Raw genomic sequence first — 115,343 nt, forward strand, 5'->3', positions numbered from 1 at the left:
AACTTTCACCAACTGATCTTTTAAATAGTGCAGTCTCTTCTAAAATAGGAGTTTCTATATATGAAAAACCATATTTTTTTGCAATCGCACAAGCATTATCTACAAAATATGTAAAAAGTTTGCTCTCATCATTTACGATATCTTTCATTCCTCTAAGACTTTGAATAGTTTTATTATTTTGCTTATTTGCCATTTAAAAAATCCTCTATTTGTTTTTCTATTTCTTCTATACTTAAACTTGCATCAATAAACTTGTGATTGATACCTAGTTTTTTTATTGTTTCTTTCATTCTATTTTGAATGTTTAATAAATAGTTTATTCCTCTAAGCTCAATGGCATCATTTTGCTTCTGAGATAATCTATGTTTTAATTCATGGGGCGTTAACTCAAGTAAAATTGCATGAGTTGGTAAAGTATTATTAGTCGCTAATAAATTCAATTCAATCATTTTATCAAGTTCAAAAATAGAAGCATAAGCAATTCCTGAAATCATAGATCTATCAGAAATCACTATGTTGTCTTTATTTTTTACAACAACTTCTTCAATATGTTCAGCTCTATCTGCCAAAAATAAAAACATTTCAGCAATATTTGATTTTGCTTCACCATTTAGTGCCATAGTTCTAAGTTTTTGGCCAATTTGTGTTCCACCTGGCTCTTTTGTAAAAATTGCCTCTTTATATTTTTGTTCTAATAATGCAAGTTGTGTTGATTTACCTGCTGTATCTATTCCTTCTATTACTACATACATTCTAATACTTCTTTTGGTACAAGATGTTGAAACTTACCATTAAACCTAATGATTTCTCTTACAATTGTTGATGAAACAAAAGCATTTTCTAAAGTAGGCATTAGATATAAAGTTTCAATTTTATTGTTAATTGATGAGTTTGCATATCCCATTTGAAGTTCATATTCAAAATCAGATACTGCTCTTAAACCTCTAATAATTGTATTAACTTTTAGTTGTGTTGCAAACTCTACAAGCAAGGTATCAAAACCTTCAACTCTAACATTTTTCAAATGTGCTGTTGCAGCATGAGTAAATTTAACTCTATCTTCATGGGAGAACATAGGACCTTTTCTTTCACTTTTAGCAACTGCAATAATTACTTCATCAAAAATATATGAAGCTCTTCTTATGATATCTAAATGACCATTTGTAATAGGATCAAAAGTTCCACTATAAATAGCCTTTTTATATGTTGTATTATCTTGTGTTTCAGACATTTTTATTCCCATCTTTTAAATAAATTATGTTCTATTTTTAATAAATCAAACCATTTTCCAATTAGAAAATTTTCCATATCACTTAAGCTTTTTTGTTCTGAATAGTAGCCTAAAACAGGAGGTGCAATAGTTACACCAATTTTTGAAAGTTTTAACATGTTTTCTAAAGCTATTGGATTAAAAGGCATTTCTCTTGGACATAAAATAATTTCTCTTTTTTCTTTTAGCATAACTGTAAAGGCTCGTGTAATCAAAGAATCAGAAATTCCAACAGAGCATTTTGCTAAAGTATTCATAGAACAAGGCAGTATAATCATCTTATCAACTTGAAAAGAACCAGATGCAATTGGTGCTGCTATATTTGAATCTTCAAAAATAGTTATGTTATCTCTTTGTTCAAGCTCTTTTTTTAAAGATTGTCCTGTTTCTAGTTTTAGTGCAGTTTTTGCACTCTTTGAAACTACTAAAAAAACTTCAATATTTTCTGGGATTTTTTTAATAAAGTTTAACCCAAGATTAGACCCACTAGCCCCAGATATAGCAACTGTAATTTTCAAATGAAACCTTTCTGTTGTTTATAAAGTAAAAAAATAATATCAAAAAAAAGCTTTGAATTCAAACAAAGAAATTAAATAACAAAAAGCACTTGTTTATAATAATCTTTTAAGTAAAAATTAAGAATTTATATAATAACATTTTGTATAAATTTTAAATATCTATATATAAACATAGTGTTTTTATATTAATTTAAATAATATACTTATTGTAAAGGTTTAAATATGTCTAAGAATTTCACATACATAAGAATTAATAAAAATAATGAAAAATATACAGAGGCTCAAAAAGATAGTTTAGATGCATACATCAAAAAGAATAAAATTGATGTTTATAAATGTATTGAAATAGAGATAAATAGTTCTGCTGATGAAAAAAATATTCTTGATCTTTTGAAAAATTGTGAGAGAAACTCTACAATCATAGTTGCTGATTTAAATGTTTTTGGACGTACTGTTGAAAATATTTTAGAGATTGTGAAATTCTTACTTTCTAATAAAATAAGAATACTTGTATCAAATCAAAATTTAGATTTAGTAGATGATAAAGATATGCTAACTCAAATGATTTTAGGTGTTATTTCGATGACAGTTAATTTAGAAAAAGAACTTATGAGCCTTAGAACAAAAGAAGCTTTAAGTGCAAAAAAATTAAGTGGAGTTAGCCTAGGGAAACCAAAAGGGACTATTCAAAAATCTAAATTTGATAAACAAAGAGATAAAATAGAAGAACTTTTAGCTGTAGGTTTATCAGTTCGAAAAATAGCAAAACTACTAGGATACAATAATCATATTGGCTTAAATAATTATGTTAAAAAAAGAAAGATAAGAGAAAATTTGCCAAACACCCTTGATATTGCTAGTTAAAAACAAATATCAAGGGTTTAAAAGATTTACTTTAAAGTAAATCTTTTCTCTCAATAAAGATAAATAAACAACTCCATAAATCATAATAAATCCCTAAATTAAGCACTTCTATGATAAATAAAGATAATAAAAATAGTATAATAAGAGTTATACAATTGAAAATAATATGTATCTTCTGTATGGCAAAAAATAAAGTAATGTAAAGTTTTAAAGATATTAAAAGTTTATATTTTGGAAAAATTGTATAAGTTTTATTTATAAAAAATCAATGTTTACTTTCATTTACTTTCTATTAAATCTTTATTTAATGAACTTAGTTAAGATTTAGTTATAATAAATAAAAGGATTAAAAAATGATTGATTCATTATCTGCTTTAGGTTCATATAGTTATACTTCACAATCAACTAATAAGAATACTTCTGAGTCTTTGTCTTTAGAACAACAAGAAACTATTCAAAATATTTTATCAAATTATGATTCTTCTAATCTTACAAATGCTGATGCTTCTGATATTGTAAATGCATTTAAAGAAGCAAATATACAACCTTCAAAAAGTTTTGAAAATACTTTAGATAGTTTAGGATTTGATGCAAAACAAATAGGTGACTTAGCTGGTGTTGCTCCACATGGACAAGGTGGAATGCCACCTCCACCACCACCTCCAAAAGAAAGCGAAGATGAAATAAGTGATATTTTATCTGAACTTTTATATGGTGATGACGATGATGACTCTTCTAATACAAATAGCTTAAATGCTTATAATAGTAACAATAGTACAACATTTGATAGCCTTTTAGATTATACAAGTAGAATTTTAAACTTAAATGATGAAGCAAAGGACCAAGTAATGGATTTATTTGAAAACTATAAACCTGATAATACAAATTTATCATCAAATGATGTTAGTAATATCGTAAAAAATTCTTTACAAAATATTTTAAGTAATGAAGACAACTACAATAAAACTTCATTTTATGCCTAAATTAAATAAGAAAGATTAATTTGATGATTAAAATTCTTATGATTGAAGATGATCCTGAATTTTCAATATTTTTAGGAGAATATTTGTCAAAATATAATATGGATATTACAAATTTTGAAGATTCATATTTAGGCTTGTCTTCTAATATAAATTCTTACGATATATTGATATTAGATTTAACTCTTCCTGGTATGGATGGACTAGATGTCTGTAAAAAAATATCAGAAAACTTTGATATTCCTATTATAATATCAAGTGCAAGATCAGATATCACAGATAAGGTGTTAGGTCTTCAAATAGGGGCAGATTATTATTTGTCTAAACCTTATGATCCTAAAGAAATGTATGCGGTAATACAAAGTTTATTAAGACGAAAAAAGAAAAATACAAATAAATCAAACTTTGACGAATGTACTACTTTTAATTGGGATAAAAGTAAACAAAAAATAGTTTTCAAAAAAGAAGAGTTGTTAACTCAAGCTGAATATGAGGTTTTAATAATACTTTTAGAAAATAAGAACTCTATAGTTTCACGAGAACAAATAGTAAATGCAACGGTTAGTTTAAGTGACAGATTTTTACTTGTTTTTTTCTTATTAGTATTTATTTATATTTGGATTTTAAAAGCTTTAAAACCTTTATCAACTTTAAAAAAACACATTAGTGAATTTTCTAATAATCAAATAGAAGTTTCTTGTAAAATTAATGGGAAAGATGAAATAGCACAAGTAGCAAACGAGTTTGATAAAACTGCTAAAAATGTTTCATTACTTTTAAATTCAAGACAACTTTTTCTAAGAACAATAATGCATGAATTGAAAACTCCCATTGCTAAAGGAAGAATTGTTAGTGAATTAATTGATGATGAAAAACAAAAAAATAGAATGGTTATTATTTTTGAAAATTTGGATTCTTTAATAAATGATTTCTCAAGAATAGAAAAGATTATTTCAAAAAGTTATAAAATAAATACTAAAGAATATACTTTACTTGAAGTTTTTGATAAGTCTTTTAAGTTTTTAATGCTTGATAAAAATGACAACAAAGTATTATTAGACATAAACGACAAGCATAAAGTTAAAGTTGATATAGATTTAATGGCAATGGTTTTTAAAAACTTAATTGATAATGCTTTGAAATATTCAAGTGATAGAAAAATAAAAATTCAATTAGATAGAAGTTCAATTTTATTTATTTCTAATGGGAATAAATTAGAAAAAGATCTTGATGAATATTTTAAACCTTTTCATAATAGTATAGAGAATAAAAATCATGGAATGGGTTTAGGTTTATATATAGTTAAATCTATTTTAGATTTACACAAAATGAAATTTTCTTATAACTTTTCAAATGATAAAAATATTTTTGAAATAACTTTCAATTAAATTTAAACTATCTTTCATAGTTACTTCATGGAATTTATAGTAAAATAATTGCTATTTATTTATATGGAGATAATATGAAAGTTTTATTAATTAAAGATGTAAAAGGTTTAGGAAAAACTGGAGAAGTAAAAGAAGTAAAAGATGGTTACGGTAAAAACTTTCTAGTTGGAAAAGGTTTAGCAAAACATGCAACTCCTGAGGTACTAAACAGATATAAAGCAGAACAAAGAAAAAAAGCTGAAATAGAAGCACAAGAGATTAAAACAGCAAATGAATTAGCTGAGAAATTAAATTCTACAAAATTAACAATTAAACATAAAATAGGTGCAAATGGACATTTAATTGGTTCAGTAACAAATAAAGAAGTTGCAGAAGCTTTAAAATCAGAGTTTGATATTGAAATTGATAAGAAAAACATCTCATTAAAAACTAAAATTAAAGCTGCTGGAATTTTTGAGGCAGATTGTAAGTTAGGTCATGGGATTCATGCAACATTAAAAGTAGATGTTATTGGAGTTGAATAGATGTTTGACGCTACTACGATACTAGCATATAAAGGTAAAAATAAAGCAGTAATTGGAGGTGACGGACAAGTTACTTTCGGAAATGCTGTTTTAAAAGGTAATGCTACTAAAATTAGAAAACTATATGATGGTAAAATTCTTTCTGGTTTTGCTGGAAGTACTGCAGATGCTTTTAATCTTTATGATATGTTTGAAACTCACTTAGAAAATACAAAAGGTGATTTACTAAAAGCTGTTATTGGTTTTTCTAAAGAGTGGAGAAAAGATAAAGTTCTAAGAAGATTAGAGGCTATGATGATTGTATTAAATAAAGAACATATTTTTATACTTTCAGGAAATGGTGATGTTGTTGAACCAGAAGATGGAGCAATTGCTTCTATTGGTTCAGGTGGAAACTTCGCAATTTCTGCTGCACGTGCACTTGCTAAACATGCTGATATGGATGAAGAAGATTTAGTTAGAGAGTCTTTAATGATAGCAGGTGAATTATGTATTTATACAAATCAGAATATTAAATTATTAAAAATAGAGGACTAATAAAATATGGATTTAACACCAAAGCAGATTGTTGCATATTTAGATGATTATGTAATTGGTCAAAAAGATGCTAAAAAAACTATTGCCTTAGCTTTAAGAAACAGATATAGAAGAATGAGAGTAGAACCAACTCTTCAAGAAGAAATTATGCCTAAGAATATTCTTATGATAGGAAGTACAGGTGTAGGTAAAACAGAAATTGCTAGAAGACTTGCTAAAATGATGGGATTACCATTTGTAAAAGTGGAAGCTTCAAAATATACAGAAGTAGGTTTTGTAGGAAGAGATGTTGAATCTATGGTTAGAGATTTAGTTTATGAGTCAATAAATATCGTAACTAAAGAGTTTGAAGATAAAATTAAAGATAAAATTGAAGATGAAGTAAACAAAAAGATTATTGAGAAGCTTGTTCCTCCTCTTCCTGAAAGTGCTACAGAGAGTGCAAAAGAGTCATTTATCAAAACATATAATTTAATGGAATCAAAGCTTTTAAAAGGTGATCTTGATGAAAAGAAAATTGAAATAGAAGTTCCTAAAAAAAGCCATGTAGAAATTATTGATTCTGGTATGCCAATGGATATGAGTTCTATGCAAGAAAGCCTTAATAAAATGCTAGGTGGACTTAATAAAGAAAAAATCAAAAAAGAAGTTACTATAAAAGATGCAAAAATTCTTTTAAAAGGTGAAGCAAGTGAGTCACTACTTGATCAAGAAGCTATTAAAATTGAAGCTATAAAGAGAGCTGAATCAGGTGGTATTATTTTCTTAGATGAAATTGATAAAATCGCTTCTGGTAAATCAAATCAAAACCAAGATCCTTCAAAAGAGGGTGTGCAAAGAGATTTATTACCAATTGTTGAAGGAAGTAGTGTTCAAACTAAATTTGGTCAAATTAAAACTGATCATATCCTATTTATAGCTGCTGGAGCATTCCATGTATCAAAACCAAGTGATTTATTACCAGAGTTACAAGGAAGATTCCCTTTAAGAGTTGAATTAGAATCATTAGATGAAGAAGCACTTTATAAGATTCTTACAAATACTAAGAACTCATTACTTAGACAATATAAAGCATTATTAGAAGTTGAAGGTGTTGAGTTAGAGTTTGATGATGAATCAATTAGAGCCTTTGCTAAATATTCTGAAACTGCAAATGAAAAAACAGAAGATATTGGTGCAAGAAGACTTCATACAGTTATTGAGAAAGTAATTGAAGATATCTCTTTTAATGCAGATGAAAAACAAGGTGAAAAAGTAACTGTAACAAAAGAGTTAGTAGAAGAAAAACTTGATAAGATTGTTGATGATGAGGATATTGCGAGATATATTCTTTAATATTTAAAAAATTAATAATTTTTTAGTTAGAATAAAGAATAATTGATTTTTTTGGGAGAAATAATATGAAAATAGTTACATTTTGTGAAGTAGAAGAGTCTTTATTTGGTGATAATCATGAAGTTGAGCACTTTCATAGTGGTTCATCAGGTGAAGCCCAAATTGTTGTGTTAGATATTAATTCTATTTTTGAGTTTGAAGAAAATAAGTCTAAAGTTTGTGCTGATAAATTTGTATCAATAGCTGTTGTTGAAGATGATGGAGATTATGATGCTTTTAAAAATTTTGGTATTGACGCATGGATAAAAGTAGAAGATATTTCTCAAATTAAAAATCTTATAAATTTAGTAGAAAAAAGATTTTTATCATAAAAAGGATTTAATATTATACTTGACACACACTGTCATTTAGACAATGAAAAATTTTATGAAGATGTTCATGAAGTAATACAAAATGCACTATCTCATGGAGTTAAAGGTTTTTTAATTCCAGGTGCAGATTTTAAAGATTTACCGCAGGCAGTAAAATTAGCAGAGCAATATGATGAAGTATATTTTTCTGTGGGTATTCATCCTTATGATGTAGAACAGTATGATGAAGAAGTATTAGAACAATATATAAAACATCCAAAATGTATTGCTGTTGGTGAGTGTGGATTGGATTATTTTAGACTCCCTGAAAATGAAGAAGAAAAAATAGCATATAAAAAAAAGCAAAAAGAGGTTTTTATTTCGCAAATACAATTTGCTAAAAAAGTAAATAAACCTCTTATTGTTCATATAAGAGATGCTTCAAATGATTCAAGACAAATTTTAGAAGAGTATCAAGCTAAAGAAGTTGGAGGTGTTCTTCATTGTTATAATGCAAGTGAACATCTTCTTCCTTTAGCTAATCATGGTTTTTATTTTGGAATAGGTGGGGTTTTAACTTTTAAAAATGCTAAAAAATTAGTTGAAGTACTTCCTAAAATTCCTAAAAATAAATTAATTATTGAAACAGATGCTCCATACTTAACACCACATCCTCATAGAGGAAAAAGAAATGAACCTTACTATACGGTTTTTGTTGCAGATAAAATGGCAGAACTTTTAGATATGTCAAGAGTACAAATAGAAGAACTTACTACAACTAATGCAATAAGATTATTTAAAGAGTTTTCTAGTATATCTTAGATATAATGTTTACTATTTAAACAATAGTAAACTCTTTAAGTAAGATAAATATTCATCTTATGCATAAACTTTAATAAAATTTTATAAAGAGTCTTAATAAAACATAGGAGAAGACTTGAGTTTTCTTAATAAAACAATAAAGTATAGTATAAACACTAGTTTAGTTATAAGTGCAGTGATATTTACTGGATGTTCTTCAAAACAAAGCTCTTATTCTGGTGGTGGATATAGCAGCCAAGCAGATATTAGTACAGTATATAAGCCAACTACAAATACAAAAATTAGAAATTCTAAAGCAATGCATAGGGCAACTCTTAGACCATACAGTGTATTTGGTGTAAGATATTATCCAAAAGTAGAAAAAGTAGGACAACAGTTAAGAGGTATTGCTTCTTGGTATGGACCTAAATTTCATGCTAAAAAAACTTCAAATGGTGAAATTTACAATATGTATGCAATGACAGCAGCACATAAAACATTACCAATGAATACCATGGTTAGAGTTGATAACTTAGAAAATGGGAAAAGTGCAATTGTAAGAGTTAATGACAGAGGTCCTTTTGTCTCAGGAAGAATTATTGATTTATCAAATAAAGCAGCTCATGCAATTGGAATGGTAAGAAAAGGTACAGCACAAGTAAAAGTAACAGTATTGGGTTATAATGGAGAACTTCAAAATCACAATGCACCAATAAAAGAGTCTGTATTTACAAATGTAGCAAAAAAACAAGAAGAAAAAATAGGTACACCCATCGTAAAAAATCAACCAGTTATAGAAAAAATAGAACCTATGCAAATTGAAGAGAAAACTATTGCAAATGTAGGAAAGTATAATATTCAAGTGGGAGCTTTTGGTAGATTAGAAGGTGCTATGCAGACTAAAGCAAAATACGAAGCATTAACTAATGGAAACTATAATGTAAAAGTAAAAAAAATTCTTTCAGGTAGTAAATATTTACACAAAGTTTTTATTACTGGATTTGATTCATATAATCATGCACAACTATTTAAAGATTCAAATAGTTTAAACGGTTTGATATTAGAAAATTAAGGTTAAGATAATGGTAGAAATTGATAGAAAAACAAGAGAAACAGATATAAAGTGTAAATTAGAAGTTAATGGTGAGGGAAAATCTAATATAAAAACTGATGTAGGTTTTTTTGATCACATGTTAGAAGCTTTTTCAAAACATAGTGGGATAGATTTAGAACTTTCATGTGATGGAGATTTACATGTTGATGCACACCATACAGTTGAAGACTGTGGAATTGTAATAGGACAAGCTTTAAAAAAAGAGATTTTTCCTATTCAAGCTGTTGAGAGATATGGAAATGCAACAGTTGTAATGGATGAAGCGGCTGTTTCTTGTGCTTTAGACTTATCAAATAGACCTTATTTAGTATATGAAGTAAATGTCGATGGAAAAGTAGGAGAGTTTGATGTTGAGCTTGCAGAAGAGTTTTTTCATGCAGTTTCAAAAAATGCAGGTTTAACAGTACATATTATAGAAGATAGAGGAAGAAATAAACACCATATTTTAGAAGCTGCTTTTAAGGCTTTTGCAGTTGCACTAAGAAGAGCACTTGTAAAAAATGAAAGACTTGGCATTCCAAGTACAAAAGGTGTTTTATGATTGAACTTATAGTATTAGATGTTGATGGTACTTTAACAGATGGAAAAATTACTTATACAAATAATGGTGATGAATTAAAATCTTTTGATGTTGCTGATGGTTTAGCAATTGCTACTTGGACAAAAAAGCTTGGGAAAAAAGCAGCTATTATTACAGGTAGAACATCTCTTCTTGTAGAAAGAAGAGCAAAAGATTTACAAATTACACATTTATATCAAAAAGTTCATAATAAAGATGAAATATTAGAAAATATTTTAAAAGAAGAGAATTTAAATTGGGATCAAGTTGCAGCTATAGGTGATGATTTGAATGATTATAAAATGCTTAAGAAAGTAGGTTTCTCAGCAACTCCTGCAAATGGAACTCATTATTTAAAGGGTTTTGTTGATTTTGTTTGTGAAAATAAAGGTGGTGAGGGTGCTGTAAGAGAAATGATTGAATATATAATTAAGCATGATGGATTAGAAGAGGAATACCTTGCAGCATGGGTGTAAATATATTTGTAAATGCTTTATTGGTTTTAGCTGTAGGTATATATTTTATTCCAGTTGAGAATAAGAAGACAAAAGAAAATATAAAAGATATTCCTTTAGTAGTGTTTGAAAAACCAAAAATGTTTACTCTTTCACAAGAAACTTTAACTAGAGTTGTAATTGCTAATAAAGCTATAAAATATAAAAATAGAGATGAAATGTTTAATGCAAATATTGTAATCAAAAATGAAAAACCTCAAAGAGGTTTTTTTGTTGAAAAAGTTAAAGCTGATTTAATAATAAGTCATGGAGATATTTTAACATTTAAGGATAATGTTAATTATCAAAAAGACTCTTTTATAAATCTTAACACAAGTAAATTATACTATAACACGAAAGAAAAAATTGCTTATAATGATGTATTATATGATGGAAATTATTATAAAAATATAGTTAAAGGAACTGATTTATATTTAAATTTAATGAATAATTCATTAAAGTCAAAAAATGTACATTTTGAAATAGATATGAAAAATTAAAGAAAAGGTTTATGATGAAATATTTAGCTGGTTTACTAGTTTGTTCAACGCTTCTTTTTGCGCAAACACAAAAACTTGTTATAGATGCTCAAAAATTTGAAGCTAGTGATTCTAAAGGAATTTCTACATTTACAGGAAATGTTAAAATTCAAATGGGAAAAGATAGGTTAGAAGCAAATAAGGTAGATATATATTTTGTTTCAAAGAAAGGAAGTTCTGTAAGAACTCCTTCAAAATATATTGCCACAGGAAATGTAAAGTTTCAGTTAATAACAGCTCAAAAACATTATGTTGGAAAAGGTAATAAGATTATATATTCTCCTTCAAAGCAAGAATATACAGTACTTGGAAATGGATTTTTACAAGAAAAAAATGATAATAGAAAAATATATGGCGATAAAATTTATGTAAATCAATTATCAGGTGAGGCAAAAGTTAGTGGTAGTGAAGATAAGCCAGTTAGATTTATCATAAATATTGAACAAGGTAAGGAAATTAAATAATGAAAATAGTTGAAGCTTCATTTATGAAGTCAGCACAAAGTATAGGAGATTCTCCAAGTCCTGATATGGCAGAAGTAGCCTTTTTAGGAAGAAGTAATGTTGGAAAGTCATCTTTATTAAATACTTTAACAAATAGAAAAGGTTTAGCAAAATCTTCATCAACACCAGGTAAAACACAGTTAATTAATTACTTTGCTATTAAGTTTAAAACAGAAAATGAAGAGATTCCATATCTTTATGCAAGGTTTGTGGATTTACCTGGTTTTGGATATGCTAGAGTATCAAAAAGTTTAAAAGCTGCATGGAATAAAAACTTAACAGGGTATTTAGAAGAGAGACCAAATTTACAAGTATTTGTTCATTTAATTGATTCAAGGCATCCAAACTTAGAAATTGATAAGAACGTGGATGAGTTTTTAAAAACTCATAAAAGAGGCGATCAAATTATTATCAATGCTTTTACAAAAACTGATAAATTAAAACAAAATGATTTACAAAAATTAAAAAGAGCATATCCTGATGGAATATTTGTATCAAACTTAAAAAAAAGAGGGATGTTAGACCTTCAAAAAGCAATAACGGATCATTTATTTGGAAATCAAATTTTTTAAACCTGATGTAACTCATATAGCTTTAATGCAAGAGTTAGTAAAAGAAGAGGTTGATAATGGAAATATTCTTTTACGTACAGAAGATGAAATGGCTAATACTATTAGATCATATACTGTAGTCGAAGTAGATGGTGTAATGGCTGGATTTACAGCTTTACATATACATTCAGCAAGACTTGCTGAAGTTAGAAGTTTAGTTGTTTCAAAAAATTTTAGAGGCCTTAAGCTGGGACAAAAACTAGTTAGTGCCTGTATCGAAGAGGGTAAGAAATATAAATTAGAGCAAATTTTATCACTTACTTATGAACAAGGCTTCTTTGAAAGTGTAGGTTTTAGGAAAATAGAAAAAGAAGATATTCCAGAACATAAAATATGGGCAGATTGTATAAGATGTAAACATTTTCCTATTTGTGATGAAATAGCGATGGTTTATGATTTATAAGAGATTAATTTAAGTATTTAGTTAAAAATTTATTAGTATGTTGATACATATCAATGATACTAATTCTCAATTATTATAATATTCCTAAAAAAAGGATTATTATGAAGTTTTCACAAAATAAAAATGCTTTCATACCTAAACAATCTTGGTGGGAAAGATATACTTCTCAATCCCATCAGCTTTTCTTTTCAAGTGCCATAGTATTTTCAATATTTATCATGCTTTTAACTTTTTTGAGTTTAAAGGGTATTATAAGTATTGATTTTTCTCTTATTCATAGCTTTGGTTTAAACTATGCAGTTTTTACAAATGCTTTCTTAGGATTTTTAGTTACAGTTATTCCAAAATATAATGCTCATCCTGAAATAAAAAAAGATGAATATCTTATACCTTGGGCTTTATTTCAAATCTTTGTTTTTATTACAATTTTTGTTAGTGCTATGTTAGGAAAAATTTTAATAGCTTTTATTATGATGTATTTTTCATATATTTTTTATAAGATAATTAAAAATTCAAAAGCAACAGATAGAAAAGATTCTATTTTAATAAATAGCATTTTCATAATTGGAGCTTTAATTTTACTAATAGAGGCTTTTACTTCTATCTCTTTATCATATTTATCTTTTTATGCTTATTTGTTTGCGATGGTAATAATTGTAGCTTTAAGAATGGTTCCTATGTTTTATTTTAATGTAACAGGAATAAGACCTTGGGTGAAGCCTAAGTATACAAGAGAAGCTATAGTAGTATTACTTTTTCTTTTAGGAGTTAGTGTTCAATTTAATTTAATTCTATTTTCAATAATTGTAAGTTTTTTTTGTTTAGTTCTTTTTACTTATATAGTATTAAAGTTAAATGTATATAAAAAAACACCGGCAATTATGAGTGTACTTTCTTTTGCTTTTTTATATTTACCAATAGGATTTTTAGTTTTATTCTTTGAGAGTTTATTTGAACTTTCAACTTTAAAACTTTCATTTCATATATTTGCTATAGGTTTTATAACTACACTACTTATAGGATTTGGAAGTAGAGTTACTTTAGGTCATGCTGTACCTGCTCAAACTATATATGCTGATAGATTAACAACAGCACTTTTTGTATTTACTCAAATTGTCTTACTTCTTAGAGTTGTTGCTTCTTTAAGTTTTATGATGGATTATACTATTTTTGTGAATTTACTATATGTAAGCTCTTTTGCTTGGATAGTACTTTTTGTAGTGTGGACTTTTAGATATGGTAAGATTCTTTTAAGATTTTAGAAATAGAAATAAGGATAAGTTTTATACTTATTCCTATATTTCTAACTTTTTATTTTTAGTCTTAAATATACTTTATACTTTAACTTATCAAGCTTGATTGATAACTCTTCAATATCTTTTGCTTCAAGTTTTACTAACATTTTCTTAAAGTCTCTGATTTTTTCATCAGTAATATCAACTATTAATAAATCTTTACTTGAAAAAGAGTTGCTGTTAACAACATCAATCATCTCTTGAATACTCTCTTTAGTAACCTTTTTATAAAGCCTTCCATTTCTATGGTAAACCTTATCAAAATAACCTTGTTCTTCAAAACTCATGGTTTTACCTTTATACTTTTGATTTTCTTTAATTTGTATATAAATTATAGTAAAAACTATATAATGGTTTTATTATTTAGAAGATTACTTTAAATTATAAATTCTACCAAGCTTCTGACATGAAGTAATAAATGCAATAAAAGAGCATAATTCTGATATTTCTTTATCTGTAAAGTATTGTTTTAATATTTTAAAATGTTCATCACTTATACTTTTATGGTCAATCGCAAAATATTGTGCAAAAGCAATAGTTATATTAGTTTTCTCATCTAAATTTTTATCTATATTTCCAGCTTTTACTTTACAATATTCACACTCATTTTCAAAAGCTAAAGCTCTTCTAATTTGTTCTAACATATTTTTATCAATAGAAGATGAATTAAAAAGTGCATTTTCTAAATTATTCCAATTTTCTAATATATCTTTATTATGACCTATTAACTTTTCAAAGGGTGTACTTCCATTCTTTGATAATTCAATTCTCATTTTAAACCTTTAGATAAAATAATGTATTTTATCATAAAAATCATGTTGACAAGATTTAATCAACCCACCACATTCTTGCATAAAGTCCAAGTGTTGATGTATACCCAACTTCGCTAAATTTTAGTGTTCTATTTTCATCATAGATTAGTGTTGTAGGAAAGCCTTTGATATTGAAAGTTCTTGAGTAGAAACCATCTTCATCATTTACTACTTTGAAACTTAGATTATGTTTTTTTAGATAGTTTTGTATCTCTTGTGTTGAGCCTGATTGAGTTGCTATTGTGATTACTTCATAATCTTTTGAAATTTTTTCTATATTACTTGCTTCTATTTCACAAATAGGACACCATGTAGCCCAAAAGTGAACTAATACAGGTTTATCTTTTGGTATATCATATTCGCTATTATCTAGTAGTTTGTAACTTGTGTAGATTAAGTCATCTTTGTTTAAATCTTGTGATTTGTAGTAACTTAGTACATTTAAAGCTATAGCTAGAATGATTATAAATTTTATTGATTCTTTTAAATATTTTTTTAGTTTAGGATTCATTTATTACCTTGTTTATTTGCTTTCATATCAAAGTTTGAAACTTTGATATGATTTTAGCTTTTCTTTGTAAAAAGATTGTTTATTAGATGATTTTATGTAAGTGGTTTTTGATAATAACAGGTACAAAAAACATAGATACAACATAAGATATAAGTGTCCCACCAATAAGTGCAACCCCAAGTCCACCAAATACAGCATCAGTTGCTAAAAGTGAAGAAGCAAATACCATTGTTAAAACTGTAAGGATGATAGGTTTTGACCTAGTTGCAGTTGCTTTTGCTATTGCTTTGTTTATTTCCATCTTTTCTTCTATAACTAATTGTTTTGAAAAGTCTATGATAAGAGTAGAGTTTCTTGAGTTAATACCAATAAGCCCAATAAATCCTATCAAAGATGTAGCAGTTAAATAGAAGGTATCAGTAGTGAAAGCATCCATTATTATATGTGCAAAAATAACTCCTATGATTGATATAAAACTAGCTAAAACTATTCCTCCTGATAAGGCAAAACTTTTATAATACATAACCATTAAAAAGAAGATTAAAACAATAGCTATTATAAATGCTCCTCCTAAATCTCTGAAAGTATCAAGTGTTACTTTAAGCTCTCCATCAAATACTAAATCAAATCTTTCATTTGTTTTTTTATCTATGAAAGCCAGGTTTAGCATATTTGTTTTGATTACTTCATAGTCACTACTTAAATCTTCAAGCATTTGTGTTCTAGCATCTAAAAGAGGATAGATTTGGCTATCTTTATTTGTTTCTGCTATTACATTTATCATTTGATTTAGATTTTTAGATGTAAGTTCTGGTTCTTTTATCACTTCTTTTATTGTCACGAACTCAGATATACTTATCATAAATCCATTTTGATTCATAACTTTTAAGTTTTGAAGTTTACTATTTAAAGACTCTTTATTTTTAGTATTAAGTAGCCTTGAATTATCAAGTCTTAAAAATATTGGTATTTGATTTTCAGCTTTGTTTTCATTTACAACTGAAATAGGTATACCCTCATAAGCTATATAAAGTATATTTTTTATTTGCTCTAAGCTTACGCCACTTTTTATGATTTTGTTGTTATCAAGTTTTAGTTCATACTTTATAAAATCACTACTAGCCATAATATCAATATCAACTAAAGTTGCTTGTTCTTTTAAGATTTTTGCTATTTTTATAGAAAAATCTCTTCTATTTTCAAAGCTATCTCCCCCATAAATCTCAGCAACAATAGAAGCCAATACAGGAGGGCCAGCTGGTAGTTCTATAAACTTGATATTTGCTTCATATAGTGAACATTTTGCTTTAACTTCTTCTCTTAGATTTGATACAAGATTATAGCTTGTGATATCTCTATTATCAGCTTTTTTGATGTTTACCATCATTTCTGCTTGCCATTGTTTATTTTTTAAAGCACTTTGTTTTACAAGTGCTGCAAAGTCTAAAGGTTGTCCTTCACTTAAAAATACAGAAATATTAGTAATATTTTCATTTTTTTGAAGTTCTTGAGAAATACATCTAGTCACTTCTTTTGTATGATTTACGCTATATCCATCTTTTAGGTTTACATATACAGAAAAAGTATCTGAATCTTTACTTGGAAGCATTTTAGCTTTTGTAATTTCAATAGGAAATGTAGCTACACTTAAAATAAAAAGTATAAGTGTAATAAGATAAACTAAGTTTGATTTACTTTTTGATTCAAGTATTTTATTTATAAAGTTTTCTAATTTTATCATTTAAATTCCTATAAAAATTTTTTAATTAAATATGGAGTAAAAGCATAAGCAATCACTAAAGAAAATATTAAGGCAATAGGCACGAATACAGGAAGAGGGTGCATAAATTGTCCCATCATTCCTCCAACAAAGAACATAGGTAAAAATGTAAGAACAATAGCTATTGTAGCTATGTTTGTTGCATTTCCAATCTCATTTGTTGCATTGATTGAAACTATAGTTATATCGCTATTTGGTTTTTCTTTTCTATGTCTATGTATATTTTCTATTACAATAATAGCTGCATCGACTAGCATACCAAGGCTTACTATTAATGCAAAAAGTGTAATTCTATTGATTGTTTCATCAAGTAAAAAACCTGTAAAAAGTGTAAGTGATAAAATCATAGGAACAGTAAGTGATACAATCATAGCTTCTTTAAAACCAAGTGTAAAAATAAGAAGAATTGCTATGATTACTATAGAAATAAGTAAATTTTGCACTAAAGAATTTACAGCATTATTTGCAGTATAACCATCATCTCTTGTGATTGTATAAGCTATGTTTTTTTTAGCTAAATTTTCTTTGATACTATCCATATATTCAAATATTTTTTTATTAATTATAACTGAGTTAGTACCTTTTAGTTTTGAAATCATCATAGTTACTTGTTGTAGCTCTTCAAACTCTCCATCTTTATTTTTTTGATAAAGTAGGGCTTCTTTTTTATTTTGAATATCAAAAGTTCTTTCAACTTTTGCTACATCTTTTAGGTAAATAGCTACACCATTAACATAAGATACTATAATATTCTCAATATCTTTTTTTGATTCAATTGCTTGTTTTATAGAGAAAAGCACTAAATTTCCAGTTGTAGTATTTCCTTGGATATTTGGTGTTTTATAAGATAAACCCTGAACTTGTTGCATGATTTGTCCAAGAGATAGATTATAAGAGCCAAGTTTTTTTGAATCTACCAAGATATTATATTGCTCTTTTTTCTCACCTTTTAAATCAATCAATGCAACATTTTCTATTTTGTTTATCTCTTTTGTGATTTTATTTACTTCTTTAAAAAGTTGTGTTTGGGATATGGCGTCTTTTCCATTTGTTTTTTTTGCATAAAAAGCAATAGTTGCTATTGGAATATCTGTATCAATATCCATAGTTTTGATAATAGGTTGCATAGCACCTTTTGGCATTAAGTCCATATTTCTCATAACTTGGTCGTATAGTTTTAGGTTTGATTCTTCCTTATCTTCCCCAATATAGTATTGAACTTGTACGATTCCAACTGAATCTTTTGCAAAAGAGTAAATATGCTCAACTCCTTTTATTTCTCGTATTTTTTTCTCTAAAGGCTCAATGATTACTTTTTGAATTTCACTAGGTTTTGCTCCTGGCATTGCAACTATCACAGCACCTCCACTTACTTTAATTTGTGGATTTTCTTCCCTTGGCATAATAATCAAAGAGATATAACCTAAAGCCAAAATAAAAAATATAGCAACAGCAGTTAAAGGGTGGTTTATAAAACCTAAAGATAATCTTCCTGCTATATTTAGATTGCTATTTATATGTTTTGAAAAATTTTCTTCATTCATATTTTTTCCTGATTTAAAGGCTTAATTAAAAGTTTTGTATACATACCAGGATAAATAGTGTAATCTTTTTTATCAAAAGCAATTTTTAAAGTAAAAGAGTGGGTCATAGCATTTACACTTGGGATAATTGCAGATATTTTTCCAAGACTTTTAAAGTTTATAGAAGGAATTGAGATATTTACATCTTGTCCAAGTTTTATACTATTTAGATTACTTTCACTAACTTCTGTTTTGATTTTTAAACTACTTAAATCAGATAAAATAAGTGCAGGAATACTAGGTGTTGCCATTTCTCCTGTTTTTATTGATTTTTTTATAATAAGCCCATCATTTGGAGCTTTGATTTTTAAATAGTCATATTGTGCATTTACTTCTTTTAGTTTTGATTTTGCTATTGAAATCATATTTTTTACATTTAGTAATTCTAACTCTAATTTTTCTACATCGTATTTAGCAACTAAATCTTTTATATATAATCTTTTATATCTTTCATAATTTGTTTTAACATTGTTATATATATTTTGCTGTATCTCTAAGCTTAACTGAGCTTCTTGTTTTTTAGAATCTAAGCTTGAAGAATCAATCTCATAAAGTAAATCACCTTTTTTCACTGATGAACCCTCTGATACATAAACTTTTTTTATAAAGCCCATGCTTCTACTAGTTATCACTTTTTCATTGTCAGATATAACAGTTCCAGTTAGTTCTATTTCATTTGCTTGTGTATATAAGAATATTGAAATTATTAGTAAGATTTTTTTTATCATTTTTAGTTTCCTTTATTATAGTTAGTATCTGAAAAGTCAATACCTAAAACAGTAGCGATTTTAGCTAGAGCTAAACTTTTTTGATATTTAGCTACTATAAGTTCAGCTTCATTTTTTCGTAGGTTTGCTTCTTGTTCCAATAGGTTTGTCATAGCAATCAATTGGTTTTTGTACATAAGGTTTGATTGATCAAAAACTTCTTGTGCTAACTTTTTTGCTTCATATTTTTCTTTTAATATTTTTTCTTTAGATTTTAAATCAAGTAAAGCTTTTTCAAGTTGTAGCTTTACAGCGTCCTTTAGTTTTTCATAATTAAGAACAGATTTTTGATAGGCTATCTTGCTTTTTTGTTTCTCAATACTTCTTGTGTTATCAAATAAATCATAGTTTAGACCTATCATTGCTGTATAGTAGTCTTTATTTTCATCAAGTGTAAATTTATCATCATTAAAACCATACTCTAAGTGAGAGTAGACAGTTGGGTAGTATGAACTTTTTGCAATATCAATATTTTTTTTCATGGCTTGTTTTTGGATATTTTGCATTTTTAGTTCATCTCTATTTTCTAAAGCTTTTTTATAAAGTCTTTTCTTATTTGAAATATTATAAGAGATGTATTTAAGGTTTTTTACATTTGAAATAGAATCATTTGAAGTTAGAAATCTAAGATATGCTAAGGCTAAAGCAAAATTGCTTTTTGCTTCTATTAGTTTACTGTTTGTATTTAGTTTATAGACTTTTGCTTGTTTAACATCTATTTTTGTAACAAGTCCTTCATCATGAAAAGCACTTGCTGATTTTACTACATAAGAAATAGCTTCTTTTGCTTTTTGGGCTGCTTGTATAAATTCTTTTGCTACTACTGCATTATTATAAGCTTTTAGAACTTCAAAAGCTAACTCTTTTTTATTAAGATTATATTTTACTTCATTTGCTTTTTGTTGTAGTTTTAAAATCTCTTTTTGCTTTTGCAGTTTAAACCCTGTAAATAAAGGTAAATCGTAAGTAATTTTATTTGTGATATTTGTTCTAGCTTTGGGGTAGTTTAAATTTGTAGGTTCTATATTTACTTTTGATGGGTTATTATATTGTAATGCCCCAAAGTCATTAAAACTAGCTTCCCTTGAAGATAGTTTTGAATTAAAAACATATCCTGCATGATTTGTTCTACTTGTTTCATTTATAAAAGAAAGTTTTCCAAAGTTTACTGCATCTATTTTTTGACTATTTAATTTTGATAGTTCTATATCAAGTTTTGTATTTTGTAAATCTTTATTATTATTTAATGTTAAATCTAACACTTCTTGAAAATCTACACTTTTTGAAAAGCTTAAAGATCCAATTAATAAACATAAATAAAGTTTATTCATATAGTTCTCCATATATTGTTTTAAAGTAGATTGTACTTAATTTATTTAAAATATTTTGTTAAAATTTAAAAGAAATATTATAAATAAAAGTTATATATATGAAGCTTATATTATAAATAAAAAAATATTATAAATCATGAAAAAATATTTGTTGTACTTATACTTTTAATATAAATTTAATATAAGTAAAGTTAATATTAAATTCAAAAAAATTATAAGGAAAAATTATGAAAATTAAATTATTGATTGTTTTATCTATTTTACTATCATCATTAAGTTTAAGTGCAATGGATATACAAAAAGCACAAACTCCAAAAAAGAAAAAAGCACAAACAACTTTAGGTTTATATGTTACTGCTAAAAATGCAGGTGAGTATCTAGCTAAAAATAAAAATGCTACTTTAATTGATGTAAGAAGTCCTTCTGAGATTATGTTTATAGGAAGTGCTTCAAGAACTGATATTTATGTTCCTTTTATGACTTTAGATACTACAGCTTATGGTAAAAAGCATAATAATTATGCTATGAAGAAAAATAAATATGCTTTAAAAGAGATTATTTATGAACTTGATAAAAAAGATGTAAAAAAAGATGAACCTATTTTTATTACATGTAGATCGGGGTCTTCAAGAGCTGCACCTGTTGTAAATCAGTTAGCTTCAAAAGGTTATACTAATGTGTGGACTATTATTGATGGTTTTGAAGGTGGAAAAGTAAAACAAGGTAAATACAAAGGTGAAAGAGTTAAAGATGGTTGGTTACATAGTGGATTAGCTTGGACTTGGAAAGTGCCAGTTGAAAAATTATGGTTTGAATGTAAGTATAAAGATTTATTCTCAAAAGAAGATGCTTTAAACTGTAAGTAAAAGCAGGGAAACCTGCTTTTATTTTTATAGTAGTGAGTCTATTTTTACACTATATTCCATATCTTTACCTGCAAGAGGGTGGTTATAATCTATAGTAACTTCTGTATCTGTAATTTTTTCTATTAAAACTTGAATAGGCTGTCCTTCTTCATCTTCCCCTTGTAGCTGCATTCCTACTTTTAAATCAGGAATTCCAGCCACTTCCTCTATTGGTAAAGTTTGTTTTGCATCAGGGTTATACTCTCCATAAGCTTCTGCTGCTGGAACTACAAAACTAGCACTCTCACCAGCTTGCATATCTTTTATTCTAGCTTCTAATCCTGGTATTACTTGTCCTACTCCAAAAGTAAATTCAAAAGCTTTATTTGAAGTTGTACCATCTACAACTTTCCCATCAATCTTTACTTCAAAAAATATTTTAACATTTTGATTAACTTCAATTGCCATTTATAAAAATCCTTATAATAATTATCAATTTTTTGAATTATACTGCATTTGAACTAAATACATAGAGCTTGTATAGTTTTTTTAATAAATAAAATATGATATACTACTTAAACATAAATTAATAATTTAGTTTATGCTTACAGGAGTTCCAAATGACTAATGAACCCAGCTATAGCTTTCAAAAACGAACTAAAAAATACAATAATTTTCTTTATATAATTTTTATAATTATAATATCATTGATTCTTATATCTACATATATAGATTTGAAATCAAAAAAAGATAATATGGATAAATATCTTCAAGCGATGAAAAGTAATATTATTTTTGAATATAAACAAAAACTCAAAGAATCTATTCATACTACTATGTTTTTTATAGATAATTTATATAGTTTTTATTTAAATAAAGAAAAAAATAAAACTAAATCAAATACTTTAAGTAAATTGAATTATACTCAATTTGAAAATGCAGTAAGATTCTACCTTTATAATACCATTTTTGATGAACAAAGATACACTTGGGTAAATGAAATAAAAAATAAAAAAGGTGGAAAAGATTATGCAATAAGACTTATTCATCCAAATCTAAAAGATTCAGAAGGTATTTTTTTATCTACAGAGTTTAAAGATATAAAAGGTAATAGCCCTTATCTTGAAGAACTTAAAGGTGTATTGAAAAACAATGAAATCTTTTATAGTTATTTTTTTAAAGAGTATAAGTCAAATAAAACTACTCAAAAATTATCTTATGCAAGATACTATAAAAAACTAAATTGGATTATTGCTACAGGGATACCTTTAAATATACTAGAAGATAAAATTGATTCTTTGCGAAAAGAGTTAGTAAAAGATTATGATAGATATTTAATATTAACAGTTTTTATTAAGGTTTTGTTATTAATCATAGTAATTTTTATATTCTATTTTTTAAAGAATAATACAAAGAGGTATCTATCAGATAGTTTATTAAAATCTTATAATAAGTTAAAAGAAACAAGTACTAAATTAACAGAAGCAACAAAATTAGCTAATATTGGAGTTTGGAAATGGGATTTAAAAACTAATATTTATGACTGGAATGATGAAATGTATAAAATCTATGAAATAAATACTAAGAATAAAAGTAGTAATTTTAAGGTATGGGAAAAAACTTTACATAAAGATGATATAGAAAAAGTGAAAGATAAACTTAATCATTGTATTGCTTTTGGAAATAAGTTTCAAAGTACATTTCGTATTAGAACAAAAAAGGGTCTAAAATATATAAAAGCATCGGGAATGACTGTTTACAATAAGTATAATGAACCTTTATATATGATAGGTGTAAATTATGATATTACAAATATCAAAGAGTATGAATTACAGCAAGTTAAGCTATTAGAACAATCTAAAATGGCATCTTTAGGTGAAATGATAGGAAATATTGCCCATCAATGGAGACAACCTTTAAGTGTTATTAGTACAGCTTCTACAGGATTAAAACTTCAAAAACAAATGAATATTTTAACAGACAAGTTATTGTATGAAGAGTTAGAATCAATAAACAAAAGTGTAAAATATTTAAACGATACAATAGAAATATTTAGAAATTTTATAAAAGAAGAAAAAGAGTATAAAAAAGTAATTATACAAGATAAAATAAATGAAACCTTTGAACTTTCAAAAGCTACACTTTTAAATAATCATATAAAATTAATTAGTAATATAAATGATATAGAAGATATTGAAATTAAAATGGTATCAGGTGAATTATCACAAGTGTTAATAAATATTATAAATAATGCAAAAGATGTTTTTAAAGAAAGAAAAATAAAAGAACCAGTAATTGAAATACTTTTAAAAAAAATAAAAAATGATAAAATCTTGATTACAATTCAAGATAATGCAGGAGGAATATCAGATGATATAATTGAACATATCTTTGAACCTTACTATACTACAAAACATCAATCTCAGGGTACAGGACTTGGTTTATATATGAGTTATAAAATAATTACTGAAAGTTTAAAGGGCAAACTATATGTCGAAAATAGCAAAGAAGGTGCTAGATTTTGTATTGAGTTGCCCTTACTTATTTAAAGGACTGGGCGAGGTTTCCAATAATCAATTGCCAACCATCAATTACAATAAAAAAGATAATCTTAATAGGCAAGGAGATCATAACAGGTGGTAACATCATCATACCAAGACTCATTAAAATAGAAGCAACAATAATATCAATTACCAAAAATGGTAAGAAAATTAAAAAGCCTATTTCAAAAGCAGTTCTTAACTCACTTACAATAAATGCAGGCATTAAAAGAGTTAAAGGTACATCATCAATATTTTTAGGATTTGGTTCTTTTTTGATTCTATAAAAAAGTGCAAGATCAGATTCTCTTGTATTTTTTATCATAAATTCTTTAAAAGGTTGAACCCCTTTTTCAAAGGCTTCTTCATATCCTATAGTTTCTTCCATATATGGCTTAACACCATCTTCCCAAGATTTTTTTGCATAAGGTTCCATAATAAAAATTGTCATTATTAAACCTAAAGAAATTACGATTTGAGTAGGTGGAGTTTGTTGTAAACCCATAGCTTGTCTAAGAAGTGAAAATACTATAATAATCCTAGTAAATGAAGTAACCATCAATAAAAGTGATGGTGCTAAAACAAGTAAAGCTAGAATTAGTGCAATATTTATTGTTTTTACAAATTGTGCTGGTTCTTCAAGTGCTGCTACAGATAAATTTACAATTGGTAAATCATCTGCTCCTAAAAGTGTAATGCTTAAAATTAATAAACTTAAGAGTATCTTCAAGTATTTAGTCCTATGGAAAATTAGAAATTATAATAGCTAAAGAATCATTAAAAACTTAATAAAATAAAAATAGCATTTAAGTTATGCTAATTTGTCTTTAAAATTATAAGTTAGTTATAAATAATTTTATGATATTTTGTTTTAATTTAAGGATATAAACTTGAATTATAAACAAACTTTATTATCAGCACTAAAGAGTGCATGGATAATTATTAAATTAATTATTCCTATTTATATACTTGCAGAAGTTTTATATTATTATAATATTTTATCTTATATCTCTTTTTTAGTAGAACCTTTAACTTCTTTATTAGATTTACCAAAAGAGGCTGCTTTAAGTATTATAAGTGGTATGTTTCTAAATTTATATGCAGCAATTGCTTTTGCAGCTCCTTTAGATTTAACAGCTAGAGAGTGGACTATTTTAGCAGTCTTTTTAGGAATATGTCATGCTTTAATAGTCGAAACGGCAGTAATGAAGAAATTAGGTATTTCTAATATTTATTCTATTTCTTTAAGAGTAATAAGTGGATTTATAGTAGCTTATTTAGTAACTCTTTTACCTAAAGACACTTTTTCAAATATTGTTTCAAATGCTAGTGTAGATGCAAGAGTCTATGATAGTTTATGGGATGTTTTATCCACATCTTTTATAAATTCTATTGATTTAACAGTTAAGATAATAATACTTATTTCTATAATAATATTTATAATGGATTTTATTAAAACAAGAAAATTTATTGTTGAGTCTCAAAAAAATGTTTCTAAAGGATTCTCTTTACTGGTTGGTGTTTTTTTAGGTATTACTTATGGAGCAGGGCTTCTAATAAAAGAAGCTCAAAACTCTTCTTTAAGTAAAAGAGATATTTTTTATGTTGGTACTTTTTTGATGATATGTCATGCAATTATTGAAGATACTTTACTTTTTGTGATTTTTAATGCGAACTTAACAGTTATTGTAATAGCAAGAGTAGTTTTTGCTATAATTTTTGCGTATGTTTTATTAAAATTATACGATTTAAAAGTAGAAAAGAGTTCTTAAAATTCTTTCTTACTTTTCTTTGATATATCCTAATTCAACTAGTTTATCAAAGATTTTACTTACCATTTTCCCTGCTACAGTACCACCATGTCCACCATGTTCTACAAGTACAGTTACAACATATTTGGGATTTTTATAAGGCCCATAAGTTGTAAGCCAAGCATGAGATCTTTGGTAATATTTTAAATCACTCTCTTTCATTCTTACTTTTTCTGATTGAGGAATAGAAACCACTTGTGCTGTTCCTGTTTTTCCTGCTATTTTAACTTTAGAGTTAATATGTCTTGAAGCTGTACCTTTTTTATGATACATAACTTCATACATTCCTTTTCTCATAAGATTCAAATGCTTTTCAGGGAAATTTAAACTAATAGGTTCTTTATAATTTTTTTTATAAAAATGAGGAGTTGGAAGCTTGCCATTTGCAATATATGCTGTGTATCTTGCCATTTGCATTGGTGTTACTAGCATATTTCCTTGTCCTATTGATGTAATAACAGTCTCACCTACATACCAAGGTTTATTATATTTTTTTTGTTTCCAGTCTTTATTTGGATTTATTCCATAAAACTCATTTACTTGATCTACTCCTGTTTGTTGACCAAACCCAAACTTATCAAGAGTTTTTGAGATTTTGTTTATTCCTACTCTTAAACTTCCTTTATAAAAAAAATCATCACAACTTTCTCTAATTGCTTTATTAAAACCAACCTTACCATGTCCATGCCTTTTCCAACATCTAAAGTTTCTATTTCCTATTTTTATAAAACCAGAATCATTTACTGTATAACTCTCCTTTATTCCATTTTCTAAAAAAGATAGGGCAACTCCCATTTTTATGATAGAACCAGGAGGATAAAGTCCATTTATAAGTTTATTTGTAAAAGGATGATTAAAATCATTTCTCATTTCATTCCATTCTTTTACTGAAATACCTCTTGCGAAAATATTATTGTCAAATTCAGGGAAAGAAGCTGCTGCTAATAGTTCTCCATTTGTGGAGTCCATTACTATTACAGCACCACCTTTGTAATTAAATATTTCTTGAATATATTTTTGAAGTTCAATATCTAGTGAGATTTTAATATTATTATTTGATGAAGGCTCTTTTTGTTCAAGTACTTCAATCTCTTCATTTAAGGCATTTACTTTTATATCTTTATATCCCATTTTACCTTGTAGTATATCGTTATAGTATTTTTCTAAACCATTTTTTCCAATAATCCCACTAAATGCAGATAAGTCATTTTTTACTATATCAAGTCTTGAAGCTTTTCCAACATATCCTATTATATGAGAAGCTACATTTTTATAAGGATAATACCTTTTTACAGCAGATTCAACTTTGATATTTTCTTTTGAGGCAAAAAGTGTATATTTAGGAAAAAAATCTTCATAAGCGATATAATCAACTACTTTTACATAATCATGATTATATGCAGAATCTTTTCTTTTATAGTTTTTTAGTAGTTTCTCTTTTTTGTATTTTGGGAAATGTTTTTCAATAAATTCAATAGTACTATTTAATTCTTCTTTATTTTTATAAGATCTTAAATGTGGTTTTATTAAGATAGAAAATCCCATCTGATTTATTGCTAGTTTTTTACCATTTCTATCTTCAATAACACCTCTTACAGGTACTTTATTTATTCTATTAATATAATTTCTTTTTGATAATTCTTCATAGTAAGTGTTTGATTTAATACTTAGAAAATAAACTCTTACAAGTAAAGTAGTCATAATAGCAAAGATAATTATAAATATGATATTTAATCGTATATTCATATAAAAGCTCCAATAAATAGTAAATCAATAAATATATTAGCAATTATCGCTTTTATGATAGTTTCATTTATATTTGTAGATAAAGACCAAATCAAAAGAACACCTAAATAAAATAAAATTACGTAAATATAGGTATTTATAGAACTAAAGGATAAGTTTCTTCTGATATGTGGTGTTACAAAAATATATAAAAAAAGTGATAGTAATGTAAGAGATAGAGGTTTAAGTCCTGAATTTATTTCGATAAATAAAAATGCAATAATTATAAAAAATAAAGAGTACATTCGTCTATTTTTTAAACTAACAAAAAAAGCTGTAAATAAAACACCACTAAGCATAATAATCAAAAAATAAATAGAAGAAATTAGGTTTAAAATAACAGCAATAACTATTAATGTAAATAAAAAAATAGGACTATCTAAGTTATTATATTTCATGGGATTTATATTACTTTATATTTAATTTTGGCGATTATAGTATAAACTCTCTTATATATTTATCAATCTCTTTTTTCTATTTTTTCTTCAAGTTTCTCATCAATTTTTTTACCTTGATTGGTCATATCATAAATAAAAGAGAATATTTCAGCCACAGCTTTATACATACTTCCAGGAATCTCTTTATCTAAATCAAGTTGAGATAAAAGTTCTACTAAATCTTCATCTTTTTTAATTGGTATATTATTTTCTCTTGCGATTTTGATGATATTATTAGCTGTTTCTCCTTTTCCTTTTGCAGTTACTTTTGGAGCACTATCATTATTGATATCATATTTTAAAGCAGCAGCTTTAGTAGTATAGTTTTCTTGTTTTATTTCTTTTTGCATTTTAAACTCTTATATCAATGCCAGAGTTAAAACTAGAATTATCATAGGCATTTTTGTTATATGTTTGTGTTTGTTTATCTTCTTGGTTATTCTCTTCTTTTAAATCAAGAAGTTTTATATTTACAGGAATTAAATCTACATTGTTTAAAGACTTTTTTAATTCTTGTAAATTATCTCTTACTTTTTCTTTAAAATGTTCTCTTTGTGCATAGATAGTTATATCAATCTTATTTTTATCATAAAGTCCCATCATTAAGTCAACTTTACCAAAATCTTTTAATGTTAGATGAATTTGACAATAAAACTTTTCTTCATCTTTTGATTTTTTTATTCCAATACTTCCTTCTTCTAACATATCCCATAAAAAAGGTACATAAACATAGTTTGACTGTGAACTTAGTGATAATAGTTGATGATAATCAATTTGCATTAGCATTTTATCAACTTGTTTAAATAACTCTTGAGATTTCTGATCTGTTTTGGAAACTAACTCATCTTGCATTTGAAGAAGTATGGATTTCATATCATTTGAAAGGGCAGAAGTATTTTCTTTACTTTGGTTTGGATTTATAGCTTGGTTTAGATTTGAATTTTGAATACTTTCTTTTATTGTTGCTTCAATTTTTTCAACCACTTCTAAAATCTGATTTTGAATAGCTGGTGCATTTGGATTTACTTGATTAGCTGATAAGTTTGTAATACTCTCTTTTAAAAGTAAAATTAGACTATTTAAATTGTTTGAAAAATTATTAGGAAAACTAGTTGCTATATTACTTTGATTATTATTTAGATTAAGGTTTGATAAAGGGTTTGTTTTAGTATTTTCTGTATTAATATTTGGATTTTGTATTTTAGCAAATAGATTTTCTAGATTTTCTAGTTTTGAAACTATTTTATTTGATACACTTAAATCAATATTTTTAATATTAGATAATTCTGTTTTCAATGAAACAATATTTTCTTTTAAATTTGTAAGAACAGAGCTTTTTTCATTGCTAATATTAATAAAATTTTGAACTTTTGTTTCTAGGTTTGAAATATTTTCAGATATATTTTTTAAGTTTAATATCAAGTTTGAAATATTTTGATTTTGATTTGATGCTTGTCTTATTTCATTTGAATTAAGTAGATTATTTAATAAAGCTTTTGGTTCTATAAGTTTATCATTTTTTGTAAATAAGTCATTTGACTTTAATAGATTATCAATTTGCTCATTAATAACTTTACTAGCATTTGGGTTATTTGTATTTGACAAATTAAATTGTGTTTTAATCTCACTTAATAGTTGTTTTGTTTCGATATTTACTTGCTCTTTTGTATTAAGAAGGGCATTTGTTTGATTTGTAGAAGCTTGTGGGGCTTGTATGTTATTTGAACTAATTGTTTTTAAATTATCAAGTTTCGATTCAAGAAGTGCTCCTTGTGAAACAATAGCTTTTAATTGATTAGTCAACTTTGATAAGTCTTTTGTAGTGCTATTTTCAAGAGTACTTACTAAATTTTGTAGCAAAGGTATAAGTGTTTTTAGATTTTCTGTGCTTTTATTTGTTGTAGAAGTAGGGACTTGCTGTAATGTTTTGGTAATAATTTCATTTACTTGCTTAGCTATTGGCGTATTTATATCTTTTATTAAGTTTTGTATTTGATTTAAAAGTTTTTCTATATTTGGAGAAAGCAAGGTTTTTGATTGAGTATTTTGAGCTATTTTAGCTTCTAAAAAAACCCCTGATTTATTTATTTGTTCCTTTAGACTATTTTCATCAATATTTACAATGTTTTTTAAAAAAGATTCAAGACTTGGTTTAAATTTATTTAGGTTTGAATTAGAATCAATTTGAGATAAAACTGATGTTAATGATTTTGAAAAAGAGCCTAAGTCTTTAAAAGCATTTGTATTTTTTAAAATATTTTCTATGTTTGTATTTGTTTTAGTACCATTTTTTATATCATCAAAAAGGTTTTTTAAAACATCATTTACAGATACTGATTTATTTTTTATCATATCTTGTAAAGTTTTTGAGTCAGCCTCTTTTAAAACCTCTTTTAAGGCTTTATTATCATTTGGTAATAGTACATTTAAAAGTGAATTATTTGATACTAACATCTTAAAAGTATATCATAATTTAAAATATTTTTACTTTTACTACTATTTGGATAAAGTATGTTTATGAAAAGAAGAGAATTTATCAAATTTAGCACATTTACTTTTATTGCATTTAAAAGTACAGAAGTTTTTGCAAAGGTTTTTACAAAAGAAGATTTACTAATACTTGAAAATCTTTTTGAAATTTTATTTCCAAAAACAAAAAAGATGCCAAGTTCAAAACAGTTTGGGGCTTTGAGTTTTTTAGTAAAGACTATTAATCATTCAAGTTTCAATAATAGTGATAAGTCATTTGTATTACAAGGTTTAAAAGATTTTAATTCAAGTTTTCCAAATTTTATTAACTTAGAAAAACAAAAAAAAGAAAAGTTAATCTATGAAATAGTAAATTCTAATGATTATGCTCAATCATGGCTATCTAAACTTGTATATTATGGAATAGAAGCATTATTGGGTGATCCAATTTATGGTGGGAATAAAAATCAAATAGGCTGGCAAAGTCTAAGACATAGTGTAGGTTACCCAAGACCAAAATTGAAATATGGACAAAAGTTATGATGTATGATATTTGTGTAATAGGAAGTGGAGCAGGTGCTGGACCTATAATCTATGAATTAAGTAAAGCAGGGTTTAAAGTATGTGTTTTAGAAAAAGGTGAAGTCTATAAAAGAAAAGATTTTTCAAAGGATGAAATAGCAACAGTAAGAAGGGATATTTATACACCTAAATTAGATGAAGAGTATCATACAATTGAAGAAAATATTGATGGAAAATGGATAAAGTTTCCTACTTATGAAACAGGCTGGAGCTTTTGGAATGGAAATATTCTTGGCGGCTCTTCAAATTTTATGAGTGGTTTTTTTTATAGACTTAAGCCTAATGATTTTAAATTAAAAACTATTTATGGAAAAGCAAAAGGCTCAAATATAGAAGATTGGCCTATTTCTTATGAAGAACTTGAACCTTTTTATGATAAAGTTGAAAAAATTGTAGGTGTTTCAGGAGAACCTAGTTTTTATAAACATCAAGAACCAAGAAGTTCAAAAAATTTTCCTTTTAAACCTTTAGATGAACACCCAATTGTAAAACTTATAGATAAAGCCTCAACTCAATTAGCTTACTCTATAGTTAAAACACCAAGAGCAATAATCAGTAAAAACAGTAATCATAGAAGTGCTTGTTATTACTCTAATTATTGTGGCTCTTATGCTTGTTCTAGTGGAGCAAAAGGAAGCAGTAGAGAAGCATTGATTCTTCCCTCTTTAAAAACAAATAATGTGACAATAATTTCTAATGCTTTTGTTTATAAGCTAAATGTAAACAAAGAGAAAAAGATTATATCAGCAAATTATTATACAAAAGAGAAAAAAAGTAAAGAGATTAAAGCAAAACTTTTTGTAGTAGCAGCTCAAGCTATTGAAACTTCAAGACTTTTATTAAATTCAAAGTCAGAAGCATTTCCTAAAGGCTTAGCAAATAATAGTGGAAATGTAGGGAAAAACTTTCTTTCAACAGCAGGTGGAGTAGTAAGTGGAACATTTGATGAAACTAATATGGAGTTAAAACAGCTTTTAAAACCTGGACTTTTTGTAAATAGAGCTATAAAAGACTTTTATTATACAAAGGATTTTAAAGGTGGAATGATAGAGTTAGTTTTTGATCATGCAAATCCTATTAAAAGAGCAAATAGCTTAAAATGGGATGGCTCAAAGCTTTTAATAGGTAAAGCTCTACAAGACAAACTTTATGAAAAATTTACTAAAACAAGAACATTAAATATGGAAATATTTGTAGACTGGACTCCCAATGATAACAGTTTTATTAGTGTAGATGAAAAATATAAAGATAAATATGGAGTTCCTGTTGCAAATATAAGAATAGGTGCATTTAAAGATGATATTAAAGTATCAAAATTTTTAGAAGAAAAAGCCATAGCTTTATTTAAACAAATGAAAGTGAAAAATATAAACTCAAATATTTCTGAATTACCAGCACAAAACTTACTTGCTGGGGGATGTAGATTTGGAGATGATCCTAAAACTTCTGTTTTAAATAAACATTGTCAAGCTCATGAAATAAATAATCTTTTTATAAGTGATGCAAGTTTTATGCCTACTGGTGGTAGTGTTCCGTATACTTTTACTATTTATGCTAATTCCTTTAGAGTTGCAGAATATATTAAAAAAAATTATGATAAAATAATGACCTAAATTTATTTTGGAGATTTAATGAAAAAACTACTTTTATTTACTATTACACCTTTTATTTGTTTTGCTCAAATGGATGATTATATGCCATTAAGTAAGTTTTCTAATGAAAAAAAGATTGAATACAACTTTGTAGAAAAAAAACAAAAACAAAAAAAAGTAAAGCCACTCATAAAAAAAGTAAAACCATTCATAAAAAAAGAAAAAAATGAACAAAAAGTTCTTCTTTCACCTATGAAAAAAGAAGTAGAAGTAATCAAAGTACGAGAAAATATTTTAAATGATGAGGTAAAGCAAGAAGATATTTTAGAAGAGAAAAATAGTATAACTATTGATAATACTATTGTTGAAGTAAGATTTGAATACTCACCCATTGATATTGACATCTCAAATGCAACTACATCATTATCTGAAAATGCAAATGCTTTTTCTCCTATACTTTCATATCAAAATAATAAAAATAAATTTACTTTTGAATTTTTTATGACAGATAAAAAGTTTGAGACTAAACTTTATAAATTAAATTATAAAAGAATATTTGATAAGCTTCAATTAGGAGTAGGATTAAATAGATATGAACTTACTGCAAATTCACAAAAAGCAAAAGAAAATTATTTTGATATTCAAGCAAATTATAGAAATGAAATCCAAGCTATAAATAATTTATGGTTTGATGTTGAAGGCTCTATTGGAACAGGGGATAAGATTGATGCACTAGAGTATAAGTTTACACTTGGCTATCAAAATAATCAATTTAAAGAATCCTCTTATATCTTAGGTTATAAGGGCAAAGAGTTTGAATCAGATGGAATTGATATGTCTTATAAAGGGCCTTTTATAGGTATTCAAACACAGTTCTAATTAATACTTTTCTTACAAATTGTAATATTTCAAGCTTTGTAAAATATTTTTGGATATAATCGTTTAAAATTATGAATAAGGTATAAAAAGTATGGAAGATATTACAATTTGGCATAATCCAAGATGTTCAAAATCAAGAAATGCACTTAATCTACTAGAAGAAAAAAATATTGAAGCAAAAGTTGTTAAATATTTAGATGAAACTCCTTCAAAAGATGAACTAAAAGATATTTTAAATAAGTTAAATATGACAGCTCAAGAACTTATGAGAAAAGGTGAAACTATTTATAAAGAGCTAGCTTTAGAAAATGAAACAAATGAAGACAAACTTCTTGAATCAATGATAAACAATCCTAAACTAATTGAGCGACCTGTTATTATAAAAGGTGATAAAGCTGTAATTGCTAGACCTATAGAAAATTTAGAAGAGTTACTTAAATAATGCATGAAAAACAACAAAGAATAAGATATATTAGAGTTTTAGAAAAGTTTTTTACAAGAACTGTATCTTTACTTAAACTTGATAACTTTGATGTTGAATTATTCAAACAAAGAACAAAAAAGAACTACGAAGATTTAAAAAGAGTAGAGGCTGTACCTTTGCATTCTGCTTATCTTACTTCTTTAACAGAATTTTTAAATACTACTTTACAATATATTGAAAATCATACAGAAGATTTTGAAGATGAAAAATCTACTTTATTAAAGCAAGCAAATTTAATTCAAAAAGAAAAAAAGAAAAAAACATATACAAAAGATAAGCATAAAAAACATAAGTTTAATGATGGATATTAATGGCAAGTAATCAAGAAGAATATAAAACTTTTAAATTATCAGGGGTTCTAAAAAAAGTATTATATAAAAACGATGAAACAAAATATATCATAGCTGTATTGGAAAATAATCAGAAAGTATGTGGTACATATTTTGATACTGATATCGAAAAAATGGTAGGTGAAGAAATAATTCTTGTTGGAAACTGGACTACACATAAAAAATATGGAGTTCAATTTGAATTTGATACCTTAGAATTAAAAGAAGCTGAGATATTTTTCTTTTTAACAAAAATTGTAAAAGGTATTGGAAATAAATTTGCCCACGAACTTTTGGAAAAATATAGTGAAGAAGAATTAATTGAAATATTAAACAATAATCCTAAAGAACTTCTAAAATTTAAAGGTATAAAAGAAAAGAAACTAGAAAAAATAGTTTCATCTTGGCAAAAATTTAAGCACTTAAGAGAATTAGGTTCTTTTTTAGCCAAATTTGGAGTGACTTCAAATCTTATTACAAAAATATATTCAGCTTTTGGTGAAGTTGATAACTTAATTGAAAAAATCAAAAAAAATCCATATATGTTGATAAGTATTAGAGGTATAGGTTTTAAAAGAGCAGATGAAATAGCAAAAGCTATAGGAATTAATCCTAGAAGTGAATTTAGAATAATGGCTTGTTTAAACTATACTTTAAGAGAGTATTGTGATAATAATGGAAATTCATCAATAGATAAATTTCATTTATATAAACTTCTTGATGAGTCATTAAACTTTTCTAATGAAAATGCTTTATATGAAGAAGCTCTATCAAAAATGCTTGTTGAAGAAGAAATATATGTAACAAAAGAGAATAGATATGCTTTATCTATGCTTTTTAATGCAGAAAAAAATATTTTAGATTTCTTTCAAAGAAGAGAGGATGAAAAAAACAAAAAAATAATTGCAGATTTTGATTCATATTTAGAAAAAAAAGAAAAAACTTTAGGCTTTGAATTAAGTACAGAGCAAAAAAAAGCAGTTGAACTTATAAATGAAGGACATAAAACACTTTTTTTAATAGGTTATGCAGGTACTGGTAAGTCTACATCAAGTAGGGCTATTTTAGAACTTCTTGAAGAAGTTGTATCTTATGATGATATTATAACTATTGCTTTAAGTGGTATTGCTAGTCAAAGAATTTCAGATACTACTGGATATAACTCTTCTACTATTCAGTCTTTATTAGTAAAACATAAAGAAAAAGATTTTTTTCCTCATAAAGTTATACTTTTAGATGAGGCATCAATGGTAAATTCTGTAACATTTTATCAAATAATATCAAAAATATCAGATGAAACTATATTTATCATAGTTGGTGATGATGGTCAATTACCTGCAATTGGAGCTGGTAATATTCTAGCTGATGCTATTAAATATAAACTTGCGCCAATTTGTAAACTTACAAAAATTTATAGACAAAATGAAAATCAGGCAATAGCTGTAATAGCAAATGATATAAGAAAGGGTGAAATTCCTAAATATAATGAAAAATATGAAGATTTTAGTTTTCAAAATGTTTCAATTTCAAACTATTATGCTCAAAAAAACTCTGTTTCTTCAAATGAGTTTTCAAATATAAGGGGAGAAAACTCTACACTTATTTTAAATAATATTTTAAATATTTCAGCTTCTTATATTCAAAAGTATTATGATTTAATAAAACAAAAAGACATAAATAAAGCTTTGATTTTATTTCAAGTAATAACACCAATGAAAAATGGTATTTTGGGTGTTGAAAATTTAAATATGCAATTACAAAAACTTTTTAATCATACAAAAGGAAAAGCTTTTCAAACCAAGCTTTATGAGTATAAAATTACAGATAAAGTAATTCATGTAAAAAATGAAAATATGAGAGCTCAAACTATGCAAATGTATAAAAGTGGCTCAACAGACTTTTTGGAAAAAAGAGTATTTAATGGTCAACTAGGGCTTATTATAAAGCTTGATTTTGATGAAGAGAAATGTATTGTTTTATATCCTAATGATGATATGGTAGTATTTTATGATTTTGAAAATGTTTCTTCTTTATTATCTTTAGCTTATTGTCTAACAATTCATAAAACACAAGGTATGGAATATGATAATGCTTTAATTCCTATGAGTTTTTCTCACTATATTATGCATAATACAAAACTTCTTTATACTGCAATAACAAGAGCAAAAAAAATGTGTTTTATTGTTGGGGAAGAAGAAGCTTTCAAAAGTGCATGTAAAAAAATAGAAATAACAATAAGAGAGTCTGTAATCAATGATTTACTAAGTAAACAAGACTTAATAAAAAATGAAGTTTTACCTCAGTTATAAATTTTGAATACATAAATTAACTTTAACTAACTTAAAAGAAATTTTACAGTAATATATTTAAAATTTTTAAGAGGATTATGTTTTATGATAAGTTGGATGCAAAGACACAAAAAATGGCTAGTTATTACTATTTGGATAAGTACAATAGCATTTGTTGGAGCTGGCTTTGTTGGTTGGGGTTCATACGAGTATGGCAAACAAGGTGGAGTAGTAGCAGTAGTAGGTGACAGAGAAGTATCTGTTGAAGAGTATCAACAAGAATATTCAAATTTATATGAACAGTATGCAAGACTATTTGGTGATAGTTTTAATCAAGAAATGGCTGATAAGCTTAATTTAAAAGATGTTGCTTATAAGCAAGTACTACAAAAAAATCTTATCTTATCTTATGGAGATTCATTAGGTTTAAAAGTTACAAATGAAGATATTGCTAAAGAGTTAGTAAAATATCAAGCATTTTTAAAAGATGGAAAATTTGATAAACAAACTTATATAAAAGTTTTATCTCAAAATAGAACAACTCCTGTTAAGTTTGAAGACTCTTTAAAAAGAGGAATTTTATTGACTAAAATTCAAAAACTATTTGATATAAAAGCAAATCAAAAAGAAGTTGAGAATTTAAGTAAATTACTTTTCTTAGAAGATGATATTTCAATGAAAATTTTAACATTAAATGATGTTAATGTTGAAGCTAAGGAAGAAGATATCAAAAAATACTGGGAAGAGAACAAAAATGCTTATATGTCAGAAGTTAAATATCAAGTAATGTCTTTAGATATGCCACTTCAAGCATCAAACCCAAGTGAAGAAGAAATTAAAAACTATTATGATAAATTTAGATTAGATTTCAAAAAAGAAGATGGAAAAATAAAATCTTTTGAAGAAGCTAAAGCTGATGTTATTAAAAAATTAGATGAAAAGTTTACTAAAAAAGAAGCACTTAAAAAGTATCTTAAAATTAAAAAAGGTGACGAGCAGTTAAAAAATGTTGCTACATTTACAACTTCAACTATGCCTTATTCACAAAAGAATAATAATGAAATTATTAACTCAAAAGTAGGTTCTTTAAATAAGCCATTTTTTGAAAATGATAAGTTTGTAATTACTCAATTAGTTAAAATTGAAAAAGCTAAACCTTTATCTTTTGAAGATGCAAAACAGATGGCTAAGAAAGATTATATTTTTGTAACAAAACAAAAAAATCTTGAAGAAATGGCTCAAAAACAAGCTTCATCTTTCAAAGGTATTAAAATAAAAGGTGTTACAAGAGAATCAATTGATAAAATCACTTTATTAGAAGCACAAGAAGCTGCACAATTTTTAAATCAGTTATTTTCATCAACTAAAAAAGAAGGTTTTATTAAACTAAATGATAAAGTAGTATTATACAGAGTTAATAATTCTAAATTGGGTTCTTATAATAAAGATAGAGATAATGCTGTTAGGTCTACATTAACACAGTTACAATCACAAGAGTTAATGACTAATTTAGTAAATGCTTTAGAAAATACTTACGAAATACAATCTTCAATCCAAACAAAGGAATAATAATTGAGTAATACTATCTTAGCAATTGATATTGGTTCATCTAGTATAACAGCAGTTATTGCAAAACATGATTTAGAATATAATATTAGTATTCTAGGTACTGGTATCCAAAATAGCGAAGGTGTTAATAAAGGCTTAATAATTAATATTGAAGAGGCATCTAAAGCTATTAAAAATGCTGTTACATTAGCAAAAAGAAATACAACAGAAACAATTGAAACTTCAATAGTTTCTGTTTCAGGAAGTTATACTAAAAGCATAAGAAGTTCTGGTTCTGTAAATGTACCAAATGGACTTATTACTGAAACCGAAATTAATCAAGTAATGCAAATGGCTTTATATAATGCAACTATTGTTCCTGAATATGAAGTGGTTCATGTAATACCGATTTTTTTCAAGGTTGATGATTCTGTTGATGTTGATAACCCTCTTAATATGAATGGTTCGAGACTTGAAGTATCTGTTTATATTGTTACTGCAAAAAGAACTGCATTAACAAATATAAAATCGGCTTTAAAAGTATCAGGTATTGATATGACTACTTTTGTTTTAGATGGTTATGCTTCTGCTATTTCTATTTTAGATAATCAACAAAAAAGATTTGGTACAACAGTAATAAATCTTGGAGCAACAACTACAGAGTTTGTTTGTTATAAGGGTAACTCTATGATTTATAATGGATTTATTCCTGTTGGGTCAAACCATATCACAAATGATTTATCAGTAATGCTTCATACTCCTCCTGTAGCAGCAGAAAGAATTAAAACTGAATATGGGTCTTTAACAAAAGATTATACACCTAATAATGAACTAGGTGTTACAAAAGTTAAAATTCCAAGAATAGGTGATGAGGATACTAACTCAGAGGTTGCCCTTGATTATATTCAAACTATCATTCATGCAAGAGTTGAAGAAGTATTAGTTCTTGTAAGAAATCAATTGAAAAAAAGTGGAATTTTAGATAATGTAGGTTCAGGAGTAGTTATTACAGGTGGAATGTCGAGTTTAGAAGGAATTAAACCTTTAGCTGAAAAAATATATGAAGGTATTCCTATTTCTGTTTCTAACCCTAAAAATATTAAAAATGGGTATTTAAATTTTGATGATCCAAGTATGTCTACAATAGTTGGATTATTAGAATATTCTTTAGGTGCGACAAGAAATTACGAGTTAGATTCAAGTAAACAACTTGTGAAACCAATAAAAAAAGAACCAAGAATTGAAAATAAAGTTATTGAAAATTCACAAGCCTCTATGAGTGATACAAGAAGAGGGTTTGAAAATGAGATGAATAAGCCAAATGAGGAAATAAGAGACACTTCAGCTGTATTAACACCTTTAGAAAAAGATAAGAAAAAAGGTGTTTCTAAGTTCTGGAGTAAAATATCGGAGTGGTTTTAAAATGGATAATTTATTTAAGGTGGACGATATCAAAGAAGAAATGCCAAACAAAGTGTTGTCAGATAATGTAGCAAAAATTTCTGTAATAGGAATTGGTGGTGGTGGTTGTAATATGATTAACCACATGATAAAAGAAGGTTGTAAAAAAGTTGATTTAATTGCTGCTAATACTGACTTACAAGTGTTACATATTTCTCAAGCACCTAAAAAAATTCAATTAGGTGTTAAGTTAACAAAAGGACTTGGTGCTGGAATGAAACCTGAAATTGGTAGAGATTCAGCTGTTGAAAGTTATGAAGAGATTAAATCTGCACTTAAAGGTGCTGATATTGTATTTATTGCTGCAGGACTTGGTGGAGGTACTGGAACAGGTGCTGCTGCTATTGTTGCTAAAGCTGCAAAGGAAGCAGGTGCTTTAACTGTTTCTGTTGTAACTAAACCTTTTACTTGGGAAGGTAAAAAAAGAGCAGGACTGGCAAGTCTTGGGCTTGAAGAACTTAAAAAAGTAAGTGATTCAATTATAGTTGTACCAAATGATAGACTATTAGAGATTATTGATGAAAATGTTGGTATGAAAGATGCCTTTAAAATTATTGATAATATTTTATATCAAGCTGTAAATGGTATGTCTGAGGTTATTTTAAATCCAGGTAATTCAGATATTAATACTGACTTTGCTGACGTTAAAACTATCATGCAGCATAGAGGTATGGCATTAATGGGTATTGGTAAGGCAAAAGGAGAAGATGCTGCACAAAGAGCCTTAGAAGATGCAATTGAATCACCTTTACTAGATAAAATGTCATTAAATGGGGCAAAAGGTATTTTAATTCACTTTAATATTCATCCACAAGTATCATTATTTGCTATTAATAATGTAATGGGAAGTATCAATGATAGAATGGATCATAATGCTGAAATTATATTTGGTACAACATCAGATAGAACACTTGAAAAAGATGAAGTAAAAATCACTATTGTTGCTACTGGTTTTGAATCAAAAGAAGATTTAGATAATGGAAAAGAAGACTCACATGAAGATGATGCAAATAAAAATTTATCATCTGATGATGAGAACTTTTTAGATATTCCACCATTAATGCGAGATTACGTAGTAAAATACCAATTTTAAAAAGAGGATTTTAATCCTCTTTTTCTACAATAACTATATCAAAAGATGTTTTTTGAACAACCAGAGCTTTTGTGTCTGGTACTACTGCTAAATTATTTATATTTTTCATTTTAGCTTTATATTCTTGTACTTCATTTTCAAGTTTTTCAAGTTTTTTATTTAGTTGAAGTATAATATCAACTCCAGCTAAATTTACACCTAATTCTCTTGTTAATGTTAGTACATATTTTATGTGGTCTATATCTTTTTGTGAATAAAGTCTTATTTTACCATTTGTTCTTGAGGGTTTAATAAGACCTTCTCTTTCATACTGTCTTAGTGTTTGAGGATGTATATTCAAAATCTCAGCAACTGCTGAGATTAAATACACAGGTTCTATATAGCTATTTGTTTCCATAATAAATCCTTTTATTCAGGAAGTTTATCTTTTAGTAACTCTACTAAACTCTCATCTAAATCTTCAACTTTAGGAAGAACAATATTTGCTTTTAGATGTAAGTCACCTTTTGTATTTGTTTTTCTATCTAAAACTCCAAGTTCTTTAACTCTAAACTTTTGATTTTGTTTAGTATTTTGAGGAACTTTTAGAGTAATAGTTTTATGAATTGTTTCAATTTCTACTTTTCCACCAAACAGTGCTGTTTTTAATGGAACATCAAAAGTTTTGATTAAAGTTGAATCATCTCTTTCATATTCATTAGAAGGGGCTACATTGATTTTTAAAATTAAATCACCTCTTTGTCCATGATATGATTTACCTTTTCCTTTTGCTCTAATTTTTTGACCATCTTTAATTCCTTCTGGAATTTTTACATCAAAAGAATCATTGTTTAAAGCAATATGTTGTTTACCACCTAAAATAGCAGTTGTGAAAGGTATTGTTATTTGGGCAGTTGTATCCAAATCTGGTTCATCAAAACCTCCAAATCCTCCAAAACCACCTTGGTTAAAGCCAGAAGAGCTAAATCCTGCTCCTCCACCAAACATTTGTCTAAGTATTTCATCTAAATCAACATTTCCACCTTGACCTCTAGCAAAATCATGGAAGTTTTGACCTCCAAACATTGAATCCCCATATTGATCATACTGTTGTTTTTTTTCTGCATCACTTAATACTTCATAAGCTGCATTTATTTCTTTAAATTTTTCCTCTGCAGCAGGATCTTTATTTACATCAGGGTGATATTTTCTTGCTAATTTTCTATATGCTTTTTTTATATCACTTACAGAAGCATTTTCACTTACTTCTAGTGTCTCATATAAACTTTTTGCCATTTTCCCGTCCTATAATAATTGTTAAGATATTTTTAAGAATATAATTATAGCATAAACTTGAGTCTAAGTCAATCAAGTTTAAAACTATATTTAGCACTATTAACCTTAAGTATGGTATTATGTTGAGTCTATTTAACTATAGTATTAATAAATATAAATGGAATATAAAATGTTTGAAAAAGATGAGTGGACACAGCAAGAACTATATAAATATACAAAAGAACTAGAAAAACAAGGAATTAAAGTAGTACTTATAGACACTATTTTAAAGCCTTTAGATAAAATAGAAACAATAACTTACAATCCTTTTGAAATGAATGAATATCCAAAAGGAACGGTTTTTGTTTTTTATTGTGATACAGGGAAATCTACAAAAGAGAGACTAAAATTTTATAAGTCAAAATTCCCTGATTATAGATGTATTAGTTTAAGAGGTGGAAGAGGTTATTGGCGACCTAATTATCAATTTATGGAAGAGTTAGAAAAAAATGTCTGAAAAAGTTTATGATTATATAGTTTTAGGTGCAGGAGTTGCAGGTTGTCATCTGGCTTATGAATTAGCCAAATATAATGAAAATATTTTGATAATTGATAGAAATAAGGATGTAGGTCTTGGTGCAAGTGGTGCTGCAGGGGCTTTTTTATCACCTTTATTAGGTAAAGATAATAAGTTTAAAACTCTTATTTCAAAAGCTTTAAGTTATTCAACAAAATTTTATAAGGATAATTTCCCTTCTCTTATTACAAATTGTGGAACATGTAGAATCCCTAAAAATGATGAAGATAGAAAGAAGTTTGAAAGTTATAAACCTTATATGGATTTTGAATATAAAGAGTTTGAAGATGGATATTTCTTTCCTATTGGTTCTCAAGTAAACTCCTATGAAATATGCAAGGCTTTAACAAAAAATATAAAAAAACTATTATCTTATGAAGTTTCTAAAATAGAAAAACTTAATGAATTTTGGTACATAAATAACGATATTAAAACAAAAAATCTAATCTTAACTACAGGAGCAGATATTTCTTTGATTAAGGAAGAGTATTTTAATATAAGAGCTGTTTGGGGGCAAAGAATCAATATTTCTTCTTCTACAGAAATAGATATAAATTATCATAAAGAGTGTTCTTTATCAAAATCAAGAAGTATAGAAAATAGTTCAAAAAATCTAATAAGCATAGGTGCTACACATAATAGATTTGAAGAAGATATGAGCCAAACTAGTTATGATTTAAAAAAAGCAGATTTTAACTATATAAAGCCAGATGAAAAAAGTTTAAAAATTATGGAAGATGATACTAAAAAGCTTTTATCTTTAGCTAATGATATCAAGCATTTAAAAAATGTAGAACTCTTAGATGTAAAAATAGGAGCAAGAGCTTCAAGTGTAGATTATTTTCCAATGGTTGGAAAGTTAGTTGACTCAGAAAAAAGTATTGAAAAATATCCTCATATTTTGAATGGAAGTTTTATAAAAAAAGAAAATTTAGAAATGATTAATAATTTATATGTTTTAAATGGAGTAGGGGGAAGAGGATTTGTTTTATCTCCTTATTTAGCTAAAGAGTTAGTTGAACATATTATAAATAAAAAAAATTTAAGTGAAGATATAGAAACATATAGGCTTTTTTTAAGATGGGCAAAAAGATTAAAAAATAAGAAATAGGAATAAAAGATGATTACAAATGTTTTAAAAATTGTATTTTTAGGTGTTATAGGTTTTGCATTTTTAGTTTATTTAACTGCTCCTAAAGAAAGAGTAATACAAAAACAAGAAAATAGGCTTTCAAAAAATATTGCTTATTTATCTAGTCATTTTGAGATTATAGGTGAAAGTAATTACTTTAGAAAAGAAGTATTATTTCCAAAAGGTGAAGAAAAAACTATAATTGTTTTAAATCATGATGCCTTAGCTGTTCTTAATGAACTGGATAAATATACAAATAAAGATATTATACTTGTAGCAAATGTATCACAAACTCCATGGGTAATAAAAAAATTGGCAGTAGATGGAAAACTTGAAGAATTATATAAAGATACAAATAATAAGCTTATAAATGATTCTTCTGGTGATTTTGTAAGAGTTCTTGGTTTAAATAGTATTATACAAAATAAATATTATGTTTATAAAGTACAAAAAGATGGAAGTATTGAAAAGTCTTTTGAAGGTGAAGTAAAGCTTGATGCTATGCAAAAAGGAATATCAAAACTAGAAAAAACTTCTATTTTAAAAGCTTTATCTTTAAAGTTATAGTAAATTCATTTACTATAACTTTTCATAATATTTACAAGCTCATCCATTTTTGCCATAGCATCAGCTTGAGTTTTTGCCTCTTGGATTTCTTTTACTAAATGACCTTTTGCAAAATGTTCTACATAAGAGTTTATCATTCCATTTACAGCTCCTTTGATTGCTGTAAGCTGTCTTATAACTTCATAGGGATCTAAATGTTCATCCTTACAATCAATATCATTTTCAAGCTTTTTTTTCACGGAATTTACTTGACCATGAATTCTGTTTATTCTGTTAATTAACTTTTTATTTTCTACATCGCATTGATACATTTTAACCCTTTTATATAATACAATTTTTATGGTTTTGTATATTTTTTTCTGATTCAACTTGAATTAAAACATGATTAAAACCTATTTTATTTAAGTTTTCTTCTATTTCTTCTGTGATTTTTTCAATCTCTTCAAGTTTTAAATTTATGTCATTTACTACTAAATGAAAAGAAATAAAATTATATTTTGTACTTGGTTTATGAATATGTAAATCATGGTATTGTATTACATTTTCATTTTTCTTAATTATTTTATTAAGTTGTTCTTGGCTTACTTCTACTATATTTATATCCATTAAAGATAAAAAACTCTTTTTTAATAAAGGATATGAATGATATAAAATATAAATACTAAATAAAACTGTTAAGATTGAATCAATAAAATAAACTTCAAAAAAGTAAATAAATATACCAGCAATAACTACGGCTACTGAGATTAAAGCATCGCTTAACATGTGTAAATAAGCTGATTTAATATTTGCATCTTCATCATTAGTATGTGAATGATTATGTGAATGACTATGATTATGATCATGGTTATGTGAGCAAGAACTTACACCAATATTATTTAAAATATAAGCACTTATACCATTTGCTACAACAGCAATTAAACCTACAACAATCATATATATAGGGTTAATAGTTTCAGGGTTGAAAAATCTATTAATAGCTTCATAAATCATATATATCATAGTTACATATAAAAATAGAGTATTAACAAAAGCAGCCATCATTTCAGCTCTTACATAGCCAAAGGTTTGTTTAAATGTTGTAGTTTTACTTCCTAATACAAGTGCTATATAAGTTACAACAACTGCTAAAACATCTCCTGCATTATGAAGTGCATCTGCAATAAGTGCAAATGAATTTGATAAAATACCAAATATTATTTCTGAAACAATAATAATGATATTTACAATTATAATAAGCAAAATCTTTTTTTCTCTTGACATAAAGAACCTTTAATATAATATAGTGGGGTATAGTATATTAAAAAAATAAAAAATTTGCAAGAAGTACTAAAAATCAATACTTCTGTAAATGGTACTTTTTATATTTTTTATAAAAAAGAGGTATTCCCCATCCAAGCAAAGGATAAATAAACCATAAAATCTCAAAGTTTGTAATTATATTTATTAGAATAAGAATCGTATTTACAAATAAAAAAGTTATGACACTTGTATCTTTTTTTAAAAAACTAAAGAAACTATTATCTGCTGTTGAATTACTTATTTTTTGATTTATTGGGTTTTTACTTTCTTCTATTATTTTTTGTAGTTGTGATACTTCAAGTTCGAAAGCTTTTGCTAAAGCATTTAGTGATTCTAAACTTGCTTTATTGTCTTTTTCTATTCTTTGTATTGTTCTTGAACTTAGATTACTTAATTGCGCTAAATACTCTTGTGACCAGCCTTTTTTTATTCTTAAGTCTTTTATACTCATTTTTACTTCCTAAATTAATATATGATAATTTTACCATTTTTTAGGCTTTGTCGGTTACGACAATTATATGACAACTACTTAAATAAGATTATATTTATATTATTTTAGGGAAAGAGGAGTATATCCTCTAAATATATTTATTTCCCTGTAGCTACATTAAATTTTCCAACTGCACAAGAAACAAAACTTTTTGCAGTTGTTGTGGCTTTATCTAAACCAGATAACTCATCACTAGTTAATGGGTAGCCTAGACTTCTTAGTTTTAATTTTAAGGCTTCTTTTTTATCATCTTCTATATCAAGTGTGATTTTTCGTGGATTTACTTCTAAATCTACTTCAACTTCTCCAAATTCATCTTTTAAAGAGTTTATTAAAGTATTTGCACAACCACCACATTTTACATTGTAAACTTCAAATGTTTGTTTCATATTTATACCTTTTTATATGGAATTAATTTATATTATATACAAAAATCTTTATAGTTCAATTATTTGAAAAACTTATTTTCTAATGTATCAACTAGTTCTTGAACTGATGATATTGATTTATTAAATTCTTCTTTTTGTATATTAGTTAGGTTTAACTCAATGATTTTTTCCATACCATTTTTTCCAAGCATTACAGGAACTCCTGAAACAATATTTTTATGTCCATATTCTCCTTCAAGTTTAATAGCACAAGGATAAATCTCTTTTTTATCTTCAAGAATTGCTTCTACCATCAAAGAAGTTGCATAAGCAGGAGCATAGTAAGCAGAACCAGTTTCTAAAAGTTTAACTATTTGAGCACCACCATTTTTAGTTTTTTCTACTATATCTTTTATATCATTTTCTTTTAATACTTCTGATAAAGGAACACCAGCAACAGTTGAGAAATTTGGAAGAGGAACCATATCATCTCCATGTCCACCCATTACAGAAGCTTCTATTTGTCCTGCTCCATATCCTAGTTTTTCTAAAATAAAGTGAGACATTCTAGCACTATCTAAAATACCTGCCATTCCAATGATTTTATTTCTTGGGTATTTTGAAGCTTTTAATGCTGTGTAAACCATTGCATCAAGAGGATTTGAAACTATTATAATTATTGCATTTGGATTAAACGTAATTGTACTTTGTATTACTTGTGTCATAATTTTTGCATTAGTTAGAAGTAAATCATCTCTACTCATTCCAGGACGTCTAGCAACTCCTGCTGTTATTACTACTATATCACAGTCTTTGAACTCTTTATCTTCAATACAAGCTTTTACAATTGTATTTGATTTAGCTGCATTTGCACTTTGTGATATATCTAAAGCCATGGCTTGGACAATATTTTCTCTTATATCTTTTAACAAAATTTGTGAACATATATTTTTAGAAGCTAGTGTAAAAGCTAATGTTGAACCAACATTTCCAACACCAATAATACCGACTTTTTTATTATTCAAAATAGAAACCTTTAGTAAAATATTTTAAATAATTATATCAAATTGGTACTTATTTGTAGGATTTGAGATTGTTTATTTTGTGAGATAAAAGAGAAGTTTAAAACTTCTCTTTTTGTAGATTTAGCTATTAACCAATAATTGAATTTAAAGTAGCAGATGGTCTCATAGCTTTTGATGTTAATTCATCATTTGGTAAGTAGTATCCACCCATGTCTACAGGTTTTCCATGATCAGCAACTAATTCAGATACAATTTTATCTTCATTAGCAGTCATTGCTTCAGCAATTGGTGTAAATTCAGCTTTTAAATCAGCATCAACATCTTGTGCTGCTAATTCTTGAGCCCAGTACATTGCTAGATAGAAGTGAGAACCTCTATTATCAATAGAACCTAATTTTCTAGCTGGTGACTTGTCATTTAAAAGGAAAGTTCCAGTTGCTTTATCTAAAGTATCAGCTAAAACTTGTGCTTTTTTATTGTCCTGTGTATTTGCTAAGTGTTCAAAAGAAGCAGCTAAAGCCATAAACTCACCTAATGAATCCCATCTTAAGTAATCTTCTTTTTGGAATTGTTGAACGTGTTTAGGAGCAGATCCTCCAGCACCAGTTTCAAATAATCCTCCACCTTTCATTAATGGAACGATTGATAACATTTTAGCACTTGTACCTAATTCTAAAATAGGGAATAAATCAGTATTATAATCTCTTAAAACATTTCCTGTTACAGAAATAGTATCTAATCCTTTTCTCATTCTTTCAACAGATTTTTTAGTTGCATCTACAGGAGCCATAATAGAAATATCTAAACCAGTTGTATCATGTTCTGGTAAGTATTTGTTAACTTTTTTAATCATTTCAGCATCATGAGCTCTGTTTTCATCTAACCAGAAAATTGCAGGAGTATCAGATAATCTAGCTCTAGTAACTGCTAGTTTAACCCAGTCTTGGATTGGAGCATCTTTAGCTTGACACATTCTAAAGATATCACCTTCTTCAACGTCAAATGTAAATACATCATTTCCATCTTTATCAATAACTTTGATTTGACCATTAGCTTGTGCTTGGAAAGTTTTATCATGAGAACCATATTCTTCAGCTTTTTTAGCCATAAGTCCAACATTTGGAACAGTTCCCATAGTTTTTGGATCTAATGCACCATTTTGCTTACAATCATCAATAACAGCTTGGAATGTTCTTGCATAACATCTATCTGGAATCATTGCTAATGTATCTTCTTCTTGATCATCGGCATTCCACATTTTACCACCACCTCTAATCATAGCTGGCATAGATGCATCAATAATAACATCAGAAGGTACATGCAAGTTAGTAATTCCTTTATCAGAATTAACCATCGCTAATTTTGGTTGATTTGCATAAACAGCTTCAATATCAGCTTCAATTTCAGCTTTTTTATCAGCATCTACTTGATCTAATTTAGAGTATAAGTCACCTAAACCATTGTTAAAATTAACACCTAATGAATCAAATAATTCACCATGTTTAGCAATTAAATCTTTGAAATATACTTTAACAGCATATCCAAACATAATTGGATCAGATACTTTCATCATTGTTGCTTTTAAATGAAGAGATAATAATACACCTCTTTCTTTTGCTTCATCAATTGCTTTTTGGTAGAATTCTTGTAATGATTTTGCACTCATTACTGTTGCATCAATAATTTCACCTGCTTCTAATGGTGTTGATTGTTTTAATACAGTCTCTTCTCCAGCTTCGTTGAAGAAAGAAATTTTAACGTCATTTGCTTCAGTCATAGTTGTTGCTACTTCTGAACCATAAAAGTCATTTTCACTCATGTGTGCTACATCAGTTTTAGAGTCTTTTTTCCATTCACCCATTCTATGAGGATTGTTTTTAGCATAGTTTTTAACTGCACCAGGAGCTCTTCTATCTGAATTACCTTCTCTTAATACAGGATTAACAGCTGAACCTAAAATTTTAGAGTATCTTGCAGAAATTTCTTCTGATTCGTCATAATTAGGTACATTGTAACCTTTTTCTTGTAATTCAGCAATTGCTGCTTTTAATTGAGGAATTGAAGCAGAAATATTTGGTAATTTTACAATATTTGCTGTTGGATCTTGTGTTAATTCACCAAGTTCTGCTAAGTGATCACCGATTTTTTGATCTTCTGTTAAGTTCTCAGGGAAGTTTGCAAGAATTCTTCCTGCAAGTGAGATATCTTTTGTAACCATTTCAATACCAGAACTTTTAGTAAAAGCTTTGATAATTGGTAAGAAAGAGTATGTTGCTAATGCTGGTGCTTCATCAACTTTTGTGTAAATGATCTTTGACATGTTTTTTCCTAAATTTTAATTTTTATGATGTCAATATCTTATCACTAATTAAATTTATCATAAATGAAATTTATAGTTAAAAATATGTCAAAAATATGTTTGTTTCAATTTTGCACAATTATTATTTTATATTCATCCATAAATCTTTTATAGAAGTAGGCTTTTGTTCGCTAACATCAGTTTCCATAATGGTTTTAGCCTCTTTATCAATTTGTGTTTCAACAGCTTTAACTTTAGTGTAACTTTTTTTAACACCTCTATTTGCTTTTATATTATTTACGTGTTCTTTGTAAGTTGTAGCAAACTTATGTAAACCTGTTTTATTATCTCTTACAAAATATAAATATTTGCTCTTTACAGGAAAAATAGCTGCTTTTATGGCATTTAAGCCTACTGCTGAAACAGGGTTTTTAGGTAGTCCAGGATATTTATATGTATTATATGAGCTATTATCTTCTTTGATTCTTTGAGCAGTTACTTTAATATGGGCATATTTACCATAGTTTAAAGTTCCATCCATTTGTAGTTTCATGCCTTTTTTCAATCTATTATGAATTACACTTGAAACTATAGGCATTTCATCTATAGTTGCAGATTCTTTTTGAATTATAGAAGCTAAACTTAAATAATAATACCATTTCTTTTTATCATAAATACCAAATATTTTTTTTGAAAATTCTTCATATTTCTTACTAGTTTGAGATAATAAATATAACATTAAATGATCTTCTCTCATTCCATAAGGTAATGAATATGTATCTGCTAAAATATTCCCATCGGCTTTATATGCATGTTTATTATAAACTTCCCATAATCTATCTTCTGAAAGATTAAATTTTTTTGCTAACTTTTTTATTAAAACATAAGTAGTCTCACCAGGTACTAAAGTAACACTTTTTAATGCAGCTTTAGAAGTTGTTAATTTATATAAAAAATCCATTTTACTTAAACTATTTTCATCAATATTTATCCAACCACTTTGAATAAATCCTAAACTTCTTAATATAACTTTATCTATTATGTTAAGCTCAAAACCACTTTTATTTAGATAAGATACTATAGAATTAGTACTACCTTTTGGGATATACAAAACTTTTGTTGATGTCATTGGTATAGTTACATAAAATAAACCTATAATAGAAATAATAAGGAATAATTCAATAATGTTAAAAACAATTAAACTTTTATTAGTTTTTCTTCTTTTGCTTATATTTTCGGCGTTTTTGGTATTATTATCTGGCATAAAAATAGACTCTTTCTCTTTTGGTAATATAAATGTCACGCAATTCTATATAAAACTAGATAAAAAGCTTATTGTAGATGTCGAAAATATAGAATATAAATCAAAAAAATCACAAGTTCAGAGCTCTTATGATGATTTAAAGAAAAATATTGAACTATTGCCTAATATATTAAAAATATTTGAAAGAATTCATGTAGAAAGACTAAAGATCGATGGTAATGAGTTTACAATCTCATTAAATAATAAGTCTATTTACTTAGATAATAAGTTTATAAATTTTTCTTCAAATATTAAATTTCTATCTCAACAAATAGTATTTGATATGTATTCACTTTATTTAAAAGATGTGGATTTATTACTTGATGGAAAAGTAAGAGTTGATTATTTTAATGAAAAATTAGATTATTTTGGAAAATATTATTATCCAAAAGTTAGTGGAGATTTAAAACTTGAAATGACTGACAAATTAGCTAATTTTTATATAAATTCAAATAAATTTAAAAGTTTAAAATTTTTAAAACAGTTTTTCCGCTTACCAAATGAAGCAGAGGATTGGATGTATGAAAATGTGGAAGCCAGCTTAAAGCTAGAAGATTTTTACGGACAATTTGATTTAGAAAGAAAAACAGTAGTAGAAAAATCTTTGAGAGGAACAGCAAAACTATATGATGCAAAAGTAAATTTCCATAAAGGAGTCTCTCCTGTAAAAAGTAAACTTATCAATTTAGAGTTTAAAAAAGGTAATTTATATATAAATCTTAATAAACCTACTTATAAAAACATAAGTATAAACGGAAGTAATGTTGTAATTAGAAATTTAGCAAGCGAAAAAAATGGTGTTGTTGAAGTTAATATAAAAGCTAAGACAAAATTAAATGCTCAAATAATTGATTTATTAAAAGTATTTGATGTACATATTCCTTTAGTTCAAGAAACTGGAATAACCAATGCCTCTGTTATTCTAAAAATTCCATATTCTTTAAAAAAAGAAATGACAACAAAAGGCTTTTTTACTGTAAAAAATGCAAAAATTAAAGCAAATGAGTTTGAGTTTTTTACAAAAAATGCAAATATAGTTTTAGATGGTTCTATCGTAGAAATAAAAAATTCTGATTTTGCATACTTAGATATGTTGAACTCAAAAATAAATAATTTAAAATTGGATACCAAAACTTTAAAAGCTAAAGGTAATATATTAATAGAAGAGTTTGTAGTAAAAACTACAGATACTAATATTGTGGATATTACTAATAAAAAAAGTAAGTTAGCACTTGATTTTAATGAAGCAGTATTAGTTTCTTTAGAAGACTTAGCCTTGAGTATTAATGTTGAGGAAAACATAAATGTGATTTTAAAAGACTTATCAAAAATATATGAATACTCTTCTTTAATGAAAGAAAATTCTATTAAAAATGGAGCTTTAAGTCTTAATATTATTGATAAAGATAATCTTAGTTTTGAGGGTTCTATTTCAGGTTTAAATTATCCAATATATGAAAAATCAAATCTTGTCGAAAGTTTAGAAATACGAGGAAAACTAAAAGATAGTAAAGTCTATATAAGCTCAAAAAATGATAAATTAAAACTTTTTGCAGAAAAAGAAAATATAGAAATATTTTTAAAAGATTACACTGTTGATTTAAGTAAAGAAGAGAATTCTAAAACTTCAACCCAAGTATTGACTATAAAAGGTGAAGATATTGTTTTAAAAACAAAAGATGATAAATACTATTTAAAAAATTTTAAGGCTAAAATAAATAAGGATAAAATAGATTTTGAAGCATTTGTAAACAATCTTGAACTTCCTTTACTTAAACATGGAAAAAAAGTAACTTCTTTAAATATTCAGGGTCTAGTTTTTAAAGATGAAATAAAAATAAATACTTTAAATAAGGACTTATTTGTAAGAATAAAAGATAAAAATAAAATTGACTTAGATATAAGTAATTATGATGTTTTAGTTAATTTAAAAGATGAAGAAAAAAATGATTTCACAAAAATTAATTTAAATGGTAAAAATTCTACAATTATTATAAATAATGAGTTTAAGTTTTTAGCTGATACTTATGAATTTAGATTAAAAGAAGATAATAGTAAATATTTACATTTAAAACATAAAAAAACTGATATAACTTATAAAGCTTCAAAAGAAGGAAAAATTGATATTTATGCAAATAATGTGAGTGATGAATTTATAAATACAATTTTTAATAAAGAAATTATTGAAAATGGTAAGTTAATGTTTCTTGCTAATGGTTTTGAAGATAATCTAAAAGGAAAAGTATTATTGACAAATGTTAAAATTAAAGATTTAGCAATTATTAATAATCTACTTATTTTTATACATAGTTCACCTGCTTTAATAAATCCTTTATTAGCAGTACCTTCTGTAGTTTCAATGGCTTCCAATAAAGGTTTTAATCTTACTGGATATAAAATAATAGATGGAGTATTAGAATTTGTTTATGATAATAAAAAGAAAATTTTAGATGTAAATAAATTGATTACAGTAGGTAATGGTATAGATTTTGATGGAAAAGGCAAAGTAAATTTAAATGATATGACTTTAGACTCAAAAATTAAATTGATTTTCTTTAAAGATTATTCGGCTATTGTAGGAAGTATTCCTGTTGTAAATTATGTTTTATTGGGTGAGAATAAAAGAGTAGCAACTCAAGTTAATATATTTGGAGATTTATCAAATCCAAAAATTTCTACAAATTTAACAAAAGATGCCTTTTCTGTTCCTGTAAATATTGGAAAAAGAATCTTAGAATCTCCTGTTAAACTTTATGATTTTATTAAAGATTTAGGAAAGTAGAAACGAATAGAATTATTCGTTTCTTAATACATCGATAACATCGATTTTTGTAGCTCTTGAAGCAGGGTAGTAAGATGATAAAAGAACAATTACAACTGCTCCTACAATAATAGAAACAAAATCACTCGTTGCTAAATCAAGAGGTAATTTTGCTGTTCCATATACATCAGCAGGTAAAGATACTATTTCAAAAGTATCTAAAACCCATAATCCTATAAATCCTAAAGCAATACCAATTATAATACCAGAAAAGCCTATAATTGTACCAAGTCTTAAGAATATAGATTTAATCTCTTTAATACTAGCTCCCATAGATAAAAGTAGGGCAATTTCTTTTCTTCTACTCATAACAGTCATAAGTAAAGAAGATATGATATTTAAAGAAGCAACTAAAATTATTAGCATTAATACAATAAATAAGGCTGTTTTTTCCATTTTCATTGCTGCAAAGAAGTTTCCATTTTGTTGCCACCATCCAATAACACCAGCACCAGTACCTTCTAAATCTTTTTGAATAAGCTTTATATCTTTAAAAGCATTATCTGAATATACATGAATTCCATCATAAGTTTCTTTATCCTTTTTTAATAGAGTTCTCAAGGCTTCTATGGATGTATACATATATGCTTTATCATAAGCATTTAAACCTGATTTAAATGACTCTTGAAAAGTAAATCTTTTCATTTTAGGAATCATAGAAAACCCAGTAGGATTTAAATCTGTGAAATATAAAGTAGCTTTTGAACCTTTGTTTAAATAAAGTTTATCACTTATTCCTTGTCCTGTGATAATATCATACTTTCTAAGTTTTAAATCACCTAAAGCTTCTTTATAAATAGAGTTTATTTTGGCTTCTTTTTGTGGAATTACTCCAAATATCATACCTCCACTCATAGAGTCACCACTTTGAATAATAGCTTGTGATGAAATATAAGGAGAAAACATTAAGTTTGGATATTTATTTTGAAGTTGATTTAGAATATTTTCATTTAAACCATTTTGAAATTTAGAATAAATTGTCAAAGGGTAATTCATGGTAAAAAGTTTTTTTTCAAACTCTTTTGCAGTTCCATTCATAATAGCCATAGATAAAATAAGAACCATAACTCCAATAGCTACACCTATAAATGCCAAAATGGCACTTATAGATATAAAAGGATTTTTTTTATCAAATCTTAGGTATTTTCTTACTATAAAGTTTACTAACTTTTTATTCAAAATTAGTTACCTGCTGCTAAACCTCTTTTAGGTCCGCTTTTTCCATGACATTGTTTATATTTTTTACCAGAGCCACAAGGACAAGGATCATTTCTTGCTATTTTCTTTTCATTTGCAAATATTTTATCTTCTTCCACATTTGTGATAGCACCTTCATTTGCTTCTTCCATTTGCTCTTTCATTTTAGCTAAAGCTTCTTGCTCTTTTTGGGCATCTTCATTTGATTGAAGTTGTACTGTAAATAAAATCTTAATAATTTCTGTTTTGATATTTGAAATTAATTCAATAAACATATTGTAAGACTCTTTTTTATATTCAACAAGTGGGTCTTTTTGATTATATCCTCTAAGTCCAATACCTGTCTTTAAAGTATCCATTGAGTATAAATGTTCTCTCCATGCATTATCTAAAATTTGTAAGTATAGTACTCTTTCTATTTCTGATTTTTGTTCAGGAGCTGCAATTGACATTTTTTGCTCATAAACTTCTTTGATTATAGATATTAATTTTTTCTCTAATTCTTCATAAGATTCAGCTTGAATATCTTCTAGTTTTATAACTAGATGTAATTCTTCTTTGAATTTTGTAATTATATAATCATAATTAAAGTCCTCAGAAGGCATACCATCAATAATTTCAGCATCTGCTAAAACATTTGCTATATACTCAGCTCTATTTTCTTCAAGTTTTGAATCAATATCATAATCAGGTTTTAAAAGATCATTTCTAAATGCGTAAATTACTTTTCTTTGTTCATTTGCTACATCATCATATTCAAGTAAATGTTTTCTACTTTCAAAGTGCATAGATTCTACTTTTTTCTGTGCATTTTCAACTGCTCTAGTAACCATTCTTGATTCAATATGTTCACCTTCTTCAATACCAACTCTTTCCATGATTCCAGCAATTTTATCTGAACCAAAGATTCTAAGTAAGTTATCTTCTAGCGATAAGTAAAATTGAGATTCACCAACATCACCTTGACGTCCAGCTCTACCTCTTAATTGATTATCAATTCTTCTTGATTCGTGTCTTTCTGTACCTAAAATAACTAATCCACCTAAATCAAGAATTTCTTGTGACAATTTAATATCAACACCTCTACCTGCCATATTTGTAGCAATAGTTACAGCACCTCTTTGTCCTGCGTCTGCAATAATCTTACCTTCTTTTTCATGCTGCTTTGCATTTAAGATTGTATGAGGAATTTTTTTATCTTTTAATATTTTATGTAATGCTTCTGATTTTTCAATTGAGGCAGTTCCAACAAGAACGGGTTGTCCTTTTTCGTGTAATTCTTTAATTCTATTACACACTGCTTCAAATTTTTCTCTTTCACTTTTATAGATTAAGTCATTTTTATCAAGTCTTTGAATGGGTACATTTGTAGGAATAGATACAACATCTAAGTTATAAATTTCTGCAAATTCTGTAGCTTCTGTTTGTGCAGTTCCTGTCATACCTGCAAGTTTGTCATACATTCTAAAGTAATTTTGGAATGTAATATCTGCTAATGTTTGTGATTCTTCTTGAATTGATACACCTTCTTTAGCCTCTAAAGCTTGATGTAGTCCCTCACTAAATCTTCTACCTTCACTTAATCTTCCAGTAAACTCATCTACGATTATAACTTGATTGTCTTTTACAACATAATCCACATCTTTCTCAAAAATGAAGTTTGCTTTTAAAGCTTGATCTAAACTATGAGATAACATAGCATTTTCTAAAGAGTATAAGTTTTCAACTTCAAAAAGTTTTTCTGCTTTTTCAATACCTTGTTCTGTTAATAAAACAGCTCTGTTTTTTTCATCAACCGTATAATCACCAGTTGTAGTAGGTTTTTGGCTTGGGTCTTTAGGCTCAATTATTTCACCTCTTTCTAATTTTAAAGCAATTTCATTTGCTTTAAGATAGTTAGAGTTTTTATGGTTTGTTGGCCCACTAATTATTAGAGGTGTTCTTGCTTCATCAATTAAAATTGAGTCAACTTCATCTACAATAACAAAGTTATGTTCTCTTTGAACTTTTTCATTGATATCTAAAGTCATATTGTCTCTTAAATAATCAAATCCAAACTCATTATTTGTTCCATAAGTAATATCTGAATGATATTGCTCTCTTCTTAAACCATCATCCCTAATATCTCCTGTAATAGCACCTACACTGTATCCTAAAAAATTATATAAAGGTTCAAGTTCAGCTGCATCTCTTGATGCAAGATAATCATTTACTGTTACTACGTGTACACCTTTTCCACTTAGTGCATTTAATGAAACTGCAAGAGAACCAACTAAAGTTTTACCTTCACCTGTTTTCATCTCAGCAATTCTTCCTTCATGAAGTACCATCGCTCCAATTAGCTGTACATCATAAGGTCTCATATTTAAAACTCTTTTACTAGCCTCTCTTGTAATAGCAAAGGCATCATTAAGTACTTCATCTAGTGATTTATTTTCTTCTTGTACTTGTTTTTTTAATTCGTTAAAATTATCTTGTAATTCTTCATCGCTTAAGCTTTCGTATTTACTTTCTAAGGTATTAATAGCTTCAGCTCTTTTTCTATATTGTTTTACTTCTCTATCGTTTCTTGTGCCAAAAATCTTTGAAAAAACATTAAACATAAAATTAATTCCTTTTTGTTATAATCCAAAAGATTATATAGAAAAAAAGGTTAAAATATGTTTTATAAAACAGGATTGTTACTAATTGCTTGCTTAATAGTTTCAAATGCTTCAATTAATATAGAAAAATTAGATACATACAAATCAGATTTTACACAAAGTATTAAATCAACAACAGGCAAAACAATAGAGTATAAAGGGGCAGTTTTTATAAAAAAAGATGGAAAAATTCTTTGGAAGTATAAAACACCTATTATTAAAAATGTATATGTTTTAAATAATTTTGTCATAATAGATGAACCAGAATTAGAACAAGCAATTTATACAACTTTAGAAACAGAAGTAAATATTATTAAACTTTTAGAAGGGGCTAAAAAGCTTGAAAAGAATAATTACTTAGCAAATTATCAAAATGTAGACTATATTATTAAAACTTCAAATGAAGAAAATAAAATTGATACTATTTCTTATAAAGATAAATTAGAAAATAGTGTTACTATAAATTTTACTGATTCAAAAATAAATGTTAAAATAGAAGATAATATTTTTAAATTTACAGCTCCTGAATATTATGATATTATAAGAAAATAAAGTTTAAGTAAAATTAGATATAATTTCGCCTCTTTAAGGTAAACCAGACAATAGCTTGAATTTATATTCAAGAGGAAAGTCCGGGCTGCAGTGAAGTATGGTTCCATTTAGAGAATGGCTAGGGTAACCTAAGGGATAGTGCAACAGAGAGTAGACAGCCGAATTTTCGGTGATGGTGAAACGGTGAGGTAAGAGCTCACCAGACTTTTGAGCAATCTTAAGTGCTTTGTAAACCCAACCAGCAGCAAAAAGACCCGGTATTTAACTTCACATTTTTGGTCTTTGCAAGATTAGCTAAGTAATTTGCTAACTAGATAAATTATTGTCTTAAAAACAGAACTCGGCTTATTGGTTTACCTTATTTAATAGCAATAAAAAAACTACATATTAAAAAATCATTATCTTGAATATATTAATTTTAAATCAATCATAAAACACCTATGTATTAAGCTTTTTATAACTATAATAAGTATAATATTTTTTAGAAAAAATAAAAAGGTATATTTGAATATGGATTTTGAAGACATAACGATTTTATTAGTTGATGACAACTTAGAACATATAAAGCTTTTATCAGAAATACTTAATAAGTATTTTAAAAATGTTATAGAAGCAAATAATGGTAAAACTGCCTACGAACTGTATAAAAAAAATCCTAATATTGATATAATTATTTCAGATATAGAAATGCCAGAGGTTAATGGTTTAGAGCTTTTAAGGCTAGTTAGACTTTCTGATTTATATGTACCTTTTATTATTACATCTGCAAGTATAGATAGTAAAACTCTTTTAAAAGCTATTGATTTAAATGTAAATTCAATACTTACAAAACCTGTTGATATGAAAAAGCTACTTGAAAAAGTAGATATTTTAAGAGAAAAGAAACTTTTTGAAAAGAGATTTGAACAAAAGCGATTGGAGATTAAAAATTATATAAAAGCAGTTGATAAAGTTGCTTTAATTTATAAGATGAATGATAATGGAGATATTACTTATATGAATGAAGGAATGCTTGATGTCTCAAAATATACAAAAGAAGAGATAAAAAATATAAACTTTAATGATTTAATTCATCCAGATATTCCAAAAAAACATATTGAAGAAACATGGCATGATATACGTGAAGATAAACTTTGGAAAGGTAATACTAAATTTATAAGTAAAGATGATGAAGTTTTTTATCTAAATAATACAATTTTTAAGATTAGAAATATTGATGATAGTATAGAGTATATTACAATTGCATTTTTAACTACTCAAGAAAATTTGAAAAAAAGAGATTTTCAAAAAAAAGTTTTACTAAATATAAAAGAAGCTAATCGAAAAGAGTTTAGTCTTAAAAAAGAAATTGATCAGTTAAGAAATGAATTATTTATGCTTAGAGCTTCTGTGTCAGATAATAGCCAATCAAACTTAGATGTTTTAACTAATAAAATAAAATCAAAAGAAAAACAAATTGCAAGTTATGAAGAACAAATAACAGAATTAAATAATAAATATAATAATATGCTTGTATCAAAAAAACAAGAAGTAGAACATCATGTAAACTCTATTCAAAGTTTTAAAATTAAAATTGATATGTTAAAAAATGATTTAGCTGTTAAAAGTGAAGAGTTAGATGTTACTCATGGAAAAATAAAAGAGTATCAAAATAATTTAGATAAAAAAGATAAGATTATAAAAGATTTAAGATTTATAATTGAACAGATGGAAGAAGAAAAAAACTAAAACAAACTTACAAAATAAGCTTCTAATAAAACTTTATATATAATCAAAACTATCAAAAGCCTAAAAAGAGATAATATATGAGAATAAATAATAATACTATATCAACACCAAATCAAGCTGATTTTAATAGACAAGTTAGATCAACTCAGCAAGTTGAACAAGCTAATTCAAGTAAAATAGGTAATGCATATAGTGTTAGTATTAGTAATTGGGCAAAAAACATAATGTCTGAATTTAAAGATGAAGAAATTGCTATTTTTAATTCTGATGTATTATCTTATAATAGTAATTTAGATTTAACATTAAAACAAAAAGTATAAGGTCTCTTATTGTTTGATTTTGAAGAGTTTACAAAAGAGGGCTATTTAAATGAATGGTATGCAATACCTGTTTTAATTATACTTATTATTTCTAAAGTTTTTATAGAAAAAAAATATGATGAAAATCTTAATAAAAAAAATAATGAAAAGAAGAAAGACTAAAAGTTAGTCTTTATCCTTTTTTATTTCTTGATAAATCTGACATTAAAATCGCAAGCCAATGAGTACTACTATTTGAATTAAAAGCAATTTTTAAAGTCATTGTAATAGGTACAGCTAAGAACATTCCTACTATTCCTAAAACCCATCCCCATAAAATAAGAGAAAAGAAGATTACTAAAGGTGAAAGCCCTAATTCTTTACCCATAAGTTTTGGCTCAATTATATTGCTAATTGAAATATTGATAGTCATATAAAGAACTATCAAAATAATAGTTGTATTTATGTCTGCATTTAAAAGTGATAAAAGTACAGCTGGAATTGCTGCTATGATAGATCCAACAACAGGAACAAAGTTAAACAGCATTGCTATAACTCCCCATAATACAGGATAGTCAACATCAAAATAAATTAAAGTTACAGTAATAATAAAACCTGTAAGAAAGCTTGTTGTAGACTTTACTAAAAAATATTTTTGAATATTATGAGAAAATAAATTGAAATGTTTTAACTTTTGTGCATTTGATTTAAATATTATTTTTAACTTTGTTTCAAAAGATTTACTTTCAGCTAATATAAATGCTATACCTATAATAATAAGTAAAAATTTAGATAAAAAGCTTCCTATATTTCCTATTATATTTGTAGTAAATCCAAAAAATGAACTTAGATTAAGTGTTTTTAGAATTTGATCTTTATCTACTGTATATCCGTATTGTTCTACTAAATGAATACTATTTACTATTAAATCATTAAATCCTTTTTCATAAGAGCTAAGGTTACTTAGAAAATCTTTTAATGAAATATTTATAATATAATATACTAAAAGTGATGCAATTGTAATAATTGATAATACTATTAAATATGAAATAAACTTAGGAACCTTACCTTTTTGTAAGAACTGTAATAAGGATGAGATAATTGATGAAATAAAAATGGACAGAAATAGTAATACCACTATCTCACTTGCTACTTTTAATCCTGCAATTATTACTACTGATGTTGCAAGATAAAAAAAGTAATTTCTTAAATTTACTGCATCCAAATTTTCTCCTTTTTTATTGTAATTATATCAATTGATTTTTAACAAATTCTAAATAATGACCCTCAACTTCTTCAAGTTCGTCATGATTTCCTCTTTGTACGATTTTTCCTTCATCTAAAACATATATCATATTTGCATTTTTTACTGTACTTAGTCTATGTGCAATAGTAATTACTGTTTTGTCTTTCAAGATAGGAATTAGAGCATTAAATAGTTTTGCTTCTGTTGACACATCAAGTGCTGATGTAGATTCATCAAAAATAACCACTGCAGGATTAGCTATTATCATTCTAGCAATAGATAATCTTTGTCTTTGTCCTCCACTTAATCTTACTCCATGTCTTCCTACTATAGTATCAAGTTTTTTTGGCATTTTTTCTATAGTTTCATATAGTTGAGCAATTTCTAAGGCTTTATATATTTCTTTATCACTTATATTTTCATTTCCCATAGTAATATTAAATCGAAGAGTATTATTAAAAAGTATAGGCATTTGTAAGACTAAAAATATATTATCTCTTATACTTTGTCTATTTAGTTTATCAATACTATGATTATTATATTTTAAATCACCACTTTTTTTAGAATAAAATCCAGAAATTATTTGAGCTAAAGTAGTTTTCCCGCTTCCACTTGCACCAATTAAAGCTACTTTTTCTCCTGCTTTTATTTCTAAATTTATATTTTCAAGTACATTTTTATCTTCATTGTATGAAAAATATAAGTTATGTAAGGAAATATCTACTTTTTTATCTTTTACACAAAACTCTTCTTTCCCTGATTTTTCAGTTTTTAAATCTAATATTTTATTTAGTCTAACTAAAGCAGCATTTGCACTTGCATAAGAGTATTGAATTGTCAAAATATCTTGAACGGGAGTCATAATAAACCAAATATAACCAAACATAGCAAACATCATACCAATTGATAAAGAATCATATTCAACTAAAATTAATCCTGTAGCTCTAAATATTTCAAAAGCTACTAGAAAAATAGTAAATGAGAATCTTTCAAAAGCTACACTTTTATAATTAAATTCATTTGATGTTCTTTGTATATCTTTTGCTTTATCTATGGCTTTTTCAAAAAAGTATGACTCTTTATTACTTGCTTTTATTTGTCCGAATAATTCTAATGTTTCTCCTAAACTATCTTGAAAAGATTCTATTGTTTGATTTTCTTCTTTTTTTAAAATACCTGTTTTTTTAGATATTTTTTTAGATAAAATCATAACAATGGGTTGAATAAAAAGTATCATTACTCCTAAAATAGGATCAATTGTAATAATTACAATTGCTACTGCTAATAAAGTTAAAACAGAAGCTACAAATTTACTAGCAATTGAGATAATAAAATTGTCTAATGTATTTATATCTGTAATAAGGTTTGATGTAATAGCACCTGAACCTAAACTTTCATATTCATTCATATTTACATTTTTTAAATGATTCAAGAGTTTTTGTCTGATTTTAAAAGTAACATACTTTGAGATTTTTGTAAAAATTTTGGTTATTACTACAATAAAAATAAAATGTATTAGTCTTAAAAATATTACTGCAAAAGTTACTAGACTTATATAATAAAAAGCATTTCCTTCACCAAAAGTAGAGTTAATTGTATTTACAAATAAAGCAGGTTTATTAAGTAGTATTTCATCAACTAATACAGGAAGCATTAATGGTATAGGTACACTAATTGCAATAGCAATTACAGTAATTATTTGTCCAAGTATTAAACTTTTTTTATTTTCTAATAGTAGTTTAAATATATATTTTACTGATATTTCTTTTTTCATAATAGTCTTTCAATTTTTTATTATGAAATGTTTTACAATAAATAGCTTAAATTAAGGGTTAAATAAAAGTATTTTATCTTCAAATACACCCATAATTTTAATGGGTGTATATTTTAGATTTTAAGAAAGTTGTTTTTTTCTACATTTTCAACTACATGTTTTGCAATATCATCAGTTTTTATGGCTACTTGATTCGCTTTATCTGCAATTTGTGCATTTTGTTGAGTGAATTGATCTAATTGATTAATTGCATCTGATATTTGTGACATACCTATAGTTTGTTCTTTTGCGGCATTTGTTACATCGTCAATTAATTGATTTGTTTGTAGAACTTTATCTTCTAAATCTTCAAAGCCATTTATCATATTATTACTTATTTCTTTCCCTTCTGTTGCATTTGATGAAGCACTCTCTACTAAGTCTTTTATTTCTTTAGCTGCTTGAGCTGATCTACTTGCTAAATTTCTAACTTCTTGTGCAACTACTGCAAAACCTTTTCCTGCTTCACCAGCTGTTGCTGCTTCTACAGCTGCGTTTAGAGATAAAATATTTGTTTGGAAGGCAATTTGATCAATCATTGTAATAGCATCTGTAATTGCGATTACCTTTTCATTTATATCATCCATAGCTTTAGCTGTTTTTGAAGCTAAATCTTTCCCTTTAGAAGATGCTTCTTTAGTTTGTGATGAAATTTCAAGCATTGTTTGGGCTTTATGACTTGTATGCTTTATATTACTTGTAATTTCTTCAATTGAAGCAGCTGTTTGTTCTAAAGATGCTGCTTGACTTGTTGCATTTGATGATAGTGTTGAGACACTAGAAGATAACTCTTGAGCATTATTATTTAAGATATTACCATCTTTATAATTATCATTTAGAATTTGAGTAATCATACTGTTTAGGTTAATAATTTCTTTTCCTATTTTACCTGAGTTTTTTTCATCTAAAGTTTTAGTAAAATCTCTATTTGCATAAGAATCTAATACCTTACTTAAATTATTAATATTTTCACCAACTTGTTGTTTTAAATTACTTAACATATCATTTAATAAGTCTTTTAATTCATTTAAAGCTTCGTTTGAAGTAGAAGTTTGGACATTTTTATCTAAATAACCTTGACTTACGTTTTTTACAATTTCTTTTACATTAATTATTAAATCATGATCTTCTTGTATTAATTTTTTTGTTTTATTTATATTCTCATTTACTATTTTTGACATTTCGCCAATTTCATCATTTGCTTTTATTTTTAAAGGGTTTGTATCAGTTTTTTCTTTATTTAAAAAACTAAAAAAGTCAAGTAATCCATCTTGGAAGTTGTTTAAGGGTTTAATTAGTATTTTATTTAAAATAAATATAAAAACAAGTGCAACTAATATTGATATAATAAGGCTAGTTAAAATACTCTTGTAAACGATTGTATTAATTTGATCACTTGCTTTTTTCTGCATATTAATAACTTCGTTTTCTATATTATCAATATAAGCACCTGTTCCAACTATAAAATCCCATTCTTTGAATCTTTTAACATAAGAAAATTTAGGTTGAGGTTTTTGTTTTCCAGGTTTTGTCCATACATATTTTACTAAGCTACCTGAATTACTTTTATTTGCTTTTTTTACAATTTCTTTATAAATATAGACACCATTTTTATCTTTTAAATTAACAAGATTTTTACCATTAAGTGAAGGTTTTGCAGAATGCCCAATAACTATATGATTAGAATCGTTTATCCAGTAATAACCATTTTTCCCATATTGCATATTCATTACAGCAAAAATAGCAGCTTTTTTCATTTGCTCTTCATTTGAACTATTACTTTGCTTATAAAAAGATTCAATAACTTTATATGCAAGTTCTACATAGTTTTTGAGTTCATTTTTCTTTGTTTCATAAGCTTTTTCTCTAAAGTCACTTATATTTATTTCATTTAGTTTTGTAATTCTATTTATAGAATCTATTATAGATTCTGTAGATATAACAAAAATTGTACCAACAGCTAGAATGAGAAGTTTTACTTTTATAGATAGATTCTTAAACATATCTTTCCTTTTATAGCATAATATGCTATTATTTATATGTAAATAATTATACTATTAAAAACAAAGAAATACTATAAATTGGAATATTAAAGTATAAAATCATAAAAAAAAGAATTTAAATAATTGTTTGTAACTATTAAAATGCTATATAAACGCTATAGTATGGTAGTGATTTAAAATTTAATTTTGAAGTTAGTTTTGAAAAAAGTTTAGTATTTATCTTGATATTTTATGTATTTAAGGTTTTAACCTTAAATACTTTATTAGTTAAATTGAAATTCTATATCCTACCCCAGAAATATTTTTAATTAGATTTTTATATATTTTTCTTCTTATTTCTTTTACTACAGACCTTAAGGCATTATGTGTCATTTCACCTTTCCAGAGTTTTTCATTTATTTCTTCGTAAGAAACTGCTCTATCTTTATTTTCTAATATGTAGTTTAAGAACATGTTTTCTTTTTTTGATAGAGAAATTATCTCTTTATCTTTCAATAAAGTATTGTTATATTTATCATAAATAAAATCATTTTCTAAATAAAGAATGTTAGAACTTGAAGAATCAATGTTTTTAATAACACTTAAAATGATGTTTTCTAATTCTTCTTTATTTGGTGTATTTGTTAAGTATTTTATATTTGTTTGCATAATTGCATCAAAGTATTCTTTTTTTGATATAGAGTTTGTATAAATAATAATATGAATGTTTTTGTATTCTGTTCTAATGATATTTAAAATATTATTTGATATTTTTTCTTCACTAAAAATAATGTCAATTTTTGATTGTTCTAAAACATTTTTGATTTCTTCTATGTTTTTTTTCACAATAAGATTATTTGCATTTTCTTGTAAAGTGTTTAGAACTTCTGAATCTTTACTTTTTAATATATAAAGTATGTTTAAATGTCTTAATCTTTTCATAAATTACCTTCTAAATTATTTATAACGTGTTTTATAACATAAAAAAATTAAAAAGTCTTTTAAAAAGTTATTTAAAATATATAAATGAGGTAAAAAGTAGCATTGTAACTACTTTTCACTAGGTGCTAACATCTTTTCACAAATTTCTAATTTCATGCCATCATGAAAACTACAGTTTAAGCCACATTTAAAAGTGCCTGTTTTTGAAATACCCATTGTTTCAAGTTGTTTAATAGACTCTTCTTTACATTGTTTTAAAGAATCAAAAGTCATTGGACTCTTTAAATTTCTTTTAGTGTTTGTTTTATCTGGATATATAAAAGAATGCCATTTTTCAATCTTTTTTTCTTCTGTTCCTAAGCAACCACTTAAAACTAAACTAACACATATTGCTAATAATATACTTTTAATCATCCATAACTCTCTTTTTATTAAGATTCTAGTCAAAAAATAGTTATAAAGAGTTAAATTACAGTGTTATGTAGTGTTTGTTTTATTAAGTTTATATTATTTATTTTATGTTTAAGATTTAGATTTTCTAAATACAAAGTTATTGCTTTTCTTAATTGTTCACTAACTTTTGCTGTTGAGGCTGCTTTATTTATAGTATCTGGCTTGTATCCTAATTCATAAGATAGTTTTTTATATGTTAGATTTAAATCTTTACAAACTTGTTTAATCAGATTAGGGTTTAATTCAGTATATATTTTTTCATAAGAAATATTAAATGAAATACAAGTATCAATAACTAATTCTTTCTTATCAAGAAGAATATTTCTATAATGATACTGTGCTTCATAAGGATTAAATAGCATAAGATTTTCTTGTTCTATTGAAAGAGATAGTTCCTTTCCATTACAAGTAACCATTTCATTAAAAGCTTTTGCTAATTCTTTTTCTTCTAAATGAAGAAAAGTCTCTATAAATAAATAAGAGTTTACAACATTTGTTTTACTTCTTGGATCTTCAAAATATTGAAATGTAAATTCAATATTATTACCTTTATATTTAAGGTTTAGATTTTGTTTATTTATACTATCTTTCAAAGTTAGATGAAAATGAAAAATATTATCTCTATTATTTGTTTGAATATTTACAATATTTGTTATATCTATTTTTTCATTATTTAATAGAGTTTTAATTAAATCCTCAACATATTTAGAGTCTTTATGGATTTTTTTTATATCTCTTACAAGGTAAGGAATTGTTTTAAATAGTTTACCTACTTGTGTCATTTTAAGTCCTGTTATATAATCTTTTAATCTAATCCTATTATACAGATGAAGCTTAAAGTTAATACCTTATATAAACTTATTTTTAGTATGTTTTCTTAAAAAAAAGTACTTTTTTTGTAAAATATCATTAATTGCTATGAAAGTGCTATATAATTCAAATTAAAATGCTACACTTGCTATGTAAGGTGCTTTACAATTATTATACGTTTGTTATGTTATAATTATAAAAAGTAAAGAGAAGATAAATGAAGAAAGTTTTATTATTATTTTTTTTTATAATTAATATTTCTTTTGCAAAAGTTGATTATTCAGAAATGAGTACACAAGAGTTAATTGCAATTATAGGATATGTTGAAAAACAAAATATAAATAAATTTAAAAAAGAACTTCAGTCGAGAATTCCAACTATGAGTGCAAAAGAAAAAGAAGAATATAAAAAAAATATAAGTAAATTAAAATGAAAACAAAATTATTATTACTAGAAGATGATATAACATTAAGTGAAACGGTTATTGATTATTTTGAAGAACAGGGGTTTGATATAGTTCCTGCTTATGATGGTTTAGAAGCAATAGAATTGATTTATGAAAATTCATTTGATTTACTACTATTAGATGTTAATGTTCCAGAAGTAAATGGTTTTGAAGTTTTAGAAAGAATAAGAAAAGACGAAAATAATACACCTGCAATATTTATTACTTCTTTGAATTCGATGGACTCTTTAGAACAAGGTTTTAACTGTGGCTGCGATGATTATATTAGAAAACCATTTGAACTAAAAGAACTTTTATTAAGGGTTCAAACAATTATAAAAAGAGAGTACTCAAATAAATCAGATATTATTAAGATATCTGATAATATTCACTTTGATTTAACTTCTAATGAGTTGAAAAAAGATGAACAAAATATGAAACTTAACTTAAAAGAATTAAAACTTTTAAAGTTATTTTTACAAAATCCAAATGAGCTATTAGTACACGATAGAATATATGATAATGTTTGGGATTATGGAGAAGAATATAGTGATAACTCTTTAAGAACATACATAAAGAATTTACGAAAAATATTAGGAAAAGATAAAATTGTCAGTCTTAAAAAGCTCGGATATCGATTTAACCAAGAGTGAAACTAGAACACTTTTAGGTTTTAGTTTTCTATACTCTTTTTTAACCTTAATAATTATTGGGGTTGTATCTTATCTTTATTATACTTTCCAAAAAGATTTAATGCTTCAAGAAAAAAGACAAATTCTTCAAGAATACTCAAATGATTTTGTATTTAGATTAAAAGATCTTCATGTAAATTTTGATAAATATAAATACTATCCTAGAGATGAAAAATTTAATTCAGCTATTTATGATAGTGATAAAATAGAAATTTTTTCAACTTTGGAATCAAATAAAATAAAATTTGATGAAGTAGCTTATATAAGCAATGATAAAATTCATTTTATAGAAAAACCAGAATCTTATTATTTAGGAGCAAAATATATAATAGTAGAAGTATCAGATGACAAGATATGGTACACAAAAGTAAAGAGTGAAATTATGATGTTTAGCCTAATTTCTTTTGCTATTATGTCTATTTTGGGATATTTTATTGCGAAATTGTTCTTAAAACCAATGAGAGATTCTTTACATTTGCTTGATAGATTTATAAAAGATACGACTCATGAGTTAAATACTCCAATTTCAGCAATTGTAACAAATATAGAAATGATAGATAAAAGTTTACTTGATGAAAAAACACTAAAGAAAATTAATCGTATTGATATTGGTGCAAAAACAATTTCAAATATTTATGAGGATTTAACCTTTTTAACTTTAAATAATAAAATTATTTCAGAAAATAAACAATTAGAATTATCAAAAATTATAAGACAAAGAGTAGAATATTTTAGAAGTTTAGCAACAATAAAAAGAATTAAATTTGACTTGAATATACAAGAAAATAGTACTTTATGGTGTGATGAAAAAAAGTTTTCAAAGCTTTTAGACAATCTTTTATCAAATGCAATAAAATATAATAAAATAGCAGGAATAATAAAAGTTTCATTAATCAAAAATAAACTTATTGTTGAAGATACAGGAAAAGGAATGAAACAAGAAAGTTTAGAAAATCTTTTTGAAAGATATAGTAGATTTGATAATAGTGTAGGTGGTTTTGGTATAGGTTTAAATATTGTTTATTTAATAGCAAAAGAGTATAATCTAAAAATAAATGTAAGTTCAAAATTAAAAATAGGTACAAAAATAGAAATATCATGGTAAAACTATTTATAATGGTCATTTTTCTAACTATCTCTTTATTTTCAAAAGAGTTAAACATCTATGAACAAAATTGTGTAAAGTGTCATAAAAAACTTCCTGTTTCTATTGATAAATATTTTTATAGATATCTTTTAAAGTATAGTTCTCAAAGAGAAGTAAAAAAAGCAATGAGCTCTTTTTTAAAAAAGCCAAAAGAAGATGAAACTATAATGCCTGAAGCTTTTATAAAAAGATTTGGACTTAAAAAACCAACAAAATTAAATAATAAACAATTACAAAAAGCCTTAGATATATATTGGGAAAAATATAAAGTCTTTGGAAAATTAAAATAGATAAGGATTAATAAGTGAAAAAAATTTTATTTTTGATTTATGTAGCTGTAAGCTTATCTTATGGGGATGAGTTTACAAAAGAAAATGAATTTACAAATGAAGATGATTTTTTTTATAATAAAGAATATACGAAGTGTGAAGATGTAGCTACATCAAATATTTATGAAAAAGAGTTTAAGGCCTATGATAAAAAAGATTTTGGACTTGATAGTTTTGTTGGACTTGCATTAGGTGTAATTGCTGGAAGTCAAGTTGGAGATGGTAGTGGTAAAGAAGCTGCTGCTGTTGCAGGAGGTGTTATTGGTTTATCAATAGCAAATAGTTTAAGAGAAGACAATACTTTTAGATATAACTACGATTCTTGTGGTAATAGTACTTCAAAAAGTGATAAGACTAAGAGTTTAGCTCAATAGTCTTGTCACTGTTTGTTGATTTATATTGTTTGATTGAGCAGCTCCAAATGCTCCTATTTGAGCTAAAATATTTTGTTTTGAAAAACTAGCAACCTCTGCTGCAAAATCAGTATTAAACACATCAGCAGCACCTAAAGTAGAGTTGCTTTGACTTAATAAATTTCTTGTACTACTTTCAAGTTGATTTTGTACAGAAGCAAATTCTGATTTTATATCATTTAGATCATTTATTGCCGTGTCTAAAGTATCAAGATATGATCTAGCATCATCTGATGTAAAACTATTTGGATCTTCATTTAAAAGAGAATCCAAATTTAAGCCTTGAGTATTTGATTGAACACTATTTGTTTGAATTGGTGTTCCTTCTTCATCAGAAGTTTGGAATTGTAAAACTTGACTTTTTCCTTGATTTTCAGAACTATTTTGAAGTAAGGTATTTCCATGATAAACTCCTTATACTATGATTTTATAGCTATTAATATTAATTTAAGATTAAACATATTGTTAATTAGAAAATGAGGCTATATTGATATAATTAAAAATTAATAAGGTATAGAATGAATTTACAAACACAATTAAATGAAATAATCAATGTTATAAATAATAATGACTTTGTAAGAGCCCATGACTTATTTGAAGACTTATGGAGAAAATATAAAAATGATGAAAAGACAAGAAAAGAGTCTTTTATTTTAAAAGCTTTTGTAAATGGTACTGTATGTATTGAACTTTATAAAATGAAACGTATAAATCATAGTATAAATGTTTGGAGTACTTATAAAAAATATGAATATCTAATTGATGAATTTAAAACAATAAATAGTACAAAATATCAAGAAATAAAACAATTAATATATAAGAAAAGAGAAGAGTTTATAAAGTGATAATATTAGATTTTGAAACAAATACACATAATATTGGTGATGTAATAGAAGTAGCAGCTGTAAAACTTGATATAGTTGAAAATAGTTTTAAAATTGTAGATAAATTTCATAGGTATTATTTATCAAGATATCCAGTGAATTTTTATTCTTATGCTGTTCATAGATTAACACCTGAGTTAATAAAAGATTATAGAAAAGATAAAGATTATCCTTCATATTTCAATGAAGATGAGGATTTTAAAGAGTTTTGCTATGAAGCAAAAACTTTAGTAGCTCATAATATTAGTTTTGAATTAAGACATATAGATAAACTTGCGAATTTTCAAAAACATATATGTACTATGAAAGATAATAAACATTTAGTTAAATCTTTAAATAGTAAAGGTAATATTAAAAATCCAAGTTTAGATGAAGTTTGCGAGTTTTATGGGATTGATTTTGATGAAAACTCACATCATAGTGCAACTTATGATGTAAGTAAAACCTTTGAAGTTTTAAAAAAAATGGGAATTTTAAAAAGTAATTAATTACTTTCTAAAATTTCTATTTGAATCTCTTTTTGTAGTTTTTCTTTTTTTCTTTTTTGCAGGCTGTTTTGTGGATGTAGATTTACTTACAGCTTTTTTCTGACTAAGTTTTTGTTTAGGTCTTGGTTTAAGTCCTCTTGGTTTTTTTTCTGTTGGTTCAAAGTCTTCAATAATATCTTTTTTCAAGTCTAAAATTAAGTCTTTTTCAATTTTCATCATCATTTTATAGTCTTTGATGCTTAAAAGTGTAATAGCAATACCTGCATTTCCTGCTCTTCCTGTTCTTCCTATTCTATGAGTATAGTCTGCAACTGTTTCAGGTAGTGAATAGTTTACAACTACAGGTAAAAGTTGAATATCGATACCTCTTGCTGCAATATCAGTTGCTACTAAAACTCTAATGTCTCCACTTTTAAATTTTCTTAAAGCTTTTGCTCTTGCTGTTTGTCTGATATCTCCATGAATACATGAAGCTTTTAATCCATCTAATTCTAAGTGTTCTACAAGTCCATCAGCTTCTTTTTTTGTATTTACAAAAACTAAAACCTGAGAGTAGTTTCTTGAACCAATAAGATATGATAGCAGTTCATTTTTTTTAATTTCATCAACTTTTACAACTTGTTGATCAATTACATCAACACTTGATCTTTGATTTGAAACTTCTATTACTGATGGAGTTTCTAAAAACTCTTTGGCAAGTTTTTTAACATTTTGATTTAATGTAGCAGAGAACATCATAATCTGTCTATTCATACTTGCATTTGAGAAGATTTTTTCAATATCTTCTAAAAATCCCATATCAAGCATAGTATCAACTTCATCTACAACAAGAGTTGTAACTGTTGATAAATTAACAGTTTTGTTCTTGATATGCTCTAGTAGTCTTCCTGGTGTTGCTACAATAATATCAACACCTTTTGCTATTTTTCTTTCTTGATCTTTTGATGAAACTCCACCAAAAACTACAGTTTTTCTAATATCTAAATATTTACTAAAATCTTCAATAGCTTTATTGATTTGATTTACAAGTTCTCTTGTTGGAGCTATAATTAAAGCTCTTAATGGATGTCCTTGATTATTTGTTTGATGTATTTCATCAATTATTGGTAGTACAAAAGCTGCTGTTTTACCTGAACCACTTTGAGCAGTTGCTATAATATCTTTTTTCTTTAGCGCAACGGGTATACTTTTCTTTTGAATTGGTGTTGGTTGTTCATAATTTAAATCTTCCAAGGCTTTAATAATACTTGGGTCTAAATTTAATGAATTAAATGCTTTGATGATAATTCCTTTAATATCTTTTTATAATCGCGATTATATCTAAAAATAGATAATTTTAATCAATATCTTTTTTAGGCGCACTGAAATGGTATCCTTGAGAATAATCAATATCTAATTGATTTACAACTCTTAAAATATCTTCATCTTCTACAAACTCAGCAATTGTTTTCATTTTCATTTTTTTAGCAAAATCAACAATAATTGATACAACCATTTTTGAGTCTTTATTTTTATGTATATCTTTTATCATAGAACCATCAATTTTTATATAATCTGCTTTTAGTTTTAATAAATATTCAAAATTAGAATACCCAGTTCCAAAATCATCAATAGCAATTTTTACACCATATCTTTTAACTTCTGAAATAAATCTTGATACCTCTTCAAAGTTTTCTATTGATTCAGATTCAACTATTTCAAATACTACTTGTGAACCTATTTGGTATTTTTCTAGCATTAAGAATATGTATGATTGTATATCTTCATTTAAAATATCATCTATTGTAAGATTAATAGAAAATTCATATTTACTATTTATAAATCTTTCAAAGCTTTTTTTAATTACCGTTTTTGTGATAATACTATAGTGTTTTGTTTTTTTAGCAATATTTAAAAAGAAAAAAGGTGATATAACTTTATCTTCTTCATCTATTAACCTAACTAAAGATTCGTATTTTTCAATTTCCCCTGATTTATTATTTATAATTGGTTGGAAAAATGGGACAATCTTATCTTTTTTTATAGCAATTTTTAAGTTTTTTGTCCATTTAATATTATTTTCATATATTTTATCTAAGCTATAGTCATCTTTATAAACTAAAATATCAATAGCATTCTTTTTTGCATGTTTTAATGCCATATTTGCAGTTGATAATATTTTTTGATTTTCTTCATAAGAAATTGCAGCTGTAATACTAATACTCATTTCTTCATTTTCTATTTTAAATAAAGTATTATTTATTTTTCTTATAAGTTTATAAACCTCCCCAAAAAAAGACTCTTTTTCATAATTTTCACTTAAATTGGCTATGATAGCAAATTCATCTGCTTGTGTTCTATATATAGATAAGTTTTTATTACTATTAAATCTATTTCTTAAAAAATCTGCTATTTCTATAATAAGCTTATCTCCAAAGAAGTGTCCATAAAAATCATTTATTTGTCTAAAATTATCAATATTTAAAAAACATAAAGCTGGAATATCAATATTTTTTATATCATTTATAAGTTTTGCTCTATTTTTCAGGTTTGTAAGTTTATCTGTATTTGCAGCTTTTTTAATTGTTTCTCTTTGTTCAACTAATTCTGTAATATCATATCTAAAAGCAATATATTTAGTAATGTTATTATTTTCATCTAGTAATGGTCTAATAATTAAATTTACCCAGTAATAAGTACCATCTTTTCTTTTATTTTTTATTGTACCTTTCCATGTTTTTTTATTTTGAATAGTTTCCCATAAATCTTTAAATACCTCTTTTGGTGTATCTGGATGTCTTACTATACTATGGGGTGAGCCAATAGCTTCTTTTTTTGTGTAACCTGATATTTTTACAAAATTATTGTTTACATAAGTTATTTTCCCATTTATATCTGATTTACTTACAATAGCAGCATCATCCATAATAGATTGGTAACTATTTAAAAAAGCTATATTTTTTTCTAAATGATTTGATAAAATCTCAAAGTCACTTGTAATAATTTGTATTTCGTCTTTATTTTTACTATTTTGTAAAGAGTTTATAGAAATAGGTAACTTTACTTTCTTTTTTATATCTTTTATCATATCTTGAAGATTATTTATTGGTTTTAAGATATATTTATTCGTAAATAGAAATGATAAAAATAATGTTGCACTTAAAATAAGTAACCAAATATAAATAATAGTTTTTATAGTGCTTTCAACTTTTTCATTGATAATTTTTTTATTTAATATATTTAGTAAAAATACATTGTTTTTATCTTTTAAGAAAGTAACTTTTTTTATAGAATAATCTTTTGATTTTTTGATCTTATCAAGCTCTTTTTTGTTTAAATTTTTTGTAAAAATATAATGGCCATTTTCAAGTTGTATAATTATTTGATTAATAAAGTTTTCTTTCAAATTATTTAATAAAGTTGAATTAATATCAAAACACATCTTAATATAGCCAACAGTTTTATTATCTACATAAACTTTTGATAAATAACAGTTTTCAATAGAGTTATTTCTTGAAATATATTTAAATTTATTAAGTTCTAAACCTTTAATACTAATTGCTTTAGGTAGTTCTTTATCTTGAGAATTTAGCTTATTAACAAATATTTTTTTACCATTTTTATATGAAGTATATCCTAGAAGTCTTTTGTCTTGCATCTTTGAATTTACTAAAACTAAGTTTTTATCATTATCAAAAATTTTTACTGATATACCTTCTTTTAAACTAATCCATTGTGAAGATAAATCTAATAGTTTTTCTTTTTCAAAATCAAATACTACATTTGAATAATTAGCTGGATTTTGATAATTTGAAATAAGATTTAATGTAAGTTTTAAATCTTCATTTTTTGAGATATTTTGAGATAGATTTTTTATTTGTTCTTTTTTTTGAGTTAAAAATAACTTGAAAATTTTTCTATCATGTTTTATGCTTAAGATAGCTTGCTCTTCAAAAACTGCATTTATGTTTTTGTAGTAAACAATACCACTTAGAAGTAAACTAAGTGAAGAAATCGAAAATATTAATATAAATAATTTATTCCTTAACAATAATATCCTTTAAAATAATGGTTCAATTTTATGTACATTTTCTTTTGTAACTTTAATAGTGTTTAAATTTATGTTTTTTGCTACTTTTTTATTATTTATTATATCTATAATTGCATGAATACCTTCTTTAGCAGATGTTTGATAGACAAAGCTTGCATATTGTTGACCCGAAGTTATAGCATTTTTTGCACTTTTTATATAATCAATACCAACCATAGGAATATTTATTTTTTTATTATATTTTTTCATAACTTTTCTAACACCTTCTAGCATACTATCACTATGAGAAAATATGGCATCAAATTTAATATTATTATTGTAAATATCTTCCATAACATTAATTGCATTAGCTCTTAAGAAGTTTGCATTTCTTTTTATAATATTTATGTTTGGATATTTTCTTATTATCTCTTCAAAACCCTTAGTTCTTTCTTGTGTTGATGAAGCAGATTTAATTCCTTGAAGTTCTAAAATTGTACCTTTGTAGTCTAATTCTTTTGCTAGAAGTTCTCCTGCTTCTTGTCCAATTTTTTTATTATTTGGAGCAATAAAGGTTGTATAGTTATTACTATTAACAGTTCTACTTAGAAGTATTACTTTTATTCCTTTGTCAATTGCTTTTTTTAAAACAAGACTAGTAATATTTGACTCTATAGGACTTGTGATAATAAAATCAACATTTTGTTCAATAAAATATTCAATATCTCTTATTTGTTTTGTTATTTTTGCATTTGCACTTCGTACTAGTAGTTTTAAATTTTTATATTTTTTTACTTCATTTCTAAGCTCATTTGTTTGTGCTAATCTCCAGTCATTTTTTAAAGTGTCTTGTGCAAAGCCTATAATATACTCTTTTGCTTCTATATTTAAAGACAATAAAAAAAACAAAGATATTTTTATAATTTTTGAAAACAATACTAATCCTTATATTTTCTTGCTATAAGTTAAAATTATATTCTATTTAAACTTAAATGACTTATTAAATGTTATTTTGGTATAAATATAGATATTACCTATATTTTAGGAGTTTACATGGCAAAACGAATTCTTTATCCTTTGATGTTGATATTTTTAGTATATTTGTTGTTTTCAAATGAAGATGCAAAAGTTATTATTTCAGGTGTTGCGATTTTTTTAATTGGAATGGTTTTTATGGAAGATGGTTTTAAACTATTTAGTGGAGGTATACTAGAAAAAGTTATTCAAAAAAGTACTAGTAGTATTCCACGTGCAATAGGAACAGGCTTTTTATCGACATCAATAGTTCAAAGTTCTTCTTTAGTTTCAGTAATAGTAATATCTTTTTTAAGTGCAGGATTGATAAGTTTAAGTGGTGCAATTGGTATTGTTTTTGGATCTAATATAGGTACTACTACAACGGCTTGGATTGTATCTAGTTTTGGTGTCAAAATAAAAATATCAGCTTATGCTATGCCAATGATTATTTTTGGTGTTTTATTTAGATTTTCAAAATCAGATACTTTAAAAGGTTTTGGAAATGTTCTAGTTGGTTTAGGCTTTGTATTTTTAGGTATTTCTTATATGAAAGATGGTTTTGAAACTCTAAAAGCTGCTCTTGATTTATCACAATTTGCCATAGAAGGTTATTTAGGAATTGTAGTTTATATTGCTTTAGGTGCAATTGCCACTATTGTTATTCAATCAAGTAGTGCTACAATGGCTTTAATTATCACAGCTTTAGCAACAGGACAAATTATATATATAAATGCCCTTGAACTTGCTATTGGAGCAAATATTGGTACTACAGTTACAGCAGTAATTGCTGCTTTAGCTTCTAACTCAAATGGAAAAAGATTAGCCGTTGCCCACTTTATTTTTAATATAACCACAGGAATTATTGCTATAGTTTTTTTATATCAACTTGCTGATATAGTAGATTTCTTAGCTAGTAAACTTTTAATAGCACAAGAAAATTATAGTATGAAACTTGCATTATTTCATACCATATTTAATATTATTGGAGTTTTAGTAGTTTCACCTTTTACATATAAGTTAGAGAATTTTTTAAAAGGCTTATTTAAAAATGAAAAAACATCAAAATCAAAACCTAAGTTTTTGGATATAGGTTTAACAAAAATTCCAGATGCTGCTTTAATTGGTATAAAAAAAGAGATTTTTCATCTTTATGAAAATGCACAAGAAGTGTTATCTCATGGTATTTATTTACACAGGCATAACTATAGAGGTGTTCATGTGGATACTTTAAGTAAAATTGTAAAAAATTCGAAACTTGATATTAATACTGATGTTAATCTTTTTTATACAAATAAAATCAAAAGTTTATATGGAGAAATAGTAAAGTTTGCTGCTTATGCCCAAGAAAGTATGGATGAAAAAGATAAACAAAGGGTTTATGATTTAAAAATTGCTGCAAGAAATATTGTTGAATCTACAAAAGATATAAGAGATTTACATAAAAATATTACTATTTATTTAAAATCAAAAAATGAATATATTAAAGAAGAGTATAATGATATAAGGCTAAGTATTGTAACTGTATTGAAAACAATCTATGATATAAAAGATGAAACAGATGAAATAGAGATTTTATCAGCATTAGAAGTATTAAAAGATAGTTTAAAACATTTAGATATTTTGAGAACACAAAAAATAGATGAATTAATTAGAGAGGATAAAATTGATAAAAAAATGGCAACATCTTTAATCAATGATGCATCTTTTGCCCATGATATTTCTAAAAACATAATTGAAGCAATGAGTATTTTACTTATAGATAGTAAAGACATCCAAGAATTAGGAGAGAAAATATGAAAGTAGAAAAAATATTTGATGAAATAAAAGATTTATATGATTTATCTTTAGGCACTACAAATTTTAGAGAGAAAAAAAGAGATATAAAAAAAGAAATTGAATCTAAAATTTATAAAACAAAAAAAGAATTAAAAAATCAACACTCTAAGAAACAAAAAGAAAAATTAGAAAAAAAATTAGAAATATTAAAAAAATTAAAGAAAAAAGTAAAGTAGTATAAACTTTTTAATATAATAACTCTATGACAAACTTTCCTATAAATGAAGTAATACCTCAAATAAAAGAGGTATTACAAAAAAAATCAAATCTTATTATTGAAGCACCTGCTGGAGCTGGTAAAAGTACTATTGTTCCTATTAGTTTATTAAATGAATCTTGGATTGAAGATAAAATGATTATTGTTTTACAACCAAGAAGGGTTGCTGCTATTGCAGTTGCTACACAAATGGCTTATCTTTTAGGTGAAGAAGTAGGGCAAACTATTGGTTATCAAATCAAATTACAAAAAAAGAAAAGTCAAAAAACTAAGATACTAGTTGTAACAGAAGGGATTTTAACTAGAATGTTACAAACTGATCAAGCTTTAGAGAATTGTGCTTGTTTAATTTTTGATGAATTTCATGAAAGAAGTATCAATAGTGATTTAGGTTTAGCTCTTAGTTTGCAGTCTCAAGAATTAATAAGAGAAGATTTGAAAATAATTTTAATGTCTGCAACTTTTCAAACAGATATTTTACAAAATATTTTAACTAATTTTGAATTTATAAAAAGTCAAGGAAGAATGTATGAAGTTGAAGATATTTATCTTCCTTTGGATATAAAACATCCTTCATTAAATCAATTAGATGAACTTTTATCAAAGTACGTCTTAAAAGCTTTAGAAGATAATGAAGGGGATATTTTAGTATTTCTTGCTGGATTTAAAGAAATAGATAATTTAAAGAGGCTTTTAGAAAATAGTTTAAGTGAAGATATTTTAATAACACCACTTCATTCAAGTTTATCACAAAAAGAACAAAATCTCGCTATAAATAAAAATAAAAAAAGAAAAGTGATTTTATCTACAAATATAGCCCAAACTTCAATTACTATTCAAGGTGTTAAAGTAGTAATTGATTCAGGTTTAGAAAAGCTTTTAAGATATGATTATAATACTGGAATGAATCATTTAGAATACTCTTTTATTTGTGAAGATAGTTCTATTCAAAGAGCTGGTAGAGCTGGAAGGTTAAGTGAGGGTGTTTGTTATAAACTTTGGCATAAAAAAAGAATATTAAATCCAAGCACAACTCCAGAAATTTTAAGACTTGATTTAAGCTCTTTTCTTTTAGATACTGCACTTTGGGGTGTAAATAATTTAGAAGAGTTAACTTTATTAGATAAACCTAAAAAAGAGTTACAAAATGCTTCTAAAAAACTTTTAAAAAGTTTAGAATTACTTGATAAAAACGAAAATATCACTGATTTAGGAAAAGATGTTTTATCTTTGGGTATTCATCCAAGACTTGGGTTTATGATACTAAAAGCAAATAGTTTAGGTTTTGCAAAAGAAGCTTGTATTGTAGCTTCACTTTTAATTGAAAATGATGTTTTACAAAATAATACAAAAGATTTTATGACAAGGTTTGAGGCTGTAAATGAACAAAGTCATTTAAATAGTGTGAATATAACTAGACTAAAAATTGTAAAAAAACAAGCTAATATGTTTTTTTCAAGACTTCAAAATTTAAAAGAAATAAAAAAGCAAGAAAGGTTTGATAAAAAGCTTTTAGGAATCATACTACTATTTGCATATCCTGATAGACTAGCTAAGAAAAGAGAAAATAGTGACAATATTTATGCTTTAAGTAACAAAAAAGCTGCAATACTAGAAGATGAAACTCTTCAAAGAAGTGAGTATATAGTAGTTTGTAATTTAAGTGCTAAACAAACAAACTCTTATGTAAATCAAGCTCTTAGTGTAGATTTGAAAGAAGTTAAAAAATATTTGTCTAATCATCTAAAAACTACTATCCAAACAATTAATAAAGATAGTTTTGAATTATATGAAATATTAAAGTTTGAAGAGCTTGTAATCTCTTATAAAAAAACTTCAAATATATCAAAAGAAGATTATCTTCAAGCGCTTTTAGATTTTATAAAAACAAAAGGTGTAAAAGAGGTTTTAACTTTTGATAAAAAAGCAATATCTTTACAAAATAGAGTGAATTTTTATAATAAAGCACAAAAACAAAATTATAAATGTGATTTAGAATTAGATGATTTTTCAGATGAAAGTTTGAGTAAAGATGTAGATATTTGGTTAAAACCTTATTTAAATAATATAAGAAAATTAGAAGAATTAAAAAAGCTTGATATTTATACGATTCTAGTATCAAGCATAGAATATGACATTTTAAAGGATTTAGAAAGACTTTTACCTACACATTTTACTGTTCCAAGTGGTTCTAAAATAAAAATAGAGTATTCGCAAGATTTAACGGCAATTTTAGCTGTAAAAATACAAGAAGTTTTCTCTTTAAATACTAGCCCTAAAATTTTGGATAATCAAATACCTTTAACTATACATCTTCTAAGCCCTGCAAGTAGACCTATTCAAATAACTCAAGATTTAAAAAGTTTTTGGAATAACTCTTATGATGAAGTAAGAAAAGAGTTAAGAGGAAAATACAAAAAACATTATTGGCCTCAAAACCCTTATGAAGCCGTGCCTACGAATAAAATAAAGAAAAATATGTAGTATGAACTGATATATAAATACTATTAATTAATTCTTTTTTATTATAAAATAAATAAAAAAAAGGATTTATTATGAAATTAGGGGTATCAGCTTGTCTAATGGGGAGCATGTGTAGATATGATGGGACTAATTCAAAAGATGGTTTTATAGTAAATACCTTAGGTACTTATTTTGATTTTGAGCCATACTGTCCTGAAGCAGAGGTTTTTGGAACACCAAGACCAACAATAAGATTAGTTGAAAGAAATAATGAAATAAGAGTTGTAACTACTTACGATAAAGAAGATTTAACTGATACTTTAGATGAATCATGTGAAAAAAATGCAAATAGGATAGAAAATGATTATTTGTGTGGTTTTATTTTAAAAGCTAGTTCACCTACTTGTGGTTTAGAGAGAGTTAAAGTTTACAAAGAAATAAATGCACCAAGTGAAAAAAAAGGTGTTGGAAGGTTTGCTGCTAAGATAAAAGAAAAGTACCCTTACTTACCCATAGAAGAGGAGGGTCGACTAAAAGATGCTTGGCTTAGAGAAAATTTTTTGATGCAGATATTTGCATACAAAAACTTACATGAATTTATAGATAGTAAGCCAGAGTTTAAAGATTTAGTTCAATTCCACACAGATTATAAATATCTGATTTATGCAAAATCAACTAAAGCATATAAAGAACTTGGAAACATAGTAGCAAATCATGATAAAAAAGATGTTGAAGATATTCTAAGAGACTATAAATTGGCTTTTTTGAAAGCTATAAATGAAAAAGGGAATATCAAAAAAACATATAATGTACTCTTACATATCTTTGGGTATTTTAAAAAGCTTATTTCAAAAGAAGAGAAAGAAGAAATTTTAGAATCAATTGAAGATTATAGACAAAAATTAATTCCTTTAATCGCAGTAATTAAAATCATTAATGTTTATACTAGAAGATTTGATGTTACTTATTTAAAAACACAGGTATTCTTAAATCCATATCCAAAAGAGTTAGCTTTAAGATCTGATTTAAAGGCATATAAGTAATGAAACAAGTATTATGGTTTAGAAGAGATTTAAGAATAACTAATAGTGCAATACTTTCTAAAGCAAAAGATGAAGTGTTGCCTATTTTTATTTTTGATACAAATATTTTAAGCTCACTTGAAAAAGATGATAAAAGAGTGAGTTTTATATATAAATCAGTCTTAGAGTTAAAAGATAAATTAAAAAGTATAGGTCTTAATTTAGCAGTTTTTTATGGAAAACCTTTAGAGATTTTCTCAAAGCTTAAGGATTTAGGTTTTGATGAAGTTTTATGTTCATCTGATTTTGATTTTTATGCAAAGAAAAGGGATGAGGAAGTACAAAAATTAATACCTCTTAAAAAATATAGTGATTCATATATTATTAAACCTTGGAATGCCTTAAAAAAAGATGGCACACCTTACAAAGTATTTACACCTTTTTATAAAAATCTCTCTTTTCTTTGGGAAAGTGATGCCTTAGAAGAGTTTAAAGCAAATAGAGATTTAAAGCTTTTTTCTTATGATTATAAGCAAATTCCAACTTTAAAACAAATGGGTTTTGAGACAGCTGAATTACCAGAGTTTTTAAAAAAAAGTGCTGATGAATTAATAAATGAATTTTCGTTAAAAATTGATAATTATGAAAAAAATAGAGATATTTTTTATAAAAGTGCAACTTCATCTTTAGCTGTGCATTTAAGATTTGGACTAATTTCTCCTGTTGAGGTTTTTAACAAAATCAAAAAACTAAAGAATGCAAATATTGAATTTTTTATAAGAGAACTTTTTTGGAGAGAATTTTATAACTATATTCTTTTTCATTTTCCTAAAAGTGAGTTTGAAAACTTCAATGGTTTAGAAGTTTCTTGGAATCAAAATGAAGAAGATTTTGAAAAATGGTGTGAAGGTAAAACAGGAGTACCTTTAATAGATGCAGCAATGATTCATTTTAATAAAACAGGAACAATGCATAATAGATTAAGAATGATTGTATCTTCTTTTTTAACAAAAAATCTTTTGATTGATTGGAAAAAAGGAGAGAGGTATTTCGCCTCTAAGCTTTTGGATTATGATGCAAGTTCAAATATAGGTTCATGGCAATGGGCAGCTAGTACAGGTGCTGATAGTGTTCCGTATTTTAGAATTTTTAATCCTTACACTCAAAGTGCAAAATTTGATAAAGAAGGATTATTTATAAAAAGTGTAATGCCAAAATTTAAAGATATTGATCCTAAATTATTCCATAAAGAAGGTGCTTTATCAAACAGTTTATTTGTGGATTATATAAAACCTATAGTTTCTATTGAATTTTCAAGAAAAAGAGCCTTAGAATCTTTCAAAGGAGCCAAAAATGAAAAAGCTTGATATCGCTGTAGTTGGTTCTGGAATAGGGGGTAGTTTAATAGCTTCACTAAATAGTGATAAAAATTTAGTACTATTTGAAAGGGATAGAAATCTTGGTGGTTGTGCAAGTACTTTTAAAAGATTTGGAAGCTATTTTAATGCAGGAGCAACTACTTTTGTGGGTTATGAAAAAAATCATCCTATAAAAGAGATTTTTGATAAAATTGATTTTAAACCAGATTTATTAAAAAGTCAAGTTGCTATTAGAACTGTTCAAAATAAAAAGATTTTAGATAGAACAAAAGATTTTGATAAGTTTTTAGAAGATATAAATAAAATTTATCCAAATAAAAACAATGAGGTTTTTTGGAAAAAACTAAAACAAATTGATGAAAAATTTTGGAATTTAAAAAAACTTTACTTTGCAAAGTATAGTTTAAAGGCTTATATAAAAAGTGCTATTTTTGTAGCTGAACTTTTAAAAGAGTTTAAGTTTGATATCTTTAAAAGTGCAAAAGGCTTTATAAAAGAAACTTTAGGTGATATAAGTGATGAGTATCAAAATTTTATAGATGCTCAATTGTTTATTACAGTTCAAACAACTTCAAAAAATATTCCTTTATTATCAATGGCATTGGGATTATCCTATCCTTTTCATGATGTTTACTATGTAAATAAAGGAATGGGACATATTTTTGATGGGATATTAAAAAGTGTAAATACTCACACTAAAGAGGAAGTATTAAAAATAATAAGAAAAAATAATGAGTATTTAATTCGAACAAATAAAGATGAGTATTTAAGTAAAAACATTATTTTAAACTCTACAGTATTTGATAGTAGTAGTTTTTTTGAAGATGAAAAAATAAAAAACTATTATAATTCTTTTAAGTTCAATGATCAAAGTGCTTTTGTTGTATATTTAAAATTAGATATAAAGCCAGAGCTTATACATCATTATCAAATTATTTTAGATAAAAATATTCCAAATTGTATTTCAAACTCTTTTTTTGTATCATTTTCTGATGTGAATGATGAGGTATTAAGTAAAAAAGGTTTAAGTGTAACTATTTCAACACATACAAAAGCTAATTTATGGAAAGAATTTAATACAAAAGAGTATGAAAATAAAAAATTTGAAACAATGACTTATATTATAGAAGAGTTTTTAAATAATTTTGATATGATAAATAAAAACAATATTAAATCATTTTTTAGTGCAACATCTACTACTTTTAATAGTTATATAAATAGATTTAATTGTGGTGGTAGTGCTATTAGTATAAAAAATGCTTTTAGTCTTCCTTCTTGTAAAACACCTTTTAAAGGGCTTTATAATGTAGGAGATACAGTTTTTGCAGGACAAGGTTGGCCTGGTGTTGCTTTGGGTGTACAGGTTTTAAATAAGGAGTTAAATGAAGAGTTTCGAACTTAAAGTATCTTTTCAAGACTGGCTTTATATAATTGTAATTGCTGCATTTTTTGGATTTTTAATCTCTTTAGTTTTTTATTTTTTAAATGAAAATTTACAAAGAGCATCAACTATAATTTTTAGTACTTTTAGTGCTATTAATATTTCTATATTTGCTTCTGTTTTAATAACTATTTCAAATAATTTTATTCTTCCTAAAGTAAGTAAGCAGTTTTGGTACTTAATAAGTTTTGCTTTCTCTTTTTTATCAGGGGCTTTAGGTTTTTTATTTTCTTATATTTTCTTTTCAAAATTTAATATAAAAATAGTAGATTTTATTGAACCTTATGCAACGTATATTGGTATTACAATAGGTTTTCTTACTTTTTTAATAGGGCTTATTTTACATCAGTTTATTTCAATGAAGTATAAAAATGAATCAATAAAAAGTGAAATTTTGGAGACAAAACTAAAGGCTTTAGAGAGTGAATTAAATCCACACTTTTTATTTAATGCTTTAAACTCTATTAGTGAACTTATTTATATTGATAAGAAAAAAGCCGAACAATCAGTAATTAATGTATCAAAATTTTTACGAAATGCAATTTATACACAAAGCTTAATTAGTTGTGAAAATGAGCTTGAAATGGTTAAAACTTATGTAAATATAGAAAATACAAGATTTGAAGACAAGATAAAACTTTTTATTACCTCAGATAATTCTAGTATGAAAAAATATATACCAAAATTCTCTATTCAGCTTTTAGTTGAAAATGCAATAAAACACGGCTATAGAGGAATTGATTTAAATATTTTTATAGAAATTAAGCAAGATAGAATTGAAGTTTGTAATGATGGGAAAGTAAGTGATAATGTAAATTATGGAACTGGTTTAAAAAATCTTGATAAAAGACTACAGTTATTAGAAATAGGTAGTTTAGATTATGAAATAGAAGATAAAATGAAGTTTATTATAAGGTTAAATAATGAAAATATTGATAGTTGATGATGAAAATTTAGCAATTAGTAGATTAAAAAGGTTGTTAAATGAAGAGGGTTTAGAGGATATTACAAGTTTTACAAATCCTTATGAAGCTTTAAAACAATGTACAAAAGCAAAATATGATGCTGTTTTTTTAGATATTTCAATGCCTGAAATTACAGGTTTAGAATTAGCTAATAAAATATTAGAGCTAGAACCAAAAACTTTTGTAGTATTTCAAACAGCTTATGATGAGTATGCACTTGAAGCCTATAAAAATGGTGGAATGGGTTATTTATTAAAACCAATTGATAGTGAAGCTTTAAAAAATGAATTGAAGAAAATTGAAACTTATACACAAAACTCTATAAATAAAATGCAAGATAAGAAGATTATTGCCAAAAGAGGGGACAAAATATATTTAATTGATTTGGATGATATCTATTATATAAGAGCAGATTTAGATGAAGTTATCATAAAAATAAAAGAAACAGATGCTTATGTGCGGAAAAAAATTGGAGACTTAGAAAAGCTGTTATCAAATAAAAACTTTTTTAGAGTACATAGGTCTTATATTGTAAATGTAGACAAAATTAAATCAATGCAAAGTGTGGAACAATCAAAACTTCAAATCTCATTTGATGATATTGATGAAGTAGTAACATCCTCAAAAGATGGAGCAAAAGAGTTTAGGGAGTATTTAGAGAGAAGATTGTTATAAGTTAACATTTTCTATATATTAAATATTTTATTTGAATGTTAAAATTTAAATAAAAAGGAGATTATTATGAAAGAGTTTGAGAAAAGTACACTGATTAAATGTAGTGTTGAAGAACTTTTTGATTTTCATACAGATACAAATAACTTAAAAGCAATAACTCCACCTAATATAAAAGTTGAACTTCTTACGCCTAATTTTAAAGCTCAAGAAGGAGAAATACTTAAAATTAAAAGTATAAAAAATTTTATTCCTATTAATTGGACTGTAAAAATACAGAAACTTCAAAGACCTAATATTTTGGTTGATGTAGCTTTAAAATCTCCTTTTAAATATTGGGAACACCAACATATTTTTATTGAACATGAGAATTTTACTGAGTTAAAAGATATAGTAAGTTATGAAATGCCTTTTGGAATAATAGGCGATTTTTTTGAACCATTTGTATATAATGATTTATCAAAGATGTTTGAATATAGACATGAAATAACAAAAAAATTACTTGAAAAAAATTAGATTAAAGATTTATTTTCATTAAAACTTAATTGGTTATAATAATCAAAAATAATTTGGGAAAATAATTTGAAAAAAATACTAATAGTAGATAATTCTAAATTAATTATTAATGTTCTAGAAGAACTGTTTTTAGAAAAAAATAATTTTGAAATATATAAAGCAAATAGTTTACAAGAAGTTGAAACTTTAATTTTATCTAATGACTTTTTTTTAGCTATTTCAAACCTTGTATTGCCAGATGCTTTAAATGGGGAATTACTAGAAACTTTTAAGAAAGCGAATGTGCCAACTATTGTTTTAAGTTCTAAAATTGATGATAATTTTATGAAAACAATTGATAGTTTAAATATTCTTGATTATATTTCAAAAGACTCTATCCACGGTCTTCAGCAAGTTGTAGAATTAGCAGAACTTATTTTATATATTGAAAAAACAGAAATTTTAGTTGTTGAAGATTCTAAAGTTGTTGCTGCACAAATCAAATCTATTTTAGAAACACTTTTATTAAAAGTTAAAACAGTATGTGATGGTGATGAAGCATTAAAAGAATTAAAAAATAATAAAAATATATCAATGGTAATAAGTGATTTTAATATGCCAAATATGGATGGATTAGAATTGACAAGGTATATTAGAAAAGACAAGCAAATTGATTATTTACCAATAATTATAATTAGTTCTATTGATAGTACAAAAGAAAAGATTAAATTATTCAAAAATGGTGTAAATGATTTTTTAACCAAACCTATTTTAATTGAAGAATTAAAATCAAAAGTATTAAATACTTTTTTAAATACTAAAAAAATAGAAGATATTGAAAGCTTTAATGAAATTTTTAGTAAAAATATTATTTCTTCTTCAACTGATAAAAATGGAATAATACAAACTGTCTCAGCAGCATTTTGTGAAATATCAGGATATTCTAAAGATGAATTAATTGGTGAAAATCATAATATATTAAAACATCCAGATATGCCAGATTCATTGTATTCTGAACTTTGGAAAACAATCAAGTCCGGACAATCATGGAAAGGTGAAATTAAAAATCTTAAAAAAGATGGTTCATCTTATTGGGTAAAAGCTGTGATAGAACCAAAGTTTAATAAAAGTGGCGAAATTATAGGTTACTTTGCTATTAGAGAAGATATTACTGATAAAAAAAGAATTTATGAATTATCAATAACTGATGGATTAACTTCTTTATTTAATAGAAGGTACTTCAATGATACAGCAGATAATTTTGTACTTAAAACAGTTAGAAACAACAATGTTTTTGCCTTTGTTTTACTTGATATAGATAACTTCAAAAAGTATAATGATACTTATGGACACCAAGATGGAGATGATGTTTTAATAAATGTTTCAGCTTGTTTAAAAGATACTTTCAAAAGAGATGATGATCAAGTATTTAGATTAGGTGGAGAAGAGTTTGGGATTTTGTTAAATGCCAAAACTAAATTAAATATAATGGATTTAGTTGAAGAAGCAAGAGATAATATTGAAAAATTAAATATTAAACATGAAAAAAATCCTCCATTAAATGTTGTAACTGCATCTTTTGGAACAGTTATAATAACTATAAGTGAAAATAAAAATATGAAGATAGAAGATATTTATAAAAAAGCTGATGATCAACTATATAAAGCAAAAGAAAATGGTAGAAATAGAATTGAGTATTTAGAACTTTAAGTTTCTAAATACTTTTTTATTTTATTGGTAAGCTTATTATAAAACAAGCTCCTTTGTAGTTATGATTTTCAAAAGAGAAGTAGTTATTTTTTACTGTGATTTTCCCTTTTATACTTTTTTCAATTATCTGTTTACTCATATATAGTCCTATCCCTGAACCACCTTTGTCTTTTTTTGTAGTGAAATGATTATCAAATACTTTATTGATATACTTTTCATTTATCCCATTAGCATTATCTTGTATTTCTATAATTAGATAGTTGTTTTCTTTTTTAGTATTAATAAGTAAAACTCTTTTTTTATCTTTCTCTAGCTTTATGAGTTCTTCTTTTGCATTTTTAAGTATATTGATTAATACTTGAAGTAATTCATTCTCATAAGAGTACAACTCTATATCTTCAATATTTTGAATGATTTGAATATTGTTATTATTAAATTCAGACTTAATTAATTTAAAAGTTTTTTCAAATGATTTTCTTATACTAAAAGATTTTAATTCTTTTTCAGGATTAAAAAAGTTTCTAAAATCATCTATAGTATGACTAAGATTTTTAACAGACAGATTTATTGCTTCTATTGCTTCTTCTATTTCTTTTTGTGAAAAGTTATTATATTTTTGATTTAATTCAAGTAATCCATTTGAAGTACTTATTAAACTTAAAGGTTGTTTCCATTGGTGTGCAATGTTATTTATCATCTCTCCCATAGTTGCCATTTTTGATTGTTGTACTAATAGGTTTTCCTTTTCAATCAAGTTATTTGTTTGTTTAATTAAATCATTTTCATAGGCTATAAACATTTTAGATATTAATTTACTTATATAAAATGAAATTATTATAAAAATTATAGTTAATAAGAGACTAACAATTATTATTTTTTTAATAATATTATTATTTGATGCAATTAAATCTTTTTTTGCTTCTTCAATATTTTTGTTCAAATCATCAAAGTAAAAACCTGTACCAATAACCCAACCCCAATCTTCAAATGTTTTGATATATGATATTTTGTTAGTTGAAGTTAAATTTAATGAGGGTTTTATTGTTGATTTGTAATTAATAAACCCTTCCTTATATTTTTTTGCAAAATCTAATATATTTTTGATTGTATAAACACCATCTTTATTTTTTTTATTTAAACCATTTTTATATAAAAAAGTCTTTTCATAATGGGATAAAATATTACCTTTTAAATCTAACATAAAAATATAGCCATTTTTAGAATATCTTATACTTTGTATAAATTTTAATATATCTTTTTTAAGTTCTTCTTCAAAGTCTTCTATGTACTCACCTGTTCCAATAGCAACATTAAAAGGTTCAAAATATTTATAAAAGCTTATTTTCTTATAGGCTTCATTATCAGTTTTATTTTTAAACCAATAGTATGAGTCAAAAGCTTCTGTTTTATTTTTTATAGTTTTAGTAATTTTTTTTACAAACTTATATCCTTTTGTATCTTCAAATTCATAAAAATTTTTACCCTCTAGTTCTTTATTTAAAGGTTGTAAAAGTTTAACTCCTTTATGATTATCAATAAATATATATCCTCTTCCATTATTATAAATCATACCTTCTAGTGCATGTTTAATAGTTTTAAAAATATGTTCTTTTGAATGAATATGATCTTCTTGCGATTCATTTAAGTAAATATTTGTAGCTATTTGGTGAGCTTCATAAACTCTATTTTTAATTCTTTGTTTTAAAAGATTTTCTGAACTTTCTTTTTTAATCTTTATATATTTATATATTTTGTTAACTTCTTCTTTTATTCTTTCTTCATTCTGTTTTAGATAGTTTTTTTCTAGTTCTTTTATTTCATTATTAAAAAAGTTGTTTTTTTCATTTATCAGAATTATAGTGATACTTATAGATAAAAATAGTACAAAAAACAATGGGCCATATTTAATAATGTTCAAAATATTGTTTTTATTATTGAGTTTCAACATATTAAATTATATCTTAATAATACTTTATAAATCTGTATAAATTTTTCTCAATAGTTTATTTAATTTTTATAAATTAAACTATCTTTGCTTTTCTAAAAAAAAGAAGTTATAATTAAATTATGTAGTATCAAACTTAATTTCAAGGTATAAGATGAAAACTTCAACTTTAGAAAATATTAGTTTATTATATGTAGAAGATGATGATACAACAAGAGAAACAATAACAAGATTGCTTAAACTCTCAATGAAAAATGTTTATACCGTAACCAATGGTAAAGATGCATTAGCTTTCTTGAAAAAGAATGAAATAGATATCATTATCACAGATATTAAAATGTCAGAAATGAATGGTTTAGAATTTTCAAAAGTATTAAAAAATAATAATATAGAAATACCAATTATTGTTACTTCTGCTTATACTCAAACAGAATATTTACAAGAAGCTATTGAATTACATATAGAATCTTTTATGGAAAAACCTATTGATTTTAAAGATTTACAATTTAAGATAATAAAAATTGCAGAAAAAATAATTTCTACTAAAGAATTAAATAAAAAGAAAATAGAATTAGAACAATATAAAAAAGCTATAGAAATGACTAATTTAGTGTTTTCAATAGATTTAAAGGGAGAAGTTAAACATGTTTCTAAAAAGTTATTAGATTATTTAAAAGTATATTTAAAAGAGTTTGATTTTAGACATATTAAAGATATCCTTCCTTTTCAATATGTTGAGATGTTAATAAAAAAAGTTAAAAAATATAAAATTTTTACTAAAACTTTAGTAATTAAGGTTTTAGATAGATCATTTACTGTTAATCTTACTGCCTTTGCTTCTGAATTTGATAATCAAAATATCAAGACTATAAAAGTGCTACTAAAAGATTTATCTCCGGTAGTAAAAGAAAAAGATGAAATAATAAGAAATTTATCTATTGATTCAGTAACTAAACTTAAAAATAAGTATTCTTTATTGAAAAGATTGAGTAAGCTAGATACAAATAATATCGCTTTATTAGTAATAGATATTGATGATTATATGAAATATATTAAAATGTATGGTTATAGTATTTCAGATGATATTTTAAAAGAAGTAGCTAAAAAAATTGTAGCCTTTAGCTCTTATGAAGTCTATAAACTTGATTCTGATAAATTTGGTATTTTAATTATAGAAGAAAATAAAATAAAGAAAGTAAAACTAAAGGCTTTTTTAGAAGAGTTAATCGAATTTTTAGATAGTAATATTTTCAAAGTTTCTTCTCATTTAAATTTAGACTTAAGTTTTACAATAGGAGTAAGTTTAAATTTAAAAGGAGATTTGCTTGTTGAGGCTTTAATAGCTAAAGATATAGCTATTAGTAAAAAAGTTTCATATCTTTTCTTTGATGATATAAAAGATGTAAGAGAAAGTTTTTATAAAAATTTATTTGTTCAAAGAAAAATAAAAAAAGCTTTTGATAAAGACAATATCTTTCCTTATTTTCAACCTATTGTTGATAAAAATAAAAAGCTTATTAGATATGAAACCTTAGCTAGAGTATATGATGAAGAAGAAAATAGAGTTTTAACACCAGGGGAATTTTTAGATAATATTCAAAATTCAAAAAATTATACAAAATTTACAAAAAGAATAATTAGAAAGTCTTTTGAAAGTGCAAGTTTACTAGATAAAGCAATTTCAATAAATTTGTCTTTTGAAGATATTATAAATCCTGAAATTGTGGATTATATTGAGTATTGTGTAAAAGAGTATTCTATAAATTTAACTATTGAACTTCTAGAAAGTGAAGGTTTAAAAGATATAGAAAAAACAATTAGATTTTGTAATCTTATGAAAAGTTTTGGTGTAAAAATAGCAATTGATGATTTTGGTTCAGGGTATTCAAATTTTGAATACTTTTTTATTTTACCTATAGATATTGTAAAATTAGATGGGAGTTTAGTTAAAAAAGTTTCTGAGTATAAAGGATATATTTTATTAGAATCAATTATAAAATTTTGTAAAAAATCTGATATTCAAATTATTGCTGAATTTGTTGAAAATGAAAAGATATTTAATTTATTAGTTGATTTAGAAGTGGATTTATTTCAAGGATATTATTTCCAAAAACCATTACCTTTTGAGAAGATTATAAATGACTAAAAGAGTAGATTATTTAAAGCAATTTATATATCTTTTTATTTTAATTGGCACGTCTTTATCTATTTTAATTTTAGCAGTTACTTTTTTTGAACTAGAAAAATATAACAAAAAAGAGAGTTTAAAAAGTGCAAATACTGAAATTAAAGCAAAAATCAATGATTTTAATAAAAAGTATCAAGAATATAACAGTTTTTTAAGCTCTATAAAAAATAATTTGCTTTTCATTAATTATTTAGAAAATTCAAATTTTACAAATAAAAATAATTTAACATTTTTATTTACTGCATTAATGTCCCAAGAAAATGATGTTACACAGTTAAGATATCTTGATATTAATGGCAATGAGAAATTAAGATTAGAAAGAAAAGTAAAAAATGATATTATAAATGTAGTTTATGAAAAGAAGTTACAAAACAAATTTCATAGAGATTATTTTAAAGAAGTTCTTAGTTTAGAAAAAAATAGTGTTTATTTATCAAAAATTGATTTAAATATTGAATATAATAAGATTGAAATTCCTTATAAACCAGTCTGGCGATTTGCTATTCCTATATATTTAGATGATATAAAAAAAGGTGTTTTAATAGTAAATTTTTTTATGCAAGACTTTTTAGAAAAACTTCTTGAATCTTCTTTATTTGATGTCCATATTTTTGATCAAGATAAATACGTTTTAGTTAGTAGTAAAAATAAAAACTCTTGGTCACGGTATTTAGGTAAAAATAAAATAGATGAGAATCAAGAGTTTTTGATAAAAAAAGAACTATTTCATAATGAAGGCAAAGAAAAAATATATATGGCTTTCACTTTAAAAGAAAATACAATAGATTTTTATAAATACTTAAATACAGAATTAATATTTTTGATATTTCTAATAATAATTATTGCTTTTTTTCTTGCAAAAGTTCTTTCTAATATACCTAAAAAGCTTTTTGACAAGATAGAGTTACAGCAAAAACTTTTAATACAACAATCAAAACACTCAGCAATGGGTGAAATGATATCAATGCTTGCCCATCAATGGAGACAGCCTTTAAATATTATTAGTAGTCTAATTCAAGAAATAGAAATAAAAAAAGAGATGAAAATTTTAAAAGATGAAGAATTTTTCAAAAATACTAAAGAGATTAAAAATACTTTGACTCACATGTCTTTAACAATCAATGATTTTAGTGACTTTTTTAAACCAAATAAATTAAAAAATAAATTTTATATTGATAAAGCAATTCAAGAATCAATTAAATTGATAGAAAAAAGATTAGAAAAATATAATATAAAATGTAAAGTGAGTTTATATAAAGTAAAAAATGATAGTGACTTGTTAATCAAAAGCTTTGAAAATGAGTTTAAAAATGTAGTGGTTAATCTATTAAATAACTCTATTGATGCTTTTAGTTTAAAAAGTATAGATAATAAGTTAATTCAAATAAATATTTTTTCTAATAAAAAAGAAATAAAAATAGATTTTATAGATAATGCAGGAGGAATAAATGAAAATATTTCAAATTCATTATTTGAACCTTATGTTACTACAAAAGAAGATTTAAATGGTTCAGGTTTAGGTTTATATATGTCAAAAATTATAATTGAACAAAATATGAAAGGTTCCATTATTGCTAAAAATATAGGTAAAAAAGCAGTTTTTAGTTTAGTCTTGGAAAAATAAAAGTAAAAAAAAAGGATTCACAAAATGAACCCTTTTTTTTAAATGTTGAAAACTTAAATTATTTAGCTACAGCTTCTTTTAAAGCTTTACCAACTTTGAACTTTGCAACAGTAGTAGCTGGAACTTTAACAGTTTTGTCAGTACCAGGAACTTTAGCAGTTCTTTCTGCTCTATCAGCAGTTGAGAATGTACCAAATCCGATGAAACTTACAGATTCTCTTTTTACTAAAGTTTCAGTGATTGTATCTAATACAGCGTCAACTGCACCTTTTGCATCTTTTTTAGATAGACCAGCTTTTGCTGCTACTGCATCAATAAATTCTGCTTTGTTCATAGAAGAACTCCTTGTTTTTAATTAAATTACATAAACTTTATAGTATTTAAGCTTTAGAATAGCTAAAACTAGGGCTTTTGAGTGAAAAATAATTAAAAAAACAAGCTTCTTTTGATTTTTTTAATCAAAAGATGTCTTTATACTTAAAAGACGGCAAGAATTTTCTAGTATGGCAATTTTCTTTACAAGTTCATTTATATCCCTATGATAAGCATAAGTCCCAACGCCTTTTACAACCATTAGGTTGTTATTACTCTCTTTTAAATACTTTGTAATTTCTAAAGCGTTTCTATCATACCAAGTATTAAAATCTCCTGGGTCATAAATAGGGATTTCTCCAAATTCAGTTTTTCCAAAAAAGTCATCAAAGAATATATGATCATGTTCAAAAGTATATGCAGTTGTATAAATTGGCATTCCAAAAGCTATATATTTTGCTTCATGAATGTTTGAATAAATAGAAGCATGAATATGAGACTCAATACTTGCGATATTCCATCTATAATCAGGCTTATTTAAATTTAATTCACAAAAAGATTTATCATTCATTTCATCAAAAATAGCATCGGATGTGTTTATTAGAAAATTTTCTTGATCAAGTTTTGCTGAGATTGCTCCATGATAAATACCAAAGAAATTTTTTCTAAACATTGTTAAAGATAAATTCTTAAGTAGCTTAACAGTATTTTTATCAATCATTTTAAAAAGCCTTAAATATATTTTTGGATATTATATATTAATTTTAATAAGGACTGTTTTAATGCAAATTCCACATATTCCTGTTTTATATAATGAAACATTAGAAGCTTTTAATGATATAAAAGAGGGTTTTATAATAGATTGTACCACTGGTTTTGGTGGGCATAGTTTTGGTTTACTATCTCAAAATGACACTGTAAATCTTATTTGTAATGACCAAGATGATGAAGCTTTAGATTTTAGTAAAAAAAGACTTGAAGAGTTTAGTTCAAGGGTTACTTTTAATAAAGGTAACTTTGAACACGTATTTGAAAAGTTTAAAGATTATGAGATTAGAGGTATTTTAGCTGACATAGGAGTTTCATCACTGCAACTTGATAAACTTGATAGAGGTTTTGGTTTTGAGAGTGATACTTTGGATATGAGAATGAATCAAGAGCAAGCATTAGATGCTTCAACTGTTGTAAATACATATTCTCAAAATGAACTTGAAAGAGTATTTAAAGAGTATGGGGAAGTGCGTGAGTATAAAAAAGTGGCTTCTTTGATAGTAAATAATAGACCTTTTTCATCTTCAAAAGAACTTGCACAGTTTTTATCAAAAAAAATGCACAAAGGTAAAATCCATCCAGCAACATTGCCTTTTCAAGGTATTCGAATTGAAGTAAATGATGAATTAGGAGTTTTAACTAGACTTTTTGATTCAATAGAGGCTTCAAAACCAAAAAATTGTACTGTGGCTATTATTTCTTTTCACTCTTTAGAAGATAGAATAGTAAAAAACTATTTTAAAAAATGGACTAAATCTTGTATTTGTCCTCCTGAAGCTTTTAGATGTACTTGTGGAAACAATCATGCTTTAGGAAAAGTAGTTACAAAAAAACCTATTATTCCTACAAAAGAAGAAATAAAGCAAAACCCAAGAAGTAGAAGTTCTAAACTAAGGATTTTTAAATTTGATTAAACTTAATGCTACAAATTCTTTAATTATTGTATTTACCATATTAATTTTTGCAGTAGTAGTATATTTCCCTAAAATATACTTACGAAATAATATATATTATGTAAGTAAAGATGTTAATAAGCTTTATGCACATTATATTTCACTTCAAGAAGAAAATAGGTTTTTATCTCAACAATTAGAAGATATGAAGTTTAAAAATCAAATTATTGATTCACTACTTTTTAATCCCTTAAAGTTAGAAAATGATAAATAGTATTATAGACTTTTCATTAAGAAAACCCATTCTTAATCACCTTTTATTACTTTTTGTATTTTTGTTAGCTGTATTTGCTTATTTTAAAATACCAAAAGAGATATTTCCACCATCTGCTTTAGAAGCAGTTTCTATTAGTGGCTCTTATGTTGGAGCTAGTTCTGAATTACTTGATAAAATAGCTGTAAGTGATATTGAAGATGAACTCTTAGGATTAAGTGCTGCAAGTAAAATATCATCTACAATTAAAAATGGTTTTTTTAATATAAAAGTAGATTTAAAAGATGGTGAAAAACCAGAAGATGTAGTAAATGATGTAAAAGATATAGTTGCTAAGGTAAAACCAAACCTTCCAAGTGATATGGATGAACCAACAGTAAAGACTATGGAACACGCTTTCCCCTTGATTACAGTTGCTGTTTACTCAAAGGATAAAAAAGCTTCAAAAGAGTATTTAATTGATGTAGCCGAAGATGTGAAATCAGAAATTATGAAATTAAAAGATTTATCAGAAGTTACAGTACTAGGAAAAAGTGATAAAGAGTTATTGATTACTTTTAACGATGAGAAAATAGAAGCTTATGGTTTAAATAAAATATCTGTAATAAATGCTGTTCAAGGAATAAGTACTATTTTTCCTGTAGGAATTATAAAAGATAGTAGTAGGCATTACTATTTATCAACATTTAATGGCTCAAAAGATATTGATTCTATAAGAAATACTATTTTAAAAGTAGATAATAAAAGAGTATATTTAAAAGATATAGCAACTATTAAATTTACACTTGCTGATGTAGCAAATATTTCTCACTATAATGCAAATGAGAATATTGCTATTAGTATTAATAAAGGTTTTGAAGGTGACTCAATTGAGCTTGTAAAACAAATCAAAGAAATTACAAAAGCTTACGAGAGAAGATATGAAAATCTTGATTTTGACACTTATATAGATACTTCTATTTGGATTAAAAATAGACTTAATACAGTAGTTTCAAACATCTTATTTGGTCTATGTTTACTATTTATTGCACTTTTTTTCTTTATAAATATTAGAATCGCTTTAGTTATTGCTATTGGTATTCCAACTTCATTTATGATAGGACTTATCTCAGCTGATTATTTAGGATATAGTTTAAATATGCTTTCACTTTTAGGTGCTTTGATTGCTCTAGGTATGCTTGTAGATGAGGCTATTGTAGTTGGTGAGAATATTTACAGACATTTAGAAATGGGTAAAGATAGATTTACAGCTGCAAAAGATGGTGCTATTGAGATGTATCCAGCTGTTTTAACAGCAACAGCTACTACTGTTTTTGCATTTTTACCAATACTTCTAATGACAGGTGAAGTAGGGAAGTTTATGCAAATACTTCCTATCATGATTACTATTTTACTTATAAGCTCCCTTGTTGAAGCCTTTTTCTTTTTACCACTTCATGCAAAAGAGCTTTTAAAAGTAAGTAAAGATGAAAGAAAATCTCACAAGGTTTGGGATTTTAACTATAGACTTTATGGAAATATCTTAGACTTTTTATTAAGAGGTAGATTTATAGCTTTATTTGTATTAGTAGGTTCTATAATTTTTGGAACAATTTTTATATTTAAAACTCAAAAGTTTGAGTTTATGCCAGCCTTTGATTCAACTCAAGTTTATATAACTGGATCTGTTGGAGTTGGTAAAAAAATAGAACAAACAGAAAAAGAAGTTTATGCTTTAGAGAGAAAAATACTTGAAAGTATGGATATGGATAAAACTTTAAGTTCTGTAACTTCTGTTACAGGAATGAAGTTAGATGGAAAAAACCAACCACATAATGAAGAGTTTTATTTTCATATTTTTATAAACTTAAATGAAAGAGCTCCTGTAAATGTATTTGAAAAGTATATAAATCCTTATCTTTCTCCAAAATATGATGATACAAATATGATAAGAACTATTGATGCTCAAACTGTAGTAAAACAGCTACAAGAGGTTTTAAAAGATGATATTAGTTCAAGTAGATTTGATGAGTTAAAAGTATTTGTACCTCAAGCTGGAATTGTTAAAAATGATGTGGAAATAGCAGTATCAGGTGAAAATGAAAAAGTAATTAAGGCTGTTGAATCATTAAAATCAAGTCTTGGTAGTATTAAAGGAGTTTCTAACATAGCTGATGATGCTCTTACTGGAAATTATGAGCTTAAATTAAAAGTAAACTCTTATGGAAATAAGTTAGGAATTACTGAACAAACTATTTTAAATGAGTTAAGACCTTTTTATTTTAAAGGTAGTTACTCAAAAATGTTTGATGAACAAGGAATAGTAGAGATTGTATTTCAAAGTAATTCTAAAGATGTTCTAAGTAGTTTAGATAGTTTTGAAGTAACAACTCCTTCAAATCAAAAAGTACTTTTAAAAGAAGTAGTAGAGTTTATAAAAATACCAGCTTATTCTCAAATCTTTAAAGAGAATAATGCTCAAATTATAAGTGTAACAGCTTCTCTTGATAACATTACATCAGCAGAGGTATTTGAAAAGCTAAAAGGTGAGTTAGAAGTTTTAAAAAAACAAGTTAAACTTGAAATAAAAGGTGAACAACAAGAAAACGAGAAAGTTCAAAAAGAGATGGGGCAGGCAGCTTTAATAGCTGTAATTTTGATTTTTATAGCTCTTGTTTGGATGTTTGATTCAATTATAAAACCTTTTATTATTATAAGTACTATTCCTTTATCAATGCTTGGAGTTTTAATAGGGCATGTTGTAATGGATATAAATCTTACAATGCCAAGTATGATTGGTATGGTAGGGCTTGCAGGAGTTATTGTAAATGATGGGATTATTATGATGGACTTCATTAAAAAAGCTAAAAACTTATCAGAATTAGAGCATTATGCAAAAATGAGATTAAGACCTATTTTATTAACTTCTGTTACTACAATCTTAGGATTAAGTAGTCTTATTTTCTTTGCTTCTGGACAAGCTTTAATCCTTCAACCAATGGCAGTTGCTTTAGGTTTTGGTATTTTATGGGCTACTGTTCTTAATCTTTATTATGTACCTATGGTTTATAGGCTTATATATTTAAGAAATGCAAAATAGATATAGTGGGGATGTAGGTGATTTTGGAAAATTTCACCTACTTAGATTTTTACTAAATAATCAAGAGTATAATCTTTCTCAAATTTGGTATATGTATCCAGATGAAACTCATAATAATGATGGTCTATATATAAATTATTTTGAAAAAGTAAAAGAGTTTGATTATGAACTTGAAGAAAAACTTTTAGAAATCACTCAAACAAACAGATGTGTAAAAGCTTTGGAAGAAGCAAAGCTTGTAAAAAATACAAAATACTTTTCTTTATATGTAAATGAAAATGCAAAAGATGAGTTACTTTATAGAAAAGCTTGGTTTCAAAAAGCCTTAGAGTTTAGTGAAAATAGTGATTTTATTGCAGTTGATCCAGATAATGGAGTAGCTACAAAACTCATCAAAAAAGATGAACTAAAAGATATAAAAGTTCAAAGTTTTGAAGACTTTAAAACAAAAAGTAAAGCAGGAAAATATATCTTTGATGAAGAGATTAAACACTTATACAAAAACTGCAAGTGTTTAATAATATACCATCATTTAAACAGAACTATGAGCCATGATAAACAAATAGAGATTTTAAAATCAAAGTTTGAAAAAGAGTATAGAAAAGTGTTTGCTATAAAACATAAACCATACTCTCCAAGGGTATTTTTCTTTTTATGTAGAGATGAAAGAATAATTTTATTTTTAGAAAAGAAGCTAAAAGAGTTTGAAAACTCTTTTAGTGTTCATTGGGAATTGTTTTTATAGAATTACTAAACCTTGAATTTTTTTCAAAATACTTTTATCTTCATCAAAGTTTTTTAGTTCTCTACCCATATCAAGAGGTGTTATAGTAGCTTTCCCGATGATATGTCTGTATTCATTGCCATTTGAATCTTTTAGTTTTACACTCCAAACATTGTGCATTACAAGTGGTTCATTGTCTTTGATACCTACATAAAGCATAATATGACCTTTTAAATATACTAAAGTTGAGAAAGGCACTCCATGTTTCATTAAGAATAGTTTTTTCTGTTCATTTGATAGTTTTGACATGTCTTTATAAAGGCCATTTTTTGTTTGACCCTTTGAATTTCTTTTTAAATACTTACCAAAAGGCGCAAAAAAATCTTTAGTAAAAGAAGAACAATCTCTATTGTTCAGTAATCCACCCCATCCATAAGGTTCATTTAGAAGTTGTTTTGCTATTTTGATTCTATTTTTTGTATTGTATTTTATTGGAAAGGCTGATACTTCTTCATTTTTTATATCAATCAAAGAAATCTTTGCTTTTTGGTTTTGAACTTTTTTTGCTACTATATATTTATCATCTTTTTTAGGAAAAATTGTACCTACCTTTATATATTCTCTAAAACCATTTTCATATAAAGGGAATTTTTCTTTTGTTGCTATAAAATAATCATTTGTTTGAAACTCATTTATAAACTCTTCATCTACAAAAGCAATATCTTTTGTGCTAATCCAACCACCAAAGCTAGAAGCTTGAGCATAGGCCCAAGCCTTATCTTTTGATAAGTGTGAGACTATAATAGGTGAGTTTATTTTAAGTAGTGAGTTTTGATTATAGTCAAAAGGAAATCCTTCTCCTGGTTTTGTTGGCTTGAAAAACATAGGTTGATTTGTAGGTAAAACTCTTACATTTGTATTTTTTAGTGTAATTGCTTTTTTCTTTAAGGTATTATAGTTTTCAAAGTTTGCATTTATTTCTTGCTTTTCAAACCAAGATAAAGAAGCTTTTCTATAGTTTTCTAAATAAACCTCCCTAAGTTTATAGTTTAATCCCCATATTGCCTCAAGGTAAGAGTATGAAACTTCTGTTTGTTTCCAGGGTGAAAAATGTTTTTCTAATAGTTTATGAGCTTCATATTCTTGGTTCATAAAGTTATCATCTGCAAGTTTTTCATTAATATTTATTTGGGATAATTCAATTTTTTTAATATCTTTACTTGCACAAGCTGAAAAAAATATAGTTATAAAAATTACTAAAATATAGTTTAATATAATTTTATTCAATTGATAGTCCTTTTATTATATTTGTATAAATGGATTGTATTAAAATAAGATTGTAAGATAAGTTAAAATATGAATTAGTTTTAAAAAATATAGAGTAAAAAAGAGGTTTTAAACCTCTTTTTAAAATTCAAATTTTGTTTTTAATTTGAAGAAATAAACAATTGTTTTTATTTGAATATAAATAAATGGAAGCATTAATAAAAAGTATGCAAGAGAGTATTTAGCAATAACAGTATTAAATGTTAATCCAAAATTTACAAAGAACATACCAAATACAAAAAATGCAACGCCTGGACAAATAAGTGCGAAAGATACAGGTGATTTTTCATTTCCATGTACATATTTCTCAAAATATCCAAGTTGTTTCATTACTTTATATCCTAATAAACCAAAAATGATTTGTAATGAAACAATCGTTGCTGTAAGAGTAAATAATGATGATTTTGTTAGAACTGTTTCAAAGTTATGGTGTAAACCAAAAGTAACTCTAATAGCAGTAATTCCTAAAAGCGTTAAAATAGGTAGGATAATCCATAAAGAAGGACTAGCTTCTATTGAAATTCCATGTTCAAACATATTTTTAAACCCCATAGTAAGTTTAATAATAAGTAGTAAAATACTCACAGAAGCAAAAAATATAGCTGCAAAAATACCAATAGCATTTATAGTTATATTATGACTCATAGCACCAGGTGCTGCAAAACCTACCGCTATCATAGCAAAAGCAAAAATTGAAATCATTTGTGAAAGATTATTATTTTTTGTAAAGTCAAAATCACCTTTGATTAAAAGTCTTGAAAAATAGTTCATAAATATTTTAAGACCAAAATACCCAGCAATAGCAAAGCCAAGTAATGCAAATGGGAACATATATTCAACTATACTCCATAAATTTGGAACAAAAACAGCACCTAAAACAAAGCATACATTGATAGTCATAGCATAAGTTAATGGCATAGTCATTAAAGTTATTTCAGCATTTGAATTTACTAAATCTTTATATTTATCAGTTTTTTTAAAAAGATTAAATTGTTTTGTATTCCAAATTAAAAGTTTAAAGTGAAAATATGCAAATACTAATATAAATACTAATGAGAATGCAATTACAAAAGATAGCCACGTTCCTTCTAAAAGTTTAGGCATAATAAAATCAAAGGTTGCCATAGGGACACCTTCATGTGGTACTAGAAACATTAAATACATAAAAAATGATACAGATAATCCTCCTGCTCCTAGTGCAGATAAAAAACACATTGGTGTGAATTTTTCTCTTAGTTTCATTTGTTTTCCTTATAATAAATTGTTTTATAATATTAGTTAAAATTATATTAAAATCTTATGAGTAGTATATAAATAATACTTATAATACTTTTTAATATGGCTTACTAAGGGATTTATTGATATAGTTCTTTACTAAAAATAGGGTAGGTTTATGTATAAAATTTCTGTTTCTAAAAGTTTATTTGAAGATATTTTATTAAAAAAAACTTCTTTGCTTACAAAAGAAAGTTCAAAGTATTGGAAAAAAGAACTACTTGAACCTAAAATAATTGATGATAAAATAACATATTCTATAAAACAGTTTGATAAACTAACAATAACAAATGGTTTAGGTGATGATAAGCCTCAGTTAGTAGTTGAATGTAAGAAAATAGATTATTCAAGTTCATTTGATAGATTTGAGTTTACTTTAGGAAAAGTTATAGAGCAAAAAAACACTCAAATAGAAGAAGATTATAAAGATACATTAATAGAACAACTCTTAAAAGAAAAAGAGCTTTTAGAAGATAAAATGAATAGAGATCATTTAACTCAAGTTTATAACAGAAAAAAAATGCAAGAAGATTTAGATAAATTTGTAAATCAAAATAACTCAAATTTATTATGTGCTATTTTTATTGATGCAGATAGATTTAAAGGTATCAATGATAATTTTGGTCATGATACAGGTGATAGAGTCCTACAATATTTAGCAAATAAACTTCAAATTCATGCAAGCTATTTAAATGGAGAAGTTTATAGATATGGAGGAGAAGAGTTTGTGATATTATGTTTTTTACCTAAAGAACAGATTGTAAAAAAAGTGGAAGACTTAAGAGTTGATGTAAAATCACAAAGAGTTTATCATAAAAATAAAGATATATCTCTTACTCTTAGTATGGGAGTTGCTTTTTATGATGATTTTAAAGATAAAGATTTATTACTTCAAAAAGCTGATGAAGCTGTATATAAAGCAAAAAATAGAGGTAGAGATACTATTGTTTTTATTTGAAAGTTGAATTAATCATAAAGAACAAAATAGCAGTTGCTGGAAAAACAGTGAAATAGCAAACCTCATGTATTTTCAAAAGTATGGAGTGTACAATTGCGCTTACAGAAAATGAAAAAGAAGAGATTGCAAGAATTTGTAATAAAGTTTTGAAGAAACTAGAAACATAAAATATTTTATTGAATATTTAAGGTTCTAGGTCTATAAATAGTTAAACTAGAGTTAAACTCTAGTTTTAAGATTACTTAGCTATTTTATTAGCTATAGCTTCGATATCTGCATCAGATAATGAAGAAACTTGACCTTTCATTAAACCTTTCATTGGTCCACCGTAAGATCCATCTTTGTAACCTTTCATTGCTGCAATAAATTCTGCTTTAGACATATCTTTAATAATTTTAGATTTACCTAATGCTGCTTTTTCTCCATTTGCACCATGACAACCAACACATTTAGCATAAGGGTTTGCAAATGCAACACATGCTGTTAATAAAGATGCTACTACTACTAATTTTTTCATATTTAATCCTTCTACAATTTTATGATTACTTATTCTAATAAATTTTGTATTAGAAGTAATTGATTTTAGTCAATAATTGTGGAAAAAAAATCGAAAATATAGCAAAAAAGCTATATTTTGATTATTTTGATAGTAAAGAGTTCTTTAATTCTTCTTTGTTTATCTTATTTTTATCGCTAGGTACTAGTGGTAAAGACTTTTTATAAATTATTTTTGAAGGTATCATATAAGAAGCTAGATGTTTTTTAAGTTCAAAACTTATCTCTTTTGGTGCTATTTCACTTCTACTTGAATAAACCATTACAATTTCTTCTTCTATTTCTTCATTTGGAATAGAAAAAATTGCGCATTGTTCAATTTGTGGTAAATTTTGTTTTACAACTGATTCGATTTCATAAGGACTTACTCTAAAGCCTCTAGTTTTTATCATATCATCATGTCTTGAGACAAAGTAAAAATAACCTTCTTCATCTTTATATACATAATCTCCAGTTGCTACAACAATTTCATCTGTTAGTTGTCCTTCAAGATTTATCACATCTTTTAAAATTTGAATAGATTTAAATCTTTGAGCAGTTTCAATTGGAGCATTCCAGTATCCTTTATAGATATAACCGCCCCTATGGATTAGTTCACCAACTTCTCTTGGTTTACACTCTTTTCCTTCTTCGTTTATTACATAAAGTTCAACATCTGGAATTGGTTTTCCAATTGAATCAGGTCTAATCCAAATTTGTGATGGATCTAAGTATGTTGATCTAAATGCTTCTGTTAAACCATGCATTGAGTAAAATTTTGCGTCAGGGAAAAGTTTATCTAAACCTTTTAACATTTTAGCAGTAACATTTCCACCTGATGATGTAAGTACTCTTACATTTGAAAGTAAATCAGCACTTGGTAGTCTATGTTCATCTTCATCAAACATATTTGAAATAGTTACAGGCATTAAGGGAACTACTGTTACTTTATCATTTATTAGGTGATTATAAAAGTCTCCAGCTAAAATAAATCTATGTAAGGCTAGAGTAGCTCTTTTGTAAAGTGAACAAAAAATTTGATTTAATCCATAGTCAAGATTAAAAATCAATGTTCCAGATATAACATCATCTTCTTTTAACTCTAAATATTGTGATACAACTCTTGCTGAATCTATTAAATTTCTATGAGAGATTACAATACCTTTTGGTTGACCTGTAAGTCCAAATGAATATGTGATAACCGCATTTTCATGTCCATTTACATCATGATAAAAAGGTTTATTATAATATTTGTAAATTTCTTCAAAAGATGGGATTTCTTTATGTGTAGTTTCATAAGAAATGATATGCCCATCAAAGTTGATTTCTTCAATACTTTCAAGTTTTAATCTATCTGTGATAATACATTTTATATCACAATCTTTGATTATATATTCAACTTGTTCTGGTTTTAAAAGTCTTGTTAAAGGCACAAGTACATAATCAGTAGAAAGAATAGCTAAAATAGCGATAACTTGGTCAATTCCTTTATTAGAATATAATCCTATTCTTGAACCTTTTTTTAGATTTAATTCTTTTAAATAAAAGGCAACTTGATTAACTTTTTTAAATAACTCTTCGTAAGTAATACTTTTATTATTAAAAACAATAGCAGTTTTACTAGGATGTGAAACTGCTGAATCTTCTAATAATGTTCTAATACTGTTAATAGACATTTTGTTTCCTTATTATTTTTCTTTTACGCCAAGCGTCCAAATATCATAGTTGCTATCTAATACAATATTTGGATTATGTTGAGAATTCATTATTTTTTGATAAAAAAATGATACTATATCTTCAATATCTTCTGGCTTTAATACCTTAGTTATTCCACCAGTAAATACAATTGAATTTAAAGCAAGTAATTTTAAATTTATATAGGCTTTTCTATATGTTGAAACTTTACAAAGTACTAAAAAAATTGCTAGTTGCATTAAGATTGTAGTTGCTTTTTGTGATGAATCTTCAAATATATTTTCTGTAACTTTTAAATGTGCCAATAACTCATATACAAATTCATTGTTTTTTGCTGCAAAAATTAGTGATTCTTTTGATTTATAAACTCCAAGTTTTTTAAATACAAGTCTATCATATTCATTTTCAGTTACCATATTTTCATCTACTAGGTCTTTTGAGTAGTGAATATCAGTAGTTGCTCCTCCAATATCAATCAAGATATAAGGATCTGCAACTTTAAATTTACCACCAATATAAGGAAGAGTTTTGTTTACTATAAAAGGAGTAGAATATATTTGATTTGATGTAATCTCATATAAGTGTTTAATATCTTCTTTACCCATAATATCAGCCTGATAAAGATTTGTTAAATACTCTTTTAGATGTTCTTCTTCAACATGAAGTTTATTTGTAATAATATTTGGTAGAATAGTTAAGTTTTCTATATTTTGTTTTAATAAAGAAGAATCCTTTTCATTTCCAACATATACTACATTTGAGTAGTTTATATTTTCTAAGAATTTAAAAAGTCTTTCATCAAAGACATTTGATACACTATTTATTCCACCAACTATAATTACTACATCAATTAAATCACTAGGAATAGAAGTTTTTTCAATATCTCTATATAATATTGATTCAATGATATTAATACCAGAATTAAAAGCGATATTTGTGGCATATTTTAGAGAAAAAGAGTTAGTAATACCTATAATAAGAGTTGTAAGACCTCCATTTGCAGAAGAACAGATATACACATCTTCTTTTTTATAACTATTTATCGTTTCCCCACATTTATAAGTTAAGTCATCATAAATATCTTTATTAAAATCTCTAAAGTGTTGCTCCACACCTTTGGAAGTACTTAGTTTAAAATAAGTACTTCCTACATCGATTAAAAGTTTGTTATTTGTATTTTGCTTTACTTGGCTCATTGCATAATTCCTATATCATGGATAATATCATTTACTATGGAAGTAGTATCTTTTTTTAAGTCACATTGAGCTTTTTCATACTCAAAACATTTATCTGGAATTGGAACTTTTCCTCTTTTGATAATTCTAATATTTTTATTTTTATCTCTAATTGTAATCATTTCATTATTATTGATTATATGAGGAGAGAATGGTACATCAATTGTTCCATTTTTAATAGAGTTAAATACTTTTCTCCATAAAGTATCAGCAGGGTCATTAAATACAGCTTCCATAATAGCCATAACTTCTGCTGTTAGGTTTTCTTCCTCTTCTTGATCTACTACATTTGGAAGACCATTTAAAATTCTAAGAAGATATTGTGTATTTGCTACTGTTTCAGCATTTGCTTCTTTTGTAGGAATACCAGAGGCTTCTTGATTTGTTTTTGTAATAAGCTTATTTGCTCCAACCATTGCAGCAATAACAGTACTCATAGAAATAAGTTCAGACGCATAGTTTGAGTCCATAGGGAACGCACCCATCCATTGATGATAAACTAAATGAATATCAGCATCTCCACAGTTAATCTCATTTGCATAATGACGTGCTAGTTTTTTGATAACTGCACCCATTACAATATCTTGATTCATAGAACCAGTTTGAGAGAAAGAAACAGAGAATGATTTAACTCCTTCTTCAAGTGATAATAACATCTCTAATAATTGAATTACAATAGTAATACAAGGCGGTACTAAAGTAGCAGTTAAAGGTCCAAAAGATTCTCTATTTATAGGTTCATTTAAAGTTGAGTATTTAGCACAAACTCTCTCAACATACTTCCAATATAAAAATGCCTTATCAAGTGGGAAGTTTTTAGAGTAAGGAAGAAGGTATGTAATAGGTCCTCCCTCGATCTCAAAAATACCAGATGCAATTGCTGTTTCTATTAAAAGTCTTGCATCAGGAGTTCCGTGTCTTAATGAAATAGGTTTATTAAAATGAGTCATCATTTTTCTTGATGTTCTATATCCATGAGTTACTAATGGATAACCATTTAACATATCTACTTCATTTTCTTCACTAAGTCTTAGCATTTTTTTAGCAGTTGCATAGTCATTTAATCTTGTGTTTGAATCAATCGTACATGGAAGAACATCTACATTTGCTTTATTAAAAAACTCATATAAGGCAAACATTTTGTCATACGTAGGAAATCCACCTCTTGGTTGAACTAGCATTTTATTTTTTGTTTTGAAGTTATGAGAGATAAAAAGATCTTTTGAAGCATTTTTTACAAACTCTTCAACTTCTGCAAAATCAAAGTTATCTACATGTTCATTATTTAATATAATATTTCTTTCTTCTTGTAATAAACTCATTAGTTTTTTCTACCTTCCATAAACTTTTCTAGCTCATCTAATCCCGTATTTAAATCTACTTGATGAAATACTAAATCAAAGCCATAGTTTTTAAATCTAGGAACAATATCATCTGCACTTCCTGTTCCTACTACTAAGTTACCACCAATCATAAATACTACACCATCTAATAAATTACCGTATTGAGACTTTAAAATTTTAAGTTCTCTTGCCCAACCCTCAGCTTCACCATTTAAGGATGAGATTAATAATATATCTGCATTTGTTTCAATTACTGCATCAACAAATTCTTCTAAATATGTATTAACGCCTAAATTAAATACTTCAAAGCCTCTTGCTTGAAGTGAAAGATCAATTAATCTATTTGCTACAACGTGGATATCATTTCCCACTACGCCAGTTACTACTTTCATATTTTGTGCCTATTTTTTATAGTTTTATTTCTTTAAAAAGGTGAATATCTTATCTAAAAAGTGGTTACATTTTTATTAGTATTTATATATAAATAGACTTAATAAATAAATGGCTTTTTTATTTCTAAAAAGTTTCATATTAATTATAAATAATAGTTTATTTATAGTGATTTTATTTTTTTTTAAGTTTCAAATTATTAAAATAATATCATAAATTATGATTAAAATTGATTATTAGAAGACGTAAAAAACTTTACTTTATTTGATTAAATTAGATTAAAAGGAAGGTGTATTATGAAACTAAAAATTAATTTAATGCTAGTAGTACTTTTAAGTACTATTTTAAATGCAGGTTTCTTTGATAAAGATGTTGAATTTTTAACTAATGAAAATCAATTAGAACGAAAATTCCCCACTAATAAAGAAGTAGTACTATCTTATAATAATGTACTTAAAAACTTAAAAACATCAGTTGTAAATATATCTACTAAAAAAAGAGTGAAATTAGGTTCTTATGCTAATCCTTTTTTTGGAGATCCTTTTTTCGATAACTTTTTTCGAGGTTTTGATGGGCCTAATTTATTTTTCCCCAAAGAAAGAGTTCAAAGTTCTCTTGGTTCAGGTGTTATAGTAACTAAAGATGGATATATTATCACAAATCATCATGTTATAGATGGTGCAGATGAGATAAAAGTATCAATTCAAGAAAGCAAAAAAGAGTATGATGCAAAAGTTATTGGAAGTGACCCTAAGAGTGATTTAGCTGTAATAAAAATCGATGCAAAAAACTTAAATGCAATTAAATTTTATGATTCTGATAAAGTAAAAATTGGAGATATTGTATTTGCTTTAGGTAATCCTTTTGGTGTAGGGCAAACAATAACTCAAGGAATGGTTTCAGCAAAGGGAAGATCTTCTGTAGGGATAGTTGAATATGAAGATTTTATACAAACAGATGCTCCCATAAATCCAGGTAACTCAGGAGGGGCTTTAGTTAACTCAGCTGGTTATCTTATTGGAATTAATAGTGCAATAGTAAGTAAAAATGGTGGTAACGTAGGTATTGGTTTTGCTATTCCTTCTAATATGGTGAAAAATATCACAAAAGCTATAATAAATGATGGAGAATTTACAAGGGCATATTTAGGAGTTAGAATTAGTGATATAAGTGAAGATTTAATAAGCTTTTATGGTAGAAAAAATGGAGCAATTGTTACAAGTGTAGAAAGTGGAACTGCTGCTGATAAGTTAGGATTAAAAAGAGGGGATTTAATAGTAAGTGTTAATGATAAAGAAGTTAAATCTTCTTCTTCACTTAGAAATATTATTGGAACTATGACACCTAAAACACAAGTTACTATTAAATATATAAGAGATAAAAAACTTAAAGAAGGAACTGTTAGATTAAAAAGTATAAAAGATAGAACTTTTAATTCAACAGGATATGGCTATGAGTATAAAGGAATGAAAATAGAAACTTTAACAAATCAACTAAAAAGACAGTTAGGTATTTCTCAAAATATTAAAGGTGTTTATGTTAATAAAGTAGAGGATAAAAGTAATTCTTATGAAGCAGGTATTTTAGCAGGTGATATTATCGTACAAGTAGAGAATAAAGAAGTAAAGGATATTGAAAGTTTTAAAGAAATGGCATTAAAAGGCTTTGGTAAAAAAAGATTTTATATTTATAGAAGAGGAGGAATAATAGTGACTGTTTTATAAAATGGTCACTATTAGAAGAATTAAAGGTGAAAGAGTTTATAGTCAATAAAATAAAAAATACATTAAAGTCAAATACTAATTTAAAGAATAAAGAGTATTTTATAAGTTCACCTTACGTGTCAGATAAAACTAATAAATATATCGTTACTTTTGTTAAAAAAGTTGAAGATAGACTTATTGCCATGGATTTGGAATAGCTGATAATATATTTCAATCTATTTTCAAATCTACAATTGGTTTAACTTTAGGGTTGGCAATTTTTGATTTAGCCAAAAATCTACTGGATCATGAGGTTATTTTTAAAAATCATACAAATGAAGCACATGGAAGTAATTCTTTATTGATAAAGTTTTTAATTTCTATAATTATTGCATTAGCAATTGAATCTTTGATGATGGTATTTAAAATAGCCATAAGTGATTATAAAGATATTTTATATGCTATATATTTATTATTTGGGATAGGATTTTTACTTATTTCTATGAGCCAATATAATAAGTATTTGAATAAAAAGAGTAATTAAAAATTAAATTTTAATTTTATCTGTAGTTTTTTTGACTATTATTCCTGCAAACAAATAAAAGGTATATTTTGAATACTTTACATTTAAAAGCGCATATTTTTGTAATGATAGCAACTATTTTGGTCGCAGGCTCTTTTATCGTTACTCAAAAACTTGCAGGATTAATTAGTCCTTTTTCTCTTATTTTATTAAGGTTCTTTGCATCAGCAATAATTTTAGCACCATTAATCTTTATAAAAAAAAGATATAGAGATAAGATACTATCTACTATGCCAAGAGCTATGGTAATTAGTTTTTTTTATGCAGGGTATTTTGTTTTAATGTTTGTTGCTTTAGAGACAACAACAGCATTAAATACAGGGGCTTTGTATACTTTAGTACCTTTAGTTACAGCTATATTTTGTATTTTTATTTTTAAAGACAAAATTACTTTATTTCAATGGATTGTATATCTAATAGGAATAGTAGGGACTTTAGGAGTTGTATTTAAAGCTGATATTTCTTTGTTTTTATCTTTGAGTTTAAATAATGGAGACTTGATATATTTAGTAGGTATTTTATTTATGACTTTTTACTCTATTACTATGAAAACTTTATATAAACAAGATGATCCAATTTTATTAGTTTTTTGTACTTTACTTGGAGGTGCATTATGGATGGCTATAATTTTAGCTTTTATAAATGAACCTTTGAATTGGGGATTAGTAAAAGATGAAATGATTTTTTATATGGCTTATTTGGTTATCGCAACTACAATTATTACTTTATATTTATATCAAAAAGCTACTATTATATTAGGTCCTAAAAGTGTTATGTCTTATATTTATTTGACACCTGCAATTATTGCTGTTTTTGTGTATTTTATAGATGGAGTTACTCTTTCTTCCCCTGTAATAATAGCAATTACTATTTCTTTGATAGCAACATTAATTTTACAATTTAAAATAAAGAATTGAGTACATTAAAAAACAAAGAGTTTAAGAAACACTCTTTGTTTTAAAATATTAAAGTTCTGAATTAACTAGCTCTATTAATTGTTCTAATCCAAAATCTTTTAAAGGCTTTGAGTTTACAAAAAATGATGGAGTTTTATTTGCTCCTAAAGTTTTTGCATCAGCTAAGTCTTGTTTGATTATTTCATCAAGTTTAGGATCTTTTATAAACTCTTGCACTTTTGCCATATCAAGTAGATTTGATCTTTCTGCAATTTTCCAAACTATATTGTATTGAACTTCGTGGTGTTTTACCCAATATTTTTGAGTAATAAATAATAACTCTAAAAACTCATTGAATTTACCTTGAGCTTTTGCAGCTTCTAATAGTTTTACAACTTTGTCTGAACCTTTATGAAAAGCTGCATATCTATATACAATTTTGATATTGCCTTCATTTTGTTTTTTCATTTCTTTTACATAAGGATGAAATAGTGCACAAGTTCCACAAGCAGGGTCAAAGAATTCTACAAGTTCAACTTTTGCGTCTTTATTTCCATCAATATAAGAGTGTTCTCTCACTAGCGCAGAATAGTTGTTTTGAACTTTTGACAACTCTTTTTGGTCTTGCATATTTTTATAAACATATCCAGAAACAAAAAATATTGCTAAAAGTGCAACAACTAAAATAATTACCACTTTTTTGTTTTGCATTTTTTACCTTTATTTTAATTCTTTAAAATTTTATCATAGCATGATTAACAAAAAATAAAATCTAAAAATTTTACGTTAAGGTAATTGTGAAATTGCTTTTATTTTTTCACTTAAATTAGTGTTTACTCTATTTAATGAGATTTGAATTTGTCTTAAATCCTTAGAGTTCTTTGTTAATTCTTTCGCTTTTAAATAATAGTTTTGGGCATTTTTAAGATTTTCAAACTTTTCTTGAAGTAAGGCAAGGTTATATAAAATTTCCCAGCTTTTTGAATTTAAAGCTTTATTTATCTCTTCAAGTTTATTTTTTGCTTCATTAAAATATCCATCATCTATTAAGTCAATAGCCATATCAAAAGAGTCTTCTTGAGTTTTCGATAGTTTAAGACTATTTACTTTTTCAATAACTTCTAAAGTAAAGTATTTGTAATGAACTGAAATATCATCTAAGAAATCAGAAGCAATTTGTCTTGCTAAAGAACTATTTATACTATTTTCATTCCTATGAAAGCTATTGTAGTAAGGGTAGCCATAATCTCTATAACATACATCTTCAAATTTAGTTTTTGTATAGATTTTAGAAAAAAGTAGTTCATTTGAAGAGTTCTTTAAAACTTCAATTTTTGTTTTTACTTTATAATCTCTTTTTTCACAAGGTATATATCTTTTTACATATTCTATACAGGTTCTTTTTTTTGTTTTTTTATCTACTTCATAAGTAAGACATCTAAGGTTATTAATACTTTGTTCATAATAAATGAAGTAGTTTAAAGATGATTCTAGTATTTCGCCTTTTATTGTTGCATCTGTATTAAAGCTATTTGTTTTTAATTTAAATAATTTTTTGTTTTCTAAAAAAGCTGAGGATAGTTTTGCTTTAATTTCATCTGTTTGGTTAATTTTATCATTTGTAAATCTATCTATAAAAACAGTATGGATCTTCTCATCTATTTGTGAAGGGTGAATAGATTTTATTGTTAGTTTTGTACTACACGCACTAAGTATTAATGCAATAAAAATTAACAAGGTTATATTGTAAAGTTTCTTCATATTAAGCCTTTAAAAGAGTTATATTATACCTTAATAGTGAAAAAATAGTGCTAAATAAGAATAAATTAATAGTAAAATGAGATAATATAAACTTTAATTAATTAACTTAAAAACAAGGATGGAATATGGGATTTTTTACAGCAGATTTATGTGATAACTATAGTGAAAAAACAGAAGTTTTAGGACCAAATTTCAAATCTTATGGGGGAAGTAAAAAATTCTCAGGTACAGCAATTACTTTTAAACTAGATAAAAATAATAAAGATTTAGCAGTGTTTTTGAAACAAAATGATGGTTTTGGAAAGGTTGTTGTAGTTGATGTAGAAGAAAAGTATTTTGCAGTTGTAGGTGATAACTTAATGAAATATGCAAATGATAATAAATTTGAAGGTCTTA

115 protein-coding genes and 1 other RNA gene (2 of these 116 running past the window's edge) are annotated in these 115,343 nt (G+C 25.8%); 66 read left to right on the forward strand and 50 right to left on the reverse strand.

The genetic code is table 11. The features are described from left to right. The 4 genes in view from hisS to ACH5BH_RS00835 are tightly spaced (at most 2 nt apart) and all read right to left on the reverse strand, a layout consistent with a single transcriptional unit that may run on beyond the window. Positions 1 to 193, reverse strand: the start of a protein-coding gene (gene hisS, locus ACH5BH_RS00820; RefSeq protein ID WP_404304355.1) for a histidine--tRNA ligase. Its footprint begins 1,043 nt before the window's first position; only the first 193 of its 1,236 coding nucleotides appear in the window; the start codon lies at positions 191 to 193; the stop codon falls past the left edge of the window. Next, on the reverse strand, positions 183 to 752 hold the full coding sequence (gene tmk, locus ACH5BH_RS00825) for a dTMP kinase (protein WP_404304354.1): 570 nt from the start codon (positions 750 to 752) through the stop codon (positions 183 to 185). Before tmk ends, hisS begins: the two co-directional genes overlap by 11 nt. Further along, a complete protein-coding gene (coaD, locus tag ACH5BH_RS00830) occupies positions 743 to 1,231 on the reverse strand; it encodes a pantetheine-phosphate adenylyltransferase (protein ID WP_404304353.1) in 489 nt (162 codons plus the stop codon). The genes tmk and coaD overlap by 10 nt, the downstream gene beginning before the upstream one ends. A 2-nt stretch (positions 1,232 to 1,233) precedes the next feature. After that, a complete protein-coding gene (locus ACH5BH_RS00835) occupies positions 1,234 to 1,788 on the reverse strand; it encodes a UbiX family flavin prenyltransferase (protein WP_404304352.1) in 555 nt (184 codons plus the stop codon). 222 nt (positions 1,789 to 2,010) lie between these two features. On the opposite strand from ACH5BH_RS00835, the gene ACH5BH_RS00840 reads away from it, so the two are divergent. The 16 genes from ACH5BH_RS00840 to ACH5BH_RS00915 all read left to right on the forward strand — a co-directional run bounded on the left by ACH5BH_RS00840 (position 2,011) and on the right by ACH5BH_RS00915 (position 14,052). Further along, the gene (locus ACH5BH_RS00840) at positions 2,011 to 2,652 is read left to right on the forward strand and encodes a recombinase family protein (RefSeq protein ID WP_404304351.1); all 642 of its coding nucleotides are present in this window, start codon (positions 2,011 to 2,013) and stop codon (positions 2,650 to 2,652) included. Between the two features lie 353 nt (positions 2,653 to 3,005). Continuing rightward, entirely contained in the window at positions 3,006 to 3,635 is a 630-nt protein-coding gene (locus ACH5BH_RS00845; RefSeq protein WP_423297138.1) for a hypothetical protein, read from the forward strand. 23 nt (positions 3,636 to 3,658) lie between these two features. Next, on the forward strand, positions 3,659 to 5,020 hold the full coding sequence (locus ACH5BH_RS00850; RefSeq protein WP_423297139.1) for an ArsS family sensor histidine kinase: 1,362 nt from the start codon (positions 3,659 to 3,661) through the stop codon (positions 5,018 to 5,020). Between the two features lie 74 nt (positions 5,021 to 5,094). Next, a complete protein-coding gene (gene rplI / locus ACH5BH_RS00855; RefSeq protein ID WP_404304347.1) occupies positions 5,095 to 5,544 on the forward strand; it encodes a 50S ribosomal protein L9 in 450 nt (149 codons plus the stop codon). Beyond that, positions 5,545 to 6,081, forward strand: coding sequence for an ATP-dependent protease subunit HslV (hslV, locus tag ACH5BH_RS00860; RefSeq protein ID WP_404304346.1), 537 nt, complete (start codon positions 5,545 to 5,547; stop codon positions 6,079 to 6,081). It begins immediately after the preceding gene. 6 nt (positions 6,082 to 6,087) lie between these two features. Then, on the forward strand, positions 6,088 to 7,416 hold the full coding sequence (hslU, locus tag ACH5BH_RS00865) for an ATP-dependent protease ATPase subunit HslU (RefSeq protein ID WP_423297140.1): 1,329 nt from the start codon (positions 6,088 to 6,090) through the stop codon (positions 7,414 to 7,416). Positions 7,417 to 7,481: 65 nt separating this feature from the next. Further along, complete coding sequence (locus ACH5BH_RS00870; RefSeq protein WP_404304344.1) at positions 7,482 to 7,787, forward strand: hypothetical protein; 306 nt, start codon at positions 7,482 to 7,484, stop codon at positions 7,785 to 7,787. A gap of 12 nt (positions 7,788 to 7,799) precedes the next feature. Continuing rightward, positions 7,800 to 8,588, forward strand: a complete 789-nt coding sequence (locus ACH5BH_RS00875) for a TatD family hydrolase (RefSeq protein WP_423297408.1) — start codon at positions 7,800 to 7,802, stop codon at positions 8,586 to 8,588. A gap of 115 nt (positions 8,589 to 8,703) precedes the next feature. Further along, positions 8,704 to 9,639 carry a septal ring lytic transglycosylase RlpA family protein gene (locus ACH5BH_RS00880; RefSeq protein WP_423297141.1) on the forward strand — a complete coding sequence of 312 codons (936 nt, stop codon included), beginning with the start codon at positions 8,704 to 8,706 and terminating at the stop codon, positions 9,637 to 9,639. Positions 9,640 to 9,649: 10 nt separating this feature from the next. Next, complete coding sequence (gene hisB, locus ACH5BH_RS00885) at positions 9,650 to 10,222, forward strand: imidazoleglycerol-phosphate dehydratase HisB (RefSeq protein WP_423297142.1); 573 nt, start codon at positions 9,650 to 9,652, stop codon at positions 10,220 to 10,222. Continuing rightward, positions 10,219 to 10,716, forward strand: coding sequence for a KdsC family phosphatase (locus ACH5BH_RS00890; protein WP_423297143.1), 498 nt, complete (start codon positions 10,219 to 10,221; stop codon positions 10,714 to 10,716). Before hisB ends, ACH5BH_RS00890 begins: the two co-directional genes overlap by 4 nt. Next, positions 10,707 to 11,234 carry a hypothetical protein gene (locus ACH5BH_RS00895; protein ID WP_423297144.1) on the forward strand — a complete coding sequence of 176 codons (528 nt, stop codon included), beginning with the start codon at positions 10,707 to 10,709 and terminating at the stop codon, positions 11,232 to 11,234. The genes ACH5BH_RS00890 and ACH5BH_RS00895 overlap by 10 nt, the downstream gene beginning before the upstream one ends. Before the next feature lie 14 nt (positions 11,235 to 11,248). Next, positions 11,249 to 11,737, forward strand: a complete 489-nt coding sequence (gene lptA / locus ACH5BH_RS00900; RefSeq protein WP_404304339.1) for a lipopolysaccharide transport periplasmic protein LptA — start codon at positions 11,249 to 11,251, stop codon at positions 11,735 to 11,737. Further along, positions 11,737 to 12,348 (forward strand): ribosome biogenesis GTP-binding protein YihA/YsxC, encoded by a 612-nt coding sequence (yihA, locus tag ACH5BH_RS00905; RefSeq protein ID WP_404304338.1) that lies wholly within the window; start codon positions 11,737 to 11,739, stop codon positions 12,346 to 12,348. Before lptA ends, yihA begins: the two co-directional genes overlap by 1 nt. Further along, positions 12,329 to 12,790, forward strand: coding sequence for an N-acetyltransferase (locus ACH5BH_RS00910; RefSeq protein WP_423297145.1), 462 nt, complete (start codon positions 12,329 to 12,331; stop codon positions 12,788 to 12,790). Before yihA ends, ACH5BH_RS00910 begins: the two co-directional genes overlap by 20 nt. A 101-nt stretch (positions 12,791 to 12,891) precedes the next feature. Continuing rightward, positions 12,892 to 14,052, forward strand: coding sequence for an NnrS family protein (locus ACH5BH_RS00915; RefSeq protein WP_423297146.1), 1,161 nt, complete (start codon positions 12,892 to 12,894; stop codon positions 14,050 to 14,052). Between the two features lie 41 nt (positions 14,053 to 14,093). On the opposite strand, the gene ACH5BH_RS00920 is transcribed toward ACH5BH_RS00915, so the two are convergent. From ACH5BH_RS00920 to ACH5BH_RS00950, 7 genes are all read right to left on the reverse strand, one after another. Further along, positions 14,094 to 14,372: a hypothetical protein gene (locus ACH5BH_RS00920; protein WP_404304335.1), complete on the reverse strand. Its 279-nt coding sequence runs from the start codon at positions 14,370 to 14,372 to the stop codon at positions 14,094 to 14,096. An 84-nt stretch (positions 14,373 to 14,456) separates the two neighbouring features. Further along, the gene (locus ACH5BH_RS00925; protein ID WP_404304334.1) at positions 14,457 to 14,858 is read right to left on the reverse strand and encodes a carboxymuconolactone decarboxylase family protein; all 402 of its coding nucleotides are present in this window, start codon (positions 14,856 to 14,858) and stop codon (positions 14,457 to 14,459) included. Between the two features lie 55 nt (positions 14,859 to 14,913). Next, positions 14,914 to 15,408 carry a redoxin domain-containing protein gene (locus tag ACH5BH_RS00930; protein ID WP_423297147.1) on the reverse strand — a complete coding sequence of 165 codons (495 nt, stop codon included), beginning with the start codon at positions 15,406 to 15,408 and terminating at the stop codon, positions 14,914 to 14,916. Between the two features lie 82 nt (positions 15,409 to 15,490). Further along, positions 15,491 to 17,149: an efflux RND transporter permease subunit gene (locus ACH5BH_RS00935; RefSeq protein ID WP_423297148.1), complete on the reverse strand. Its 1,659-nt coding sequence runs from the start codon at positions 17,147 to 17,149 to the stop codon at positions 15,491 to 15,493. A gap of 8 nt (positions 17,150 to 17,157) precedes the next feature. After that, entirely contained in the window at positions 17,158 to 18,732 is a 1,575-nt protein-coding gene (locus ACH5BH_RS00940; RefSeq protein ID WP_423297149.1) for an efflux RND transporter permease subunit, read from the reverse strand. Further along, positions 18,729 to 19,496, reverse strand: a complete 768-nt coding sequence (locus tag ACH5BH_RS00945) for an efflux RND transporter periplasmic adaptor subunit (protein WP_423297409.1) — start codon at positions 19,494 to 19,496, stop codon at positions 18,729 to 18,731. The genes ACH5BH_RS00940 and ACH5BH_RS00945 overlap by 4 nt, the downstream gene beginning before the upstream one ends. A 5-nt stretch (positions 19,497 to 19,501) precedes the next feature. After that, a complete protein-coding gene (locus ACH5BH_RS00950) occupies positions 19,502 to 20,869 on the reverse strand; it encodes a TolC family protein (RefSeq protein WP_423297150.1) in 1,368 nt (455 codons plus the stop codon). Between the two features lie 227 nt (positions 20,870 to 21,096). Here ACH5BH_RS00950 and ACH5BH_RS00955 point away from each other — a divergent pair, with 227 nt between their 5' ends. After that, entirely contained in the window at positions 21,097 to 21,735 is a 639-nt protein-coding gene (locus ACH5BH_RS00955; protein ID WP_423297151.1) for a rhodanese-like domain-containing protein, read from the forward strand. A gap of 24 nt (positions 21,736 to 21,759) precedes the next feature. Here ACH5BH_RS00955 and ACH5BH_RS00960 read toward each other — a convergent pair whose 3' ends face one another. Then, the gene (locus ACH5BH_RS00960) at positions 21,760 to 22,182 is read right to left on the reverse strand and encodes an FKBP-type peptidyl-prolyl cis-trans isomerase (RefSeq protein WP_423297152.1); all 423 of its coding nucleotides are present in this window, start codon (positions 22,180 to 22,182) and stop codon (positions 21,760 to 21,762) included. 152 nt (positions 22,183 to 22,334) lie between these two features. Here ACH5BH_RS00960 and ACH5BH_RS00965 point away from each other — a divergent pair, with 152 nt between their 5' ends. Continuing rightward, positions 22,335 to 24,263: an ATP-binding protein gene (locus tag ACH5BH_RS00965; protein ID WP_423297153.1), complete on the forward strand. Its 1,929-nt coding sequence runs from the start codon at positions 22,335 to 22,337 to the stop codon at positions 24,261 to 24,263. Here ACH5BH_RS00965 and fliP read toward each other — a convergent pair. Continuing rightward, a complete protein-coding gene (gene fliP / locus ACH5BH_RS00970) occupies positions 24,256 to 24,984 on the reverse strand; it encodes a flagellar type III secretion system pore protein FliP (RefSeq protein ID WP_423297154.1) in 729 nt (242 codons plus the stop codon). The two genes, ACH5BH_RS00965 and fliP, sit on opposite strands and share 8 nt — an antisense overlap. 160 nt (positions 24,985 to 25,144) lie before the next feature. Here fliP and ACH5BH_RS00975 point away from each other — a divergent pair, with 160 nt between their 5' ends. Next, on the forward strand, positions 25,145 to 26,026 hold the full coding sequence (locus tag ACH5BH_RS00975) for a nucleoside recognition domain-containing protein (RefSeq protein WP_404304325.1): 882 nt from the start codon (positions 25,145 to 25,147) through the stop codon (positions 26,024 to 26,026). 9 nt (positions 26,027 to 26,035) lie between these two features. Here the strand turns inward: ACH5BH_RS00975 and mrdA are convergent, their stop codons facing one another. From mrdA to fliK, 4 genes are all read right to left on the reverse strand, one after another. Beyond that, positions 26,036 to 27,811, reverse strand: coding sequence for a penicillin-binding protein 2 (mrdA, locus tag ACH5BH_RS00980; RefSeq protein ID WP_423297155.1), 1,776 nt, complete (start codon positions 27,809 to 27,811; stop codon positions 26,036 to 26,038). Beyond that, entirely contained in the window at positions 27,808 to 28,248 is a 441-nt protein-coding gene (locus ACH5BH_RS00985; protein WP_404304323.1) for a hypothetical protein, read from the reverse strand. Before ACH5BH_RS00985 ends, mrdA begins: the two co-directional genes overlap by 4 nt. Positions 28,249 to 28,310: 62 nt before the next feature. After that, on the reverse strand, positions 28,311 to 28,637 hold the full coding sequence (locus ACH5BH_RS00990) for an EscU/YscU/HrcU family type III secretion system export apparatus switch protein (protein WP_404304322.1): 327 nt from the start codon (positions 28,635 to 28,637) through the stop codon (positions 28,311 to 28,313). Between the two features lies 1 nt (position 28,638). Further along, complete coding sequence (gene fliK / locus ACH5BH_RS00995; RefSeq protein ID WP_423297156.1) at positions 28,639 to 30,741, reverse strand: flagellar hook-length control protein FliK; 2,103 nt, start codon at positions 30,739 to 30,741, stop codon at positions 28,639 to 28,641. A 63-nt stretch (positions 30,742 to 30,804) separates the two neighbouring features. Between fliK and ACH5BH_RS01000 the strand changes: the two genes are divergently transcribed. The 9 genes from ACH5BH_RS01000 (at position 30,805) to ftsZ (ending at position 41,012) form a co-directional block, all read left to right on the forward strand. Beyond that, positions 30,805 to 31,299, forward strand: a complete 495-nt coding sequence (locus tag ACH5BH_RS01000) for a gluconate 2-dehydrogenase subunit 3 family protein (RefSeq protein WP_423297157.1) — start codon at positions 30,805 to 30,807, stop codon at positions 31,297 to 31,299. After that, positions 31,296 to 32,951: a GMC family oxidoreductase gene (locus ACH5BH_RS01005; RefSeq protein WP_423297158.1), complete on the forward strand. Its 1,656-nt coding sequence runs from the start codon at positions 31,296 to 31,298 to the stop codon at positions 32,949 to 32,951. Before ACH5BH_RS01000 ends, ACH5BH_RS01005 begins: the two co-directional genes overlap by 4 nt. A gap of 18 nt (positions 32,952 to 32,969) precedes the next feature. After that, positions 32,970 to 33,809 carry a hypothetical protein gene (locus tag ACH5BH_RS01010; protein WP_404304318.1) on the forward strand — a complete coding sequence of 280 codons (840 nt, stop codon included), beginning with the start codon at positions 32,970 to 32,972 and terminating at the stop codon, positions 33,807 to 33,809. A gap of 91 nt (positions 33,810 to 33,900) precedes the next feature. Beyond that, a complete protein-coding gene (gene arsC, locus ACH5BH_RS01015; RefSeq protein ID WP_423297159.1) occupies positions 33,901 to 34,251 on the forward strand; it encodes an arsenate reductase (glutaredoxin) in 351 nt (116 codons plus the stop codon). Then, the gene (locus tag ACH5BH_RS01020) at positions 34,251 to 34,604 is read left to right on the forward strand and encodes a hypothetical protein (RefSeq protein WP_404304316.1); all 354 of its coding nucleotides are present in this window, start codon (positions 34,251 to 34,253) and stop codon (positions 34,602 to 34,604) included. The genes arsC and ACH5BH_RS01020 overlap by 1 nt, the downstream gene beginning before the upstream one ends. Further along, the gene (gene recD2 / locus ACH5BH_RS01025) at positions 34,604 to 36,931 is read left to right on the forward strand and encodes an SF1B family DNA helicase RecD2 (protein ID WP_423297160.1); all 2,328 of its coding nucleotides are present in this window, start codon (positions 34,604 to 34,606) and stop codon (positions 36,929 to 36,931) included. The genes ACH5BH_RS01020 and recD2 overlap by 1 nt, the downstream gene beginning before the upstream one ends. A gap of 84 nt (positions 36,932 to 37,015) precedes the next feature. After that, the gene (locus ACH5BH_RS01030) at positions 37,016 to 38,479 is read left to right on the forward strand and encodes a peptidylprolyl isomerase (RefSeq protein WP_423297161.1); all 1,464 of its coding nucleotides are present in this window, start codon (positions 37,016 to 37,018) and stop codon (positions 38,477 to 38,479) included. Positions 38,480 to 38,482: 3 nt separating this feature from the next. Further along, positions 38,483 to 39,880 (forward strand): cell division protein FtsA, encoded by a 1,398-nt coding sequence (gene ftsA, locus ACH5BH_RS01035; RefSeq protein WP_404304313.1) that lies wholly within the window; start codon positions 38,483 to 38,485, stop codon positions 39,878 to 39,880. Between the two features lies 1 nt (position 39,881). Continuing rightward, positions 39,882 to 41,012, forward strand: a complete 1,131-nt coding sequence (gene ftsZ, locus ACH5BH_RS01040; RefSeq protein ID WP_404304312.1) for a cell division protein FtsZ — start codon at positions 39,882 to 39,884, stop codon at positions 41,010 to 41,012. A 10-nt stretch (positions 41,013 to 41,022) separates the two neighbouring features. Here ftsZ and ACH5BH_RS01045 read toward each other — a convergent pair whose 3' ends face one another. Both ACH5BH_RS01045 and ACH5BH_RS01050 read right to left on the reverse strand, forming a co-directional pair. Further along, on the reverse strand, positions 41,023 to 41,409 hold the full coding sequence (locus ACH5BH_RS01045) for a heat shock protein transcriptional repressor HspR (RefSeq protein WP_404304311.1): 387 nt from the start codon (positions 41,407 to 41,409) through the stop codon (positions 41,023 to 41,025). Positions 41,410 to 41,420: 11 nt separating this feature from the next. Continuing rightward, complete coding sequence (locus tag ACH5BH_RS01050) at positions 41,421 to 42,287, reverse strand: DnaJ C-terminal domain-containing protein (RefSeq protein ID WP_404304310.1); 867 nt, start codon at positions 42,285 to 42,287, stop codon at positions 41,421 to 41,423. Between the two features lie 169 nt (positions 42,288 to 42,456). Here ACH5BH_RS01050 and ACH5BH_RS01055 point away from each other — a divergent pair, with 169 nt between their 5' ends. From ACH5BH_RS01055 to ACH5BH_RS01065, 3 genes are read left to right on the forward strand one after another with little or no spacing between them, the layout of a single operon-like run. Next, positions 42,457 to 42,783: a hypothetical protein gene (locus ACH5BH_RS01055; RefSeq protein WP_404304309.1), complete on the forward strand. Its 327-nt coding sequence runs from the start codon at positions 42,457 to 42,459 to the stop codon at positions 42,781 to 42,783. Further along, positions 42,776 to 43,954, forward strand: a complete 1,179-nt coding sequence (locus tag ACH5BH_RS01060; RefSeq protein WP_423297162.1) for an FAD-dependent oxidoreductase — start codon at positions 42,776 to 42,778, stop codon at positions 43,952 to 43,954. The genes ACH5BH_RS01055 and ACH5BH_RS01060 overlap by 8 nt, the downstream gene beginning before the upstream one ends. A gap of 9 nt (positions 43,955 to 43,963) precedes the next feature. Beyond that, the gene (locus ACH5BH_RS01065) at positions 43,964 to 44,542 is read left to right on the forward strand and encodes a hypothetical protein (RefSeq protein ID WP_423297163.1); all 579 of its coding nucleotides are present in this window, start codon (positions 43,964 to 43,966) and stop codon (positions 44,540 to 44,542) included. 5 nt (positions 44,543 to 44,547) lie between these two features. On the opposite strand, the gene ACH5BH_RS01070 is transcribed toward ACH5BH_RS01065, so the two are convergent. The 7 genes from ACH5BH_RS01070 to mltG all read right to left on the reverse strand — a co-directional run bounded on the left by ACH5BH_RS01070 (position 44,548) and on the right by mltG (position 51,155). Continuing rightward, complete coding sequence (locus ACH5BH_RS01070; protein WP_404304306.1) at positions 44,548 to 44,853, reverse strand: metal/formaldehyde-sensitive transcriptional repressor; 306 nt, start codon at positions 44,851 to 44,853, stop codon at positions 44,548 to 44,550. Between the two features lie 10 nt (positions 44,854 to 44,863). Beyond that, complete coding sequence (locus ACH5BH_RS01075; RefSeq protein ID WP_423297164.1) at positions 44,864 to 45,805, reverse strand: cation diffusion facilitator family transporter; 942 nt, start codon at positions 45,803 to 45,805, stop codon at positions 44,864 to 44,866. 73 nt (positions 45,806 to 45,878) lie between these two features. Further along, on the reverse strand, positions 45,879 to 46,295 hold the full coding sequence (locus ACH5BH_RS01080) for a helix-turn-helix domain-containing protein (RefSeq protein ID WP_404304304.1): 417 nt from the start codon (positions 46,293 to 46,295) through the stop codon (positions 45,879 to 45,881). 137 nt (positions 46,296 to 46,432) lie between these two features. Beyond that, positions 46,433 to 46,723: a heavy-metal-associated domain-containing protein gene (locus tag ACH5BH_RS01085; protein WP_404304303.1), complete on the reverse strand. Its 291-nt coding sequence runs from the start codon at positions 46,721 to 46,723 to the stop codon at positions 46,433 to 46,435. A gap of 59 nt (positions 46,724 to 46,782) precedes the next feature. Next, a complete protein-coding gene (gene mdh, locus ACH5BH_RS01090) occupies positions 46,783 to 47,727 on the reverse strand; it encodes a malate dehydrogenase (protein WP_423297165.1) in 945 nt (314 codons plus the stop codon). 127 nt (positions 47,728 to 47,854) lie between these two features. Next, positions 47,855 to 50,047 carry an NADP-dependent isocitrate dehydrogenase gene (locus ACH5BH_RS01095; RefSeq protein ID WP_423297166.1) on the reverse strand — a complete coding sequence of 731 codons (2,193 nt, stop codon included), beginning with the start codon at positions 50,045 to 50,047 and terminating at the stop codon, positions 47,855 to 47,857. A 121-nt stretch (positions 50,048 to 50,168) separates the two neighbouring features. Then, on the reverse strand, positions 50,169 to 51,155 hold the full coding sequence (gene mltG, locus ACH5BH_RS01100) for an endolytic transglycosylase MltG (protein WP_423297167.1): 987 nt from the start codon (positions 51,153 to 51,155) through the stop codon (positions 50,169 to 50,171). Between the two features lie 55 nt (positions 51,156 to 51,210). On the opposite strand from mltG, the gene ACH5BH_RS01105 reads away from it, so the two are divergent. Continuing rightward, positions 51,211 to 54,111: a YhdP family protein gene (locus ACH5BH_RS01105; protein WP_423297168.1), complete on the forward strand. Its 2,901-nt coding sequence runs from the start codon at positions 51,211 to 51,213 to the stop codon at positions 54,109 to 54,111. 12 nt (positions 54,112 to 54,123) lie between these two features. Here ACH5BH_RS01105 and ACH5BH_RS01110 read toward each other — a convergent pair whose 3' ends face one another. Then, the gene (locus ACH5BH_RS01110) at positions 54,124 to 55,329 is read right to left on the reverse strand and encodes an ABC transporter permease (RefSeq protein WP_423297169.1); all 1,206 of its coding nucleotides are present in this window, start codon (positions 55,327 to 55,329) and stop codon (positions 54,124 to 54,126) included. A gap of 2 nt (positions 55,330 to 55,331) precedes the next feature. After that, complete coding sequence (gene secA / locus ACH5BH_RS01115; protein ID WP_423297170.1) at positions 55,332 to 57,950, reverse strand: preprotein translocase subunit SecA; 2,619 nt, start codon at positions 57,948 to 57,950, stop codon at positions 55,332 to 55,334. Positions 57,951 to 58,007: 57 nt separating this feature from the next. Between secA and lolA the strand changes: the two genes are divergently transcribed. The 5 genes from lolA (at position 58,008) to ACH5BH_RS01140 (ending at position 60,751) form a co-directional block, all read left to right on the forward strand. Then, positions 58,008 to 58,541, forward strand: a complete 534-nt coding sequence (gene lolA / locus ACH5BH_RS01120) for a LolA-like outer membrane lipoprotein chaperone (RefSeq protein WP_404304296.1) — start codon at positions 58,008 to 58,010, stop codon at positions 58,539 to 58,541. 35 nt (positions 58,542 to 58,576) lie between these two features. Beyond that, an RNA gene (gene rnpB, locus ACH5BH_RS01125) (RNase P RNA component class A) lies at positions 58,577 to 58,905 on the forward strand. Between the two features lie 146 nt (positions 58,906 to 59,051). Next, on the forward strand, positions 59,052 to 60,269 hold the full coding sequence (locus tag ACH5BH_RS01130) for a response regulator (RefSeq protein WP_423297171.1): 1,218 nt from the start codon (positions 59,052 to 59,054) through the stop codon (positions 60,267 to 60,269). Positions 60,270 to 60,346: 77 nt separating this feature from the next. Then, a complete protein-coding gene (locus ACH5BH_RS01135; protein WP_404304294.1) occupies positions 60,347 to 60,589 on the forward strand; it encodes a hypothetical protein in 243 nt (80 codons plus the stop codon). Positions 60,590 to 60,598: 9 nt separating this feature from the next. Continuing rightward, entirely contained in the window at positions 60,599 to 60,751 is a 153-nt protein-coding gene (locus ACH5BH_RS01140; RefSeq protein WP_404304293.1) for a hypothetical protein, read from the forward strand. A 10-nt stretch (positions 60,752 to 60,761) separates the two neighbouring features. On the opposite strand, the gene ACH5BH_RS01145 is transcribed toward ACH5BH_RS01140, so the two are convergent. The 6 genes from ACH5BH_RS01145 to ACH5BH_RS01170 all read right to left on the reverse strand — a co-directional run bounded on the left by ACH5BH_RS01145 (position 60,762) and on the right by ACH5BH_RS01170 (position 67,786). Next, entirely contained in the window at positions 60,762 to 61,793 is a 1,032-nt protein-coding gene (locus ACH5BH_RS01145) for an AI-2E family transporter (RefSeq protein WP_423297172.1), read from the reverse strand. 22 nt (positions 61,794 to 61,815) lie between these two features. After that, entirely contained in the window at positions 61,816 to 63,588 is a 1,773-nt protein-coding gene (locus ACH5BH_RS01150; RefSeq protein ID WP_423297173.1) for an ABC transporter ATP-binding protein, read from the reverse strand. Positions 63,589 to 63,701: 113 nt separating this feature from the next. Next, the gene (locus ACH5BH_RS01155; RefSeq protein WP_490372056.1) at positions 63,702 to 65,630 is read right to left on the reverse strand and encodes a methyl-accepting chemotaxis protein; all 1,929 of its coding nucleotides are present in this window, start codon (positions 65,628 to 65,630) and stop codon (positions 63,702 to 63,704) included. Positions 65,631 to 65,897: 267 nt separating this feature from the next. Next, positions 65,898 to 66,551 carry a winged helix-turn-helix domain-containing protein gene (locus ACH5BH_RS01160; protein WP_423297174.1) on the reverse strand — a complete coding sequence of 218 codons (654 nt, stop codon included), beginning with the start codon at positions 66,549 to 66,551 and terminating at the stop codon, positions 65,898 to 65,900. A 108-nt stretch (positions 66,552 to 66,659) separates the two neighbouring features. Further along, positions 66,660 to 66,965 carry a hypothetical protein gene (locus tag ACH5BH_RS01165; protein ID WP_404304289.1) on the reverse strand — a complete coding sequence of 102 codons (306 nt, stop codon included), beginning with the start codon at positions 66,963 to 66,965 and terminating at the stop codon, positions 66,660 to 66,662. A gap of 50 nt (positions 66,966 to 67,015) precedes the next feature. Beyond that, on the reverse strand, positions 67,016 to 67,786 hold the full coding sequence (locus tag ACH5BH_RS01170; RefSeq protein WP_423297175.1) for a hypothetical protein: 771 nt from the start codon (positions 67,784 to 67,786) through the stop codon (positions 67,016 to 67,018). A gap of 245 nt (positions 67,787 to 68,031) precedes the next feature. Here ACH5BH_RS01170 and ACH5BH_RS01175 point away from each other — a divergent pair, with 245 nt between their 5' ends. From ACH5BH_RS01175 to ACH5BH_RS01195, 5 genes are all read left to right on the forward strand, one after another. Beyond that, complete coding sequence (locus ACH5BH_RS01175) at positions 68,032 to 68,247, forward strand: DUF1104 domain-containing protein (protein WP_404304287.1); 216 nt, start codon at positions 68,032 to 68,034, stop codon at positions 68,245 to 68,247. Further along, positions 68,244 to 68,912, forward strand: a complete 669-nt coding sequence (locus ACH5BH_RS01180; RefSeq protein WP_423297176.1) for a response regulator transcription factor — start codon at positions 68,244 to 68,246, stop codon at positions 68,910 to 68,912. The genes ACH5BH_RS01175 and ACH5BH_RS01180 overlap by 4 nt, the downstream gene beginning before the upstream one ends. 100 nt (positions 68,913 to 69,012) lie before the next feature. Further along, positions 69,013 to 70,056: a sensor histidine kinase gene (locus ACH5BH_RS01185; protein ID WP_404304285.1), complete on the forward strand. Its 1,044-nt coding sequence runs from the start codon at positions 69,013 to 69,015 to the stop codon at positions 70,054 to 70,056. Then, positions 70,050 to 70,388, forward strand: coding sequence for a hypothetical protein (locus tag ACH5BH_RS01190; protein WP_404304284.1), 339 nt, complete (start codon positions 70,050 to 70,052; stop codon positions 70,386 to 70,388). The genes ACH5BH_RS01185 and ACH5BH_RS01190 overlap by 7 nt, the downstream gene beginning before the upstream one ends. Before the next feature lie 14 nt (positions 70,389 to 70,402). After that, a complete protein-coding gene (locus tag ACH5BH_RS01195; protein ID WP_423297177.1) occupies positions 70,403 to 70,801 on the forward strand; it encodes a hypothetical protein in 399 nt (132 codons plus the stop codon). Here the strand turns inward: ACH5BH_RS01195 and ACH5BH_RS01200 are convergent. Continuing rightward, positions 70,790 to 71,113: a flagellin gene (locus tag ACH5BH_RS01200; protein WP_423297178.1), complete on the reverse strand. Its 324-nt coding sequence runs from the start codon at positions 71,111 to 71,113 to the stop codon at positions 70,790 to 70,792. The genes ACH5BH_RS01195 and ACH5BH_RS01200 overlap by 12 nt on opposite strands. Positions 71,114 to 71,358: 245 nt before the next feature. Here ACH5BH_RS01200 and ACH5BH_RS01205 point away from each other — a divergent pair, with 245 nt between their 5' ends. Both ACH5BH_RS01205 and ACH5BH_RS01210 read left to right on the forward strand, forming a co-directional pair. Continuing rightward, complete coding sequence (locus tag ACH5BH_RS01205; RefSeq protein WP_423297179.1) at positions 71,359 to 71,685, forward strand: DUF309 domain-containing protein; 327 nt, start codon at positions 71,359 to 71,361, stop codon at positions 71,683 to 71,685. Further along, positions 71,682 to 72,212, forward strand: a complete 531-nt coding sequence (locus ACH5BH_RS01210; RefSeq protein WP_423297180.1) for a 3'-5' exonuclease — start codon at positions 71,682 to 71,684, stop codon at positions 72,210 to 72,212. The genes ACH5BH_RS01205 and ACH5BH_RS01210 overlap by 4 nt, the downstream gene beginning before the upstream one ends. Here ACH5BH_RS01210 and ACH5BH_RS01215 read toward each other — a convergent pair whose 3' ends face one another. The 3 genes from ACH5BH_RS01215 to ACH5BH_RS01225 all read right to left on the reverse strand — a co-directional run bounded on the left by ACH5BH_RS01215 (position 72,213) and on the right by ACH5BH_RS01225 (position 77,157). Further along, entirely contained in the window at positions 72,213 to 73,445 is a 1,233-nt protein-coding gene (locus tag ACH5BH_RS01215) for a DEAD/DEAH box helicase (RefSeq protein ID WP_423297181.1), read from the reverse strand. 103 nt (positions 73,446 to 73,548) lie between these two features. Beyond that, the gene (locus ACH5BH_RS01220) at positions 73,549 to 76,242 is read right to left on the reverse strand and encodes a bifunctional diguanylate cyclase/phosphodiesterase (protein WP_423297182.1); all 2,694 of its coding nucleotides are present in this window, start codon (positions 76,240 to 76,242) and stop codon (positions 73,549 to 73,551) included. Between the two features lie 9 nt (positions 76,243 to 76,251). After that, on the reverse strand, positions 76,252 to 77,157 hold the full coding sequence (locus ACH5BH_RS01225) for a substrate-binding domain-containing protein (RefSeq protein ID WP_423297183.1): 906 nt from the start codon (positions 77,155 to 77,157) through the stop codon (positions 76,252 to 76,254). A 117-nt stretch (positions 77,158 to 77,274) separates the two neighbouring features. Between ACH5BH_RS01225 and ACH5BH_RS01230 the strand changes: the two genes are divergently transcribed. The 10 genes from ACH5BH_RS01230 (at position 77,275) to ACH5BH_RS01275 (ending at position 89,438) form a co-directional block, all read left to right on the forward strand. Further along, positions 77,275 to 79,035, forward strand: coding sequence for a Na/Pi cotransporter family protein (locus tag ACH5BH_RS01230; protein ID WP_423297184.1), 1,761 nt, complete (start codon positions 77,275 to 77,277; stop codon positions 79,033 to 79,035). After that, on the forward strand, positions 79,032 to 79,250 hold the full coding sequence (locus ACH5BH_RS01235; protein WP_404304275.1) for a hypothetical protein: 219 nt from the start codon (positions 79,032 to 79,034) through the stop codon (positions 79,248 to 79,250). Before ACH5BH_RS01230 ends, ACH5BH_RS01235 begins: the two co-directional genes overlap by 4 nt. A gap of 26 nt (positions 79,251 to 79,276) precedes the next feature. Beyond that, positions 79,277 to 81,775 carry an ATP-dependent helicase HrpB gene (gene hrpB / locus ACH5BH_RS01240; protein WP_423297185.1) on the forward strand — a complete coding sequence of 833 codons (2,499 nt, stop codon included), beginning with the start codon at positions 79,277 to 79,279 and terminating at the stop codon, positions 81,773 to 81,775. A gap of 71 nt (positions 81,776 to 81,846) precedes the next feature. Further along, complete coding sequence (locus ACH5BH_RS01245) at positions 81,847 to 82,797, forward strand: YbgA family protein (protein ID WP_423297186.1); 951 nt, start codon at positions 81,847 to 81,849, stop codon at positions 82,795 to 82,797. Further along, entirely contained in the window at positions 82,797 to 84,143 is a 1,347-nt protein-coding gene (locus ACH5BH_RS01250; protein ID WP_423297187.1) for a cryptochrome/photolyase family protein, read from the forward strand. The genes ACH5BH_RS01245 and ACH5BH_RS01250 overlap by 1 nt, the downstream gene beginning before the upstream one ends. Next, positions 84,130 to 85,557, forward strand: a complete 1,428-nt coding sequence (locus tag ACH5BH_RS01255; protein ID WP_423297188.1) for a phytoene desaturase family protein — start codon at positions 84,130 to 84,132, stop codon at positions 85,555 to 85,557. Before ACH5BH_RS01250 ends, ACH5BH_RS01255 begins: the two co-directional genes overlap by 14 nt. After that, complete coding sequence (locus tag ACH5BH_RS01260; RefSeq protein WP_404304270.1) at positions 85,538 to 86,539, forward strand: sensor histidine kinase; 1,002 nt, start codon at positions 85,538 to 85,540, stop codon at positions 86,537 to 86,539. Before ACH5BH_RS01255 ends, ACH5BH_RS01260 begins: the two co-directional genes overlap by 20 nt. Further along, complete coding sequence (locus ACH5BH_RS01265) at positions 86,520 to 87,236, forward strand: LytR/AlgR family response regulator transcription factor (protein ID WP_423297189.1); 717 nt, start codon at positions 86,520 to 86,522, stop codon at positions 87,234 to 87,236. The genes ACH5BH_RS01260 and ACH5BH_RS01265 overlap by 20 nt, the downstream gene beginning before the upstream one ends. A 66-nt stretch (positions 87,237 to 87,302) precedes the next feature. Beyond that, on the forward strand, positions 87,303 to 87,749 hold the full coding sequence (locus tag ACH5BH_RS01270; RefSeq protein ID WP_404304268.1) for an SRPBCC family protein: 447 nt from the start codon (positions 87,303 to 87,305) through the stop codon (positions 87,747 to 87,749). 66 nt (positions 87,750 to 87,815) lie between these two features. Further along, positions 87,816 to 89,438, forward strand: coding sequence for a GGDEF domain-containing response regulator (locus tag ACH5BH_RS01275; protein ID WP_423297190.1), 1,623 nt, complete (start codon positions 87,816 to 87,818; stop codon positions 89,436 to 89,438). A gap of 16 nt (positions 89,439 to 89,454) precedes the next feature. Here ACH5BH_RS01275 and ACH5BH_RS01280 read toward each other — a convergent pair whose 3' ends face one another. Next, the gene (locus tag ACH5BH_RS01280) at positions 89,455 to 91,356 is read right to left on the reverse strand and encodes a sensor histidine kinase (protein WP_423297191.1); all 1,902 of its coding nucleotides are present in this window, start codon (positions 91,354 to 91,356) and stop codon (positions 89,455 to 89,457) included. 181 nt (positions 91,357 to 91,537) lie between these two features. Between ACH5BH_RS01280 and ACH5BH_RS01285 the strand changes: the two genes are divergently transcribed. Both ACH5BH_RS01285 and ACH5BH_RS01290 read left to right on the forward strand, forming a co-directional pair. Next, complete coding sequence (locus ACH5BH_RS01285; RefSeq protein ID WP_423297192.1) at positions 91,538 to 93,529, forward strand: EAL domain-containing response regulator; 1,992 nt, start codon at positions 91,538 to 91,540, stop codon at positions 93,527 to 93,529. Further along, complete coding sequence (locus ACH5BH_RS01290) at positions 93,522 to 95,195, forward strand: sensor histidine kinase (RefSeq protein WP_423297193.1); 1,674 nt, start codon at positions 93,522 to 93,524, stop codon at positions 95,193 to 95,195. Before ACH5BH_RS01285 ends, ACH5BH_RS01290 begins: the two co-directional genes overlap by 8 nt. Before the next feature lie 58 nt (positions 95,196 to 95,253). Here the strand turns inward: ACH5BH_RS01290 and ACH5BH_RS01295 are convergent, their stop codons facing one another. Together ACH5BH_RS01295 and ACH5BH_RS01300 are read right to left on the reverse strand one after the other, a co-directional pair. Next, complete coding sequence (locus tag ACH5BH_RS01295; RefSeq protein ID WP_404304263.1) at positions 95,254 to 95,529, reverse strand: HU family DNA-binding protein; 276 nt, start codon at positions 95,527 to 95,529, stop codon at positions 95,254 to 95,256. 120 nt (positions 95,530 to 95,649) lie between these two features. Further along, the gene (locus ACH5BH_RS01300) at positions 95,650 to 96,228 is read right to left on the reverse strand and encodes a class II aldolase and adducin N-terminal domain-containing protein (RefSeq protein ID WP_404304262.1); all 579 of its coding nucleotides are present in this window, start codon (positions 96,226 to 96,228) and stop codon (positions 95,650 to 95,652) included. A gap of 61 nt (positions 96,229 to 96,289) precedes the next feature. Here ACH5BH_RS01300 and rsmH point away from each other — a divergent pair, with 61 nt between their 5' ends. Genes rsmH through ACH5BH_RS01320 form a run of 4 tightly spaced genes read left to right on the forward strand, consistent with a single transcriptional unit; the run spans position 96,290 to position 101,269 of the window. Next, positions 96,290 to 97,192 (forward strand): 16S rRNA (cytosine(1402)-N(4))-methyltransferase RsmH, encoded by a 903-nt coding sequence (gene rsmH / locus ACH5BH_RS01305; RefSeq protein ID WP_423297194.1) that lies wholly within the window; start codon positions 96,290 to 96,292, stop codon positions 97,190 to 97,192. Next, a complete protein-coding gene (locus ACH5BH_RS01310) occupies positions 97,185 to 97,445 on the forward strand; it encodes a hypothetical protein (protein ID WP_404304260.1) in 261 nt (86 codons plus the stop codon). Before rsmH ends, ACH5BH_RS01310 begins: the two co-directional genes overlap by 8 nt. After that, a complete protein-coding gene (locus tag ACH5BH_RS01315) occupies positions 97,435 to 100,524 on the forward strand; it encodes an efflux RND transporter permease subunit (protein WP_423297195.1) in 3,090 nt (1,029 codons plus the stop codon). Before ACH5BH_RS01310 ends, ACH5BH_RS01315 begins: the two co-directional genes overlap by 11 nt. Further along, positions 100,514 to 101,269 carry a hypothetical protein gene (locus tag ACH5BH_RS01320; protein WP_423297196.1) on the forward strand — a complete coding sequence of 252 codons (756 nt, stop codon included), beginning with the start codon at positions 100,514 to 100,516 and terminating at the stop codon, positions 101,267 to 101,269. Before ACH5BH_RS01315 ends, ACH5BH_RS01320 begins: the two co-directional genes overlap by 11 nt. On the opposite strand, the gene ACH5BH_RS01325 is transcribed toward ACH5BH_RS01320, so the two are convergent. Both ACH5BH_RS01325 and ACH5BH_RS01330 read right to left on the reverse strand, forming a co-directional pair. Then, the gene (locus ACH5BH_RS01325) at positions 101,264 to 102,535 is read right to left on the reverse strand and encodes an SH3 domain-containing protein (protein WP_423297197.1); all 1,272 of its coding nucleotides are present in this window, start codon (positions 102,533 to 102,535) and stop codon (positions 101,264 to 101,266) included. The two genes, ACH5BH_RS01320 and ACH5BH_RS01325, sit on opposite strands and share 6 nt — an antisense overlap. Positions 102,536 to 102,655: 120 nt before the next feature. After that, on the reverse strand, positions 102,656 to 103,816 hold the full coding sequence (locus ACH5BH_RS01330) for a TsoY family (seleno)protein (protein ID WP_423297198.1): 1,161 nt from the start codon (positions 103,814 to 103,816) through the stop codon (positions 102,656 to 102,658). A gap of 151 nt (positions 103,817 to 103,967) precedes the next feature. Between ACH5BH_RS01330 and ACH5BH_RS01335 the strand changes: the two genes are divergently transcribed. Beyond that, complete coding sequence (locus tag ACH5BH_RS01335; protein ID WP_423297199.1) at positions 103,968 to 104,807, forward strand: GGDEF domain-containing protein; 840 nt, start codon at positions 103,968 to 103,970, stop codon at positions 104,805 to 104,807. A 238-nt stretch (positions 104,808 to 105,045) separates the two neighbouring features. Here the strand turns inward: ACH5BH_RS01335 and ACH5BH_RS01340 are convergent, their stop codons facing one another. The 5 genes from ACH5BH_RS01340 to glmS all read right to left on the reverse strand — a co-directional run bounded on the left by ACH5BH_RS01340 (position 105,046) and on the right by glmS (position 110,006). Next, on the reverse strand, positions 105,046 to 105,324 hold the full coding sequence (locus tag ACH5BH_RS01340; protein ID WP_404304253.1) for a c-type cytochrome: 279 nt from the start codon (positions 105,322 to 105,324) through the stop codon (positions 105,046 to 105,048). 121 nt (positions 105,325 to 105,445) lie between these two features. Then, complete coding sequence (locus ACH5BH_RS01345) at positions 105,446 to 107,017, reverse strand: AMP-binding protein (protein WP_404304252.1); 1,572 nt, start codon at positions 107,015 to 107,017, stop codon at positions 105,446 to 105,448. A 12-nt stretch (positions 107,018 to 107,029) separates the two neighbouring features. After that, complete coding sequence (locus ACH5BH_RS01350; RefSeq protein ID WP_423297200.1) at positions 107,030 to 108,232, reverse strand: glutamate mutase L; 1,203 nt, start codon at positions 108,230 to 108,232, stop codon at positions 107,030 to 107,032. Next, on the reverse strand, positions 108,229 to 109,593 hold the full coding sequence (locus tag ACH5BH_RS01355; RefSeq protein WP_423297201.1) for a methylaspartate mutase: 1,365 nt from the start codon (positions 109,591 to 109,593) through the stop codon (positions 108,229 to 108,231). The genes ACH5BH_RS01350 and ACH5BH_RS01355 overlap by 4 nt, the downstream gene beginning before the upstream one ends. Beyond that, positions 109,593 to 110,006: a methylaspartate mutase subunit S gene (gene glmS / locus ACH5BH_RS01360; RefSeq protein ID WP_423297202.1), complete on the reverse strand. Its 414-nt coding sequence runs from the start codon at positions 110,004 to 110,006 to the stop codon at positions 109,593 to 109,595. Before glmS ends, ACH5BH_RS01355 begins: the two co-directional genes overlap by 1 nt. Positions 110,007 to 110,300: 294 nt before the next feature. Between glmS and ACH5BH_RS01365 the strand changes: the two genes are divergently transcribed. From ACH5BH_RS01365 to ACH5BH_RS01380, 4 genes are all read left to right on the forward strand, one after another. Further along, the gene (locus ACH5BH_RS01365) at positions 110,301 to 111,728 is read left to right on the forward strand and encodes a Do family serine endopeptidase (RefSeq protein WP_423297203.1); all 1,428 of its coding nucleotides are present in this window, start codon (positions 110,301 to 110,303) and stop codon (positions 111,726 to 111,728) included. A 26-nt stretch (positions 111,729 to 111,754) separates the two neighbouring features. Continuing rightward, positions 111,755 to 111,925 carry a hypothetical protein gene (locus ACH5BH_RS01370; protein WP_423297204.1) on the forward strand — a complete coding sequence of 57 codons (171 nt, stop codon included), beginning with the start codon at positions 111,755 to 111,757 and terminating at the stop codon, positions 111,923 to 111,925. A 53-nt stretch (positions 111,926 to 111,978) separates the two neighbouring features. Continuing rightward, entirely contained in the window at positions 111,979 to 112,251 is a 273-nt protein-coding gene (locus ACH5BH_RS01375; RefSeq protein WP_423297205.1) for a hypothetical protein, read from the forward strand. A gap of 68 nt (positions 112,252 to 112,319) precedes the next feature. Beyond that, complete coding sequence (locus tag ACH5BH_RS01380) at positions 112,320 to 113,207, forward strand: DMT family transporter (RefSeq protein WP_423297206.1); 888 nt, start codon at positions 112,320 to 112,322, stop codon at positions 113,205 to 113,207. 48 nt (positions 113,208 to 113,255) lie between these two features. Here the strand turns inward: ACH5BH_RS01380 and ACH5BH_RS01385 are convergent, their stop codons facing one another. After that, on the reverse strand, positions 113,256 to 113,897 hold the full coding sequence (locus ACH5BH_RS01385; RefSeq protein WP_404304245.1) for a DsbA family protein: 642 nt from the start codon (positions 113,895 to 113,897) through the stop codon (positions 113,256 to 113,258). A 75-nt stretch (positions 113,898 to 113,972) separates the two neighbouring features. After that, positions 113,973 to 114,947: a tetratricopeptide repeat protein gene (locus tag ACH5BH_RS01390; RefSeq protein WP_423297207.1), complete on the reverse strand. Its 975-nt coding sequence runs from the start codon at positions 114,945 to 114,947 to the stop codon at positions 113,973 to 113,975. A 125-nt stretch (positions 114,948 to 115,072) separates the two neighbouring features. Between ACH5BH_RS01390 and rraA the strand changes: the two genes are divergently transcribed. Further along, positions 115,073 to 115,343, forward strand: the 5' portion of a protein-coding gene (rraA, locus tag ACH5BH_RS01395; RefSeq protein WP_404304243.1) for a ribonuclease E activity regulator RraA. 209 nt of this gene lie beyond the right edge of the window; 271 of the gene's 480 nt are visible here — the first part of the coding sequence; the start codon lies at positions 115,073 to 115,075; its stop codon lies beyond the right edge, outside the window.

The organism is Arcobacter rhizosphaerae (assembly GCF_049472155.1).
GTDB lineage: Bacteria > Campylobacterota > Campylobacteria > Campylobacterales > Arcobacteraceae > Arcobacter_B.

What these genes read in the sequence shown, in the direction of transcription:
- tmk (WP_404304354.1), bottom strand. Translation starts at nt 752, where the DNA reads ATGTATGTAGTAATAGAAGGAATAGATACAGCAGGTAAATCAACACAA.
- coaD (WP_404304353.1), bottom strand. Translation starts at nt 1,231, where the DNA reads ATGTCTGAAACACAAGATAATACAACATATAAAAAGGCTATTTATAGT.
- ACH5BH_RS00840 (WP_404304351.1), top strand. Translation starts at nt 2,011, where the DNA reads ATGTCTAAGAATTTCACATACATAAGAATTAATAAAAATAATGAAAAA.
- ACH5BH_RS00845 (WP_423297138.1), top strand. Translation starts at nt 3,006, where the DNA reads ATGATTGATTCATTATCTGCTTTAGGTTCATATAGTTATACTTCACAA.
- ACH5BH_RS00850 (WP_423297139.1), top strand. Translation starts at nt 3,659, where the DNA reads ATGATTAAAATTCTTATGATTGAAGATGATCCTGAATTTTCAATATTT.
- rplI (WP_404304347.1), top strand. Translation starts at nt 5,095, where the DNA reads ATGAAAGTTTTATTAATTAAAGATGTAAAAGGTTTAGGAAAAACTGGA.
- hslV (WP_404304346.1), top strand. Translation starts at nt 5,545, where the DNA reads ATGTTTGACGCTACTACGATACTAGCATATAAAGGTAAAAATAAAGCA.
- hslU (WP_423297140.1), top strand. Translation starts at nt 6,088, where the DNA reads ATGGATTTAACACCAAAGCAGATTGTTGCATATTTAGATGATTATGTA.
- ACH5BH_RS00870 (WP_404304344.1), top strand. Translation starts at nt 7,482, where the DNA reads ATGAAAATAGTTACATTTTGTGAAGTAGAAGAGTCTTTATTTGGTGAT.
- hisB (WP_423297142.1), top strand. Translation starts at nt 9,650, where the DNA reads ATGGTAGAAATTGATAGAAAAACAAGAGAAACAGATATAAAGTGTAAA.
- ACH5BH_RS00890 (WP_423297143.1), top strand. Translation starts at nt 10,219, where the DNA reads ATGATTGAACTTATAGTATTAGATGTTGATGGTACTTTAACAGATGGA.
- ACH5BH_RS00895 (WP_423297144.1), top strand. Translation starts at nt 10,707, where the DNA reads ATGGGTGTAAATATATTTGTAAATGCTTTATTGGTTTTAGCTGTAGGT.
- lptA (WP_404304339.1), top strand. Translation starts at nt 11,249, where the DNA reads ATGAAATATTTAGCTGGTTTACTAGTTTGTTCAACGCTTCTTTTTGCG.
- yihA (WP_404304338.1), top strand. Translation starts at nt 11,737, where the DNA reads ATGAAAATAGTTGAAGCTTCATTTATGAAGTCAGCACAAAGTATAGGA.
- ACH5BH_RS00915 (WP_423297146.1), top strand. Translation starts at nt 12,892, where the DNA reads ATGAAGTTTTCACAAAATAAAAATGCTTTCATACCTAAACAATCTTGG.
- ACH5BH_RS00920 (WP_404304335.1), bottom strand. Translation starts at nt 14,372, where the DNA reads ATGAGTTTTGAAGAACAAGGTTATTTTGATAAGGTTTACCATAGAAAT.
- ACH5BH_RS00925 (WP_404304334.1), bottom strand. Translation starts at nt 14,858, where the DNA reads ATGAGAATTGAATTATCAAAGAATGGAAGTACACCCTTTGAAAAGTTA.
- ACH5BH_RS00930 (WP_423297147.1), bottom strand. Translation starts at nt 15,408, where the DNA reads ATGAATCCTAAACTAAAAAAATATTTAAAAGAATCAATAAAATTTATA.
- ACH5BH_RS00935 (WP_423297148.1), bottom strand. Translation starts at nt 17,149, where the DNA reads ATGATAAAATTAGAAAACTTTATAAATAAAATACTTGAATCAAAAAGT.
- ACH5BH_RS00940 (WP_423297149.1), bottom strand. Translation starts at nt 18,732, where the DNA reads ATGAATGAAGAAAATTTTTCAAAACATATAAATAGCAATCTAAATATA.
- ACH5BH_RS00950 (WP_423297150.1), bottom strand. Translation starts at nt 20,869, where the DNA reads ATGAATAAACTTTATTTATGTTTATTAATTGGATCTTTAAGCTTTTCA.
- ACH5BH_RS00955 (WP_423297151.1), top strand. Translation starts at nt 21,097, where the DNA reads ATGAAAATTAAATTATTGATTGTTTTATCTATTTTACTATCATCATTA.
- ACH5BH_RS00960 (WP_423297152.1), bottom strand. Translation starts at nt 22,182, where the DNA reads ATGGCAATTGAAGTTAATCAAAATGTTAAAATATTTTTTGAAGTAAAG.
- ACH5BH_RS00965 (WP_423297153.1), top strand. Translation starts at nt 22,335, where the DNA reads ATGACTAATGAACCCAGCTATAGCTTTCAAAAACGAACTAAAAAATAC.
- mrdA (WP_423297155.1), bottom strand. Translation starts at nt 27,811, where the DNA reads ATGAATATACGATTAAATATCATATTTATAATTATCTTTGCTATTATG.
- ACH5BH_RS00985 (WP_404304323.1), bottom strand. Translation starts at nt 28,248, where the DNA reads ATGAAATATAATAACTTAGATAGTCCTATTTTTTTATTTACATTAATA.
- ACH5BH_RS00990 (WP_404304322.1), bottom strand. Translation starts at nt 28,637, where the DNA reads ATGCAAAAAGAAATAAAACAAGAAAACTATACTACTAAAGCTGCTGCT.
- fliK (WP_423297156.1), bottom strand. Translation starts at nt 30,741, where the DNA reads ATGTTAGTATCAAATAATTCACTTTTAAATGTACTATTACCAAATGAT.
- ACH5BH_RS01000 (WP_423297157.1), top strand. Translation starts at nt 30,805, where the DNA reads ATGAAAAGAAGAGAATTTATCAAATTTAGCACATTTACTTTTATTGCA.
- ACH5BH_RS01005 (WP_423297158.1), top strand. Translation starts at nt 31,296, where the DNA reads ATGATGTATGATATTTGTGTAATAGGAAGTGGAGCAGGTGCTGGACCT.
- ACH5BH_RS01010 (WP_404304318.1), top strand. Translation starts at nt 32,970, where the DNA reads ATGAAAAAACTACTTTTATTTACTATTACACCTTTTATTTGTTTTGCT.
- arsC (WP_423297159.1), top strand. Translation starts at nt 33,901, where the DNA reads ATGGAAGATATTACAATTTGGCATAATCCAAGATGTTCAAAATCAAGA.
- ACH5BH_RS01020 (WP_404304316.1), top strand. Translation starts at nt 34,251, where the DNA reads ATGCATGAAAAACAACAAAGAATAAGATATATTAGAGTTTTAGAAAAG.
- recD2 (WP_423297160.1), top strand. Translation starts at nt 34,604, where the DNA reads ATGGCAAGTAATCAAGAAGAATATAAAACTTTTAAATTATCAGGGGTT.
- ACH5BH_RS01030 (WP_423297161.1), top strand. Translation starts at nt 37,016, where the DNA reads ATGATAAGTTGGATGCAAAGACACAAAAAATGGCTAGTTATTACTATT.
- ftsZ (WP_404304312.1), top strand. Translation starts at nt 39,882, where the DNA reads ATGGATAATTTATTTAAGGTGGACGATATCAAAGAAGAAATGCCAAAC.
- ACH5BH_RS01045 (WP_404304311.1), bottom strand. Translation starts at nt 41,409, where the DNA reads ATGGAAACAAATAGCTATATAGAACCTGTGTATTTAATCTCAGCAGTT.
- ACH5BH_RS01050 (WP_404304310.1), bottom strand. Translation starts at nt 42,287, where the DNA reads ATGGCAAAAAGTTTATATGAGACACTAGAAGTAAGTGAAAATGCTTCT.
- ACH5BH_RS01055 (WP_404304309.1), top strand. Translation starts at nt 42,457, where the DNA reads ATGTTTGAAAAAGATGAGTGGACACAGCAAGAACTATATAAATATACA.
- ACH5BH_RS01060 (WP_423297162.1), top strand. Translation starts at nt 42,776, where the DNA reads ATGTCTGAAAAAGTTTATGATTATATAGTTTTAGGTGCAGGAGTTGCA.
- ACH5BH_RS01065 (WP_423297163.1), top strand. Translation starts at nt 43,964, where the DNA reads ATGATTACAAATGTTTTAAAAATTGTATTTTTAGGTGTTATAGGTTTT.
- ACH5BH_RS01070 (WP_404304306.1), bottom strand. Translation starts at nt 44,853, where the DNA reads ATGTATCAATGCGATGTAGAAAATAAAAAGTTAATTAACAGAATAAAC.
- ACH5BH_RS01075 (WP_423297164.1), bottom strand. Translation starts at nt 45,805, where the DNA reads ATGTCAAGAGAAAAAAAGATTTTGCTTATTATAATTGTAAATATCATT.
- ACH5BH_RS01080 (WP_404304304.1), bottom strand. Translation starts at nt 46,295, where the DNA reads ATGAGTATAAAAGACTTAAGAATAAAAAAAGGCTGGTCACAAGAGTAT.
- ACH5BH_RS01085 (WP_404304303.1), bottom strand. Translation starts at nt 46,723, where the DNA reads ATGAAACAAACATTTGAAGTTTACAATGTAAAATGTGGTGGTTGTGCA.
- ACH5BH_RS01095 (WP_423297166.1), bottom strand. Translation starts at nt 50,047, where the DNA reads ATGTCAAAGATCATTTACACAAAAGTTGATGAAGCACCAGCATTAGCA.
- mltG (WP_423297167.1), bottom strand. Translation starts at nt 51,155, where the DNA reads ATGACATCAACAAAAGTTTTGTATATCCCAAAAGGTAGTACTAATTCT.
- ACH5BH_RS01105 (WP_423297168.1), top strand. Translation starts at nt 51,211, where the DNA reads ATGTTAAAAACAATTAAACTTTTATTAGTTTTTCTTCTTTTGCTTATA.
- secA (WP_423297170.1), bottom strand. Translation starts at nt 57,950, where the DNA reads ATGTTTAATGTTTTTTCAAAGATTTTTGGCACAAGAAACGATAGAGAA.
- lolA (WP_404304296.1), top strand. Translation starts at nt 58,008, where the DNA reads ATGTTTTATAAAACAGGATTGTTACTAATTGCTTGCTTAATAGTTTCA.
- ACH5BH_RS01130 (WP_423297171.1), top strand. Translation starts at nt 59,052, where the DNA reads ATGGATTTTGAAGACATAACGATTTTATTAGTTGATGACAACTTAGAA.
- ACH5BH_RS01135 (WP_404304294.1), top strand. Translation starts at nt 60,347, where the DNA reads ATGAGAATAAATAATAATACTATATCAACACCAAATCAAGCTGATTTT.
- ACH5BH_RS01150 (WP_423297173.1), bottom strand. Translation starts at nt 63,588, where the DNA reads ATGAAAAAAGAAATATCAGTAAAATATATATTTAAACTACTATTAGAA.
- ACH5BH_RS01155 (WP_490372056.1), bottom strand. Translation starts at nt 65,630, where the DNA reads ATGTTTAAGAATCTATCTATAAAAGTAAAACTTCTCATTCTAGCTGTT.
- ACH5BH_RS01160 (WP_423297174.1), bottom strand. Translation starts at nt 66,551, where the DNA reads ATGAAAAGATTAAGACATTTAAACATACTTTATATATTAAAAAGTAAA.
- ACH5BH_RS01165 (WP_404304289.1), bottom strand. Translation starts at nt 66,965, where the DNA reads ATGATTAAAAGTATATTATTAGCAATATGTGTTAGTTTAGTTTTAAGT.
- ACH5BH_RS01170 (WP_423297175.1), bottom strand. Translation starts at nt 67,786, where the DNA reads ATGACACAAGTAGGTAAACTATTTAAAACAATTCCTTACCTTGTAAGA.
- ACH5BH_RS01175 (WP_404304287.1), top strand. Translation starts at nt 68,032, where the DNA reads ATGAAGAAAGTTTTATTATTATTTTTTTTTATAATTAATATTTCTTTT.
- ACH5BH_RS01180 (WP_423297176.1), top strand. Translation starts at nt 68,244, where the DNA reads ATGAAAACAAAATTATTATTACTAGAAGATGATATAACATTAAGTGAA.
- ACH5BH_RS01185 (WP_404304285.1), top strand. Translation starts at nt 69,013, where the DNA reads ATGCTTCAAGAAAAAAGACAAATTCTTCAAGAATACTCAAATGATTTT.
- ACH5BH_RS01190 (WP_404304284.1), top strand. Translation starts at nt 70,050, where the DNA reads ATGGTAAAACTATTTATAATGGTCATTTTTCTAACTATCTCTTTATTT.
- ACH5BH_RS01205 (WP_423297179.1), top strand. Translation starts at nt 71,359, where the DNA reads ATGAATTTACAAACACAATTAAATGAAATAATCAATGTTATAAATAAT.
- ACH5BH_RS01230 (WP_423297184.1), top strand. Translation starts at nt 77,275, where the DNA reads ATGGCAAAACGAATTCTTTATCCTTTGATGTTGATATTTTTAGTATAT.
- ACH5BH_RS01235 (WP_404304275.1), top strand. Translation starts at nt 79,032, where the DNA reads ATGAAAGTAGAAAAAATATTTGATGAAATAAAAGATTTATATGATTTA.
- hrpB (WP_423297185.1), top strand. Translation starts at nt 79,277, where the DNA reads ATGACAAACTTTCCTATAAATGAAGTAATACCTCAAATAAAAGAGGTA.
- ACH5BH_RS01245 (WP_423297186.1), top strand. Translation starts at nt 81,847, where the DNA reads ATGAAATTAGGGGTATCAGCTTGTCTAATGGGGAGCATGTGTAGATAT.
- ACH5BH_RS01250 (WP_423297187.1), top strand. Translation starts at nt 82,797, where the DNA reads ATGAAACAAGTATTATGGTTTAGAAGAGATTTAAGAATAACTAATAGT.
- ACH5BH_RS01255 (WP_423297188.1), top strand. Translation starts at nt 84,130, where the DNA reads ATGAAAAAGCTTGATATCGCTGTAGTTGGTTCTGGAATAGGGGGTAGT.
- ACH5BH_RS01260 (WP_404304270.1), top strand. Translation starts at nt 85,538, where the DNA reads ATGAAGAGTTTCGAACTTAAAGTATCTTTTCAAGACTGGCTTTATATA.
- ACH5BH_RS01265 (WP_423297189.1), top strand. Translation starts at nt 86,520, where the DNA reads ATGAAAATATTGATAGTTGATGATGAAAATTTAGCAATTAGTAGATTA.
- ACH5BH_RS01270 (WP_404304268.1), top strand. Translation starts at nt 87,303, where the DNA reads ATGAAAGAGTTTGAGAAAAGTACACTGATTAAATGTAGTGTTGAAGAA.
- ACH5BH_RS01285 (WP_423297192.1), top strand. Translation starts at nt 91,538, where the DNA reads ATGAAAACTTCAACTTTAGAAAATATTAGTTTATTATATGTAGAAGAT.
- ACH5BH_RS01290 (WP_423297193.1), top strand. Translation starts at nt 93,522, where the DNA reads ATGACTAAAAGAGTAGATTATTTAAAGCAATTTATATATCTTTTTATT.
- ACH5BH_RS01295 (WP_404304263.1), bottom strand. Translation starts at nt 95,529, where the DNA reads ATGAACAAAGCAGAATTTATTGATGCAGTAGCAGCAAAAGCTGGTCTA.
- ACH5BH_RS01300 (WP_404304262.1), bottom strand. Translation starts at nt 96,228, where the DNA reads ATGATTGATAAAAATACTGTTAAGCTACTTAAGAATTTATCTTTAACA.
- rsmH (WP_423297194.1), top strand. Translation starts at nt 96,290, where the DNA reads ATGCAAATTCCACATATTCCTGTTTTATATAATGAAACATTAGAAGCT.
- ACH5BH_RS01315 (WP_423297195.1), top strand. Translation starts at nt 97,435, where the DNA reads ATGATAAATAGTATTATAGACTTTTCATTAAGAAAACCCATTCTTAAT.
- ACH5BH_RS01320 (WP_423297196.1), top strand. Translation starts at nt 100,514, where the DNA reads ATGCAAAATAGATATAGTGGGGATGTAGGTGATTTTGGAAAATTTCAC.
- ACH5BH_RS01330 (WP_423297198.1), bottom strand. Translation starts at nt 103,816, where the DNA reads ATGAAACTAAGAGAAAAATTCACACCAATGTGTTTTTTATCTGCACTA.
- ACH5BH_RS01335 (WP_423297199.1), top strand. Translation starts at nt 103,968, where the DNA reads ATGTATAAAATTTCTGTTTCTAAAAGTTTATTTGAAGATATTTTATTA.
- ACH5BH_RS01340 (WP_404304253.1), bottom strand. Translation starts at nt 105,324, where the DNA reads ATGAAAAAATTAGTAGTAGTAGCATCTTTATTAACAGCATGTGTTGCA.
- ACH5BH_RS01345 (WP_404304252.1), bottom strand. Translation starts at nt 107,017, where the DNA reads ATGTCTATTAACAGTATTAGAACATTATTAGAAGATTCAGCAGTTTCA.
- ACH5BH_RS01350 (WP_423297200.1), bottom strand. Translation starts at nt 108,232, where the DNA reads ATGAGCCAAGTAAAGCAAAATACAAATAACAAACTTTTAATCGATGTA.
- ACH5BH_RS01355 (WP_423297201.1), bottom strand. Translation starts at nt 109,593, where the DNA reads ATGAGTTTATTACAAGAAGAAAGAAATATTATATTAAATAATGAACAT.
- glmS (WP_423297202.1), bottom strand. Translation starts at nt 110,006, where the DNA reads ATGAAAGTAGTAACTGGCGTAGTGGGAAATGATATCCACGTTGTAGCA.
- ACH5BH_RS01365 (WP_423297203.1), top strand. Translation starts at nt 110,301, where the DNA reads ATGAAACTAAAAATTAATTTAATGCTAGTAGTACTTTTAAGTACTATT.
- ACH5BH_RS01385 (WP_404304245.1), bottom strand. Translation starts at nt 113,897, where the DNA reads ATGCAAAACAAAAAAGTGGTAATTATTTTAGTTGTTGCACTTTTAGCA.
- ACH5BH_RS01390 (WP_423297207.1), bottom strand. Translation starts at nt 114,947, where the DNA reads ATGAAGAAACTTTACAATATAACCTTGTTAATTTTTATTGCATTAATA.